Origin of the sequence: Prevotella sp. tc2-28 (assembly GCF_900107705.1) — a bacterium.
Taxonomy (GTDB): domain Bacteria; phylum Bacteroidota; class Bacteroidia; order Bacteroidales; family Bacteroidaceae; genus Prevotella.
Genome location: NZ_FNRE01000012.1, coordinates 1 through 114,183 on the forward strand (window position 1 = coordinate 1; position 114,183 = coordinate 114,183).

Consider the following 114,183-nt stretch of genomic DNA (forward strand, 5'->3'; position numbering starts at 1 on the left):
CGGTGACGTCAAAGCCGAGCCTTACTAATTGCCCGAGAGCTTTTGCCGCAGTCATCTTTTCAGGTGTTGGTAACGAATCGACATCTCTGGCTTGCTTGTGAAGATTGTCACCTATACGGTTAGGAGGACATGTGATGGGATTGGGTAATCATAATTACTCATTACTAATTACTAATTCCTAATTCGAAGATTTATCAGGTGGTTATTGCGGCGGGGTCCCACCTCTTCCCATTCCGAACAGAGAAGTTAAGCCCGCTTGCGCCGATGGTACTGCAATGCAATGCGGGAGAGTAGGAGGCCGCCACTTTTTTCTTGAAGCGCCCTGTTTCAGCCATGAGACAGGACGCTTTTGTTTGTTCTTAGATTTGGCGGTTTTTTAGATCAGGTGGATAGTTCAGGGTACTAACTTGTTTAAGACTTTCACCCTCGGCATCCGATTTTCGGTCTTGTCGGGGGCTTTTTTTGTCTTTTTTCGAAACTTAGCACAAAATACTAGCCAGAAGGGGTTTAGTTAATCGGTTTTCGTGTGTATTAAGAGTGTATGACAGATCAAAGTAAACTCGAAAAGCTGTTCCGACTGCGCTACCCACGCACACTGATAGTCGGTCATCACGACCTGAATCCACATAAGGATTGTCCGTGTATAGCGAATGTAGCTGCGGAATATCAAGACCTGCAGCCGTGATAAAAAGAACATCCCCGTCACCATTTCTAGGGTGGCGGGGATGTTTATGTTTGTGCTGTGCGGTCTTCGCGTTATCCGAACTTGATGGTGCCCTGGATGGCTTCCGACTTCGGTGCGTTGTCAGCAGGTGAAGCTGCCTGTGAATCTTCGCCAGTGGCTTGCTGGTAGATGCTGTCCAGGATCTCACGTGTACGCTTGTAGGTGGGCGTCTGTTCAACGGCAGAGATGACGTCGTCGTTGTCGAGGTCGTCCGGACGGAACAGGTATATGTGCGGACGGCGCTTGTAGCGGCGCGTGGTGCTGTCGCCGCCATAGAAGCGGTTACGACGGTCCTGACGCTGTGCCTCAGCCTCCTGTTCGGCAGCCAGTCGGGTAGCCTCTTCGATGGTGTTCTGGCGCTGGCGGTGGTTAGACATGCCGTCGACATTGTCGATGCCGAAGCCGGTAGCAAGGATGGTGACCTTCACCTTCTTGCCCAGTTCGGGGTCTGTGGCTAGTCCCCACTTGATTTCGAAGTCGTTGCCGAACTTCGCCATGAAGTCGTTGACGTCGTTCATCTCCTCCATCATCAGCGATTCCTTGCCGTCCTTTCCGCCGGAGAAAGAAATGCTGAGCAGGATTTTCTTGGAGTTGAAGACATCGTTCTCGTTGAGCAGCGGCGAGTTAAGGGCATCGTCGATAGCCTTGCGCACGCGACCTTCTCCCTCGCCATAGCCTGTCGACATGATGGCTACGCCACCATCCTTGAGCACGGTCTTCACATCGTTGAAGTCGAGGTTGATGAGTCCGTGAACGGTAATGATCTCCGCAATAGACTTGGCAGCCACGCTCAGCGTGTCGTCAGCCTTTCCGAAGGCGTCGAGCACGGTCAGCTCAGGGTATATCTCGCGCAGACGCTCGTTGTTGATGACAAGGAGAGCGTCGACGTGCTTTGACATCTCCTCCACGCCGTCGAGTGCCTGGTCAATCTTACGATCACCCTCGAAGCGGAATGGAATGGTGACAATGCCGACGGTGAGGATGCCCAGTTCTTTGGAAACACGGGCGATGACAGGAGCAGCTCCCGTTCCGGTACCACCACCCATGCCGGCGGTGATGAAGGCCATGCGTGTTCCGTCGTTCAACACCTTCTTGATATCTTCCTCGCTTTCTTCTGCAGCAGCGCGTGCCTTTGCGGGGCGGTTGCCGGCACCAAGGCCTTCCTTGCCCAGTTGCAGATGAACGGGAACAGGCGAGTCATTCAGTGCCTGTGCGTCTGTGTTGCAGAGTACGAAGGTCACGTCGTGGATACCTTCACGATACATGTGGTTAACAGCGTTACCGCCACCGCCACCAACACCAATCACCTTGATGATGCTGTTCTCTTTTTCGGGCTCACCGAAATCTAATAGTATGTTGTTGTCCATAATCGTTGTCTGATTGGTTAATGAATTATTCCTCGTCGCTGATAACCTTCTCGCCAAAGCTCTTCAAACCTTTGAACATCTTGTTCCAGATGGAGTTTTCCTTCTTGATGCGCTGACGCTCACGCTCCTCAGCTTCCGCCTTCTCACGGGCGATACGGTCTTCCTCATCCTTCTGGCGGCGAGCCTCCTCGTCGGCACGACGAATCTCGTCGACCGTGCGAACGACACCAGCTGGTGTCTCGACAGCCTGACGGGCGCGGCGCTCAGTGAAGGTCTCCGTCTGTTGCTGCTTCGGTGTGGCAAAGAGGTTGCCGTTGGGGTCGAACTCATCGCCAGCGCAGTTGATGTCACCCTTCGCCAACAGTCCGAGCACTGTGTTCAGTTTGCCGTCGTGGGCGTTGATGTCGGAGAGGGTAGAGGTGATAGTCTGTGTGACGAATTTGGCAATGCGAATCTTGTCGATGTGCGTATAGTTCTGGAAAGCCTTCTCGATGTCCTTCATGTTAGAACCACCACCCGTCAGGATGATACCTCCGAGCAACTTGTCGCAATACTCCTCTGGCACCTGGCACCATACGTTGGCGATGATTTCCTCGAGACGTCCTTCGACAATCTCAATGAACTTGCGTGCCTCAATCTGACGATCCTGGTCAATGGAGTATTTCAGGTTGTTGTCAATCTCAGCATTGTCCGTGTATGCACTAGCGTATTTCAGTTTCATCTTCTCGGCATCAGTCTCCTCCATCTGGAGAGAAGCGATGTCCTTGGTGATGTTGTTAGAACCCAAGGGAATGACTGCCAGATGGCGCAGGACATTCTTTGAGTAGACACTGACGGTGGTCGTGTCGGCACCCATGTCGACCAGTGCACATCCCGAACGGCGCTCCGTCTCCGTCAGTACGCTGTCTGCCAACGCCAGCGGTGCCAGATACATCTCTGCCACATTGATGTTAGCAGCCTCAAAGCAGCTGTTGAGGTTCTTGTAGAACGTCTTACGCTGCAGGATATTGAGGAAGTTGCCCTCAATGTGTGAACATGGAATGCCGACCGGATCCAGCTGATACTGCGAGTCCACCTTGTACTCCTGTACGGCGGCATCAAGTATCTCCTGGTCAGGGTATTTCATGTTACGGTTGGCATCCATCAGTTCAATGACCATCTCCTGTGAGATGGGTGTCTCAATGTTCATGTCCTTGGAAATCACATTGCGAATAGAGCGAATAGACTGGCCTCCTACACCAACATAGACCTGTGTGATGGTGGTCTTGAGCTGACCTTCCATCTTGTTGATAATGTTGGTGAGGCACTGGGCAGTCTTATCGATGTTATAAACCACTCCTTTGCGGATACATGATGAAGAGTCCTCCTTGATACATGCCAGCACCTGAATGCTGCCGTCAAGGTTCTTCTTGCCTGCAATACCGGTCATCTTAGATGAACCCAACTCGATAGCTACGATAAAATCCTTTGGCATCTTTATACTATGTTTTTACGATTTACATTGTTGTGAATTTGCGTTTCTTGCAGATAATCTGGTTGTCGAATTCCAGACTGATATAGGAGTATTTGTTCCAGCCAGCCTGACTCAGTCCATAGCGGTAGAACTTCTCCAGGCGGGAGAATTTCTTGTCAATGTTGACGGGTTTGCCGAGGTAGACGACATGATCGCCAACGCGTGGTATCGCTTCTACACTGCCGTCATGCAGGATGTTAAGCTGTTCTATCTGACTGCGCCACAGCGGGTGTTTGATGAGATAGTTGCCAAACTGCGTGAGGAACTTCTGGGCATACTTCTTGTTGATGGCTCCCGTGGCGACTACGAGATCATTGGCATAGCTCGTCTCAGGCATGATATTGCCAAATTCGTCGACGTAGTAGTCTTCACCATTGTCGGCCTTGATGCGGATGACAGGCAGGCGCTGTACCAGATTGATGATGACGTGTCCAGTCTGTGTCTTATAGCACTGTGCTTTGTCAACAATGGGATTTTTCAGCAGGGACTCTTCTATCTTGCGCGGGTTGATATCTTTCATCACGTCGCCCAATGGGTAAAGCCTTGCCTGTTGCAGCTGAATCTTGACATCGTTGGCATTGAGGAATCCCTTGGAACTGCTTTCCTCGATGTTGATCTTGACTTTGTCACACACATGGCTCAGTTCGTCAGGGGTATTAAATGCCGTGACGGCTAATACCAGATAGATGCCCAGCACCATGTCTGTTGTCAGGATAGCGGTTTTTTTCCAACTGAAAGCCATGTTTATTTACGATTTGACAATTTACTATTTGACAATTTACAATTTACTATTGAGGATTTGCGTCATTTGGGGAACTTGATTGTCCAAGTCGCCGGCACCCAGTACGATGAGCACATCGAAGGTGCGCTGCTTTAACAGTTCCAGGACCTCGTCCTTACGGATAATCTGTTTCTCAATGCCTGGTCGCAGGTTGTCGTAGATGAGCTGCGAGGTGACGCCAGGGATGGGTTGCTCGCGAGCCGGGTATATCTCGGTGAGGATGACCTCGTCGAGTTGACTCAGTGCGTCGGCAAAGTCCTTGTAGAAGTCACGTGTACGGGTGTAGAGGTGGGGCTGGAAGATAGCCGTGATCTTACGGTTCTTATACAGTTCCTTGATGCTCTTGGCACTCTGGTAGATTTCCTTCGGGTGGTGGGCATAGTCGGAGAGGAATACCAACTTGTCGTTCTTGATTTTGAAGTCGAAGCGACGGTCGACACCTCTGTAGGTTTGAATACCGTAGCGCAGTTCCTCGGCAGTACATCCAGCCAGCTGAGCCATAGCCATTGCGGCAATGGCATTCTCGATATTGATGGGGATGGGTTGCCCGAGACGAACGTTCTTCACCGACTCAACGGGTGAGATGAAGTCGAATGTGATCTCACCATTCTCGATGCGGATGTTGTCAGCGTGGAAGTCGCCTTCATTCAGTGCATAATCGTAGCGGCGAACACCCTCGGGCAAGTTCTCCTTCATCTCCAGTCCACGGTGAATGATGAGCGCCCCCTGCGGCTGTATGAGTTCCGTATAGTGGCGGAAACTCTCCAGATAAGCCTCTTTGGTGCCGTAGATGTCCAGATGGTCTGGATCCGTAGATGTAATGACTGTCATGAACGGAGAGAGCCAGTGAAAAGAACGGTCAAACTCGTCAGCCTCAATGACCACGAAGTCGGAGTCAGAGAGAATGTAGTTTGTACCATAGTTCTTAGAGATACCTCCCAGGAAGGCGTTACAATCCAGATGACTCTGGTGCATGATATGGGCGCACATGGTCGACGTCGTCGTCTTACCATGCGTGCCAGCCACACAAAGTCCCTTATGCTGACGTGTCAGTGTACCTAATACCTGTGCGCGTTTTTGTATCTCAAAGCCGTTCTCACGGAAGAAACAGAGCTCCTGATGTTCCTGCGGGATAGCCGGTGTGTAGATGACGAGGCATGACTGCGACTGCTTGCAAGCATGGGGAATCTGGTTGATGTCCTCTTCATAATGAATCAGCATACCCTCCTTCTCCAACTGACGGGTAAGGGTGCTAGGGGTTTTGTCGTAACCGGCTACGACAAGTCCTTTTTTCAGGAAATAGCGGGCGATGGCGCTCATGCCGATGCCGCCTGCTCCTACGAAATAGACAGCTTTGATATCTTTCAGTTCCATTGGTTTAATTGCATTAATGGGCTTTCTCAGCCAGTTTTATCACTTCTTTGGCGATAATCTCTGCCGATGCAGGCAACGCCATCTTCAGGATGTTCTCGTGGAGACTCTGCAATTTGGCGGCATCACGAACCACGTCGAGAGCCATCTGGATAAGTTGTTGGGGAGCATCAGCATCCTTCACGTAAATGGCAGCCTGTTTGTTAACCAGTGCCATGGCATTCTTGGTTTGATGGTCCTCAGCTACATTGGGCGAAGGAACGAGAATGACGGGAATGCCCAAGAGACAGAACTCGCTGATAGAGCCTGCTCCGGCACGGCTGACCACCACATCGGCAGCCTTGTAGGCCGCACCCATGTCGCTGATGAAATCAGTGACGACGAGGTTGGGTAGCTCTTGTCCCTTCATACGTTCGCTAATCTCAGCACTATAATACTTACCCGTCTGCCAGATAAACTGAACCTCACTCTGACGAATCAGGTCGAGGTGTTGTAACACGCTCTCGTTCAGTGTGCGTGCTCCTAAGCTTCCCCCCACGATGAGCACGGTCTTCTTGGTCGTGTCAAGTCCGAAAGCGGCAAGCGCCTCATCACGGGAAATGTGGGTGTCAAGTAACTGCTGGCGCACAGGATTTCCTGTGAGCATAATCTTCTCTGCAGGAAAGAAGCGTTCCATGCCTTCATAAGCCACGCAAATCTTGCTGGCTTTCTTTGCCAACAGTTTGTTGGTGACACCTGCATAGGAGTTTTGCTCCTGTAGCAGACAAGGGATGCCTTTGGCTGCAGCCATGTTCAGCGTGGGTCCGCTGGCATATCCGCCTACGCCTACAGCAACCTGTGGACGGAACTCCTTGATAATCTGTTTAGCCATGCGTTGGCTCTTCCAGATTTTGAAGAGTACCTTGAAATTCTTGAGCAGGTTTTTTCGGTCAAATCCCTGGATGGGCAGTCCTTTAATCTCATAGCCGGCAGCGGGGACCCGCTGCATCTCCATGCGTCCTAACGCACCGACGAAAAGTATTTTAGCATCAGGGCGTAAGGCTTTGATGGCGTTCGCTATTGATACGGCAGGGAAGATATGGCCTCCAGTTCCACCACCGCTGATAATGACTCTTAACTCGCTCATAATTTCTTTGATATTGTTATGCTTGCAAAAGTACAAATTAAATTTCTTTTCTTGGCATATTTTAGCCGATATTTTCTTCTTTCCTCATTTTTGCCGACCGACTGACACTCAAGATGGCTCCGATATAGGCACAATTGATGATTGTGGACGTACCTCCTTTCGAGATGAGCGGCAGTGGCTGACCTGTCACGGGAGCCAGTCCAACAGCCACCATCATGTTGAACACCGCCTGGATGACCAGTAGCAGTCCGAGCCCCATGGCCAGGAAGGCAGGGAAGTTGTTCTCACAGCGCGACGCGATGCGGGCGCAGCGGTATAGGAGGATGATGTAAAGGAATGCTACAGCGGCAGCTCCGAGGAGTCCCAGTTCCTCAATGATGATGGCATAAATGAAGTCGGAGAATGCCTGCGATAGGAAGTCGCGTTCGGTGCTCTTGCCTGGTCCTTTGCCGATGATGCCACTTGACACGATGGCGATGTTGGCATGTGCCACCTGTGCATCTTTGTCGAGGTCGTAATCTTGTGGCGAGGGCTTAGGCCTGCCGAACTTTTTGATACGGCTCTTCCAGGTGTCTGCACGGTGGAACATCTTCTCGATGGCGCTTTTCTCCTTTTTGGGCTGGTCTGTCTGTTCAACCTTTGTCAATTCATTATTCTCCTCTGCCGCATCGTGTCCTACCATCATCACCATGGACACGGCAAATACGCCTGCTAGTGCGATGATACCTATCAATTTGCCCAATTGCTTTATGGGGACAAGTCCGATGAACATCATAATGAGTACGACCATAAAAAGCAATGCAGCAGTGGAGAGGTTTTCTAATCCGATGAGGAAGCAGGCAGGGATGGTGATTCGCATAATCCACTTGAAGGCGTTGCGGTCAGCACCGCCCTCGCGCTGCATGGCAGCCAATATCTGGGCAACGATAAGCACCACCGTACCTTTGGCAATCTCAGAAGGCTGGAAAGTGAAGCCAAACAGGTTGATCCAACGGCCGGCATCACCCACCTTGGTTCCAGCCAACAGCACCCATAGCAGGGTAATGAGGGAGATGAGCATGAGGAACGGCGTCATCAGCTTGAAATAGCGACAGGGGATGTTCAGCGTCACGATGGCGACGACGACACCGACGATAATGGTGCCGGCATGGTAGACAATCGGTCCAATGTAGTTCTGGCTCTTATACGTCAGTCCGCTGGAAGCCGAGAAGACCTCCACGATACTGATCATACAGAGGAAGAAGAACACCATCCAGATGACCTTGTCGCCTTTAAAGATTCTGCCTATCTTCTTTTCCATTTACAAGTTTCTTGCTAATTCCTTAAACTGTTCACCACGATCCTCCATGTTCTTGAACAAATCGAAAGAGGCGCAGCAGGGAGAGAGGAGTACCGTCATGCCCGGCTCAGCCATCTCGTAGCAGGCCTGTACACACTCCTTCATGGAATGCGTGTCGCGTACGGGAATGCCCAATGAGTCGAAGTTATCGTGCAACTTCTGATTGTCTGCTCCCAGGTATACCAGACCGGCACACTTTTCACGGATGAGCGGCTTGATAGGGTCGTAGTCGTTACCCTTGTCCTTACCGCCAACAATGAGGATGGTCTTGGTCTTCATGGATTCCAGTGCGTACCAGCATGCATCGACGTTAGTGGCTTTCGAGTCGTTGATATACTGAACACCACGTACGGTGCAGACCTTCTCCAAGCGGTGTTCCACGCCGGGGAAGTCGCTGAGAGCCTGACGTATGACGTCTTTCTGAATGCCCGCAATATTCGTAGCGATACCTGCTGCCAGTGAGTTGTAGATGTTATGCTTACCCGTGAGACTGAGAGACTCCTGTTCCATATTGAAAGGCTCTGGCTTCTCTATCTTGTACTGTCCTTCTTCGATGTAGCCGATTGTCCCGTTCTCTTTTAGTTCGGAGAAAGGATATTGAATGGCTTTGATGTTATATTTCTCCAGCTCTTTCTTGATAATAGGATCGTCGTTCCAGTAGATGAACGCATCTTGAGGTGTCTGGTTCTGGATGATGCGCATCTTGGCATCGACATAGTTCTGCATCTTGAAATCGTAGCGATCAAGATGGTCTGGTGTGATATTTAGCAAGATAGCGATGTTGGCTCGGAAATCGTACATGTTGTCGAGCTGGAACGAGCTCAACTCGATGATGTAGTATTCATGCGGGTCCTCAGCGACCTGTAGTGCCAGCGAGTTTCCGATGTTGCCGGCTAGTCCGGCATCGTAGCCAGCTTTTTTGAAGATATGGTAGATGAGACTCGTTGTCGTCGTTTTACCATTAGACCCTGTGATACAAATCATCTTGGAATGTGTATAGCGTCCGGCAAACTCAATTTCGCTGATGATATGAATGCCACGTGCCTTGATCTTCTGAATCATGGGTGCTGTGTCAGGGATGCCCGGACTCTTGATAACCTCGTCGGCATCCAGGATTTTCTCCTCACTGTGTTGGCCTTCTTCCCAGCATATCTGGTGGTCGTCCATCAGTTTCTTATACTTGTCGTGGATCTTCGACATGTCGCTGACGAAGACCTCAAATCCTTCTTTCTTGGCAAGAACGGCAGCGCCTGCTCCGCTCTCTCCTGCTCCTAAAATGACAATCTTGCTCATCTTACTTTCAATGTTATGATGGTTAATGCTGCTAATATAATCGAAATAATCCAGAAACGGGAGGTAATCTTCGACTCGTGGAATGGGCGTTTAGGCCACCCTTTCAGGATATAAGTGCTTGTGGCATCCAACTGTGAGTCCAGACGTCGGAACGTGTCGTGGATGGGTGTGGCACGGAAGACGCGCACACGCTTGCCCTTGCGCTTCTGTATTTTGAACCACTGCGTCTGGATGATGACACTCAGACTCTCGATGAAGAAGATGCCGCACAAAGTGATGAGCATCAACTCTTTATGGATGATGATGGCACATACACCGATGATGCCGCCAATAGTCAGAGAGCCCGTGTCGCCCATGAAGACCTGTGCCGGATAAGCATTGTACCACAGGAAACCGACAACGGCACCGATGAAGGCGCTCAGGAAGACGACAAGCTCCTCAGAATGAGGGATATACATGATATCGAAATAGGCGGCGTAGACGATATGCGACGAGACGTAGGCGAAGATCATCAAAGCCACACCAATGATGGCGGAGTTGCCTGCACACATGCCGTCCATACCATCGTTGAGGTTGGCACCGTTGGAAACGGCAGTGACGACGACGATGGTCATGATGACAAACAGAATCCAGCCGGCTGCGGTCTTGTACTTCCCGCAGAACGACATGATGTTTGAGTAGTTCAAGTTGTGGTTCTTGAAGAACGGAATCGTGGTCTGCAATGATTTGACAGGCTCTGTCTTATGACTGATGACGATCTCCTGGCCCTGCTTGACCTGCGAGACGTTTTCACGAATCACAGCATCGGGACTAAGCCAAAGCGTGAGTCCTACGATAAAGCCGATACTTACCTGTCCGATAATCTTGTAAATCCCCTTCAGACCCTCTTTGTTCTTTTTGAAAATCTTGATATAGTCGTCCATGAAACCGAGGAATCCAAGCCATACCGTGGTGATAATCATCAGTATCAGGTAGATGTTACGCATACGGCCTAATAGCAAAACTGGTATTAGGATGGACACGATGATAATGATGCCACCCATGGTGGGCACGCCTTTCTTCTCAACACCAAAGGGGTCGATGCTTGGGTCACGCGCTGTCTCCGAAATATTACGACGCTTCATCCATCTGATGAAGTGTTCACCGAACCATGCTGAGATGAGCAGCGACATAATCAGTGCGAGCAGTGAACGGAATGATATATAAGACCAGATGTGTGCACCCGGAATGTTGAACTGCTCTAAGAAACGGAAGAGATAGTATAGCATATTATCAATTTACAAATTTGACGATTTACAATTTACTATTTAGACATTACCGAAAATCTCACGTACGACTTCGCGGTCGTCGAAGTGGTGCTTCACACCTTTTATCTCTTGATAGTCCTCGTGGCCTTTGCCTGCGATGAGGATAACGTCACCCTTCTCTGCCATCATACAGGCTGTACGGATGGCTTCGCGACGGTCAACAATAGAAACCACTTTCTTCATCTGCTGGGGTGAGAGACCTGCCAGCATGTCGTTGATGATGTCTTGAGGCTCCTCGTTGCGTGGATTGTCGGAGGTAATGATGACACGGTCGCTCTGTTTGACGGCTTCCTGAGCCATCAATGGACGCTTTCCCTTGTCACGGTTGCCGCCGGCACCGCAGACAGTGATGACCTTGCCCTGCTTGCCTTCCAACACTTCGTGAATGGCGTTGAGTACATTCTCTAAAGCATCAGGTGTATGTGCATAGTCGACAACAGCCGTTATACCATCCTCGGAACGGATAGGCTCCAGACGACCAGCCACACTCTTCAGGGTACTCAGTACAAGGAGGATGTCTTCGGGTTTCTTGCCTAACATGACGGCAGCCCCATAGACAGCCAATAAGTTGGAGACATTGAACTTCCCGATAAACTGCACACCCACCTCATGACCGTTGATTTCCAGATACATACCCTCGAAATGACACTCGATGATACGGGCGCGGAAGTCAGCCATCGAACGGGTCGAATAAGTCTTTATCTGCGCTTTGGTGTTCTGCACCATCACACTGCCGTTCTTGTCGTCGGCATTGGTGATGGCAAAGGCTGTTTTGGGGAGGTTGTCGAAGAATGCTTTCTTCGCATCACGGTAGTTCTCAAAGGTCTTATGATAGTCCAAGTGGTCGCGAGTAAGATTGGTAAACAGTCCGCCGGCAAACTTCAGTCCACCAATGCGCTGTTGTGCGATGGCATGGCTGGAGCATTCCATGAAAGCATATTCACAGCCGGCTTCCACCATCATGTGCAGCAGACGGTTTAGTTCGATAGGATCTGGTGTTGTATGATCAGCGGGAATGGCTTCTCCTTCGATGTAGTTGCACACGGTCGAGAGCAGTCCGCATTTATGCCCAAACTTACGGAACATATTATATAATAAGGTGGCAATGGTTGTCTTGCCGTTCGTTCCGGTAACGCCTACTAGCTTCAAGTGTTGCGAGGGCTCTCCGTAGAACACCGTAGCAACAGGGCCAACAGCTTCTTCTGTAGACGAGACCTGTACATAGGTGATGCCTGGCAGACAGTCTTCGGGAATGTCTTCGCACAGCACGGCAATAGCACCTAGTTCCAATGCCTTCGGGATGAAACGGTGACCATCTGTCTGCGTTCCTTTGATAGCCACGAAGAGGTGTCCCTCCTTTATCTTTCGTGAGTCGATGTTAACACCCGTGATTTCTGTCTCGGTGCTCCCTATGATTGTCATAGGCTTGACTAGTTTGAGCAGCTCGCTTAATTTCATATACTTATTTATATTAATAGGAAGAATTATTCTAATGTCAGTATGCACACGCTGTTTTCCGTGATGGCCTTGCCAGCTGGGTAGCTCTGCTTCTTTACCTTTCCTCTGCCGACCAGCTTGACACGTAGTCCGTGACTTTCGAGCAGATAGACAGCATCCTTGGCACCCATGCCGACAACGTTAGGAGTGATGTCCTGTTTCGTCTTTACGTCATTCGCCATGCGTTTTCTGATGCCTAACTTATTCAGTACATAGTTGGCATCTTTGCTGTTGCCATCTTTGACTTCTGGAATGAACACAGAATGCTCATCGCGCGCATCCTCGACACTCATCTTCAGGTTACGTGCCATGACACCTTCTGCGATATGGTGGAAGACGACACCGCTCATACCACCACCCGAAGCAGGCAGGCCAGACTTCTTGAGGCAGACGATGCAGGAGTAGCGTGGGTTGTCTGCAGGGAAATAACCGGCAAACGACAGCCAATATTGTACGGTACCGCTCTTGTAACCGGCCTTACCTTGTGATACCTGTGCCGTACCCGTCTTGCCAGCGACCTTGAACAGGCGGGAACCAGCCTTACGACCAAGTCCCTGACTGACGACATGCTCCAGAATGGTCTGCATGGTCTTGACAGCTTTGGGCTTGGCGATGCGCTCCTTGATGACCTCTGGCGGGAATTCCCTGATAACCTCACCGTTCTTGACGACCTTCTTGACAAAGCGCGGACGCATCATCTTGCCGTTGTTGGCAATGGCATTGTAGAAAGTGACCGTATTAATCGGGGCAATCTGCGTTTCGTAGCCAATAGACATCCAGGGCAAGGTGGTGGCATACCAGTTGTCGTCGTAGTGACCGTTCTTCTTACGCTTAGGCATACGGATGAGTGGCGGACGATAGCCAGGCAGGATGTTCTGCAACTTCAAGTCCTCTGCGATACCAATGCGGTGGAGCCCTTTGACATAACGCTCAGCCTGATCGTGGTATATTTTATCAATGACATGGCTCACGCCGATGTTGGAACTGACTTCCAGCGTGCGTGCCATATTGATGTCGCCATAGCCGCCACGACGCCAGTTGTGGTCCTTCATCTCTCGTCCGTACATGGGCATGACACCGCCACCCGTGTGAATGACGTAACTGGTGTCTATCTTATGACCTCCGATGGGTAGCTCGTCGTCAAGGGCAACGAGGAAGGACGCCACCTTGAATACGGAACCGGGTTCACAGCGGTAGCTAATGGCACTGTTGACGGTCTCTGCATAGTAAGGATTCCCCTCGCTGTCATGATAACGCTGCATGTTGACGATGGCTTTCACGTCGCCTGTGGCCACTTCCATCAAGATGGCAACACCCATCTCTCCGTTGACTAGCTTCAACTCGTCGAGCAGGGCGCGTTCTGCCAAGTCCTGCATGTTCACGTCAATGGTTGTCACGATGTCACCACCATCGATGGGTAAGGTGACGGGAATATTCATGTATTTGTTCAAGACCTTACGGCGTCCGGTGATACCTGGTGTGCCACGCAGAATAGAGTCGTAGGCAAGTTCCAGTCCGAAGTAGGCAGAGTCCTTGGCACCATACAGACCACCGATGGTGCGCTGAGCCAGTGTGGTGAACGGGCGGCGACGTGCATTGAAGACCTCTTCGTGGAAACCACTCTTGTATTTGGGCATGTTAAAGAAAGGTAGGCTCTTCACCTCGACATAGGTGTTGTAGTCGATGCGTCGAGGATAGATGGGCCAGTGGCGTGCACCGACGGTGCCATTACTGTTGACTTTTTTCTTTCCCTTTTCCAACAGTACTTTGAACTCGTGTGCGGTGTAGGGGAAAATGTGACTGAGGCCCTCGCAGACAGAGTCTACTTTTTCGTCCCAGAGAGAGTCGTCCTCAAAGGCTGCGGCTTGGAAGTCAATAAATATCTTGTATTCTGGAATACTGGTAGCCATCAGCTGACCGTCACAGCTGAGGATGTTGCCTCGGTTAGGCTTGACACTGACAGAGTCACGTTTCAGACGGTCGGCTACCTCCGTCCAGTATTGCTTTTTGGCAGTCATGGTGTAGAAGGCTTTGCCAATGATGGCAAAACCAATGAGCGTCAGGATGATGGAAACCGCCATGTAGCGCGGTATCACTTTGTCGTTGTCGAACTTGCTCATATCTCTACTCGGGTATTTCGATTATAAACGGCGGCTGGTCTGCCTGATGAAGCAGCGAGTCCTTATTTTGTTTGAGGATGTCAAGCACATGACTCTCACGGCATTTCTCTGTGAGTGTACTCGATGCGCTGAGGGCCTTGAACTTAGCGTCTTTAAGCTGTCCTTCCATGCGGTCAATAGTAATCATGTCCTGTTGACACTGGTAGCGGAAAGCCACATAGATAATGGTAAAGACCACAATCAGTACAAACAGCCAGATTTGTGAGCGCACGATTTGGGTGGTTAGCAAGTCTCCACCCAGAATGGCACGCAGATTGATTTGCTGGGAAGGATGTGGGTCCTCTTCCTTGGCTGTCTCCTTGATCTTCTGCAGTGCTTCTTTCAAGGTCTTCTCAGGAGCCTCTTCGGATGTTTCCTCTTGTCCTTTAAGGGGCTGCTCTTCCTCTATGATGTTGTCTGTTTCTGTCATATTGTTATTTGTTCTTTTCTGCTATTCTGAGTTTTGCACTCCGACTGCGTGGGTTGCGTTGTTGTTCCTCGTCGGAAGGAACGGTAACTTTGTTGACCAGACGGAAGGGACTGTTGATGTGTCCGAAGAAGTCTTGTTCTATCTTTCCCTCTGCATTGCCTGCCTTCATGACGTTCTTGACGATGCGGTCTTCTAATGAGTGGTAGGTGATAACGCTTAAGCGACCTCCCTCACGAAGCAGTGTGGTGGCGCCCCGAAGCATGTCGCGCAGGGCATCCATCTCATGGTTGACCTCAATCCGCAGTGCTTGATAGAGGCGAGCCAGGTCTTTCTTCTCGCGCTCGGAACGCATGAGCGGTTCAATGACCTCGCTGAGGTCAGCAGTTGTCAGAACGGGTTTCTGTTGACGGTGGTCCACAATGGCTTTGGCAATGCGTCTTGCATTCTTCATCTCACCGTAAAGGTAGAACACGTCAGCCAACTGCTCCTCTGTATAGTTGTTCAGCATGTCTGCAGCCGTTTGTCCGGCACGTTTGTTCATGCGCATGTCCAGTGGAGCATCGAATCGGAAGGAGAAACCGCGCGTTTCGTCATCGAAATGGTGGCTTGATACCCCTAAGTCGGCCAGCAAACCGTCGATATGCTCAACGCCATAGTATTGCATCCAGTTGGTGATATACCTGAAGTTGCTGCGCACGAAGGTGAAACGGGCATCGTCAACGATGTTCTTTTCGGCATCGGCATCCTGATCGAAGCTGTACAGATGACCGTTCTTACCTAGGCGGGAGAGTATTTCTCGGGAATGACCGCCGCCGCCAAAGGTGACATCTACGTAAATGCCGTCGGGCTGGATGTCCAGCCCGTCGACACTCTCCTGTAGGAGTACAGGAACGTGATATGTCTCAGCGGTAGTTACCATATCTTTACTCATCACTGTTTTCTTCCATGAGCATTTGTAATGCTTGTCCGAATTCTTCCGGCTTCATCTGTTGCTGCTCAACTTTCTGGTTACTCCATATCTCAATGGTGTCACCCATGCCGATAAACTTGATGTCTTGGGTGATGTCAGCCATTCGCAGATAGCGCTTGGGTATCAGGAACCTGCCGTTTCCGTCAAGTGTGACTAATTCCACTTCGCTGACAAATTGACGGAACACCTGCTGATGTTGCTTGTTCCATCGGTTTAGTCTGGAACGTAAGCTGTCCATCTGTTCGTTCCATATGCTTTCAGGATATAATACGAGGCAAGGTTGGAAGACGTCCTTTCGGAGCACTAACCGCTCGTCGCCTCCGCCTTGCAGCACTTTGCGGAAAGCTGCGGGCAGGAAAGCACGCCCTTTCGTGTCTGTCTTGGCCTCTATATTACCTAAAAAACGCATACGTACTTCTTTATTTTAATAAGTTTGGGTGCAAAGATAAACATTTTTCCCCACATTCCCCCACATTTCTCCACTTTTTTTAGTGAATATTTTTTAAAACGCTTTAAATACGTCATTTTTTTCATAAAAAGTTTAGGTATTCACAAAGATTTGACTTAACTTTGCAAACTGTTAGTATTATCTGGGAGAAATGGGACAGATTACAGAGAAGACAATAGATATTGATGGCATTCTGAAAGGAAAGATGGGCGCCAAGGCAAAATGGTTGCCCAGGCCGTTGGTGTCTTGGTTGAAACGTATTGCCCATCAGGACCAGGTAAACGCATTCCTTTGGGAATCACGTGACAAGATTGGTACAGAATGGTTGGAGGAGTGTGTCCGATACTTGCAGATGACCTTGAAGGTTGAAGGGATGGATAATCTCCCAGCAAAGGATGACGGTCGTCTGTATACCATTGTTTCCAATCATCCCCTCGGAGGTGCTGACGGCGTAGCACTAGGGGCCATCATAGGTCGCCATTTTGATTCCCGTTTCCGTTATTTGGTTAATGACTTGCTGATGAATCTGCCAGGATTGGCACCGCTATGTATACCTATCAATAAAACGGGACATCAGAGTCGGAACTTCCCAGCAATGGTGAAGGCAGGATTTGAGAGTGACAACCACATGCTGATGTACCCTGCGGGCATTTGTTCGCGTCGCCAAAAGGATGGGAAGATTCGTGATATCCCCTGGTCGAAGACGTTTATACAGAAAAGTGTAGAGTATCATCGTGACGTGGTGCCTATTCACTTTAGCGGCCAAAACTCGGACTTCTTCTATAAACTGGCTAATTTCAGCGACAGGTTCCTTCCTTTCAATCTGGCCATGCTTTTCTTGGTCGATGAAATGTACAAGAATGTCGGTAAGACTTTTGAAGTCTGCATAGGTAAACCCATTCCTTGGCAGACTTTTGACAAGAGTCGGTCGCCCCAACAATGGGCACAGTATGTGCAAGATATCGTCTATTCTCTATAATCCAATTATCATCAGCGTGAACCAATGGAACAGCCCATCATCCAACCCATTAACAAAGAATTGCTCAAAAGCGAACTGACTCCAGACAAGCAGTTGCGCATGACGAACAAGAGCCACAATGAAATCTATATTATTACGGCACATAATGCGCCTAATGTCATGCGTGAGATCGGACGCTTGCGTGAGATTGTCTTCCGCGAGGCAGGCGGTGGCACTGGTAAGGAGGTGGATATCGATGAATTCGATATCTGTGAGAATTGCTATAAGCAACTGATTGTATGGAATCCGGAAGAGCAAGAGATTATAGGTGGCTACCGTTATCTGCCAGGTACCGACTGGGAGTATGATGAGAAGGGTCAACCGATTCTGGCAACCAGTCATATGTTCCATTTTTCAGAGAAGTTCATACGGGAGTATGCCCCTCAGACCGTAGAACTGGGACGATCCTTCGTATCTTTGCCTTACCAGTCTTCACGCATGGGGGCAAAGAGTCTTTTTGCCCTTGATAACCTGTGGGATGGCTTAGGCGCTTTGACAGTAGTCCGTCCTAATGTACGCTTTTATTTCGGAAAGATGACCATGTATCCCTCATATATTCGTAAGGGACGTGACATGATTCTCTATTTCCTGAAGAAGTATTTTGATGACAAAGAGAACCTGATTATTCCGATGAAACCATTGGAATTGGAGACTAATCCCCAGGAACTCGAAACCCTTTTTAGTGGTAAGAACTTCAAGGAGGATTATCTTATCCTGAATCGTGAGATTCGCCTGTTGGGTTACAATATTCCTCCTCTGGTCAATGCCTATATGAGTCTGTCGCCAACCATGAAACTATTCGGAACAGCTATCAACTATGGTTTTGGTGATGTGGAGGAGACCGGAATCCTTATCGCTATCGATGAAATCTTTGAAAACAAAAGGAAACGCCATATTGATACATTTATTGCTGAACATCGTGACGAACTGAAAATTACCTCTGGTGCTAACAAGATTATCTATAAGGAAAAAGACTAAAAACTAAACTGTCATGCGACACTTTTTGCTGTGGTGGGCTCTTTTGCCCACAGTGGCTCTGGGGCAGAGCCTCGACTCCCTTCATGTCATGGTTGACGCGGAGGCTGTTTCTGCTATCCCTTATGTATACAGGTCCTTTCAGGAGGCTGTGGCTCATCTGAAAGAAGGTTCTCCCCAAAACCCGATGACGGTTTATATCCGTCCAGGTGTCTATTGGATTGATGATCCTGATGACCCGGAGGTGAGAGTCGGAAAGGACGGGCGTGTTCCCTTTGGCATGACGGTTCATGGTGGCTATCTGCGCCTCATCGGACTGGGGGAAAAGCCTGAGGACGTTGTGCTCGCTTCCCAGCGAGGACAGACTCAGGGCGCTGTGGGGAATTTTACCATGTTCGACTTCTGGGTGAAGAATATGTATGTGGAGAATATGACGATGGGAAACTACTGCAACGTAGATTTGGTTTATCCTCTCAATCCCCGATTAAATCGCCCTAAACGAAGTGATGCTATCACGCAGGCTCATGTTGGTTACGTGCATGGTGACAGTCTGATAGCTCATCGGGTTCGTTTTATAAGTCGTCTTAACCTTAACCCGTTGAATGGTGCCCGTTATTCTTATTATGAGGATTGCCATTTTGAGAGTACTGATGATGCCTTGAATGGTACGGCGATTTATCGTCATTGTGATTTTGACTTTTATGGTCAGAAACCTTTCTGGAGTACCTTCGGTCGTGGTGCTATGTTCATTGACTGCGATTTCTATGCAAAGAGTAATAGTCGTGAACTGTACTTCACCAAACAAGGAGGACCTGTTACCGTTATAGACTGTCGTTACCATGCCCCCTCTGATAGTGTCTATATCGGTTGGACGGCTTACCCTCAACCCTGGTTACGCTGTTATCAGCATCATTTTACGCTCAATGGGAAACCTTATGTTATAGGAAATCGTCAGCCGCAAAACACGATACAGACAAATAGGTTAGCTACTTATCCCCGTGAGGCTCCCTTCCTGGGAGTCAGTCAGCATGAGGCGACGCTAATGACAGCCCGTGATACCTTGCGGTTAACATGTCCAGAACCTGTTCGTTGGCATGTTGACAAGGGCTTTGAGTCTTATGTCGCACTCATACCTATTGATGCCTGTTCTGTTGCTGTTGTTCCTGTAAATCATACCGATGAAAACGTTGATTTCTGTATCTCAGCAACTACGGAGGATGGACGAGAGGCAGCATGTCTTGTAACGGTTAAACCATCGCAGTTGCCACCACCAAAAGTGCGTAATCCTAAACTTCGCATCACGCGCGAGGAAGCGATCTTGTCTTATACGTTGAATGCCAAAATGGAAAGCGACGACTCGCGCATCACGTGGTATCGAGACTCCATACCTGTTGCTGCCAGCCATGGCAGTCCCGCACGTAGCTATCGCCTTCAACCTGGTGATCGTGGGCATATGCTGAAAACAGTGATTTCGCCAAAGCTGAAACGAAGTGATGAGGGAGAACCGATCACCTGTCAAGTGCAAGTTAAACGTACTCCTCAACAGCATACTTTAGAGACTGACTTTAGCCATTTCTATTGCGATTGGCAGCCCGTCGTCGCAGAGGGAGTATGGACTGTAGATGGCTTTAAGCCCGCTGATACGAGCGAATATCCATGGTCTTTCAATACCAATAAGCCAATGTGGGAATATGCGAAAGGATTCAATGGCGCCGTTGGAATGGGCCTTTTGCAAGCCCAGCGAGGTGCTCGCCTACGGTACACTCCGGTTTTGCGACAATATGGCGATATGTCATTGGAATTGCTGGTTGATCCGACGAAAACGGCAGGTCAGGGCTTTGGATCTGCTACGGGACAGTATATGGATGTATGCTTGAAATTTGATACCCGTACCCTGACAGGTTATGGGCTCCGTATGATACGAACCAAGAAATACGCTAATGCTGTTGACTTTCTGTTAGTGCGCTACGATCAAGGCATTGTTACAGAGATTTCTGCCCCTGTCTCCGCTACCTGTTATCTTACAGGCTGTACTATTTCGCTCCATTTCACCGGCAATGAGCTAACCGCTCATGTCACTACTGTGACACCTCGGCCCTCTGGTTCGCAACTCCCTCATGAGGTGTCCCTTAAGGCGCAGGTACCCGCTAATTCGTTTGGGGGTGTACATATTCAGCATACTGGTTCGTGTGGTGAAAGCACGACGATGCTGCACAGGTTGACAGTCTGCTGGCATTAGATGATAGGCAAGGAGATACCGTTTATTTTCTGATAGACGTCCAATGCATAAACGTCGGTCATACCGGCAATGTAGTCAATGACCGCCATCATGCGTGTCTCCAGGTCGTCGCTGTTGATGTCATATTGTGAACTGACGCGGTCGATAAGTTGTTGCGAGTAGTAGCGGTCGGGATGCATTACGGCCTCTGTCATCTGCTCCATCAGGGTAGCCATAATTTTATAACCCGACAGTTCCACGTCAAGTACGGGTCGGCTGCGATAGATACGTTCCATCGACAGTTTGGCGCACCGTTTGTAAGCTCCTCGTTGCAACTCGTTGATATGGTCGATTAATGAGCCCTCGAAGGTTCCGTTTAGGATTTCTTCTTCGTGTTCTACGAATGTTTTGGCACATTCATTCTCCAGTTTCCCAATCACACAGGCTCGCATGTATACCACTTTCTCGTTGGTGTCTTCTAGCTGCTCTTTAGTGATACGGTTGAGGATCTTCTGCCTGTTTTCTTCATCAAAGAATCCCAATAGCAAATCCTCTGTTTCTTGATAGGACAGGATTTTCAGTTTGTGCGCGTCTTCTATGTCCATAATCTCATAGCAGATGTCGTCGGCAGCCTCCACCAAATAAACCAGTGGATGACGTGCGTAGCGCAGTGGTTCTCCTGGTTTCGACTTGCAGATTATACCCATTTCATCGGCAATCCTTTGGAAGTATTCCTGCTCGCTTTGAAAAAAGCCAAACTTCCCCTTTTTGCTGGCTGCTGATGAAGCATAGGGATATTTGACGATGCTGGCAAGCGTGGAATAGGTCATTACGAATCCGCCAACCCGTCGTCCTTTGAACTGATGCGTCAGTAGTCTGAAGGCGTTGGCATTACCTTCGAAGTGGGTGATGTCATCCCAGAACATCGATGAAACCTTTGTTTTTAACGCATTTCCGGCTCCTTCGGTAAAGAATGTTTGAATAGCTTTCTCTCCAGAATGCCCAAAAGGTGGGTTGCCCAGGTCGTGAGCCAGGCAGGCGGTGGATACAATTTGTCCTATCTGTTCAAACAGGGTTCCTTGTAGTTCCCCTCGTTTCTCCTGAATGATATGTTGTGACACGTCGTTACCCAACGACATGCCGACACTGGCAACTTCCAGTGAATGGGTCAGCCGGTTGTGTACGAAGATACTGCCTGGTAGGGGGAATACCTGTGTTTTGTTTTGCAGACGACGGAACGGTGCAGAGAAAATCAACCTGTCGTAATCACGTTTGAATTCTGTACGGTCATCATGCCGTTCTGTGTGTTGGTGCTCCTGTCCTAACCGCTTGTTTGATATCAATTGTTTCCATTCCATAACGAGCATCAAAGGTACAAATAAGTGGCAAGAAAACCAAACTTTCTTATAATTTATTAATAAAAACGTGCAAATTATAGAAAAAATGATGGTTATTTAAAAAGAAATATTTAACTTTGCACATTATTTATAATAGAATAGAAATATTTTATGGTAAAAATTCAAGTAGTCAACCGTGGACATCAACAACTTCCTGCTTATGCAACAGCCCAAAGTGCTGGTATGGACCTAAGGGCCAATCTTGCTGAGCCAATCGTATTGCATCCCTTGGAGCGGCGCCTGATTCCTACCGGTCTGCATATAGCTCTCCCCGAAGGCTATGAGGCACAGGTGCGTCCTCGTAGTGGTCTGGCTCTGAAGCATGGTCTGACAGTGCTTAACTCGCCAGGGACGATCGATGCAGATTATCGTGGTGAGATAGGTGTTGTGTTGGTTAATCTTTCACAAGACGACTTTGTGGTCAACGATGGGGAACGTATTGCCCAGCTGGTGATTGCCCGCTATGAGCAAGCTGCCTTGGTGACTGTCGAGACGCTGGACGAGACGGAGCGCGGTGAAGGAGGCTACGGACATACCGGAGTCAAATAAGTTATTGGAAATCAATGTGAGAAGTGAGCGAATCGTGATGAAATCTTTTTTGATGATAATCGGTTTATGGGTAGGGTTGACTTGTGATGCGCAGGTTAATCCGACTGGTCATACACTCACCTCACAGCGATATGATGCACTTTTTCTGGAGGCTGTCTGCCAACGGGAGAAAGGTAATAACGACAGTGCTTTCGACATCTTTCGCCGTTGTGTGGAGATTGACTCAACGCGTTCTGAAGCTTACTATTATCTGGCTCAATACTATGCGGCATTGAAGCAGAAGGACACTGCACTGGCGTATTCCAGGAAATGTGTGGAACTGGAACCTTCGAATGTCACCTATCTGGAAACGTTAGGGCGTATCTATATCAGTCAGAGACAGTATGCTGAAGGCATCGACATGATGGAGAAGCTTTATGACAAGGACCATAGCCGTGACGATATCTTGGGCATCTTGGTACAGCTCTACGAACAGCAACAGGACTATGATAACGCGATACGTACGCTGAACAGACTGGAAATTGCCGAGGGTAAGAGTGAACGCCTGTCGTTTGCCAAGAGTTCTCTCTATACACAGAAAGGTGACAAGAAGGCTGCGATTGCTGAGATGAAGAAGCTCGCAGACCAATATCCTAATGATAATAACTACCGCTGTCTGTACGGGAACACGCTTTATGTAAACGGTCAGCAAAAGAAGGCACTGGCAATCTATGAAGCCATTCTGCAGGAAGACCCGGATAACCGTAATGCTAAGATGGCGATGCTCGCACATTATAATGAGCAGCATGATACCGCAGCCGCCAACAAGTTGATAGAAAGTATCTTGTTGAGCAGGACTGCGTCAACGGAGGATCGTGTGACATTGATGCGTCAGGTCATTGGTGAGAGTGAGCAACAGGGAGGAGATTCTACCCGTGTGCTGCACTTGTTTCATCAGATGCTCGCAAAACCCCAGAGTGATGCAGACTTGGCCCTTTTCTGTGCGACCTATATGAATTTGAAGAAGATGCCTAACGACAGCATTGCCCCAGTGCTGTATCAAGCCTTGCGCATCGCTCCCGACAATGCGGCAGCCCGCTTGCAACTCGTCAGCTATGCCTGGCAGGCAGAAGATCGTGATCGTGTCATTACGCTTTGTCGGGAGGCACGTCAGTATAATCCCGATGAAATGGCTTTCTATTACTATCAGGGCATAGCCTATTATCAGGAAAACCGGTTGGATGAAGCTCTTGATGCCTTCCAGAATGGCATAGGAGTGATAACCCAACAGAGCGACCCGGCCATTGTCAGTGATTTTTATGCTGTCATGGGTGATATCATGCATCAGAAGGGAATGGACCGTGAGGCTTTCGCAGCCTATGACTCATGTCTCCAATGGAAGGAAGATAATATCGGGTGTCTGAACAACTATGCCTATTACCTGAGTGTGAAAGGGATACAGTTGGACAAGGCAGAGCAGATGTCGTACCGTACCATCAAGGCAGAACCGAAGAATGCCACTTATCTTGATACCTATGCATGGATACTCTTCATGCAGAAACGATACAGCGAAGCCCGTATCTATATTGATCAGACCCTGCAGAACGACTCCGACTCGTCTGCAGTACTTCTGGAACATGCCGGTGATATCTATTATCATGCTGGTGATGTCGAGAAAGCCGTTGCCTTCTGGGAAGGCGCGTTGGCACGTTCCGACGGTGATAAGGAAATAGTAGGAAACCATAAACAAGTACTTATAAGAAAAATTAAACTTAGAAAATATCTAAAAGAATGAGAACGTTACGTTTGTTGTCAGTGACTGCCTGTATGGCTGCACTGATGTTAGCTACCTCATGTAGCTCATCAAAGGGTTTGGGTCGCCAGCGTGGTGATCAGCAGAGTGAACAGACTGCAAACCAGTCTAAGAAAAAATCCTCTTCAGCGTCGTTTGCCGCTCAGACGTCCGACCTTACGGACTCTGTACAGCGTCAGACCTTCTTGCAGCATGTAAACGACAATGCGCAATTCGCCCGTTTTATCACTTCCAAGATTAAGTTCTCTGTTGAGGTGGGTAATCAGCAGATGACCTTGACAGGTAACCTGAAGATGAAACGTGACGACGTGATTCGTTTGCAGTTGATGGCTTTCGGTTTCGTAGAGGCAGGTCGTCTGGAGTTCACACCGGACTATGTGCTGATTATCGACCGCATCAACAAGCAGTACCTGAAAGTGCCTTATTCACAGCTTGACTTCCTGCGTAATAGCAATATCGACTTCTATGTGCTCCAGTCGCTGTTCTGGAACGAGCTTTTCCAGCCGGGCAAGACTCGTCTTCTTGACTCCCACCTGAAGAGCTTCCGCGCTGAGGCTGGTGCTGATGATGACGTCGTCATTGCCTTGGAGGATGGAAAGCTGTCCTACCGTTGGCTGGCAGACCATTCTGAGGCACAGGTGAAGATGGCTAACATCAAGTATGAAGACAAGTATCGTGGCAACTACCAGCTGAACTGGGACTACGAGGACTTCCGTAAAGAGGATGGCAGGTCTAAAGCTTTCCCCATGACGCATAAGGTTATCTTTAACACACCAAAGAAAGATATCAAGTTCGATATGGTTCTCAACTACCTGGGCAGCGAAGACAACTGGGAGACTCGTACCGAGTTGTCAGGCAAGTATCGCCAGGTGGAGATTGATGAGATCCTGCGCCGTTTCATGGCTCTTTAAACAAGGCGAATGAAGCGGTTAACTCTCATATTATTGTTGCTGTCCTTTGCAATGGCCCCCTATGCGCAACAGAGAAAAAGCGCTAGGCGGACCACTGCAAAGAAAACGGTTGTACAGTCCAAGAAAACGCGTAAGTCAGGAAAAACCTCTACTGCGAAGAAAGCGACTACAACACCTTCTGTGCAGTCTTTGCAAAGCCAGCGACAGAAAATCCAACAGAAAATTAAAGAACAGGAGCAACGCTTGCGAACAAACCAACAGGATGTGAACAAGCGCTTGCAGAACCTCATGATCATCAACACTGAGATTGAGGGAAAGCGTCGTGCTATTGACACAATTCGTCGTAACATCAGTCAGCTGGATGTGGAGATAGAACGGCTGTGCTTACAATTGGAACATTTGCAGGCAGACCTGACGGAATGCAAGAAGCAGTACGTCAAGTCCATGCGTTACCTGCACCGTAATCGTTCCACTCACAGTCAGCTGATGTTTGTCTTCAGTGCTGACAACTTGACACAGATGTTCCGTCGTATACGTTTCATGCGTGAGTATGCTGCCTATCAGCATGTTCAGGGTGATAAGGTCAAGGCCCAACAGCAGGTCGTCGACGGACAACTGCAGCAAATCAGTTATGCTAAGCGCCAGAAGTCTAATCTCTTGGCAGAAGGTGAGCGTGAGCGCAAGTCACTGGAAGGCAAGCAGGCTGAACAGCAGAATGTTGTAAAGACACTGCAAAAAGAGCAGAAGACCATTCAAGGCATCATCGCAGAACAGAAAAAGAAAGATGCTGCGCTCAACGCACAGATTGATCGCTTGATTGCTGAGGAGGTGGCTAGACAGAAGGCCCGTGCTGCAGCAGAGGCCAAGCGTCGTGCGGAGGCTGAGGCTGCTAAGAAGCGCGCTGCAGAACTGGCACGTAGGAAAGCGGAGGCCGAGAAAGCTGCGCGTGAGAACGAGCGTCGTATTGCTGAAGCCAAGGCTCGTGAGGCAGAGGCCAAGCGATTGGCATTGGCCGCCAAGAATAAAAAAGAGAAGGAGGATGCTGAGCGCAGAGCTCGTGAGGCAGAGGAAAGCCGTTTGGCTGCAGAGCGCAGGGCTGACGAGGAGGCACGTGCTCATGCCAAGGAGGTGGCTTCTGCCCGCAAAGAGGCAGAGGAGGCATTGCGTGTACCCTCAGAGGATATGCGTATTAGTGGCAGTTTCGAGAACAATCGTGGCAGACTGCCCATTCCCATCACCGGTCCTTATCGCATCGTCAGCCACTTTGGTCAGTATAATGTCGAAGGATTGAAGAATGTAACCCTTGATAACAAAGGTATTAATATTAAGGGTGAGGCAGGTTCTCAGGCTCGTAGCATCTTCGATGGCGAGGTCAGTGCTGTGTTCAGCTTTGGTGGAACGGTCGTTGTGATGGTACGCCATGGCAGTTATATCTCCGTCTACTGTAACTTGTCCAGTGTCAGTGTTCGCAGAGGACAGCGGGTAAGCACTCGCCAGATCCTGGGACGTGTTGGTCAGGACAATATCTTACAGTTCCAGTTGCGACGTGAGACGGCAAAGCTGAATCCCGAAAGTTGGTTGGGAAGATAATTTCTAATGAGTAATGAGTAATTAGTAATTATGATTACCTTTGTGGCGGAATATGCGCATCTTTAACTGTATGTGTTCTGTGCTTAAACATATCATAATTACTCATTACTCATTACTCATTACTAATTACTAATTAATTCCACATAAGTGGAAATAGCCTTCTCTATCTCTGAAATGCAAATGAACTCGTCCGCACTGTGACTCCGACTGCTTTCTCCTGGACCGAGTTTCAGTGAGAGGAAGGGCATCAGCGCTTGGTCGCTTAGGGTGGGGGAACCAAAGGGTACCATGCCCATCTTGATGCTTTTCTGTACCAACGGATTTCCTAGGGGAATGTGTGATGAGGACAGCCGGAACGAGCGAGCCTTCAATTCGCATTTCTTCATGTGTTTCTGCAAAAATGCAAAAAGGTATTCGTTCTGGTAGTACTCGTTGGTGCGCACATCAATGACAAAACGACACTCGTCGGGCACCACGTTGTGTTGTGTGCCGCTGTTGATGACTGTCACAGTCATCTTCGTAGGTCCTAATAGTGGACTCTCTTTCTTGAAACGATAGTCGCGTAGCCACACCAGGTCGTCTAAAGCTTCATAGATGGCGTTTACCCCTTCGTCGCGTGCAGCATGTCCACTCTTTCCACGAGCAATTCCGTCAATGACCATCAGCCCTTTCTCTGCAATGGCAGGGTGCATGCCTGTCGGTTCACCAACGATAGCCACGTCAATCTTGGGCAGGTGTGGCAGTGCGAGCGAGAAACCATTCTGACCGCTCACCTCCTCTTCGCATGAAGCAAGGTATACTAAGTTGTAAGGTATATTCTCGTTCCTTAAAATACGATAAACCTGTAAAAGACTGACTAAGCCCCCTCCGCAGTCGTTGGCGCCTAATCCATAGAGGCGGTCCCCCTCCACAGTGGGCGAATAGGGGTCGCGCGTCCATGTAGCCACAGGTTTCACGGTGTCGATGTGAGCGTTAAGCAACAAGGTCGGCTTATTGGGGTCAATGTTCTCCTGTATCAGGATGTTGTTTCCAATACGCTGGAAGGGGAGGCCCCATTTTCCGATGAAATCGCAAAAAACATCAGCAGCCTGTGCTTCTTCGCGGCTCACTGATGGTGTCTTGATGAGTTGCTTGAGCAGCTCAACGGCATCGTTTGTATATTGCTTCATGTCCATAACTGCTGCAAAGATACGAAATTTTTCACTTCCATTTTTCATTTTTCATTTAAATTTCTCACTTCTCATTTCTCATTTCTCATTTATTATTATTACCTTTGACTCCGTCTTCGGTACTCACGTTCGGAAAATTGCAAATTTATTTGCATTTTTGCTCACTTATTCGTACCTTTGCACCTAATTAATAAATATAAGGAGAGCTTATGCAGACAAATTGCCACATGTCAGTGCTGTTGCACGAACAAGCCAAGAAGTATGGTGACCGCGAGATGTTGATTTATCAGGATTTTGGCGGCAAGGAGTGGAAGTCGTTGTCGTGGAATCAGGTTTCTGCCACGGTGAAACAGGTGTCCAATGCCTTGTTGAACCTGGGCGTAAAAGTGCAGGAGAATATCGGTATTTTCTCCAATAACTCAGTGCAGTATATCGAATGTGACTTCGGAGCCTGGGGAATTCGTGCCGTTACGATTCCGTTCTATGCCACCTCGTCAGAGCAGCAGATCCAGTTCATGGTCAACGACGCCAAGGTGCGTTTCCTCTTTGTAGGCGAACAGGACCAGTATGACAAGGCGCGGCGGGCTTTCTCACTCTGTCCGACTTTGGAACGTATCATTGTCTACGATCCCATGGTGCATATCTCCACACATGACCCCAATGCAATCTATTTCAGCGACTTCTTGAAGCTGGGTGAGAACTTGCCTCGTCAGACGGAGGTGGAGGCTCTGCAGAAGGAAGCTTCTTATGATGATATTGCCAACATCCTCTATACCAGTGGTACGACAGGCGATTCTAAGGGTGTCATCCTGACGCACGGACAGTTCCATGCAGCCTTCGAGGCTAATGACAAGTGTGTGCCCGTAGGTGAGAAGGATCGTGTCATGAATTTCTTGCCCTACACCCATATCTTCGAACGTGGATGGGCTATCCTTGCCCTGACGGAAGGTGCTACCATGATTGTCAATACCCATCCGCAGGAGGTACAGCAGTCCATGCGTGAGACCCATCCGACCTGTATGTCCGCTGTCCCCCGTTTCTGGGAGAAGGTCTATATGGGTGTGATGGATAAGATCGAGCACTCCAGTGCCGTACAGCGTAAGCTCTTCCGCCATGCGCTCTCCGTAGGACGCAGGCATAACATCGAATACCTCAGCCTTGGCAAGAAACCGCCAGTAGCCCTTCATCTGGAATATGAGATGCTGAACCGTACTGTGTTCTCACTCGTTCGTAAGGAGTTGGGACTGGAGAATGCCCATTTCTTCCCCACCGCAGGCGCAGCCGTTTCTGCTCATGTGGAGGAATTTGTCCATTCCATCGGTATTAATATGATTGTTGGCTATGGCCTCACAGAGTCATTGGCTACAGTCAGTTGTAACCATCTGGGCAAGCCTTGGACAGTGGGTGGCGTCGGCATTCCCATCGAAGGTATCAGCATCCGCATTGGTGAGAATGATGAGGTGTTGCTCAAAGGCCCGACGATTACCACTGGCTACTATAACCGTGAGGATTTGACGAAGGCAGCCTTCACTGACGATGGCTATTTCAAGACAGGTGATGCTGGCTACCTGAAGGATGGTGAGCTGTTCTTGAAGGAGCGCATCAAGGACCTCTTCAAGACTTCCAATGGTAAGTATATCGCACCGCAGATGATAGAGTCAAAGTTACTGGTAGATAAGTTCATCGACCAGATAGCCGTTATTGCAGACCAGCGTAAGTTCGTCTCAGCACTCATCATCCCCGTTTATTCGTTATTAGAGGAGTATGCTCGTGAGCATGGTATCAGCTTTGAGAACCGCGAACAACTCTGTGCTGATCCTCGCATCATCCAGATGATGAAGGAACGCATCGATACCCTTCAGCAGCAGCTGGCTCACTACGAACAGGTCAAGCGCTTCACCCTGTTGCCTCACCACCTGTCCATGGAGAAAGGTGAACTCACCAACACACTGAAGATCCGTCGCCGCGTTTTGAACGAAAACTATAAGGAACAAATCGAAGCGATGTATCAAGAATAGTTCTATAATGAGTAATTAGTAATGAGTAATTAGTAATTATGATTTGTTTACTATGCAGGAAAGGCGTGAGAATGTTATCGTCAAGAAATCTGAAAAGTTCGCTGATAGAATAATCAAAATGTGTAAATACTTATCTAAAAAAAAGACAGGCGATAAGGATATGATCAATCAAATATATCGTAGCGGGACAAGTGTGGGTGCTAATGTCGCAGAGAGTCAATATGCCCAAAGTCGAGCTGACTTTTTGACAAAGATGACTATTGCTCTCAAGGAGGCAAATGAAACTCATTATTGGCTTGGACGTCTTAATTCGTGCGGTATTTTGACAGAGAAAGAATATGAATCTATTAATATAGATAGTGAAGAGATAATTAAATTATTAACGAGTATAACAGGAACGGTAAAAAATGGGTGAGCAAGAGTAATCATAATTACTCATTACTCATTACTAATTACTCATTAAATATGATAACATCCGACCAGTTAAAAGACGTCCTTGACCGTGCTGATGCGCTGTACAAGTATCTGAAGATAGACGAAAAGAAGATTGAATTCGAGGAGGAGGACCTTCGCACACAGGCTCCCGACTTCTGGGAAGACCAGAAGCGTGCCGAGGAGCAGATGAAGAAGGTGAAGGCCATCAAGAAATGGATTGATGGCTATCAGGCCGTACGTACTGCTGCCGATGAGCTTCAGCTGGCTTTCGACTTCTATAAGGAGGAGATGGTTACCGAGCAAGAGGTGGACCACAACTATGCCATGGCGATAGAGGCCATCGAGGCCTTGGAACTCAAGAACATGCTTCGCCAGAAGGAAGATCCCATGGATGCCGTGCTGAAGATTAATTCCGGTGCAGGTGGTACTGAGGCTCAAGACTGGGCACAGATGCTTATGCGTATGTATCAGCGTTGGGCAGAGGCGCATGGCTATAAGGTGAGCATTGCCAACTTACAGGATGGTGACGAGGCAGGCATCAAGAGTGTCACCATGCAGATAGAGGGTGGTGAGTTCGCCTATGGTTATCTGAAGTCAGAGAATGGCGTCCATCGTCTGGTACGTGTGTCGCCTTATAACGCGCAGGGTAAGCGCATGACGTCATTCGCTTCTGTCTTCGTGTCTCCCTTGGTCGACGATACCATTGAAGTGTATGTCGACCCAGCCAAACTCTCCTGGGACACCTTCCGCAGCTCCGGTGCGGGTGGTCAGAACGTCAACAAGGTGGAATCAGGTGTTCGCTTGCGCTATTGGTATACCGATCCTGATACCGGTGAGGAGGAAGAAATCCTGATTGAGAATACGGAGACGCGTGACCAGCCTAAGAACAAGGAGCGCGCAATGGCTTTGCTCCGCTCACAGCTCTACGATCGTGCCATGCAGAAGCGCCTGGAGGCACAGGCTAAGATTGAGGCTGGCAAGAAGAAGATAGAGTGGGGCAGCCAGATTCGAAGCTATGTCTTCGATGACCGTCGTGTCAAGGACCACCGTACGAATTATCAGACTTCTGATGTTGATGGTGTGATGGACGGTAAAATCGACGATTTCATCAAGGCATACCTCATGGAATTTCCTTCAGTTGATAATGAGTAATTAGCAATGAGTAATTAGTAATTATGATTTGTTTGGAGGTTGAAAATAAGGACGAATATATAGAGTTAAATAACTAAATAGTAAAACATGTAATGTGGTTGTTGGTGATAGCAGGGTAATCATAATTACTCATTACTAATTACTCATTACTAATTTTAAAACATTATGAACAAGAAAGTAAACGCGAAGAAAGAAGCTTACGCAAAGAAACAGGAAGAAAAAGGACGTAATCTGATTATGTGGATTATTGGAATACTTATTGTCCTTGGCGTGTTATATGCATTCTGGGCTAGCATCATGATGTCATAAATGGCACAGGAAATTGAACGCAAATTCCTCGTGCTTGACGACTCGTTCAAGCACGAGGCTTTTTCTAAGAGCCACATTCAGCAGGGATATATCTGCAGTGAGCGTGGCCGTACGGTACGTGTACGTATAAGAGATGAACGCGCGTACCTTACTATTAAGGGGCCCAGTCTGAATGGTGGACTCTCGCGTTACGAATTCGAACGCGAGATACCCCTCGACGATGGTCTTCAGATGATGCAACTCTGCGAGTCGGGCATTATCGACAAGACCCGTTGGCTGGTGAAAAATGGCCCTCACACCTTCGAAGTTGATGAGTTTCATGGTGAGAACGCAGGTCTTGTTGTGGCTGAAGTAGAACTCCATCATGAAGATGAACTGTTCAAAAAGCCCCATTTCATCGGGAAAGAGGTTACTGGAGACCGACGCTACTACAATAGTCAGTTGCGTGCCAACCCCTATTGTAATTGGTCTCTGTGATTTGCCTCTCACCTCTTACCTCTCACCTCTTAATTCTTACCTCTTAAACTTCTCGTACGTCTAAATTTAGTTAAAAAAACGTCATCCTTATTTGCCTTTCATGGAAAATTTCTTACCTTTGTCATAGGCTTAGTTGAATCATGATGAAGTGTAAGAAGTTTGTCTTTGGCTTATGGGCTATATGTTATAGCCAGTTGGGAGTTGCAGCAACGCAGCTTCCCGATTCACTCTTGACTTTCGAAAAGGCTTATTATTACAATATCGTTGACATGCCGAAGTCTCTCCAGATTGTGCAGACCATGCGCGAGCGGAAGATGGCGCAATCGTGGGAGTTGGATCGTGCTGAGGCCAACCTATGGAGTTTGGATCGTCAGTATAACAAGGCATTGAAACTCTACCAAAAAGTGCTTAAGAATCCTAAGGCCGTTGAGTCTTGGGAAGAAGAGCTAAGAACCCTTTTCTTTATTACTTATTGCTATGACAAGTTAAGTGATGAGCGCCATCTTTCTGAAATGGGGTTCCGCATGAAGGAATTGGCAGAAAAATACCAGGCAGCCACTTATTTGAGCATGACCGAGTTCCTTCGTGGTAAGCGCCTTTATGCGATGGGCCGCAAGGACGAGGGTTGTTCAATCTGTGAACGGGCAGTAGAGGCTATGAAACGTGTGAGCTATAGATACAAGAATCGAATGCTTTTCATTTTCAATGCCAATTTGTCCAACATGTACTTAAACGATGGCAAATACCAGGAAGCGTCGAAAACGTTGTCAAATGCCGAGGAAGTACTCCGCCAAGGGTTAAACATGAATGTCCTTGATGTAGAGCGTCGTGCTTATTCTGTCGTATATGCCACCAAGGCGCGCATTCTTGCTGCTGAAGGACAGCTGGCTCAGGCTGACTCCGTCTATGCGCTGATGCGTTCAAACCCATACCGTGACATCGGTGCTGAGGTTATTGTCTTGCCTTACCTGAAGATGCGAGAGAAGTATGCTGATATGCTAGAGTCTACCAAATACTGCCGTAAGGTTGTTGAGTCTGACAATAACCAGATTGGTATGAATATCATTTCGATTCTTAGGTTTGAAATCGAGGCATACATGGGTATGAAGGATTTTCAGAAAGCTTCAGAAGATTATTATACTTTGACAAAATTGACGGATTCGCTGCATATTGACAATATGAACTATTTCTCAAATGAGGCGCGTGCGAATCTTCGACGTGAACAGTTGGTAGCCCGTCAGAACCTCCAGCTTTCCATCGGTATATCCGCCTTGATCATTTTGTCCCTGCTGATGTTGGCAGCCTTCGTGCATCACCTGCTGGCTCGCAAAAGAACCAAAGTGATGATGGCTACCATCGAGGAGTTGATGTTCTATCGTAACCTGTTTCTCCAAAATGGCGATAAAGTTCCCGTTGAAATGGAAGGAAATGAAGCGGCATCTCATGAAGAAAAGCATCGCTTCAAGGAGATGGATAAGCGAATTATGAAGGAAAAGCTGTTCTGTTCACCTGAATTTGGTCGTGATGACCTGATGCGCCTTATGGGTGTTGATAAGAATGCCATAGCCCCCATTGTCCAGAAATACGCGCACACAAACGTTTCCGGCTATATTAAGATGAAGCGTATGGAGTATGCCGTCACCCTGTTAAAGGAGCGCCCCGAGCTCACCATTGCCGCTATTGCCGATATGAGTGGCATCAAGAGTGCCACCACTCTTGTCAACCATTTCAAGGAAACTTATGGTATTACCCCTTCCGACTATCGTGCTTCCTTAGCCAATTCTGCCCCCCCCCAATAGATAGTTAGAAGTTGTCGGAGAGCCTTTAGATTTTGTCTTTTTACCGATAAAAGGACAAATTTGTTGATGCAGCGGACATATTTGTAAGTTATTTTGTTAATTTTTGTTTTCACCTTGTATATTTTTAGTACTTTTGCAAAAATTATGTATTGAATAATAATCGACAAGATTGATTGCAAGGGTATGAAAATGAAACTAAATAGTCGCAAATCGTTATCCATACTGCTTTTGTTTGTAGCGCAGTGGGTGTCTGCTCAACAGGTAACGCTTAGCAATAATCTGCTCTATGATGCCTGGCTCACTCCCAACCTTCGGATGGGTGTCAGGCTGTCGCCACATTGGTCTGTGGGACTTACAGCAGGTTATCGTCCTTGGCCCACTGATGACCAGACATCGAAAAAATGGAAGCATTTGCTGTTGGCACCCGATGTACGTTATTGGACCGACTCTGTCAATGTGCACCATTTCTTTGGCGTTAATCTGATATACAGCCACTACAATGTTGCTGATGTTAAGTTCCCCTTTGGTCTTTGGAAGTCCGTGCGCGACGAGCGTCGTCAGGGTGATCTTGGTGCTATTGGAGCCTATTATGGCTATTCTTGGCCGTTAGGTCGCTATTGGAATTTGGAGGCACATATTGGTGCAGCCCTCGGTTATACCAAGTTCGATCGTTACGAGTGCGGCCATTGTGGTACCAAGTTAGGCACTAAGCATAAAATCTTTGTGCTGCCACAGGCTGGTGTAAGCATTGTCTTTAATATCCCGGGTCGTCCGCGTAAAGTGGAGGAGCCTGTCGTGGCTGAGCCAGCCGTGGAGAATCTGGTTCCTGTGGTACAGCAACCGTTCATCCCGGCGCTGACTCCTGTTCCCGACTTCAAGGGACGTGCCGGACAGTTGCAGCAGGACAACCCTGTGGTGCAGCATATCTCTGCCTACCGTCCTTATGACCGTACCCGCATCCTTCGCAAAGAGAAAGATGCCCTCTTTGTTCATTTCGACCAGGGCAAGTCACAGCTCAATGCCAATTATCGTGACAACCAGCGAGTGATGGATCGCATTGTCGATATCACGCGTCAGATTATGTCCGACAGTGCCAGCAGCGTCCAGAAGATACAACTTATCGGACTTGCCTCCATTGAAGGTGGTCCTGCAGTCAATGAGCGTATTGCTCAGAATCGTGCTCTGTCATTACAGAAATATATTCAACAAAATATCAGTGTCCCCGATACCCTTTTCGAGACGGTCGGTGGTGGTGAGGCTTGGTCTGAGTTCCGCGACCTGTTGAACGATATGGCCCCGGAGCATGCCCAACTCTCGAAAGCCGTTGAGATTATCGACCAGGAGACCGATGACAAGGTTCGCGAACGTCGCATCAAGCAGTTGGATAAGGGGCGCACGTGGACTTATATCAAGGAGCATGTCCTGAAAGACCTGCGCAATTCCGGTTACATCCGCATCTATTTCGACTATGTGCCCGATAGGGCAGCTGCTACCATCAACGAGGCCAGCGAACTGCTGACTACCGACTGTGGCGACTGTCACCGTGAGGCCCTCCGCCTATTGCAGACCGTCCGCAATGACGAGCGCGCTCAGAATGCTTTGGCAGTGGCCCTCTGGCTCACCGGTCAGAAAGACGAGGCCCTCTCCACTTTCCGTCGTGCCGCCGCCAATGGCAATGCCGATGCGATTAAGAATTTGAAACAGTTAACAGAAAATCAAAAATAAATCAGATAGTTATGAAGAAAATGTTTAAATTTGCCTTTCTGAGTGCGATAGCATTCGTAGGTGCAGTTTCTTTCACTGCTTGCTCGTCCAGCGACGATATGGTTGAAAGCAACAACCCGAACTATGATCCGGATACTCAAACTGTATATGCACAGTTTGTCTTCAATGTGGCAAGCGGCAGCACGGCAACCACTCGCCAGTCAGAAGCTGCCACTCAGGCATCATCCAGTTTGACTGCCGAACAATTCCGTGGTATTGACAATTCTCATGTCATGTGTTTCATCAATGGTGGCGGTGATGGTCATTACCTTACTTCTGCCGCAACAGCAACAAAGTCATTCGATATGGCACGTGTTGCTAATTCCGGAACTTTGAGCAATACCAAGTCAAGTCGCGTCCTTGAGATGTCATTGCCATTAAACACCAACACTATGGTGTTCTATGGTAAGGCTATTGACGAGACCAACAACTACAACACCTTTGGTCATCTGGATGCATTCCATGTAGAGGACGATCTGGACAGTACTTACTTCCAACTCGGCAGACGCCTGACTGCAGAAAAAAAGGCTGAGTTTCAGGAGATTCAGAAATTATTGGCAGCTTGCCTAACATGTGTTATGGGTGTGAAGAGAGGAACTGAAGCGGTTTCAGCTGATGATGCTCCAACAGGTGTCGCCAGTAAGTACGGTTTCTCCATCGAGTCTGATTACATGCCCAATATGCGATGGAAGGCTTATTATAAAGAAAAAGCCGGTGCAAGCAAAACTCCACTAACTCCAACTTCTACTGCTGAAATAGATGCTAAACCTCTTGAAATAAAGCTGTATAGGGTGTATAAGGAATTGACCACTATTCAGACAACCGAATTGCGTAATGCTTCAGGCTATGCCATAAAGGAGTGCGTCAGGAATCTCTGGTCTATCGTCAACTCCGTTCGCTGTGCATTACCTACCAACACAGAAGAGGCATTGGCTAAGTACATGGCGAACCTTATTGACCATGAATTGCGTAATTATTTCGAAGCAGAATCTGTTCCGAATGATGGTGGTTCTGTTACAGGTGTTTCAATAAAGTCATCTAAAGCTCTTATTGACGCTCTCTCAGCAGACCCCTACTGGCCAGCAGAAGCAACAAATGCATCGATTAACAAACCAGGCTCTAGTGATTTCCCAATTATTTACGATAATAACCATGTTGTAAACAGTGCTAAAATGGAACAATTCCCTGGACAATATGATTTGCCGCAGGGCTCTACACACATTCACTTCGACGCAGAAAAGTCAGTATTCACCTATGCTGATGAATTTAATACCAGCGCTGTAGGTAATACCCAGTTCACTGTTGATGACTACTACTATCCTGCAGAGCTTTGTTATTTCGGCAACAGCCCTGTACGCGTTTCTGACAAAGAGCATGTGGTAGGTGATTATCCTACAAGCGTTACCACTTGGAATACCGACGTTACAACGAGTTGGCCATCAGACTGGTCTGTTAGCCATGTCAAGTCTTCTACCCGCAGTGTGGCTATGAAAAACGATATCAACTATGGCACCTCACTGCTTAAGACGACTGTTAGCTATAACACTCTGTCATTACAGGACAACAACAAGAATATTCAGCAAAGAGACTATGGCGTAACCGAGGTTAACAAGACTATCAATGTTACAGGTGAGTCATTCAAGCTGGTGGGCATCATCGTTGGTGACCAGTGGCCTAAGGTAGGATGGGACTTCCTGCCAAAGACAACGGATCCTGGCAATACAAGTTACAGAAAGGGTTATATCTATGATAATCAGATTACTAGCAGTGGTGTCATCCCTGCATCAACAACCTCTGCTTCCGACCCCAACTACACCCTGGTGTTCGACAACTACGTCTCAGAAACCACACAGCCCAAGGTATATGTAGCTCTTGAGTTCCAGAACAATTCCGGTGTGGACTTCTTCGGTTTTGACAACATGATTCCTAATGGTGGCAACTTCTACCTGATTGGTGAGCTTGACCCGGATGGAAAAACTGGTCCTACTAAACCAGAATGGCATGCTCTGCCTCCCTATGATGTTAACGATACAACTGTTCCCCGCGTATTCATTCAGGACCACATGACAACTGCCAACTTCAAGTTTGACACATACTCTCTGCAGCATGCTTACCTGACAGTGCCTGACCTGCGCAGTAGCTCAGTGACGTTAGGTCTGTCCGTTGATCTGCAGTGGTCAACAGGTTTGACATTCGACAACATTACCATTGGAGGAGGCGAAGTTACCACCAACCCTTGAAACTAAATAGAATATTTGCCAATTGCAAAGAGACATGAAGTTGAAGGTATTCTTATGGACAGTGCTCCTGCCGTCAGTCGCATGGCTGACAGCAGGATGTTCTGCCATTGACGATGACCTGTCGGATTGCGGCGAGGAGAAAAAGGAGTTGCAGTTAGACTATCAACTCCGATTGGTGACCAATATGACGACAGAGTTGCAGACGCAGTTGACTACTGTGACTGAACTTGGCGTGGCCAGTTCCCTCGAGACCCATCTGGAGAATATCTTCAGTGACCATGCCCACGATATTGACCTTACATTCTACGATACAGAAGGTACGTTGGACAGCCTGTATCATAAACGCGACATCATAGACGCCAACCAGACGAGTTATACGCTTACCCTGCCAATGCGAAAATATATGCATCTGGCAGTGGCCAATATTGCTGAGAATACAGTGGTAAGCCTGGAGAATGTAGCGCATAGCAACACATCCAGGCTGCAACAGGTTGAAGGTACAGTGTCTGACGGTTCCCCCGTCAGAATTATAGACTCCCATACCACAGGCCTCTTTACCGCCCGTCAGCCTATGGAGGTGCTCTCAGGCGTTAGCCAGACATTCAATGTCCGTCTGTTTATGGCCAACAGTGCCGTTGCCCTTGTCCTCAATCCCAAGGGACACAATTATACCGACTTGAAGGTGTATGCCACAGGCTTTGCCAGCCAGTTCAATATTAGCGACAGTGTCTATGTGTACCCAGCAGAGAGCCCGTTGATTACTGCGGAGAAAGTAGAAACGGACAACGACCTGCTCTGTTACTGTACGGTGAATTTCCCGTCACGCGATGTTCTGACGAGAGCACCGGCTTCGTCACTCTGGCAACTGAAAGTGTACATGACCAATGCCGACGGTTCGACAACAGAAACGGTATTGGACATCCAGGAGCCCCTGAAAGCTGGAGAGCTAAAGATTATCAAGGGTGATGTGGATGACGAAGGTGCCATACGTCCCTACAACAGCACGGTAGGTGTTAGTGTGACGCTCGACTGGCAGGAGGGTGGTACCTATCATCCGAATCTATAACCTTATTGCATGAGAAAAAGTAGCTTAGTCATAGTCATTATGTTGTCAGCCTGGCTCCTCATGGCAGGATGCAATGCTGATGAAGGATTACAGCAGGAAAGTAAGCCTGTTGTAGTCGATTTGGCTTTGACGGTGTCGAACGCTACTCAGGAGACTACGCGTATGGCAGCTGCTGATGTGCAGGCAGATGGTAACAACTATCGTGGCATCTCGATGACACGCATTGTACCTTTCAACGTACACGGAAAGATAACTGTTGACGATGTGCCTACATGGTATCAGATCAGTGCCCTGCGCACAGACTATCTGAGGACTGACAAATTCTACCTCTATAGAAACTGCATGATCATGGAAGGTGCTGCCTCGTTCCTGACGTACGGACGTGCTCCGAAAGGTTCATTGACCAAGGCAGCCAACGGTTCCATCATCGAGACATTCCCTCTGGCGATGGATCCGCAGCATATCCGTTTCTCTTTGGAACCTATCTCTCAACGTGTCGTACACTCTACTGCCACATCGTTGGCTGACTATATGACCTCCATTGCTACGGCAAAAGGCAACAATATAGCTTGGAAGGACTCACCGAGTAATGTGTTGAAGACGATGTTCCTGAACTTCGTCAACCAGACAGAAGCCGTTACAGGCGGTAATGTTCTGCCAGGGTCATCAGCCAATATCAAGGCATATACGCAGCTGTTGAAAACGGTGCTGAGCGGTATGCTGAACGGTATGTCGCTCTCGGGCGATGACGCTGCCATATGTACGGCTATCATTGAAAAGATAGATACATACGATAATGCCTGGGACGGTTTCCCAGCCTCCTTAGGTTTACCTGACGGAGCTGCTGCCATCCGCTGGAACGGCACAAGTTTCACACCGCAGATATCCTATACGTCACTTGCCGACATCAACGGTATCGACCGCTTTACCTATCCTGCAGAGATATACTACTACGGCAATAGTCGCATAGTGACATCAAACATAGACGGTCGCCAACAGATATATGACGACGTGAGCAACCAGGAATGGTATCAGGTGCTGACGAGTGGATATGAATATCAAGACAATGCTGCCGTAACCCATAACACCAGATCTGTAGCTATCAAAGACCCGCTGCAGTATGGTGTGGCACGTCTGCAGGTCAAGTTAATAAAGACGGCGTCTGAATTGGAAGATGCCAAAGGTTCTCCCATCCCCGTGGGTGCCACAAGTTTTCCTTTGACAGGCATCATCGTGGGCGGACAGATGCCTGTAGGTTTCGACTTCGCACCAACCACCTCCTATCCCGTCTATTCGGAGACGGACATTGTGTATGTCTATGACAATCAGGTGAAGACCAATGGACTATCAGGCAAAGAGTATTTCTATCTGAGTTCAGCGGCAGATGCCACTCAGATGACCAACACGCTGGTGCTGCAGTCATACGACCACAAGGTAGTACCCGTCGTGCTGGAGTTTATCAACAACAGTGAGTCTGACTTCGAAGGGCTTGATGGCACTGTCCTGAAAGGAACGAAATTCTATCTTGTTGCATTGATTGACCCTGCAACAAAGTCAGGAGACCCCCTCACACAGATTCGTGACCGTGTCTTCACACAGGATTACACGACCACATTGAATATGAAAGTAACAGGCTTGTCAAAAGCCTACAACGTAGTGCCTAACCTGCTGTCGCCACGACTGGAGCTGGGCATAGAACTGGTGTCACAGTGGGCATCCACAACACCGGAGGAAATAGTTTTTTAAGTATGAAGTACATCAACAGACATAACTGCCATCGCCATGTTTGCAGTCCAGTTCTTTGGATGCTGCTACTGCTGTTGTGTCTGTCGGCATGCACCTCAGGCGATGAGGATGCCACTTCTTCGCCTGATATGACGAAGTTATATGTCTATGTCTACGCACCACAGACAGCACAGCCTACACGTGTAGCCTACGATGGCAATGTATCTGCCATAACCAATGAGGCTGCGGTATATTCCCTGCAAATATGGGTGTACGGGCATGTCAGTCATACACTTCTGGGTCATTACTCTTCGACACAGCCGTCCAGTCTCACCACGTCAAATCCATACGAGCTGATAGAGATATCTATTGATGACACCTATGCTGAGACTTCTGCGGTTAGCCGTGAGCGCGTTGATGTGTATGTCGCTGCAAATGTGAAAGATAGCAACTGCGGACAGGCTCTGGATGACCAGTCGACGCAGGAGCAGTTGGAAGCCGCTCTGATACAGAAGACAACTACCGATCCATTCGGAATGACCACTCCTGTGTCCCGTGTGCCTGAAAACGTCGGACTGCCTATGAGCGGTGTATTGCGCAACGTTCTGGTAGTAGGTGATGCACCTGTATTGCGACTGGATGACGGCAACGAAGGCATAGCTACGGTGCAGCTGATACGTACCATCTCAAAACTTCGCTTTGCCTTCTCACGCCAGACGGGCGGAGAGACCCTGCGAATCAACAGTATCAGACTGAACACTGAGATGCTGCCTATAGCAGAGTATCTCTTTATGGCTGACGGTTACGACAGCCACACCTGCCACATAAAGACAGAGAGCGGATATGACGCCACAACGCCCGACCTGCTGGGCGAAGCAATCACAGAGATTGCCGAAAGCGATAATCCTACCTATTACGCCTGGGATCAGCAACTACCTCCTCTTGACTACGAGCAAAGAATGGAGGACGGTGTGGCAGCAGGAAAACTCACCCAACGCTATTTCTACCTGCGCGAGAGCGACAAGCTGATACAGGGAGAGATTAAATACCAAGTAGGCAGCGGCGAGGAACAGACAGCAACCTTCACCATGGTTGACGTTGGTGGATTCTCGCGCAATCATGTCTGGACGGTATATGCCTACCAGGCAGAAGCAAGTCTGAAGGTGATTGTGGCTGAGGTGGCTCACTGGGTACAAAAGGAGGAGGACTATGAATTCTATAACTGGTAAGAAAGATGAAGAAAGGAATATCTCACATACTCGTCATCATGGCACTGCTATTTGCGGCAGGCTGTTCGAAGGATGCTGCGGACAATACAGAATCAGCCCAGGAGTCACAGCCTGCTTCCTTGAAGGTGGTGGGGCTTACACGCGCCACTTCAGGCAATACCGATTGGGATGATATACATATATACCTGACCAGCAGCGGCACACAAGTTGCCGAGGGAAAATTCGGATATGCAAGCGATACGAAGGAATGGAGCACTCATCTGAAACTGAAGTCTGGTGCAGGCACCTTTCGTTTGTATGGTTTCATGCCCGATGATCCTTCGCTGACTGCTTCGTTGCAAAATGTGACTCCTGTAGATGCTCAGATAAAACTTGAGAACGTGAACCCGCTCACGACTAAAGACTACTGCGTTGTAACAGGCGTACGACAGGTGGAAACAGCTTTGGACCACACATCTGCTACGCGTGGCATGTTCTCATTCGACTATGACAGCTACCGCCAGAACTATATCAATCTGTTTCTCGACCACCTCATGAGCAGACTGGTTTTCAATATGAAGATTAGCCCCACATACGATGCTGTACGCACCATCAAGGTCAAGAAGATGACGCTGAAGCTGGCAGACATCAGCAGCATGAGCGTGACCGTTACCTTTTCTGACAACCATGGCATCAGTGCCATCAGCTATATTCCGACTGGCGCTGCAGCAAACTCCTGCATCATAGAGAACGAAGAGAAGACGCTAACCACCTCGCCCGCTGCGATATGCACTGGATACATGGTGCCGGATAACGTGTTTATAAACAAACTGGAACTGGAGACGGAGTTCGAGGTGTATAATAAAAAAGGAGACAAGATAGATGAACGAACAGCAGTCAATAAGCTGACCGAACCGCTGGCAGAATTGCAGCGGGGCGAGGAGCGCACCCTATTGTTAACTATTGATCCGTCATACCTCTATGTGCTGTCGGATCCTGACTTGGACAATCCAACGATTAGGATTAATTGAAGAATTGAAGAATTGAAGGATTGAAGAGTTGAAGGATTGAAGAGTTGAAGGATTGAAGAATTGAAGAGTTGAAAAATTGAAGAATTGAAGATATGCGAAAGATAACGACCATCCTATTACTTTGTTTGTCTGCAACACTGATGCAGGCACAGATTACTATTGGTGGTAGCATCTATGGCGGCGGTAATGCTGGAGACACAGGTGGAAGTTCCAAGGTTACGGTGCATGCAGGCAATCTGCATGCTGTATTTGCCGGAGCCCGAATGGCTAACATTGGCGGTTCTTCTTTCGTGCACCTCGATGGTGAACATGCCTCTGACTATATCCTTGCCGACTATGTCTATGGCGGTAACGATATAGCAGGAACCATCGGTAGTTCACAAGATCTTCCAACAGAACTGTCGGAAGTAGGCACAGGGGAAGGCAAGAACGATATTGACAACACCTGGAATGCCTTTGTGCGCATATCTACTAAGATGAATGGTGATGCCGAGGCCGCTGATGCCCAGAAGATATATGTCGGTCAGTTGTTTGGTGGCGGTAATGGCTACTATGACTATGAAGCAAAAACCTCTGGCACTGGCACAATCGTCAAGGATAAAGTCACACATGCAGAGGTGGCTTCCAGTGATAACGAGCTGTCGTCACCGGAACTCGGTAAAGCCTATCTGGAGCTCCTTGGCGGCTCTGTCGTCTATGCCTATGGTGGCGGTAACAATGCCACCATCACTGAAAACACGGTCATCTGCGTCGATAACCCCAGCAAGGTGGTCAACAGCATCAAAGATACTCGATTGACGTCAGAGAATGAGGGCGAACTGCTGACTACAGAGCGCTTCAAACTCATGAGAATCAACACCGGTTTGTCCTATCCCAGCAGTGATGCCTTCCAGATTGGCCGATTCTTTGGTGGTAACAACATGGCAGATATGGCCATTCGTCCAGTATGGAACCTGAAAAACGGAAAGATCAGAAACCTCTATAGCGGTGGTAATCAGGGTAGAATGACGAACCCGGAGGGATTGCTGCTGGAAATCATGGCTAACAGCACCATCAAGGTGGACAATGTCTATGGCGGATGTCGTATGGCAGATGTTCGTCCAATGAGAAACGGCCTTGATGTCCTGTCTTCTGACATTCAGCTGCATGATGAAGACGGTAATCAGATTTACAAATTCCCTGCAGGCCTGTCTGCCCGTGTGCTGGTTCGTGGTGGTGACATCAACAATGTCTATGGTGGTAACGATATCACAGGTCGTGTGTATGGCGGTAATGCCGTAGGTATATATACCAGTGTTCGAGGTGATGTCTATGGTGGAGGTAACGGCTCCTATCCTTATACCGACAATGCCAAGCTGATAGGTCACGACATCTATGGCGACCTCTACTATAATCCTGGCAGCAACTCTGCGGAAGCCCTCAATGCCTTCCGTCCTAATGCAGAGCAGGTGTCTATCCGTGTGACGGGTACGGATGCGGATCATCCTACCGTCATAGGTGGCTCTGTCTATTGTGGCGGTAACAGTGCTACACTGGCGACTGTCAAGCCGAAACCGTTGGTGGAATTGAAGATTGGCTCCTACGTGATAGCTGACAATGTGTTTCTGGGTAACAATGGTGCCAACATGATCAAGTATGATGTAGGCGAGGGACTTCATGAAGGTGTGTTGCGCACCATGAAGAGAACGGACATTGCGGACGATCATTCTGTTTACAATACTATGGACCTCACCGATGTAGGAACCTTTGCCACCTATATGAACGGTGTGGCTATGGGATTGATGCCCAGCGTCACATTCGATGCCATCGCTAAAGGCGACCCTGCCGACTACGAAGACTATACTACCATGTTCGGTTCCATCTACTGCGGTGGTAATGTGGGTAGTATGACGAGCAACGGCAAGACAGCCATCGACTTCACCCAGAAGGTGATAGTCTATGACAAGGTGGTGGGTGGTTGTAACAATGCTTTCGTGACTCCTGTCACGGGCTTTAATGCCATCTATGAGGGTGGTCTGACAGGCAATCCTGATGCCAACGGCGACAAGTTGCAGCTGAACTTTGCTGGATTGAAGATACAGCCCAAGCGCTGGAATAATGATCATACGGAACTGATATGGAACACCGTCGACGCGTCAGGTACCCCCGTTGACCCCGTAACGTCAGGTGCCTCTCCTGAGAGCCCTGTTACCAGTAGTGATGCAGACTTGGACCGTCGTTTCACAGGTGGTAACATCTATGGAGGTTGCTACAACAGCGGTTTCGTCAATGGTAATGTCGTCATCAATATCAACAGCTCTATCGTTGACCGTGACAGGCTCTTTGACACGGTGGAAGAGGACGAGAGTGGTGAAGACAAACTCTACGGCAACGACCAATATCGCATCACCAAGCGCAACAGTGGTGTCATCCTTTCCGAGCAAGGCATGGATGTGCTGGGTAAGGCCCTCAACGTGTTTGGTGGCGGTAAGGGTGTGAATACTGAGATATGGGGCTCAACTACCATCAACCTCAACCGTGGCTACATGTTCCAGATATTCGGTGGCAGTGAGGAAGGCGGTATCGGTAAGGGAAACTATAATGAGTCGACAGGAAAAATAGAGTACACCTACGACGAGAAATACAGCACCTATATCAATCTGAATGGTCCTGTTCCTGGTGTATCCAAAAAGGAAAGTATGAGTGAGGATATCGCCGAGTGTGAGTTTATGTATGGTGGCGGTTTCTTAGGTGTTACAGCAGGTAACTGTATCATCAACTTAAATAACGGTCGTATCTTCGACTCTTTCGCAGGAGCTTGTAATGCCAATGTCCTCGGACATACAGAGACTTATATCGGCGTCAACGGCTTCCCATACGTTCGTGACTTCGTATATGGCGGTAACGACCTGGGAGGACAAATTCTTGGAACTGCCAATTTCGACAGCCGTCTGCGCAACGAGACCGTTCGCGGCAAGGTATATAATAACGATATGCTCAATGCTTCTGCATATATAGAATATGTACAGGGGCGCGTGGAGAAGATATTCGGTGGCGCATATGGTGTGTATGACTACAAGGACGAGCACTTCCGTGCATACTTCGATGCCGACGGTCACGCATTGACAGGCTACCACAAGCCTTTCTTGGACAATGCTTTCATCAACTTCCGTCCTAACGACACTAACAACCCGCTGAATACCGTAAAGCAGATATACGGAGCAGGACAGGGTTACCTCGGTGAAGAAGAGGAGGACTTGATGCAGAACCGCAGTTATATCTTGATTGATGTTCCACAGACCATGCAGACCTATCAGGATACCGAGATATTCGGTGCCGGAGAGAGTGGCGGTGTAGGTATGGGTGTAGCAAAAGCCACAGCAGACGCCACTGCCACAGCACACAAGGCATCTGCCATCATCGACCTGCTGAGTGGTCATTTCAAGGCTGTCTATGGTGGTAGTTATCAGGAGGGCGTGACACGACGCACTGTGGTCAACGTACCTACTGGTTCTACCTTCCGTGCGGAAGCCATCTTTGGTGGTGCCTACGGCTTGTATCAGTGGTATCCTTGCGACGTCTATGAGGCGAATGTCAACTGGAACAGTAGCGATGCCCTCGTAGGTGGCTATCGTACGGGTATCTACGGTGGTAACAATAACTGCCGCCGCACCTTCTACAGTCACGTCAACATCAATGCACCTGTCTATTTTGACAAGGCCAACGAGTACTTTGCTACTGTCTATGGTGCTGGTTACGGTAAGGACACCTGGTCACAATATACCGAGGTCAACCTGAACAACACAGCTCGCGTCTATGAGGTATATGGCGGTGGTCAGTTGGGGCGCGTGATGAACAAGAAAACGGTTGATGCATGGGCACCCGGAGCTTATACAGAAGCTCACGCAGCATGGGATGCCTTGCTTGATGATGAGAAGGCTAATACTCCGGAACCTCAGACAATTGACATCTCTATCGGAACGGGCTATACCGACACTGGACTGGACAATGACCTTGCATTAGCCAGAAACGGTAGGAAATACAATACCAACGTCATCATCAAACAAGGTGCTGATGTCTGTGGCTATATGTACAACGGTAGTCTCAGCGGTGCATACGCATATGGTGGCGGTCTGGGTGATGCCAATGTTCCCAATACCGGCGACGTTCACGGAACTACCTACATCGCCTTGCTGGGTGGTAAGGTAACAAAGGACCTCTATGCCGCAGGAACAGTAGGTTCGGTAAACAACAAATACAACATCGCAACTGACGACTTCGACGAGTCATTCATTGCTTCAACCAATGCCTATATCGAGGGTGGTACGGCACGTAACGTCTATGGCGGCGGTTGGAGAGGTAGTGTAGGCTACCACGCTGGCGCTATCAGCGCCACCCCAGCAGATGATATCCTCGGTGTGGCTAACGTCATCATCGGTAAGAAAGACGGTACCAGCTTCATCGACGGTATCCCAGCCATCGAGCGTAATGCATACGGTGGTGGTGAGGGTGGTCCTGTATTCGGAACAGCCAACATCACCCTGAACAAGGGCTTTATCGGTTATCGTCACTTCAACTCTGTACCGACAACAGAAACCGACCTCGACTATGTACAGGTAGGCTCTGACTACTATCAGGAGAAGCTGAACGACGAGACTTGGTCGGGCGACGGTACCAACCGACTCTATGACAGTGGATGCATCTTCGGTGGTGGTTATATCGACAACAGTAGTGTGGATATCACCAATGTCAAGATGTATGGTGGTGTAGTACGTAACGCCCTCTTCGGAGGCGGTGAGATTGCCGCCATCGGACGTGGTGTCATCCAGGCTACCGGACAGGACAACAGTGTCCGTACCCTGCAGGGTATCTACAAGGCTGGTAGGACAAGCGTTGATATGTTCGACGGCCAGGTACACCGCAATGTCTTTGGTGGTGGTCGAGGCTACAACAACCTGGGTGACGGTGGTACGCTCTATTCCGACGGTTACGTCTTCGGACAGACAGAGGTGCATGTACACGGAGGTATAATAGGTACAGCGAAGGAACTGGCGCGTGAGAATGGTAACGTCTTCGGTGGTGGTGATATCGGTTATGTATATAGTGCCTACGAAGACAATGAAGGCAATCTCTATGTCGGCATCAAGGATGGTGAGCGCTATAAAACTCAATGGGAGGGCTACTATTATGCTTATAAGAAAGGACATGATGCATACATCCCTGGTCCGAAGCCTGATGATGACGATTCTGGCTGGGTGAAGGATGCAGGCGAGTATGTGCTTACCGAGGACTGCAAGGTGCTGATTGAGCCTCACTGTAGGGCAAAGTCTGCTGTTTCCATCAATAATCACAACTATGCCGAAGGTGACTTTGTAACCACAGAAGACCTCCACCATCTGGGCAATAAGAGCAGCGACTCTCGCTGGAGCAGCTTGGATGATACGGGTATCACCATCTTCAACGCTGTGTTTGCTGGTGGTAACACCTCATCAGGTTCTTCTACCGTGTATGCTAACACGACCACAGTATTCGGTAATGCTACAGCATCTATCCACGACGTCTATCACCGCGACCTGATTACCTTAGGTACAGGACGTACTGGTGGTCTGTACGGTGATGGTAACCTGACCTTCGTCGACGGCTATCGCGGACTGAACATCACCAACTATGGCACAGACTACTATAACATCGCTAAAGAGATTACGTATGACGCATATAAGGACCTTCCTGCCCGTGAGCAAGATTACTATCAGCTGAAGTATAAGTGTATCAAAGCATGTACAGATAAGGATGGAACGGCCTACCATATAGCAAGCAGCGAAAGCAGCAAGGCTTCTACGCTGACCATCGACGACCTGCTGACGCTGTTTGAAGGTATTAAGGATGGTGATGTAGATATTCTTCTAACTGATCCAGAAACGGGTGAGCAATATCCGAATCCTGCTTACTGGGAGCAAAGTGGTGTCGTTCCTGTCTATGCCGGTCGTCTGATGAATACCATTCAGCGTGCAGACTTCTGCGGTGTGTTCGGTAGCCGTATGGTGATGCAGGGAGCACAGGACCGTGTGCCTGAGATTGTAGACCATACCAACTACACCATTAACCGTGTGCGTGAGGTGTCACTCAACCATAAGACATCCGTTATCGAGGACGACAAGGCTCTGAAGTCTGGCAAAACGCCAAAGGCTGACATCATGGATCAGAATCCGGATGATTTCGTAAATAAGGACAAGGCTATTCACGGCAACTACTTCGGTATCTACAGCATCGTGAACTACTTAGGTGCCCTGACCAGTGACGCATTCTTCCTGCCAGGAAAGAATATACGCTATACAGAGAATACCTCTAATCATGACTACAAGACCGCCTCAGGGGCATACAGTGGCGGCACTTCCAAACCTTATGGTGAGGCCACCTTCTACGACTGGAAGGCAGGATACGTCAATAACCGCAAGCGCAACAACGGTACCAGTCATAACAAGGTGGCACTGGCATCAGGTGTCTATCTGGAGCTGACCACAGAGCAGAGTACAGGCAACGACCTGTATGAGAAGGACTGGGGCTACATCACGGGTGTGGTAGAGCTCGATCTCATCAACGTGCAGCCAGGTATGGGTGGTGGCTTCGTCTATGCCAAGAACGTACATAAGATAGGCGAATATAGACCGAGTAAGCATGTTACTTTGACGGCTTTGAACACTGGTGCTGTCACCCGACGCGACTTCACGTTTGATGGTGCCGACGTGGAATGGGAGACGTCAGGAAACTTTATCCACAGTACGCAGACGATTATCGATGACTGTTACAACGTCAGCGGTAAATATAAAGGTAGCGATGCCGTTCCTGCACACTACTGGTTCATCAAGGGTTCGGTATATGTCTATGACCAGTATATCTCTGCTTACACCGGCGCGCCTAATGCATACAGCGAGACGGTGGACATTCCGCTGACCATCACTGCTGCTTCGCATGGTACGATGAAGCTGCTCAACGTGATGCCTAACAAGTATGCTTACTACTCTGCTCCTGGTGTGAAACTGGAGGGTGACAAGAAGATGGTCATCAACGATGTGGAGTATCATCTGAACGATCCTATCAACTACTGGGATTGGTACTTGCTGACTCCAGCTGAGAAGAATCTGTTTGTCGATGAAACCTATGTCACCATTGCAGACTGCAAGTATAGCAGCAGTGACGCAAATGTCATTCCTGCAGGTACGGTGATGCTGCCTGATGAGTACAATACATTGAAGGCTGCTCACACAGAAGTTTACCATGTTGAAAAACAGGAGAATGTTCCTTTCGACTTCGTATATCGCTCAACCAACAACATGAGCCACGATACGGGCTATATGCTGACCTACAGGGTGAATAACCCGACAGACTGGAACACTTGGTACACCAAGTTTGAGAGCGCTAATCCTATTGGAGATAAGAAACAGACAGACGATACGGGCTATGAGGATGGTCCTACCTATCGTTTCACCGGTGGTTCAGCCGGTATCCTCGGACAACGTGAGTATAAGGTAAGCAACCTTATCGCTAAAGATATTTACGATACTTACCAGACGATGGTAACGGATCATCCTGATGCTATCCCAGAAGGACAGGCAACCTTCAAACCAGCTTATATCGTAACTCAAGAATATGCAAGTGGTGACGAACACCTGCATGTTGGCACCACTGTTTCTGCTACAAAGGCAGCTACGATGACTGATGAATATGTGAAGCCCGCCTTCATCTGTACGAGCACCATCCAGCTCAGCAAGACAGAGTTCATCTATGTAGGCAACCGCATGACGGAGGCAGAGAAGGAAGCATACAAAACTGCTAATCCTTCGTTGGCTGCTGTAATCGAGGCAGATGTTGTACCTGCCTACTACTGTACCGCTGATGGCCTCTACGGGGGTAATTACTATGAGGCTGGCAAGAACTATCGTGGACTGGAAGTATGGAGCTCTATGTCGAAGGCAGACCGCGAGAAGTTTGAATTCAACTATGATGCCTTCGATGTGCTCATCGATTCTCGCTATAGTAAGAATGCTGAAGGTACCAGCATCATACATCCTGAGGGACAGAAGTATCAGTACGACTCTGCAGCAGGTACTAAGGAGGCAGCAATAGCCAATAAGGCGGGCTACTCTCTGGAACGGCCTGTTAACTACACCGCAACCTATAACGGCACAAGCACTCTCGACTATGGAAGTGGTACCGTAGCCCCAGGAGCGGAAATTTCTCGAGTAGAGTTCGAGAACATTCCTAATGAGAAACGCCACTATGTTTCTATCGACGTGAAGGAGGCAGGCAACATCTATGTTGTTAAAAACTCATTCCAGGTAGGCAACACGCCATACGCTGTGGGCTCTACCATCTCGGCAAGTACATATAACAGTTTGAGCGGCTCAGAACAGGGGAATATCACTACGCTGACATTCACCGAGGAGCAGAAGGACAAGACATTCTACTACTGCCGCGAGGAGTATGAGGTCGGTGAGCATGGTCAAGGTGAAACCGTAACAGGTATCTCCGGCATCGGTGGCGTAACTGGAACCTATAACAACGGACATACTGTTCCTGTGGGAGTCTTAATCAATGAGAGCAACTACACAAGTTTGAAGAACTACCAGACAGACTTCACCATCCACGGTATTGCTCCTACGGAGACCAGCACGCTGTATGTAAGCCGCTTCTCTGACATCTTCGACCTCTCGAAGGAGAAGATTATCACCGTCATTTACGAGTACAACTACGAGGAGAGCGATGCCTCTGGCACACATGTCACTCCTGTCAGCGAGCGCCATGTGGTGAATATCCATGTGCTGTTCAAGAGCGGTATTCCTACCGTCGAGGACATCAAGGCGCCGCAGATTGTGCTGCCAGGTACTTTCGTTGGTGTGCGTGAGCCACATGTGACACCAGGTGCCTACGAGGTAACGGGCGGTGGATGGAAGCTCTTTGAGAAAAAGGCAGAAGCAGAAAACCACACCAATGGTATCGAATATACTCCTACCGCTGACCCGCTCTACTGGTATCAGGATGGCTACTATCTGGCTTACTATGCGAAGACCTATCTCGGTGAGACATACTCTAATACTGTCCAGGTAAGTGTAGCCAACTATCATGACTTGACGAAGGTGATGGCTGATACTGAGCACCACTACTATGTAGACAACAAGAACGTAAAGCGCGACTCAAAGATATACATCACTGATGCAACCAACGGTGCTACTCAGCTCAAGCAGTTCTACGACCTCAGTAAGAGCGCGCTCGATGCACACGTCCAAGACTGCCAGAACCTTGAGTTCTTCCTGCACACCAACGTTAATCATGAAGGCGGTTGGACGCCAATCGGTGACGAAGGTCACTGCTTCGCAGGTAACTTCCACGGTGACGGTTACCACATCGACGGACTCGACCACTCACTGTTCGGTCAACTCTGTGGTAACGTATATAACCTCGGTGTGACAGGTTCATTCACCTCTGCTGGTGTTGCTGACACTGGTGGCGGCTATGTAGAGAACTGCTGGATCAACACCACAGGTACGCCTGATGGTAGCGTCAAGGCTGTCTTTGGCAACCCAACAGCAGAAGGCAAGAAGATAGTCAACTGCTACTATCCAGAGGGACTGAACTACAGTACATCGAACGACAGTCACGGCTTAGCTCGTCCTATGCCTGCCGCTGCCTTCTACAACGGTACTGTAGCTTACGACCTGAACGGCTTCTACCTATATAAGAGATATAATAACACGAAGACCGGTGCTGGTCTGCCTCATACATTCTACACTATCAATACCGACGGTACATTGTCTGATCCAACGACGAAGAACTATGTAGAGAATAACGCTACTTATTGTTCGTCGGGTATCGCAAACATATATGTTACCGACGAAGTTGACTATGGTGGTTATGTTGAGCAGCGCTATGCTGACGGTGACTTCCGCTATGCTGACGGTGTGATACCTGAGAGCGAAGACGAGCGTACATTGGTCGATGCTGATGGCAATAGTCACTTCTATCCCATCTGGCCTGACGACTACTTCTACTTCGGACAGATGCTGACCTATAACTGGAACAACCAGCGTCCACACGAGGATGTTCCTTCACACATCGTGAAGAACAGCGGTCGTCTGTCAAATACTGATGAGAGCAACCGTGTATATCGTGCCCCTGCTTACTATCAGTCAAAGGTGATGGATGTGGCTCACTTCAACCCGGCTGTGAACCTCGTAGCCTACTCGAAGCCGCAATCGTCGAACGATATAAACCTGCATCCGGCTTACCCGGATATGACGGCTATCGACTTTGCTGGTCATAACGATACCGATTGGACTATTGGTCGTGCAGGCGGTGCTCCCGCTGGAGTAGACTTGTTCTACCGTCCACTGCTCGACGAGAATGGATTGCAGAGCATCATCAACCGCGATGAGACAGACAACATGTTGGTATATGCTCCTGCAGCAGAAGGCAATGCACAGACATATGGTGTGCTGACAACCTACTTCACCGAACCATCATATAGTGACTACTACAACAACAGCGATACATATCGCCGCGTTAGTGCAGCACCCTACTGGACGGTATTCGGTCACCTGGTACAGAACGACCTCACTGCTACCAGCGACCAACTGCTGGTGGATAAGCAGGACTTCAACTGTCCTCTCAGCTACACCTTTGCTGAGGGTAAGCGTATGTGGTACCAGCGTATGCCTGATCTCTACGTGAGCCTTAACAAGGGATGGGAAGGCATCAGCCTGCCGTTCATAGCTGAACTGGTTTCTACTCAGGACAAGGGTGAAATCACCCACTTCTACAGCGGTAGCCGCACCATCGAAGGCAGCGATGCCAAGATTGGTCACGAGTACTGGCTGCGTGAATATAAAGGTGGTGCTGTGGATCCTGATGATGATAAGATTTTCAAGTCAACCTTCAACTATCCTGATGCCGCAGGCGACACCAAGATCGTTGGCAACACCTTCCTTTGGGATTATTACTATAATCTGAATGGTCGACTGGATGCCAACACGGATTCCTACCAGACTTATTATCAGACTGGTCGTAACCTTGCCAGCTATCCGTTGCTGGCAACTGCTAAACCGTATATCATCGGCTTCCCAGGCAAGACCTACTATGAGTTCGACCTCAGTGGCGAGTGGACGGCTAAGAATACTGCGGCCACCGCTCCTGCACAGCTCGCCAAGCAGGCTATCAGCTTCGTATCTAATCCGGGCATCAGGATTGACGTCAGCAATGATGAACTGAATGCTGTCACTGCAGAAACCAACTACAGCTTCATGCCTAACTATATGAGCAAGAAGGTATCTAACGCCTTCCTGATGAATGGCGAGGGCAGCAGCTTCGACAAGGTCGCAACAGGTACAACTGTACCATTCCGTCCGTACTTCGTGACAGTAGCTTCGCCATCACCTGCCCCACGTCGCGCTGCGGCAGAGACTATCGTCTTCGACCGAACCGACTCTTCATTCGCCATTGGTGACGACCCATCCGATGAGTTGGCTGGCGAGCTGACCTTCTCAACGAAGCCTCGCAAGCTGATTACGACTTCGTCGTTGCGTCAGCCTGCCGATGTCCGTATTTATAATGTTAGCGGCGTCGCCATCAGCACGTTCACCATCCAACCCGGTGAGACTATCGAGACCGACATTGCTGTCTCAGGTGTTTACATCATCCGTGCTGCCAATGGTCGCTATACGAAGAAACTGACACTGAAGTAAAAATAGAACAAGAGAGTAAAGATAAGATATGACTAATGAGATGATGGAACAGCACACGAAGCAGGGTGAGATAGTGATGTATCAGCCTGACGAGACTATCCGACTGGAAGTACGGTTGGAGAATGATACCGTGTGGCTGACGCAGGCGCAGATGGCAGAGTTGTTTCAGAAAGACCAATCGGTAATAGCCAGACACATCGCCAATGTCTTTCGTGAGGGAGAACTACAGGAAACAAGTAATATGCAGATTTTGCATAATACTCTGTCAAAGTTCAAACCCACAAAGGTATATAATCTGAATGTCATCATTTCCGTAGGCTACAGGGTGAAGAGTAAACGTGGGACCCAATTCAGAATTTGGGCTACCTCTGTTTTGAAAGAACTACTCCTCCGAGGTTATGCCATCAACCAACAATTGTCACAATTGGAACGTCGCATAGATGCTCGCTTTGATACTCAACAAAACCAAATAAAGGAAATTAAGTCTACGCTCGCTGACCATCAGCAGAAAATTGATTTCTTCGTTCGGACAAATCAGCCGCCTGTTGAGGGTGTACTGTTTGAAGGACAGATATTTGATGCTTATAAATTGGTAGAGGCTCTCGTCAAATCTGCTCAACGTGAGATCATCTTGATAGACAACTATATAGATGCAACTGTTTTTGACCTCCTTGAAAAGCGGGAACAGGGAGTTGATGCTACGATATATACTGAGCACGTTAGTCAGTCGCTCACTCATTTGCAGCAACTAAACCAACAGCAATATGGACGCAGGATAGAGGTAAAGGAGTACAATAACCGCTTCCATGACCGCTTCCTCATTCTTGATGATGCACTCTATCACTTTGGCGCATCATTCAAGGATTTAGGCAAACGCCTTTTTGCCTTTGAACAGATGGGTATAGACAAAGAAATAATATTGAACCAATTGTAAAGATACAATATATGACACACACTATGAATACGACATATAGACATACAAAGCAAGTAACAAGGATGATGGCAAGGTGTACCCAAGGTGTAGGCAAGGTGTACCCAAGGTGTACCCAAGCTCTAGGCAAGCTCATGAGTATGCTTAGAGTATGGCTAGAAGCAGCCTGGAGTATGGCTAGAGTATGGCTAGAGTATGCCTACAGCATATTTATAACGACATACTTACGTCCTTTCAGTAGCAAGCGAGCAGAGCTCGAGCGACGGCTCGTCGTATCCATGCTCCTGATGCTCACATTGGGAAGCGGCAGTGTGTGGGGACAAGTTACATACCAATACTATGCCATTCACAATAAGGACAATGGCTATTTGAAACAAGTCAATGGAGGCGTTGCTGTTGACAAGACATTCCGTTATGAGAATTCACATGACGGAAATGGCTCATCTATTTGGGTCTTATCTTCCGATGGTTATTTGCAGCAGGAAATGTATTATCTGAATGTAGCTAACGATCAGACACTTTATCTCTCTACAGAGAAAGTAACTAAGTGGACAATTGACGACACTACTGCCTCTGGAAAAAACTATCTAAAACCCAATGGGAGCAGTAAATTCCTCTGTGCCGATAGTGGTCCGCAGTTGAAGGATAGTCCATCGAAATACTTAAACGCCTGCAAGATGACCATAACCGAGAATGGCACTAAATGGGAAGGCCCCAAAGACGTTTCTTTTACGGTTCAGTCGCCACAGTTAGTGACTTATTTGCGCACCTACTATATACGCAGTATCATAGCAACTATTTCAGAGGATGATGCAGGAACTACCAATAGTAAAGTAGCAGATCAAAAAGACAGCCGTTGCTATTGTTCGTTGACATACAGTACAACCACAGATGCTAATAAGGGGACTAAATGGGATATCAATGAAAGTGGTGTCATTTATAGCAAACAGGCCAGTGGCGACTATTCTGTAGCAGCGACATATTCTGTTGCTCCCTTTGACCCCATTGCACTTTCATCGCACCCTGCTGCAGATGAGGCTGTGACTTTGAAGCTTCAGCCTTCACCTTTTGCTCCTGACGCAGGGAAGAACTATCTCCTCTTTTACACCAAGGATGCCAACTACCGTTTCCCATACGATGACGGCAGTCTTAACGAGAATGATGCTGTTAAGACCAATGCTAGTAGGTCAGTACTTACAGAACCCGCAACCAGTCCAAATAACAACATCAGTTGGAAGATTGTTAGGGATAATGAAGGATTCTATTCCTTCCGTAATGTTAACAGTGGTAGATGGCTTCGTTTTGACGGCGGTCGGTTTGTTGATGGTAGTAACTATGGCGTGATAGAAGTGGGCGTCAATGGTGATGATACTCCGACAGGAAACGAATACAAATTCCGTTTATATAAGTCGGGAACTTATAAAAACACCAATACTGCCCCTACATATTGTATTCTTCCATATAGCAAGCAATATGCCGTCTATAAGTCAGATGGCGTGGCTACTAATGCCTCAGTAGCCCTTAGTGTCTATACAACTCCAAAAGTTATCAGTTTGAATAAAGCAAACGATGACTCGAAGTACTGCATATTTGCTTATGAGGCAGAGAATCGTATCTATGATTTCACTCTTTCGGGACCTATAAGTGCATTAGCAACAGGAGACTATGTCTTTAATACAACGCAGTCTTATTTCTCAAAGAATATCAAAGGTTCACCCGCAAATACCAGAGATCTTGAGATTAGCGGGAGTTATTCTGATGTAAACTTTATTTGGCAGGTTCAAGGTCATGATGGCTATATTACAGTGCAAACGCCTACTGTGTCAAGTGGTAAAGGAACACAGGTTGTCACTGTCAATTCATTACCTTCGGGCACAAGTTATGGAAAGGTGATGGTACAAGCTAAAGGAGGTACAAAATATTCAGGATGGAAAGAGTTAGAATTCAATCTGTATGGTGAGCCTTCATATACAGATATCTCTTCTTTGTCAGAGATTACATCCTCTAATGGCTACTATCGCCTGACAGCAGATGTATCTGACGCCCCAGGCGTTACCGAATTCTCAGGCTTCCTGGATGGTAATATGCACAAGATTAGCAGTGTATCAGCACCATTATTCACCACCCTTACTGGTACGGTAAAGAACCTTGTGTTGGAGAGTGTTAGCATTAGCAGTGGCGACAGTGATGGCAATACAGGTGCTATCGCATGTAAAGCGAATGGTGATGCTCGCATTTACAATGTAGGAATACTCGGTGGTTCTGTGAGCGGAACTGAATATACTGGTGGTCTTGTAGGTTTTCTTGATGGCTCTGCCCGTGTCATCAACTGCTTTAGCTATGCTAATGTTTCCGGAGGCACTGTCGGAGGTATTGTAGGCTATAACAACGTAGCTACTACTGCCACAAACCTTAAAACCATGGTAATGAACTGCATGTTCTATGGTGAGGTCAGCGGCTCTTCAATAGCACCTATTTATAATGGCAACATCATTACGAATGTAGGCAAGAATGCAGGTGTTAGTAACTTCAACTATTTTCGTCTCGAATCCTCTTATATTCAGAATACAGACATAACCAAAGTATATAACTGCGCCCTCGGTGCAGAAACACGTTTCTTGCAGCGATTCGAGTTTTTCCGTAACACACTGAACAGTCATCGCGAACTGGCTGCTTGGTGGGCAACAGGTAGTATGGACAATAAGGATAAAATGATGAAGTGGGTACTGGAGCCGTCACAGATAGGCTCATCTACTCCTTACCCTATACTGAAAACTCCTGGCTACTACCCGTCTGTGATCAACATTGATGCTGAAAACGCTTCAACTGCCACCGAGCGCAACAAGGGCGGTAAATTAGGCACGTTGTCTGTAACGATACAATCAGGCAGTGGCGCTCAATTTAACGCTCCAACAGGTGCGTCTATCGAAACAAATCATCTCGACCTAGCCATCACAGATAAAGACTACGATCACTTCAACTTCAACTATTACAAGGTTCAATTACCTTATTATAATGATGTCGGCACAGGCAATTATACAGGCAACCGTGTGGTAACGGGATGGAAAATCGTATCTGTCACCACTGACGGAAGTGTCAGTTCCTATAACGACTTCACCACGGGCGATGATGCGCCAGCCTATAACTTTGCAGACCGTAAATGTATCGATAAGGATTTATATAGTGTAAGTGGACGTGTCTTTAACCAAGGCGCATATTGGGACGTACCAGAGGGTGTAACAGGCATTACCATTCAGCCGTATTGGGCTAAGGCTGCATATGTTGCCGATGCCTATCCCGATGTGGTATACAATGCCAATATGACTGAAGCCTACGATGTTTCTAATGTAGGCGGCGGACAAAAGTACACAAACAATACCAATTATAATATCGCTGGCGAACAACAGAGAGTCTTTACTTCAATCAGTGAAGCAGTTACCAATGCTAATGGACTTAATAAACCGACTGGCAATACGGTTCATGACTATGCTGTTGTACTTGTGGGGAATGTCCATCAATATACGGGAAATAACGTGGCCATTGGCAGTAATTATAAATATACAGTTACCACCATCGACCTTGACCACGACAATGAGCCGGACTATTCTCTCATGTTGCGTAATGATGGTCGTAACAAGCTGCATCCCGCGAAGTGGGACTTCCTGAATATCGTGGGTCTTGGTATGGCACAGAAATCTACGGGTGGTAAAGGTTCCTACAATCAAGGAATTTTCCAACCGCTGTACTGGTTCGAAACTACCAACACCTCACTCTTCCGCGTCACGCAGTTTGAGTACGACAACACCAGCCGTATCGAAGCTCCTTTGATTTTGCAAGGCGGTGTAATGGAGCAGTGGGTATGTGGACAGAGCGGTGGTGCCGCTAACAAAACCACTTATTTCCATGTAGGTGGCAACGTATGGTTCAAGGAATTCCACCGCGGCACCCACCAGGATGTGGCACTGCAGTCCAAGCACCCGCCTGTATCGGTCACTGGTGGTGATTACAATGAGTTTTACCTCACTGGTCTTTATACCGCAAATGTCACCAGTTATACAGACAATGCAGAATGCTATATCAACGGTGGCCGCTTTGGCATTGTTGCAGGCGCTGCCATGGAAGGTATCGGTAAAGCTGGTGGTGCGGACGACACAGGTAACATCACCTGGCAAGTGCAAAATGCAGACATCAAGGAATTCTACGCTGGTGGCATCAATGCAGCCAAGCCCGTCACCGGCAATCTCAGCACCACAATAACTGGTGGTAAAATCGATCTCTTCTGCGGTGGTCCGAAATTTGGCGACATGAGCACAGGCAAGACCGTAACCACCAATGCTACAAGTTGTGAATTTGGCACCTTCTTTGGTGCTGGCTATGGTGGAAACTCTTACAGTCGCCAAGCACCGAGGAACCATAACAATATGATAAACTTCCCTCATAATGATGGTCAGGCTGGCAATGATGCTTCTTGGAACGCATGGTTGGGTCGATTCTATACGCAGGACTACAGCGGTACATATGGTGGCGTTTCCACTCAGTTCAGCTACCAGTTTCTGCCGATGTCTAGTAATGCCGACAACTGTGGACGTATTTTTGTGGAATATGTAAAGTTCTCATTGGCTACCTGCCGCAATGTCACTTCAACTCTAACAGGATGCAAAATTACTGGTAATTTCTATGGAGGCGGCAGTTTGGGAAAAGTGGATGGTCCCGCGACCTCCACGCTAACCAATTGTGAGGTTCAGGGCAGTGTCTTTGGTGCAGGTTTTTCGGCATCTCTGCCTTCTGTTGAGGTGGACCAGATAGGTTTTGCAACGGAGCCATACTACTATGAGGGTCTTGGTACTTATCGTAATGGAGTTAAAGGACCAACAACGACCTATACCTGGCAGAAAAAGACTGGTGACTCATGGGTAGATAACACAAATCACATCCTCTATACTGACGAGGACCTCACATCTCTCGGTACCGTCACAGGAAACGTTACCCTTACCATCGATGGCAATACAGTAGCTGATGAGAATGGTAAGGTTATGAAGGTCGAGCACAGCGTTTATGGCGGAGGTGAGGAATCAGCTGTCAACGGCAATACTTCAGTGACAGTCACAGGTGGTACGATTGGTACTGCAAATGAGGGCGGTGCCGAGTATGGCAACGTCTTTGGCGGTGGTAAAGGTAAGGAAGATGATGTGACTGCCGGTATTGTGAAGGGCAGCACTACTGTTAGCATCAGTGGCTCGCCTGTCATTCTGCATAATGTCTATGGTGGTGGTGCCTATGGTTCGGTGGGAACGTTCTCATACGATGCTACTGGCTTCCCAACTGGTTGGACTACTACAGAAAACAAAGGTAAGTGTACTGTGTCCATTACAGGTGGTACCTTTGGCAGCACTGGTAAAGAGAATGGTATGGTGTTCGGTTCATCTCGAGGATTGGAAGGCAATCCAGAAACGAATACTAATGTCGACAAGATGGCTTGGGTGTACGATACGGATGTGACTATCGGAACCCAGAACGCAGAATCGAATGCCAATCCATGGATAAAGGGCTCTGTCTATGGTGGTGGTGAGAATGGTCATAACTTCCACGATGCCAAGGTGACTGTGTATAGCGGTACTATTGGTATAGCAGAGGGATCAGCAATTGTCGATGATGGCGGTACGCCAGATGACCCTTCCGATGATATTTCTTATGCAGGTGCTCGCTATCCTAATCGTGGTAATGTCTATGGTTCTGGTTGTGGTACGGATACCTATACAGGAACTGATAGTAAGACTTACTTCAACTTCAGCGCTGGTATCGTGCGTGGTAATACGACTGTGTTGATAAAAGGCGGTCATGTGGTACACAATGTCTATGGCGGTGGTGCTATGGGCTCGGTGGGCACATACAACACCTTTAATGACAATGGCAAACCAATCTCTTGTGCAGAGAATACAGGTACTTGTACCGTTACTGTCAGTGGCGGTCAAATTGGTGTTGCAGGAGCTAAGATGGCTGGATATGGCAAGGGTGGTCCTGATGATTTCGGTCATGTGTATGGTGCTGGTCGTGGTGAGATGCATGATCCTAACCTCTATCCTAATTTGGAGACTTGTGCATACTTTAATAAAACGGTTTTGACCATCAGTGGTAGTGCATTCCTGACTGGTTCTGCCTATGGCGGTAGTGAGAGCGGACATGTGCTGGGTGATACCGATGTCACCATCTCCGGAGGCCAGATTGGCTGTGGCAGAGAGGCTACAGCACCTTTTGATAATTCAGTATGGGCTGATGACTATGTCCCGACAGCATCAGTCAATCTTGATTGTGCCAGCTGGCCATTCAATGCTCCATATGCCTCCTATGACCCATACGCTAATGCATCGGGCGACCTGGACAAGTATCCTAATGGGACCTCAACGGAAGGTGGCAGACTGGAGGCTTCCGATGGTCATACTTATTATGGTAATGTGTTTGGTGGTGGTTCGGGTAGTGTGCCTTATTTCGATGCGACAGCTGGCATTAGTAAATATCTGAGCACGGCAGGTAGCGTAGAGGGTAAGACTAAGGTGACTATCAGTGGCGGACACATCATAACGAATGTCTATGGTGGTTGTGAGGCTACGAATGTGAAGGGCTCTGCTACCATCAAGATGACTGGTGGTACTGTGGGTGTGCCTCGAACCGTCGCACAAATTGTAGATCATCCGCTTACGGGCTATATCTTTGGTGCCGGTAAGGGTGACCAGCGCATCTTCTTTAACAAGGAGACGAATGTGGACCGTACCGAAGTCAACATCGAGGGCGGTAGAGTCTATGGTTCCATCTTTGGCGGTGGTGAGGATGGTCACGTATTCCAGAATACAACTGTGACCATCGGTAAGGATAATGATGATACCGAAGGTCCGATGATTGGCACCTGGGGTACCTCATACGTAGATGGTAACGTCTTCGGAGGTGGTCGTGGCTTCAGTGGTGAGGCGCTGACAGCAGGCAACATCGGAGGTTGTGTAGAACTGAATATCAAGAGTGGTAAGATTCTTGGTTCTGTTTATGGCGGCGGTCGTCTGGCATCGGTAGGCTATGGCTTGTACTTGACTTCAGAGGAAGGCTATGGTATCTTGCGTCCAGATGACGAATACGACGGTTCTTATCCGAACCCCAGTACGCAAGAGGCTTCTGCTTATTACAACAATGGTCGTGGATACATTACTATCAATATCAGTGGCGGTACTATTGGTAACGATGCCGAATACATATATGAACCATCTACAGAGGAGAAGGCTGCGATACCATACACCAAATTCGACTATCAGAACCATCTGCAATACACCAAGGGTGGTAATGTGTTCACGGGCGGTATGGGCCGACTCTACGCACTGGATGGCACAACGTTGCTTCCGTTATGGTCAAAGCTCGGTAAATGTAAGGGCACTACACTGAACATGACCGGTGGCACTGTGAAGAGCAGTATCTATGGCGGTGGTGAGATTGGTGCTGTGGCAGAGAATGCGACGGTGAATATCAAGGGAGGCACAGTAGGTACGAAGGTCGTTCATAAGACTAGTGCTTCCAGGTATTACTACTTCGGCAGTGTGTTCGGTGGTGGTAAGGGTAGTGTGGATAATATCACATATCCTGACGGTACAGCTGAAGCCGACAAGATTCCTATCAGTGAGGCTGGAACGACAGGAGGCAATGTGATCGTTAATCTGAACGAAACTGTTGCATCGAATGATGACGCAAAGGGTGCTATCGTCAACCAGGTGTTCGGTTGCAACGATATGAACGGTTCACCCAAGGGTACTGTCACCGTACACGTCTATGCTACACAGAATGCAGATAAAGACAAAATCAGTGCCAAATACGATAAAGGTACTGAGAAGTTTGATGTGATGGCAGTTTATGGTGGTGGCAATCTGGCAGCTTATGAGCCGACAGATTTGTCGACAGGTAAGACTAATGTCATCATCGACGGTTGCGGACTGACCAGCATACGTCAGGTGTATGGTGGCGGTAATGCAGCATCTACGCCGGCTACCGATGTCGAGATTAATGGCACCTACGAGATTCTGGAACTCTTCGGAGGCGGTAACGGTGCTGACAAACTGCCTACAGGTGCAGATAACCCTGGTGCTAACGTAGGTTATAAGGATTATCACTTGGTAGAGAATGACCCTGCTTATGCCACGAAGGAGGCCAGAACAGAAGGTGCAGCTTTTGCTCCCTATCGCTATGGCACGGGTGAAGCAACTGTCAACATCAAGGGTGGTACCATCCACCGTGTCTTCGGTGGCTCCAACACCAAGGGTAACGTTCGCAAAACGGCTCTGACCATGCTGGAAGAAGTGACAGATGCTGGAGAACCCAAGTGTGAATTCCACGTCGATGAGGCATACGGCGGTGGTAAGAGTGCCCAGATGGATGCTGAGGCTAAGTTGCTCATGGCATGTATCCCGGGTCTGAATGAGGTCTATGGTGGTGCTGAGGCTGCCGACATTCACGACGATGTGACGCTGACCATCACCAATGGTAACTTCAACCGAGTCTTTGGTGGTAACAATATCAGCGGAACCATCAGCGGTAAGATTACTGTTAATGTTGAGGAAACTGGTTGTCGTCCTGTTATCATTGGTGAGCTTTATGGCGGTGGTAACTTGGCTGCTTATTCAAAATATGGCTATAATGATGATGGTACACCGAAGGAGTCTGGCGAAAATCCATCCGACGATCCAGTAGTCAATGTCCGCTCGTTCACCAGCATTGGTGCTGTCTATGGCGGTGGCTATGGTACAGGTGCTCGGATGATAGCCGATCCGACGGTCAATATCAATGAATCAGTGGGTACTCCAGATACTTATCCCACAACAGGCGATTACGATGACAATGGTTTCAAGGGTAAAACAATTAAATTTGACGAAGGCTTGCCAACCGAGCATACTGTAACTCTTCCTGCCCATACGAAGGGCAAGATGGGCGCGATAGGTGACGTCTTTGGCGGTGGTAATGCTGCTCAGGTAATGGGTAACACAACAGTGAATATCGGTACATTGTCCGATAATACCTTTGTTTCCCTTGACGATGATCCAGCCACCACTGAGACCGATGAAAGTAAGAAACCCGTCCTCGGTGTTGACATCCGTGGTAATGTCTATGGTGGTGGCAATAATGCTGAGGTGACGGGTAATACCAATGTAAATATAGGAAAGAGAGCGGAGTAACTCCGGAACCGGCACCGGAACCGGAACCAGAACCGTAAAGGTTTACCACGCGAATAAAAATTTTAATTTTTAAATTTTGCTGCCACCCTGCCACCAAATAGCGTCAAACGCCCTGTTTAAAGGGAAAATTGGTGGGAGCAGGGTGGCAGCAAAATCTTGTTTGGCATAATCATAACCTCTTCAACCAGACGGCAAAGAAACGGTCATAGACAATATAACCCTCAGTCGTCTGGTATATCAGTTCTTTTTCCAGAAGGGTCTCGAGTGCCGTTTTGACGCTGCTGCTACTTGGTAAGTTGTGGCTCCTAATGAAATCACCGCTCTGAGGCTGCTTGACAATACCTACGACAGCTATTGCCCTCAGCAGACTGCGCTGGTTGTCGGTGAGGAAGCTGAAAACAGTCTGGTAGTGAGGTGTATTTGAACCAACATGAAATAGAATGGCATCAGCTACCTGTTGTTCGTCTTTCACTACCCTCTCCTGTTCATAGAGGCGGTTTAGAACAGCTTGAACATACCATGTGTAGCCGTCGAACGAGCGATATATCCGCTGGAATATGCCTTGGTCCAACTGTCCTCTTTTCTCTTCAAAGAAACGACGGGCATACTCGTAATAGATGTCCTCATGCAGCGGTGAGAGGGTCATCAACTGGGTACTCTGGTAGAAAGGTCTGTTAGGCGAAAGAAACATCTCCTCCATCATGTGCATTCTACTCCCAGAGAAGATGAACCTCACATTATGCATAAACTGTATATGTGAACGCAGCAACGCCTCAACCCCTTTTTCGGGATAACAAGCTATCTGCTGAAACTCATCGATGGCCAGACATACCCGTTTATCCAGTTTTTCCAAGTGGTCGAAAAGACTCTTCAACGTGATTTCCACCTGGACAGGCACCACATTAAGCGTTACTGTAGGTAAGCCTGTCATGGGGTCTGGGCTGAACGTGGGACGAAGACCTTTAAAGAAATCTATCACTTTAGAGGCAAAGGACTTTTCCCGCTGCAGTGCTTCTTCCATAATGGCCCTACCCACCGTTTCCACAAATTGTTGCAGATTTTGGGTGGCGAATATATCTACATAGATACAGATGATATCATCTTTTGCGCTATTTGTCTGGTGAAAAAGATGACGGATAAGTCCCGTTTTACCGATTTTTCGTGGAGAAATCAGAGTGATATTACGACCATTTCTTAAAGAAGAGAGTATGTATTCTGTCTCTTCTGTCCGGTCGAAGAAATATTCCGGACCTTCATATCCCTGATAAACAAAGGGATTCTCCAACTTTTTTGTTTTTTTTCTTGCCATCATTCTTTCATTTTTTCATCACGGGTTTCCCGTGACGGATTTCCCGTGACGGAATTTCTGTGATGCAAAGATACGGCAAAATAATGTAACTTCCAAATATTTGATAGAAAATAGGGTGAGTTAACGCAAAACATTAAATGAGTTAACCCAAATCATTGCCTGAGCTAACTCATTTTTTTGTAAGCATCCAACTTTACTTCTTCTGGAACTTGCGTCCGTTCAGGATGTAGATGCCCGTTGCCACGCGCTGCTTCCACGAGCCATCCTCTACTTGTTCACGCGTAGCCACCTTACGGCCCATCAGGTCGTAGATGCAACCGTCGCCCACACCCTCCATCGTACCATCAGGATTCAGCTCTTGCTGCTCCTCATCATCATCGAAGATGACAGGGACGAACTCCGGTGCCCTCTTGGTGGGGGCAGGTGAAGCTCCGCTTCCACCAGCTTTATAGTAAATCCTGTTGTGGAGCACGTAGTAGTTATTGCGCGTCCAAGAAGCCGGTGTTGTGCCAGCCTCTTTGTTGGGGTTGGCATTGAGGTGGAAGCCAACGTTGGTGTTACCCAGTGATGGCAGTACAGCATTTATGTCACCATTAGACTCATTTACATTAAACTCTCCTTCCATCTTCGGACCAAAGACATAGACACGATTAGCGTTGTTCCAGTCAGGCAACTTCTGCTCCAGGTATTTGGCAGAGAAGATGGTGGTGATTGACGTTGATGGAGCAGTGGTAGGAATCGTAGCCTTGATATACTCCGTAGCTCTCTTGGTAGAGAAGAGCACAGGCGTTCCCGCTGGTACGAAGTAGTCATTGTTTTGATAGGTTCCCGTATTATAATTACCAATAGGCTTTGGATGCAGTCCTATACGCGCTTCAGCTTCTGTTGTAGGCCATGGTGATTTTGCCGCAACACAAGTGTATGCGTTAGAAGAATGGGCTTCGTCATCATTTTTATTTGCTATCAACAAGTCGAATGGTACGCAGTATGAGCTGTAGTACCACAGGTCAGTGAGTGTTTCCTCTTCACCACCACTGTGAGTCTTAATCCACAGTCCTTTCTTATTGGCAGGTTCCATACACCATTTAGCTGCGTCGTCATCACCGATATCTGAGCCTTTTTCGAACTTTACGTCGTAGATATTCCCAGTCTGCTTATAGTGAAGATATTTCCTATCGGCAGCTGCAGCGCCATCATGAAGCAGCACCACTGCTCCGCCGATATCGATGACATAGAAATTGGAATTAGTACCAGCGGCTGATGCCATTACTGCTCCATCTGCATAAAGGCCTTGCGTCTGCATGGTATATGGTCCACTTCCTGAGATATAGAATATGCTGGCGGGGTCATATTCCGGTGCATCGATAGGTATCTGTCCCTGTGTAGCTGGTGTAGTAGTGAAGCCACTTCCCAATGCCTCAAAGGTGGTTTCCACACCCTCCTTTTCGTAGAAGTGCATCGGAATACTTGATGTTAACTCTGTCTTATGTGTATATCCGCTGAGGTATCTTGGTATCTTAATGCCCTGAGAGTTTGGCTGATTGAAGATGCGGTAGTAGCCAGGAGTGAAGTCCACGATATTGTCAGGATTGAACACTACCTCTTGTTTTGCCATCAAATTAGTGGCTTCTTCATAACGTTCTACACCAGATTTGTCCTGTCCAGGCTTTGCTTTAGTAGTCAGTCCGCCCACATTGCCAGCGCCGAGGTAGTAGGGTTCAAGCAGTGCATCACTCAATCCGAAGGTCCACTCAGTATCTGTAGATTCCTTCAGCTTCAATACGCCTGCGCTATTGTCAAGATAATATGTCGTTGCGCTTCCTGGAATTGTCAAGGTAGGCACCTTGAAGTAACCGTCTGTTTCACTTGGCCACAGCTCAAAGACAGTCTTGGTAAGGTCATCGCTATTGCTCATATTGAGGTCAACATTTACCGCAGGTGCAGCTACTGTTGTCATCACATAATCAGTCTGTCCACCATTTTTATAGACATAGCGGTTGTACATCTTGAAGCCGTAAGGATCACCGACTGGTGACCAAAGGAATTCGTTGGTGTAGTGTCCTATACGTCCTTCTTTACCTTTCATTATATTATCCTTATAGGTGAAATTTGCCAGATAAGGAGTCTCATCACTTGTTTCGAAGGTGTACCATTGTGTACCATTTGTATTGGTAACGAATCGCGTACCGTTGTTGGTAGGAAGTCCGTCATCAAACTGATACTCCACATTGATGCGCACCGTCTTGCCAAGCAACGCAGGCTCTGTGCCCATTTGCTTTATCTGAAGTCCCCTATATTGACCATCGAGAGTTGCATCCAAGTGATTTGAGCGATCACAGTCTTCATTCGTATATACACCCTCTACATAGGAGAAGTACTTACAGTTAGGTCGTTTCAGAGCATCTGGCACCTTCAATGAATCTCCTAAGGTTATATGACCCTGGTTAACGCAATAGGTTAAACCACTGATTGTTGTGCCTAATTGGTATTTCTCTCCTACGTAGTGAGTACCATCACCGTCGTTTACTGATGTCAAGTCACGCTGAGAACTACCATATATTCTTTTTGTTGTTTCGACACCACCCTTTGTCTCGCGATATGGAATATCAATATATTCACCTGCTTGTGGATGATCCACATCTGTACAAGTCTTTGCAATCAACAGATGATAGATAACTGTATGCGTAGAGAGACCAAAGATGATGAACTTTGTTGGTTCATCAGCCGTCGTAGTCTGACCATATCCGCTGAGTCTGTTTGTACCACCAGTTACCTGCAGCATGCCATATTCCCAACTGGTATCAGTTGAAGGCAGGAGCATAAAGGTCTTTGAAGGGCTGGCGTTAGCTCCTACAGTTTCCAAGGCGGTAGCCCCCACAGCATACTTTCCAGAACTCTTATGCTTAATCTTAATGGCGTATGGGTCATTGCCCTCAAACTGCCAGACGTAAGCATTTCCTCCTTGCAATTTCTGATCCGCAAGTCCGGTTATAGCACTACCATCCGCGCTTTGCATCATATTATCATTATACCAGATAATATTATATATCAGTTCACCCTTAATGTCAAGTGCTGCATCGTTAGAATCTTCGCCACGTGCCACAATGGTTTCACTCGTAGCGTTTCTGACATTAGGCACCTTATATTCGGTAGCTTTTAGGTCGTAGTCCGTGTAGCGCACATAGATAATGTCATCATACAGTCCGAAGATGTTCTTCAGTTCCTTCGCCTCGTTACCCATATCCGCTTCAGCACCATAATACTTGAACTGATCCATGTTGAGCAGCGGCGACCTGATCTCTTCAGGCAGAATGGGGACATAGTTGTTTTCCGCAATAGTGATATTATCCTGCTCAGCGCTGACAGCAAATACACCATATTTTACAGCATTGCTACCATTATTACCATTGGTATATACTTTATATGTATAGGTGTGGCTTACGTCATCGTTCAGTTCAATCTTGGCATTAGTTTCAGCATAGCTGCATGAGGTGCTCTTTACGTTTGCCTCAGAAGCTGTTGTAGCAGCAACAGAAGTACTCATGCTCGCACCATTCACGAAATCGTAATTAGATGTTCCTGTTCCATGTACAGCCAATGTATATGCATTTGGATCTATTCCATTGTTATCATACCAGTTAAGCAGGGCGAATTTGTTCTTGCTATTGACTTCAGTTGGCGTTCCAGCAGCGGTATTACGATTATACAGACTTACTGCGTATGGGTCTGGATTTGTTTGCGAATTAGCAGTGAACTTCCACTGCCACTGATTTGCTACAACAGGATCAGGTTTTGTTCCGCTATAGATACCAGCAGTCTCACTGACAGTAGTGTATTGTGCATCCAAATTGTTCACCTTCATCGTCAGCCACTTACCCTGCAGAATCTTTAAGAAGTCAGCAGTCTCGTCATAGCTATAGCGCACATAGACATTCTTGTCTGTCAGCGAGGCACCTTCCAATGATTCAGTGATTTCATTCTGACCAGTACTACCACTGATACCTGCATAATACTTATAGTCCTTTGCCAGCTGACTCTGGAACCATGCAGGTGTCTGTGGCACAAGGTCACCACCACCCTGGTAGCGCAAGGCCTCCTGGCCACTATTGTCTATGATGTGGTAATTATATACCAGCGGACGATAAAGCTTGGTATGCGTTCCTGCCTCTTCCGCATCGTCAGTATGTACTAATGCAGAGAAGTCCTTCAAACGCTTTTCCTGGTCAAAGCGAGGCATCAGCTGCATACTGCCATCCTCGTCCAGCACAGCCATAAAAGTGGCATTAGTTATCTGCAATGTGCGGTTGTCCATACCGCCTACGAGTGTGGCATTAACAGATGCCTTCCCGCCTAATGTATTAGTTGTTCCATCACCCAGTATCGAACCTTCATCAATCTCTGCCTTAGTGGCATTGGTCACGAAAAACTTTTCACCATTGGATACACTTGATATTTGGATATTGTAGGGGTCGAAACCATTGGAGAACGAGAACTCTCCGTATTTGTCTGTGAGTTTCTTCTTATTGTCAGCGGTTTCACCTTTATACTCTTCCGTTTCTTTAACGTAAACGGCGGCCTTTAATGCACTGTATTTACTGTATTCGTATGCGTTAGGCGTTTTTGAATCCCAGTTGTGCGCATATCCTCCTGGGAATTTGGTTTCATCTTGATAACCCATCTCGATATCAATGTCGGGATTGGGCTTTACGTACCACAGTTCGTTATTCTTGCTGCCATTAGTTGTCAGGTTGCTGATATTGCTGATAATATACTGTGACATACCGCCAGGAGTAGGAACATTTTCTTTTCCTACTACTGCCGCATTACTGTTGTTATATGCGAAATGGCTTCCTTGCTCAATGAGGAACGGTTGTCCTGTCTTACTGCTTGGATCGTAGGTCTGTGCATACTCATCCTTTACGATGTAGGTGACATACTGGTCCAGCAGATTACCCTTGGCGTCCTTTACATTCTCCGAGTCGTATGGTGGCAGGTCGGTGAGCGACGTGGAAGTAAAGTCTTCGCCGCCAATACGATCGCTCAGCAGGTAGTATTGGTGGAATCCTGTGCGCTTCTTTGCCGTCTTCCAGAAGGCGTACTCCTTCACCATCGGGCTGTCGTAAAGACGTATAGCATCATACTTTGCATACTTGTCCGGGTCATCAGAACTGCTTGGTAGCGGCTTACGCATCACCTCCCATCCGTGCTGGTCGAGCAGGATAAGCACGGGTTCGATAGTGGTTTTCTCGAAGTCGAAGTATCCTTCACCCATATTGACGGTCTGATACCAGTGCTCCAAGTTTTCCCAGCCCTTTTTATTCTTGTCACCTGCCTTATTGTAATCGTTCCAACGAATGGCGTATGCCCACTGCTCGTAGCTGTGCCACCCCATCACATCAGTGAGATAAGTTCTGTTATTCTTACCTTTTGCTGTTGCAACGGGCAAGGCTGGCGTAGCCGGCACCGTATTGGGGTCACTTTGTTTTGCGGTGGCATCCTTGTCGTTCAACACGATCTTTCGTATAGTGTTCCATGTCTTCCAGTACTGCTCGAAAGAGTTGACTGTGCGACGCTCATTGGTAATATCATCATTTATCGCTTCGGTAGTCACCAGTCTGAACTGTCCTGCAGAGCCCAGCACCATATACTCAGTACCTTGAACACCTGATATGCCTGGCCAGGCAAGAGTGGTTACAACATGTTTTGAACCACCGTATGTCTCTGCGTATGTTCGGAAGTAAGCATTGTAGTCATTACCACTACCTGCAGGGTAGGTTTCTTGCTGTCTGGAGAATATCTTTACGTGGTAAGGATCGTTATTGACACTCTCTACATACCACGCCCAGCGGGTACGCGTGCTGGCAGCGCCCTGCTGCTGAATATCATACTGCTCCTGGCCATAGACAAAGAAATTACAGTCACCGTTACAGTATGGATAGACTGCCTTATATCTGTAGGTATTTTGAGACATATCAGCAACTTCAGGCAGCAAGTCATCAACGCCATCCTCCTGGCGGAAGTTTTCACCCTGAACATACTTCATAAGGTACGTGGTTCTACCTTGCATATCTACTAAGTCGTTGGCTGTATAGGTTACAAAGATATCCTTGACACCATCGGCATCTGCGTCAGTAGCATTCGTTACCTGTTCCAACTCAGCCGGACTTCCGTTGAGGGTGTAAACATTATCGACAACAGTGAAGTCTTCTTTCTTATAATAGTGATACTGTTTGACCAGTGGACTCCAGTATTCGGGAATCTCAGGCTTACCCGTAGAAACCTGTCGTGCAGGCATTTGCAGCAAGTCTTTACCCGCTTTGTCTATCAAATGGTACATCAAGTTCTCTGTACCAGTCGTAGGTGTGAGTTCGAAGCGCAACGTGGCGGAATTGTAGACGTAAGACTCGTTACCATAGAGCTTTACCGTATTTTCCGATGGACAACCAATGTTAAAATAGTTACTTCGGGAATCAACGTCTTCGCCTAAGGCCGCCATTACCTCATAAATGTGGGGACGTGATGTGCCCTTGATGATGAACTTGGAAGGTGTGTCAGACCAGGTAATCTCTCCGTCGGGTTCGGGTTCTCCTGCTTGGCAGGCTGCAATAAGAGGGGCATAGTCAACCGTGACATACTTGTTGGCACCGACATTCAGGACAGTCATAGCATATGGATCGCTGCCTCCTAACCTCCACTGATAGGCAGGGTTTGTCGCACAATCATCATTAAAAGCTGATTCAGGTGTCGTCTTAATTGTACCATTATCGTAATAGATATACTGTCCGTTCAGACGCACGTTGAAAGCAGTTTCTCCTTTGATGTACGAGCCGGGAGTGTTATCCAGTGCCGTCCCCATATCGTAGCGCACCCAGAATTCCTGGCTGTCGGATGTTTCATCATCAGGAGCATAGGTGATATCGTTATCATCAGCATTTGTCTGAGCCTTTGACTCAGTATCATAGAATTTCAGGGTGACACCTGTCAGCGCAAGGAATGGGCTGCGGATAATCTCTGGGATGTGAGCAAAGTCGAGTTTCGTACTTGCATCCTGTGAAACACTTGCCTTGGCGGCTATGCTATGGTCACTACGCATGATGTGATAGACGTAGGTTTTTGTTGGCACAGGTATTACTTTCAAACGAGTGGCAGCATCCTCTGTCGTAACACCTTTCAATGGGTAGTTACTTGTACCATAGGCCCATCCTAAATAGTTCGTACTATTGTTGGTAGTGGTGAATTCACGCAGTCGGAAACAGTCAGCATGAGTACCAGTATTGTCATCATAAACAATATCCCATGCTGTGCCAGTTGCATCCTGTGTGATATTGCCAGTAACAGGGTCATTCAGCTTTAAATATCTCAATGTTCCACTATTATCATCTGCTAGCTTTCGGCTGACAATCTTCAGCTCATACGGGTCACCGACAAAGGCGAAGTGAGAGGTACGGGCATAGCGTGAACCGTCAGATCCTGTAGTATTGAAGGAAGTACTGGTGCTATTGTACCTGACAATGTACTGTTCATCTTTGTTGGTGTAAAAGTTGTACCACTTCAGATTATCATAGGTGGCACTTGTAGCAGATGTCTCAAACGGCATGTTGGTTTCATAATCAAGCCATATCACTATCTTTCCATCTACTTCCGAAATATTGGATATGGCATCCGCAAAAGTGCTAATCTCGTTGGTCAATTCTGCGTCAGCATACGCTTTATATGTGCAATATTTACGTTTGAGGGTTTCTGGAATAAGGTCTACTATCTTAGATGAAGCCTTAGCGTCACTCCATCTCATATCTTCGGGCAAAATATCTTCAGAAACGTGCGTCTTAATTTTGAAGGTATATGTTCTAATTTTATAGATATTGATAACGGGGGATTTATCTAAAGCCTTGAATGCCATTTTCGGGTTTAGATTACCATCCGTCAGGGTTGGGTAGTTACCATTCTTGTTTGGTGCCCATTCTTTGTAGGCATCATTACCTACTCCTTGGTTAAGTTTACTTGCTACAAAAACATATCCACCTCCTGGACGATTCAATATGGCGACAGAATTAAAGGTTGGTTGCTGCTTCTGCCTATAGAATCCAGGCCATTGATCAACCTGCTTCGCCCAATAATTATCGCTCTCTGGATCATGGACACCTTCAGAACCTGGCACACCTTTATAGTGTACATGGTCATCACAGTCAAACCACATTTTGTCTTCTGTACCTTTTCCATCATCCTGACTGATCATTTTAGAGAAGAGAGTGGCACCTTTATAGGGCTTTACATATGTTTTATTATTGTCACCGTCAACAGGGTCTTTTTCGTAAGTCTCATTACCAGTATATGCCGTCATTATGACAATGTTATAGGGGTCAGGGACTATTGCATCGTTGTTTTTATAGCCAGTGAGCCAGAATCCCAGGTGTACTCCCGGAGCTCCTGCCCATTGGTCATTAGACCAGTTGAAGCCAAGCTGATTTGCTCCCGTACCTGCTTGTGGTTTAACAAAATCTTGGCTGGCAAGATGTTCACCCGTTATAGCGGGAGAATTCGCGTTGCCAAGACGGTTGTTACGGCTACGGTTATAACACAGAAACCTTGTTCCTACACCAATGTTATAGTCCTGAGACCCATCAAGAACGATTCCATTTGCAGACTGATAATCGTAGGTAACGTAGATGTCGGTGTCAGCGCCTACAGCTGTTCCTTCATCTATTTTGTCAGATCCGCCGTCTTTGCTGTAGAGGTTATATTTTACTTGCAGCAGCCTATTATTATGGGTATAGTCGTATAAATATTCGTAGCTACTCGTCCAACTTCTATAGTATTGGAAGTTCGTAGCCAATGGACTCTTGTATTCTGCGGGCAGCTCAATCGTAGAAGCATTGCTTACAACCACCAACAATGCTTCTACACGGATGTCATTTTTATAATCGGTAGTATTATCGCTATTTCTAACATCAAACGGCAAAGTGAGAATATGGTATCTCACTTTGTAACCTGCCGCCCACGCCTGGTTTGCCACACCGCATAGGAGCAGCAAGGTCAGCAGGAATGTGAATACTCGGGTATGTCTGAACTTTATCTTCATAGTGTTATTATTTTCGTGTGTTATCTTTTCTCTTTATCCTTTAACCGTTAACCCTTAACCGTTACTTACCATTGCTCCGTGAAGTCCGTCAGGTTCACTACCAAGTCCTCAAGTGTGATGTTGAAGGTGTAGGTGTAACTGGTACCGGCTGCCCAAGTGATGGCAGGAATAGTGGCTGTCACGGTGTGCTCCACAGGGGTGTCGCCCCAGTCGTTCCATCCAGCGTTGACTTCTATCTTGCCGGCAAATTCCTGTGGAATCACGAGGAGACTAACATACTGGTGATTGTCGTCTGAGTAGCCTCCGATAGGTACTACGCTTGCGGGATTGCTATGGAATTTTGCTGCATCATTCACGATGATATCGCCATTGCTGTTTGTTATTTTGAATTTGCCTTTGTCATCCTTCTCCACAAGTTGCATCACGAGGTCAGAGCTGCCTGTCAGCTCGCTCCATACTGATTTGGTGTAATAATAGCTCTCAGCTATATCCGTATTGGTCAGCGTGCATGTGCCACCAGTCTTCAGACCCTTGAAGGTGATGCTGTTGATGATGATGTCAGGGTGGGAGGCAGCTAACTGGAACTTGATGCAGGCAAAGGGGTGACGGAACTTCATGGTCACACCTGATGTACCTTGGTTAGTCTTGTTCTGACCTATGGTGATGCCCCAGATGAATTCCTGCAAACTGCTGCCCTGGCCTGCGGTAGGGTCAGTTGCAGTTGCGTTGTAGATCATTGGCATATTACTACAGGTGAATGTTGCCTGTGGGGCACTTTCCACTATGCTATATGTTGGTCCTGTGATATAGCTTGGCTTCGTTGCCGGCATATAGGCAAAGAAGTCGAGGCTGCCTGTTGCTGGCCAGTAGTGCTTGCCGTCTCTCCATACCCATTTGTCATTTTCATAATTCACTTGTTCGGGATTGATGTATGAGGTCGTGGTGTTCTCTACATAGGCGGAGGCTGTGAAGCTAGCTTGCGCCTGCAAAGCTGCAGCATTATCGTAGGTGTGGGCGCGACGGGGTGCGGAAGCTTGCATGACTTGCCATACTTGGGCATTAAGGTTAATCTCGTCCTTATTGCCCTGATTAGTGCCCTGTGAGTCGTTGGGACTATCGCTCGAACAGCCTGCAAACAGCAAGGTCAGCAGGGTCAGCGTGAGGTGATTTAAATTAATTCGATTCATACAAAAGACAAAAGTACAAAATATTTGTGGAAAAACAAAAGAAACTTGTTTCTTTTTTCGTCTTTTTCCTGATTTTCTCTTGTTTTTGCCGTTTAAGCTCTTGTATTGCCATCCTGAATCTGCTCCTCGCGCGCGTAGGTTATATATATATTAATTAATAAAAAAATAAATTATTGCCCCCCTATATAGGGGGCAATGAATTTTAAAAAAGATTCAGAATATCAGTTGGCGGTCCGTAAAGGTGCCCAAAATGGTGAGTTAACTCAAATCATCGAATGAGTTAACTCAAACGATCAATCGAGTTAACTCATTTGGACTACCCTCAAAAAGGGGTGTTTTTAGCATGCTAATTTGCTAATTAAATTGTAAAGATATTTGGTTGTGTATCTATCCCCTGTGATTGAAAAAATAAAGACCTCGCCAGGATAATTCCCAGCGAGGTCTTTTGTATGCTATTGCACAAGGGATGTTCCCTGTGTTACATTCCTACATCAATAGGCTGATTACCATCTGTACTAGAATCTGAATCATACGGAGTCCAGTCGGAAACGGTTACTGTCACGAACTTGATTTCTACGTCGTCAAGGATTGGATCTAGTGCATTTCCTGTGCCAGCAGATGTGTTAGTTGGGAAATAACCACCTCCAGCGAGGTCAACAGTATATATATACTTATATCCTGAAGTCCAAGCCGTAGCAGGCAGAGGGAACAATGCTGTTACAAAGTGATCTGCGTCACCAACAACGTATGCATATGGACTTGTGCTATTTTGAATCTTCAAATCCACCTTAATATAGGAGCCTTCAAATGCAGCACCAACTTCTCCAGATGCATATGTGGTTGCATTTGTCAGCGTTTGAGGAATAAGAATCATATCATCACCTGCTTGAGTAGCAGTTGTATATTCTGTTCCTGAAAAACTTTGAGGATAAGAAGTGTTAGTTGCACCAGTAAGATCCCATCCGGTCCCCATAGTATAAGTGCCATTATTTTTTACATTACCAATTTCTACCTTGTTAGCAGTTATCTTCAGATTGGAGTTGGAATTCTTTAACTGAATAATCACCTTTGATTCAACGTGTCCAAAAGTAAGAACAACTCCAGCAGAGCTAGTTGACTTCTTCCCTGTAGTTGTGGCATAAACTAAATCAACCTGTTCTCCTGCAGTTGCAGAAGGAGTCACTACAAATGTACTCTCATCTGCTGTATGAGTGATTTGAGCATTAGAAATAGGAGCATGAGCATGGAATGTAAGTTGAGCATCATCTGATGGCCAATAGTGCTTGGTTGTTGAAGTCCATGAGCTAGTGCCGCTGTCATAAGTGTACTGCGTTTCTGAGAAATATGTTTCAGAACCCTTCACTGCTCTTACCATAAATGGTGTGGTAGTAAAACTGGTGATGTCTGCTGAACGTGTAATATTGTTATTTAACGCTCTAAAACTAATCTCATTAGGATCGTGTCTCGTTGCCACCGTCTCATCATTACTGCAGGAAGCAAGTGCGAGGCATGCTACTGCAAGGATATAAAGATTTTTCTTCATAATGTTATGTTTTTTCTTATTTTTTTCTCGTTAATATTTATTGTTTGTTACATTCCGATTTCTATCTCTACACCTTGCCATCCGTCGATATTGGGCTGGAATCCGGAGCCGTTGACAATGGGCTTGGGGATGGGCAGACCTTCGTCGATGTCGATGGTGATGCGCTCGGTCTTTTCCTCTTCTTCCTCCGCCTTGGCGTTGTGAATCTGCTCCGTGACATCTATGGTGTAATACCATTTGCTGTTATCAGCCAGCACGGCATAGATGGTGAGCATGTGCTGATTGTGGATGCCTTCTGCATGGTGGGGACAGTGTCCGAAGATGTGGAAGCGCATGCGCAGCGTAGTGTCGTCAATGCGTTGGCAAGTGAACGACTGTGTAGCACTGCCCTCCAGCAGTTCGCCCGTAGCGACCTTGACGCCTGGTGCCAGTCCCGAAAGGGCTCCGCCTATCTGGCCGGTGTATTGCAGGTTGGGCACGTTGCGGATGTCTATCTCCACCGTCTCTATTCGCGAAGAAGGAGTCACTGTCGTCGTTGACGGCTCGTCAGCAATAACCTTCACTGGCTCGCCTGCTCCTGCCCATAGTGGGTCGGGTTCCAGAATGACGGGCTCGTCCTCTGTGCCTAATGCCCTGGGCATTGCACCGCGAGAGATTATCTGGGCGCCCTCCTCGATGCTCGACAGGCGGGTGTAGGCTTCCAACGTCTGCCATGATGCCATGTTACGATAGAGAATGGTCTCTGTGTCGTAGTTGTAGGCAACGGCGCGATAGGCTCCGAACATGAGGTTCGCTGTGCCTCCCTTGGTTCCGGAGAAGTCGTAGCGCTCGGGCTCCTTGGCCTGTAACTCGTCGTAGAAGAGGACGGTCATGCCTTGCGGTTTGGCCTCTGGGGCCTCTTGCCAGTCGAAGAGCACCTGTACGGTGTTCCAACTGTTCTCATCGTAGTACAAGTCGCGCAACTTGGCCTCGCAAGAGCAGAGAACGACGACGGACATCAGCATCAGGATGTGACGATACTTCATCGCTCGCCTCCTTTCTTCTTGGGCCCGAAGAGATGCCATACAAGCGCCACCTCCAATTTAGTAGGGCCTATGTAGTGTCTTACCTTGTCGGCTTTCCACACGAAGCGCTCGAAGACGTCATTCACGACGTCATATTCCTTATATTTACCTCCGACATAGCCCAGTCCCAGGGAGAAGTCGAAGCTGATTTCCGGACTGACAGGCACCGAGTAGCCCAGTGCTACACCTGCGCCCCAGTTGGCTTTCGCCTGCTGTCCCTCGTCACCGAACAGGAAGTCGTAACGATAGACGGCTGCATAGGGTCCGATATGAAACCCGCGATGCATCAGCTGGTTGGTGTCCTTTCCGAACCAGTAGTTCACCCCTATATCACCTGTCACAACACGAATATTCTTGTGCCATGGCCATCCCTCCAGCCATCCGTAAGTGCCGCTGGCAGCTATGGTAAACTGGTTACCAACGGCAATCTCGATGCCAATATTTGGCATGAGAGCTACGTCGTAGAGAAGGTTTGATTTGGCCGATAAGCGTATGGGACTGTTGAATGTCTGGGCATTCACCATCATCGGTAGAAAAAACAGAAGTCCCACCAAGCCCCAGGTTATTAGTGTTTTATGAATAGGGGCATAATGCCTTTTTTTGTTCCTAACAATGTAGGTTTTTGTATTCATTAACATATATCGACGGCAAATATAAACATAATTCCTATGACAACCAAACTTTTTAACTAAAAAATACCATTTTTTGTCGAAAAATCTGGGAAAAGGACCATATTATCCATCTCAGTGGCGATTTCTCACCTCTCACTACTCACCTCTATTTTAAAATACTTGTCTTACCATTCTTAATGACGAGGCCCTTGGCACTGCGAGCGTCAATCTCGTGACCTTGCAGGTCGTAGTAATGATTCAGAAGAAGAATAATTCAGTTATTATAACTCATTGTAAATATTTTTTCATTAAGTAAAAGCACCGCGCTGTGAAGCGCGGTGCTTTTAAATTTGTGCTTGTGTTAGGATTATTTTGTAGTAATGACTATGACTCCTGTTTTCAGTCCGTCGCCGTTGGCTGTCAGACGGAGCGCTGAAGGCTCGCGGCTACTCTGTATCAGCACCTGTGCCAGACCATTGAAGGCAGGGATGCTGAATGCCCGGCAGTCTTTGTCTTTGGGATGATCCTCGCCCATGTACTGCGGGTCGCCGTTGCCTGCGCCAATGATGCGGCCGTTGCCTTCCAGCGTGAAATTCAGCGTGTTGCAGGCGTCGGGCACCAGTCGGCCGTTCTGGTCGTGCAGCTCAATGGTCACCACACTCACATCCCTGCCGTCGGCAGTAATCATCTGGCGGTCGGTTTTCATCACAATCTTCGCTGCAGGCTTGGTGGTCTCTATCTTCTCGGTCAGTATGCGCTTGCCGTTTTTATAGCCCACGGCTACCACCTTGCCGGGCTGATAGATGGCCTTCCACTTCAGGTGTCCGCCCAGGGGCATCGGCTGGCGACCCAGTTTTTTGCCGTTCACCGTCAGTTCCACTTCGTCGCAGTTGCTGTAGGCCCACACTTCCACTTCCTCGCCCTCATGGCCCTGCAGGTTCCAATGGGGGAAGATGTGCAGCACGGGTTCGTCGGTCCACCATGATTTCAGGTAGTAAGCCTCGTCCTTGGGGAATCCGCAATAGTCCAGAATGCCGAATTCCGAGTCGTGAGCGGGATAGCTGAGCGGGTTGGGCTCGCCCCGATAGTCGAAGCCTGTCCAGTAGAACAGTCCTGCAGCCCAGGGGCGTTCGTCGTAGAATTTCCATCCGCGCTCAATGATATTCTCATAGTTTTGTTCCATCGTGCGGTTCAGGCTTACCATCCTGCCGGGATATTTCTCGTCTTTGAAATACCAGCCTCGCGTGCCGCAGCCGGTGGTCTCTTCCGTGCCCACAATCTTCCATGTGGGATTATTCTTCTTGCGGTTGTCCACATCGTTCTGCACGATATAGTTGAATCCCACCACGTCGAGTCCCTTTATCATCTCCCCACCGCCGGCATTGGCTATGGTAGAGTGGCGCGTGGGGTCGAGCAGGCGGGTATATTCGCGCATGGCAGCAGCTATGCGGGTTCCCTGCACGGTGTTCTCCATGCCCCATTCCTCGTTACCGTCGCTCCACAGAATGACGCTCGGGTGATTGCGGTCGCGCTTGATCATTCGCTCCAGCAGCCGCAGATGCTCCTCGTTGATGCCAGTCAGTCGGTTCTCGTCAATCACGAGTATGCCCTCGCGGTCGCAGACATCCAGCAGGGCAGGTGTCATCGGGTTGTGCGAGGCACGGTAGGCGTTGCACCCTATCTTCTTCAGCTGTCTGATGCGCCACGCCTGCAGTGCATCGGGGATGGCGGCTCCCACGCCGGCATGGTCCTGATGCAGATTCACGCCCTTCAGTTTCAGCGGCTGGCCATTCAGCAGGAATCCGCGGTCGGCATCGAACTCAATGTCACGTATGCCCGTGATGGTTTCATACACGTCGGTCACGCGCCCGTCCACCTTCACCGTGGTCTCCACCTTATATAGATAGGGGTCGGCGGGGCTCCACAGGTGAGGGGCGTTTAAGTTCATAGTTGAGAGTTGAGAGTTGAGAGTTTGCTTTGCCTTCAGCGTTACCGTTGAGGGGGCCGACTTGGCCACCTCCCGTCCATCGGCATCCAGCAGCCGGTGGCTTACCTCACATTGTAGCGTGGTGAGCGAGTGGTTGTTCACCTCGGTCTCCACATGGATGACGGCCTTGTCGTAGGGCTGCTTCAGGTCGGCATACACGAATGTGCCAAAGGGCGCCACGCCTACGGCTGCCGTCTTCACCAGCCACACATCTCGATAGATGCCAGCTCCCTCATAGAACCACCCCTCTTCGAGCGTGGCGTCGGCACGCACGCATATCAGATTGTCGCCGCCATAGTTCACATACTCCGTCACGTCATACACTTGCGTGGCATAGCCGCTGGGTTCCGAGCCCATGTAAAAGCCATTGAACCACACCTGCGCATTGCGGAAAATGCCGTCGAACTGCAGGGCGATATGCTTGCCAAGGTCACTGGCAGGGATATTTATCATCTTCCGGTACCATCCCACACTTGTTTCGGGATATTTATAGCCCACGGTCTTGTAGCCATGTGAGTGGCTTGCCCCGTTGGCGTAGGGTAGGGTGGTCACCCAGTCGTGCGGTATCCTTATCTCCTGCCATGCCGAATCATCGAACTTTGCCACATACGGTCCCTCGTTGTGTATCGAGTTGGCCTTCGTCAGGTAGTTGAAATACTCCGTGCCGCAGCCGAAGTCTTTCTTCGGGTCGGCAGCGTTGCCCAGTGCAAACTTCCACCCCTCGTCGAGTCTGACAGTTTCACGCACATTCTGTGCGTTCATGCATGCAATGGCCATCCAGACCATCAAGATTGTCCATCTTCTCATTTCCGTAACATTTTATTTTATTAAACGATAGGCAATCACGTCGTGGGCCTTGACGGTCAGCTTGCGGTCCGTCTTGCTCTTCCTGTTGGTCTTGCCCTCCATCTTGTGCGTCCACAGGTTGTACACTTTATACACCACGGCATCGAAGTTGGTACTCAGCTTGCTCACCTGCGTGTCCGTCAGGTTGAAGTCCTGCCAGTTCAATTCGCAGGCAATGTCCTTTTTCGTGGGGTTGAGGATTGTGAAAGCCCAGTCGCCACCGGCCAGAGGCTTAAACCAGAACTGCAGGCCGCCGCGGTCGCAGTAGTGCAGACCCTGAATGCCCAGCGTGTCCTGGTCGATGGCTATCATTTCCTTGTTCATGATGATGTTGCGCGTGGCCTCGCTCATCGAGCGCAGGTCGTTGCCCAGTATCAGTGGACTGGCCATCATGCACCACATGGTGAAGTGGGCGCGGTCCTCGTTCTCGGTCATGCCGTTACCTACTTCCAGCATGTCGGGGTCGTTCCAGTAGCCACGGCCGGCATACTGTCGCAGCGAGTCGTTCAGCTGTATGCACTGCATCACGCCGAACTGGCTGTAGCCTGGGAAGACGCGCAGCGAGTCGAAACTGCACCAGATGTCGGGCGTCGTGCGCCACGAGTGGCCTATCTCCCTTGCCCATTTCCACGGGTGGCTGCTGCCCCATTCGCACATGCTCAGGAAGATGGGTCGTCCGGCCGAGCGCAGCGCGTCGCTGATCAGCTGGTAGGCTCCCTCGGGATTCACGTTCGTGGTGTTGCACCAGTCGTATTTCAGGTAGTCCACCCCCCATCGTGCATACTGGATGGCATCCTGATACTCGTGGCCAAGCGAGCCCGGCATGCCGGCACACGTTTCCGTTCCCGCATCGCTGTAGATGCCCAGCTTCAGCCCGCGACTGTGCACATAGTCGGCCACTGCCTTCATGCCGTTGGGAAACTTCTTCGCGTCCGCCTGTATAAAGCCGTCGGCATCGCGCTTCCCGTGCCAGCAGTCGTCGATATTAATATAAGTATAGCCCGCATCGCGCAAGCCTGTCTCCACCATCGCGTCAGCAATCCCCTTGATAATGTCCTCCGTGATGTTGCCCTGAAACTTGTTCCATGTACTCCATCCCATCTGCGGCGTGTCGGCCAGATGTTCCCATTTCTGTGCCTTTACAGGCAATGCCGTCAGGGCGAGCATGCCGCCCACGATGGCCATTCTGCTAATAAACTTTTTCATTATTCGTCTTTTGGTTACATAATTGTACATTATTTATGATTGTATATTTTGTCTCGTATTTCGGTATCGTCTGTTTTCCGTTACAAATATACACCTTTTTTTTAAATTGCCAATACTCTTATGTGTTATTTCCGTTCTTGCGTGTCATAATTTTCCAGTGCATATTCCTGAATGTTTTTTTCTGACGCCCTTATGTGTCTAATTATTCTTGATGACTTTCACATGTCCAATCAACATTAGAATAAATGAAGGCTGCCGATAGGCATACACCTGTATTTCACACCCCGCAATTTGAAGATAAAACCAGTGGCCGATGGGGGAAATAAACGAAGGGCGCAATCACTGCGCCCTTCATTCTGATCAACTATTACTAACTAACTACTAACCATGTATGATTTATAAAGCTTTTTTGTGTTAGTATTTTACGTCTTCGCGAGAGAGTACGAAGTCGCAATTGAAAGCATCTTTCCACCATGAGATGGAGGCACTGCTGTGTGACTGGTCGTTGAAGGCGGCCGAAGCGGGGTCGTTGGTGCGCCCGTAGTCGTACCACGGCATGAAGAACAGCCACTTGGCTCCTGCTTTCCACTGGCTTGAGATGGTGGCCACGTTGCCGCACTCAGTGAGCGCAGCCATCTTGTCGGGGCACTGGTCGGCAAGGAACTTATAGTCGAGGCGATAGCATTGGCCTGCATCGTTCTGATTATAGACATCCATCCCCACGATGTCGACATACTCGTCGCCGGGGTACCAGTCGAATCCCTTGCTGTAGGGCTCGTTCCAGGCTGCTGCGGGGGTGAACACCCAGATGAGGTTGTTGATGCCGGCATCGGCAAAGCGCTCGTACATGACCTGCCACAGCCGACGGCAGGCAGCAGCGTCTATGCCCCACCAGAACCAGCGGCCGCCAGCCTCGTGGAGCGGGCGCCAGATGACGGGGATGCCCTTGGCCTGCAGTGCCTTGAGACAGATGCCCACCTGGTCGATATCCTTGATCATGCGCTTGTACTCGGACGAGTTCTCGTCGGTAATCTTACGGACGTCGAATCTGGTCTTGTCGGGCTCGCTGCCATAGTAGAACGACCAGTCGCTGCCGTTGTTGGCCGGCACGTTCCAGTGCCACATGATGGATACGATGCCGCCGGCGTTGTGCCAGTCTTCGACCACCTTGATGTTGGAATAGTCAATCCAGCCGCCTGGCTGTGAGAAGGGCAGGTGGATGAGGTCGAAGCAGTTGATGGCGGGCCATTTGCCCGTATGCTTGTACACCCACTGGGCCTCGTTGGTGTTCCAGTTCACGTTGGCGCAGGCCGCCGAGAGTGTCTTGGTGCCGTAGATGCTTTTCAGGTAATCGAACAGCTTTTCGGTCTCGGGCGAACGCTTGCTGTCGGCTACAGGTGGCTCTTCTTCGGGATTTTGGGGCTCTTCGGGCGTTACAGGTGTTACGGGCCTTTCGTCGAACTCATCCTCGTTCTTCGAGCAGGACGTTCCTGCCATGACGAGGGCTATTGCTATCAGATATTTCAGTTTCATGATGTTTCTGCTTATTTTACGGTTGTTTCATCTCTCGTGAGGATGATGTTGGAATGGAGGAAATTTTTCCAGAACTCGGGTGTGTTGTTGCTGCCAAACACGAAGGGAACGGTCCAGGGGGCGGCATAAAGCCAAATGGCACCATCGGCAAGCATCCGTCCGGCATCGGGCATGCAGTCGCACTCGGCCAGCGCCAGCATTTTGTTGGGATACTTTGACTTCAGCACGTCGTACTGTTCCTTGTAGGAGTCGTGACTGGTGCCGATGCGGTATTGGTCGCGTGCCACGATATCTACATGCGCGTCGCCGGGATACCAGTCATCGTCGTCGAGTTCGGATGTCCACACATAGATAAGGTTATGCACACCATGGCTCATCAGGTAGTCCTGCATGTATAGGTAGAGCTGCCTGAAGACCTCGGCACCGTCGCTGCCCCACCAGAACCAGGCTGTTCCGCCGCGGTTGCTGTTGCCGGCTGCCTCATGGAGCGGGCGCCAGATGATGGGGATGCCCTGACGCTGATAGTGCAACAGCAGACGGGTGACGGTGCTCAGGTCGAGCAGCAGCTGTCGGTTCTCGGGGGTTCCCTGCTGCAGTGCCTTACGGGGCGAGAAGGTGGTGCCCCGCTTCTGCGGTCCGGCAGCCGACGGCAGATAGAATGAATAGCCCTGCTGGGGGCCGCAACCGGGATCGACCGGTACGCTCCAATGCCAGATGAATCCGACGATGCCACCGGCCCTGTGCCACTGCAGGGCGGTATCGGCCATGTAGTCGATGTCAGGGTGACGGAAGTGCTGGAAGTCGAAGATGTTAAGGGCTGGATATTTGCCAGCGGCATTGAATATCTCCTCGGCATCGGTGGTGTTGTAGTCCCAGCGGGCCTGGCATCCGGCGATGACCTTGCGGCCCCACGCCTTCACATTGTAAAGGAATATGTGGCTATGCATCATGGCGAGATTTATGTCGAAGACAACCATCCACAAGGAAGCGTATTTTTTGTTAATATACCGATGAAGCAATCTGCCGCTCCATCAGTATCTGAAAACGAAGCATACGAGGAAAAAGTGGCTCCGTTGTCTGTCCCTGCAAGCCAAACGGAAAAAATGACTACCATCCTCATTGTTGAAGACAACCAGGACTTCCGCATGTTCCTCGAACGCTGTCTCAACGACCAGTATCACGTGCTCACTGCCGGTAATGGCATTGAGGCGCTCAAGGTATTGGACAGCAACGATGTGAGCATTGTCATCAGTGATATTATGATGCCGGAGATGAACGGTCTGGAACTCTGTAACCGTATCAAGACCGACGTCAACTACTCCCACATCCCGGTAATCATGCTCACCGCCAAATCTACCGAAGACAATATTATCACAGGTCTGAAAGACGGTGCCGACGACTATATCACAAAACCTTTCAATCTGAACATCCTGAAGCTCCGCATACAGAAAATCCTGGAGTGGAAGGCCGACAACCACCGTAACTTTGCCAAGGGCATTGAGATAGCCCCGAGCGAGATCACCGTAAGTTCGATTGACGAGCAGCTGATAGAAAAAGCCATAAAGATTGTGGAGGAAAAAATGGGCGATACCGATTTCACCGTTGAGGAGTTTGGTGCGACTATTGGTATGACGCGAGGTCATCTTTACAAAAAGCTGATGGCCATTACGGGTAAGTCGCCAATTGAATTCATCCGGGCAATCCGCATCAAGCGCGGCCGCTCACTTTTGGAACAAGGGCGAACCAATATCTCAGAAGTTGCCTACACCGTAGGCTTCTCGCCCAAGCAGTTCAGCAAGTTCTTCCGCGAAGAGTACGGCTGTCTGCCCTCCGAGTTCATCAAGAAGTGATAATTCTCTATTGTGTCATTCTGCAGCCTGGATGTACTTTAATACATTTCCTTATCGTTTACGCGTGTTCGTAAATACCTGGCATACAATGGGGTTAAGATTTGAGGAAGAAAAGAAAAAAGAAGTGGTGTAACAGCCAACCGAGAAGGTTGCCGAGGAGAACACCGATGGTGTCTGCCCAGAAATCAAGCCATTCACCGCTCCGCGTGGTGGTGCAGTAGGCTTGTCCTAACTCTACGAGACCACCCAGGAGAATCATGCCCAAACATGCCCATAGCAGGAGCTTGGAGGCATTTAGCTTCTGGTGAGTGCGCAGGTATTCCCACCAGATGACGCTGGTGGTGCCTCCATACATGACGAAATGGGTCCACTTATCAATAAAGGCAACGTCGTCAAGAGGTGTCTCGGGAAAGAAGGGGGTGAAGGAGAGCAGTGCAATCAGTGCCAGACAGAGCAGTGATAGAGGGTATTTTCTTACGATATGAGCCATTTTTTGCATATTTACTTAAAAAACGATGCAAAAGTAAGATTTATTTTATAATTTTGCAAGCGTTAAGAAGGGTAATATGAGTGATAGAGCAAATTTTGGTTCCAAGTTAGGGGTGATTCTGGCAACGGCAGGCTCAGCTGTCGGACTAGGGAACGTGTGGCGCTTCCCCTATATGGCTGGAGAGAACGGCGGTGCCGTGTTCATCATCATTTATGTAGCTTGCGTGCTTCTGCTGGGCATCCCCTGTATGATTAGCGAATTTATCGTAGGTCGCCACGGCAGGGCTAATACGGCGCGGTCGTTCCAGACACTGGCGAATGGCAAGCCCTGGGCTTTGATAGGCTATATGGGTGTGCTGACAGGATTCCTGATAACAGGCTATTATGCAGTGGTCAGCGGATGGTGTCTGCAGTATGTGTGGGCCTCGCTGATAGGGCATCTGCAGGGTGACCCGCAGTATTTCAAGACGTACTTTATTGAGTTGTCGTCCGACCCTGTGAAACCTGTTTTCTGGACCGTTGTCATCTTGGTGATGACCTATCTGATCATTGAAAACGGTGTACGCAACGGTATTGAACGGGCATCGAAGATGATGATGCCTACCTTGTTTGTCCTGTTGCTGATCATCGTGGGCGCATCGTGTATGCTCCCCAATGCCTACAAGGGCATCGAGTTCCTGTTCAAGCCTGACTTCTCAAAGATCAATAGTGACGTTTTCCTGAGTGCACTGGGGCAGTCGTTCTATTCGATGAGTATTGCGATGGGATGCCTGTGTACCTATGCCAGCTATTTCTCGAAGGAGACCAACCTGACGAAGGCTGCCTCGCAGATAGCGATCATCGACTGTCTGGTGGCCATCCTGGCAGGTCTCATGATTTTCCCCGCAGCATTCTCCGTAGGCGTGGAACCCGACAGTGGTCCATCACTCATCTTCATCACGCTGCCTAACGTGTTCCAGCAGGCCTTCAGTGGAATGCCTGTCATGGGGTATATCATCTCGCTGCTGTTCTTCGTGTTGTTGTCATTGGCTGCCCTGACGTCGCTGATGTCGCTGCATGAGGTGTCGACGGCCTTCTTCCAGGAGGAGCTTCACACCACGCGTAAGCGGGCAGCCCTGATAGTGACGGTGTCAACAGCCATCATCGGTGCTTTCTGCTCTTTGTCGCTGGGTGCCTATGATGGGTTGACCTTCTATGGCGAGGCGCTGTTCGACTGGTTCGACTTCGTGACAGGTCAGATATTCTTACCTGTCGTAGGTTTCCTGACATGTATCTTCATCGGTTGGTTTGTGCCCCATAAGATTGTACGTGATGAGTTCAGTAACTGGGGAGAGTTGAAGGACTATGTCCGATACTTCCACCGATATCTGTTCCTTATTAAATATGTCTGTCCGTTGGCCATTCTGCTGATTTTCTTGCATCAGCTCGGGATTTTATAAATTAGTAATTAGTAATGAGTAATTAGTAATGAGTAATTATGATATGTTTAAGCACAGAGATAAAAAAGGATGTAGAGTGTCTACTACTTACTCATTAAAAATATGAAGGAGCGAGGTAATTTTGGAAGTAAGCTGGGTATTGTGCTGGCTACTGCTGGCTCAGCCGTCGGATTAGGTAATATCTGGCGTTTTCCCTATATGACAGGAGAGAACGGTGGTGCTGCCTTCATCCTGTTCTATATCGGTTGTATCTTCGTGCTGGGACTGCCTGGGATGATTAGTGAGTTTATTGTGGGACGCCATGCGCAGACCAATGCTGCTCGCGCTTACGACACCTTGTCGAACGGAAAACCGTGGAAGTTAGTCGGCTATCTGGGTATCCTCACTTCCACTATTATCCTTGGATTCTATGCCGTGGTGGCTGGCTGGTGCCTGCAATACGTGTACGCGGCAATGGCTGGAAAACTGGTGGGCGATGCAGCATTTGTGAAGACCTATTTCGTGACTTTCTCCAGTCATCCGCTGAGGCCTGTGCTATGTGGCGTCGCTTTTGTGCTGATAACCCATATCGTCATCGTGAATGGTGTGCAGAAGGGTATTGAGCGAGCCTCGAAATGGCTGATGCCCATCCTATTCGTTTTATTACTGGTGCTGGTGACAGCCTCCTGTGCGCTGCCTGGCAGCATGGAGGGCGTTCGCTTCCTATTACAGCCCGACTTCTCGAAACTGAGTAACAAGGTGATGCTTGACGCCCTGGGACAGGCGTTTTTCTCGCTGTCGCTGGGTACAGCCTGCCTGTGTACCTATGCGAGTTATTTCACGAAGGAGACCAACCTGTTGCGCTCTGCCGGTCAGATTGTGATGCTCGACACGATGATAGCCATCTTTGCGGGGCTCATGATATTCCCCGCAGCCTTCTCGGTAGGCATTAGCCCCGACAGTGGTCCTTCGCTCATCTTCATCACGCTGCCTAACGTGTTCCAGCAGGCCTTTGTCGGGATGCCGCAGGTAGGGTGGGTGATTAGTGTGATGTTCTATGCCCTGCTGGTGTTTGCTGCCCTGACTTCTACCATCTCGATGCATGAGATAGGTACAGCCTTCTTTACGGAGGAGTTCCACCTGAGAAGGCGCCATGCAGCATGGGTCATCACGATTTTGGCATCTGCACTGTGCTTGTTTTGCTCATGGTCGGTAGGTGCTTTCGACATCCAATTGCTGGGTTATTCGCTGATGGACTTCTGTGACCTGCTGACTGCCAATTTCATGCTACCGCTGGGCGGCATGCTGGCCTGCCTTTTTGTGGGATGGTATATCCCGCGCCAGTTGGTCTATGACGAATTTACCAACGGTGGACAATGTAACAAGTGGTTCTTCCTGACATTCCTCTTTGCTGTGCGCTATATCTGTCCGCTGGCGATTACGCTGGTGTTCCTGCATCAGTTGGGGTGGATATAGGGCTGATGGGGCTAATAGGTTATGAATAGGAACGATAGGAAAATTGCTCTTGCTGCGATTGGTGTGGCACTTGCGGCTTTGGGAGGCATCTGGCTAGCCGGTTCGGAGGATGAGGCCTTACCCACAACCGTTGTCGCTAGCGACACCCTGCGTACCATGACTGGGCATCACCGTCCTGTTGTCAAGGAAGGTCCACTTCCCGTCCGTCATGTCGAGACCTTTCCCTTTGATCCCAATACGGCAGACAGTTCTCAGCTTATCCGACTGGGACTGCAGTCGTGGCAAGTGCGTAACATTTACAAATACCGGGCACGAGGGGGTGTATACCGAAAGAAGGAAGATTTTGCGCGTCTTTATGGACTTACGGTCAAAGACTATCATCGACTGGAACCCTATATCCGCATCAGCAGTGACTACCAGCCGGCAGCAACGCTGGTGGGGGGTAAGGCTAATGGGGCTAATGGGGCCAATGGGACTAATGGGGTTTATCCTAGGAAGATTGACAGCACCCAACATGTCGTGCTGAATACGGCTGATACGACGACTTTACGCCAGGTGCCGGGCATCGGCATCTATTTTGCCAAAGAGATTGTACGCTACGGGCAGCGCCTTGGTGGCTATGTCAGTGTCGACCAGTTGGACGAAATAGCGGATTTTCCACAGGCGTCGAAGAAATACTTTGTTGTCCAGCAAGCCCATCCGAAAAAGTTGAATGTGAACCAGCTCACCCTTCAGCAGCTGCGTCGCCATCCTTATATCAACTATTATCAGGCCCGTGCAATCAAGGAATATTGTAGACTGCACGGTCCTCTGAAAAGCCTGGATGACCTCCGGCTGTCACGTGACTTTCCGCCAGAAGTCATTCAGCGCCTGGCTCCCTATGTCACGTTCTGACAGACGTATCTCTTCTTTCTTATTTGTTAGTCAACTGTTTGACGGGGAACGTGAAGTAAGTGTCGGGGAAAGGCTCGTCCTTCAGCGTGAAGTGCCACCACTCGGTAGGCAACGCCTTGAAACCGTGGCGGAGCATGGCCTGACGAAGGATCATACGGTTCTTGAACTGCTCAGCAGTGATGGAGCGTCCCACAGGGCTCTTATGGTTGTCGCCAGTGTACTCGCCTGTTTCAGGATTGCCGCAGAAGTCAGGATGACTCTCAGGACCAAACCAGTCGAAGGTGCCACCCATGTCAAGTTCTTTCTCTGTCTTCATGTCGAAAAGGGTGAGGTCGATGGTGGATCCACGGGTATGACCGCTCTTTTCCATGATATATTCCTGGTCGAACAATACGCTCTTGTCAAGGTCAGGATAGAAATAAGCCTTCATGCGCGTATCAGGGATATCCGCAGCCCAACGGACGAAATGGTCGACGGCCTTCTGCGGGCGATAGGCATCGTAGATCTTCAGACGGTAACCTTGTCTGATGACGTCGTCACTCACTGCGCGGAGACTGTCAGCAGCCTGCTTGGTCAACAGTGCGGTAGCTTCCAGGTATCCATCGATGCGGTCACCTACGAAATTGTAAGTACCGAAATAACGGATTTCCAAAATAGCGTCGGGCACTATGTCGGTTAGTGTTACAAACTGGCTGGTGTCGTTAGTGGGAGTGGTGATTGTGTCGCTCTTGCCTTTGTTGTTTTGGCAGGCCATGAGGACGATTCCGCAGATTAGGTAAAGTAATTTCTTCGTCATAAGTATTTTTTAAGAAAAAAAGGGGTGCTGCAAGAAGCAGTACCCCTATTGCTTTTTAAGCTTTGTACCCAGACCCGGGCTCGAACCGGGATGGGTTGCCCCACTGGTGTTTGAGACCAGCGCGTCTACCGATTCCGCCATCTGGGCTTCAAAAGCGGGTGCAAAGATACGAATAAGTGAGCAAAAAACAAAATAAAATCCTATTTTTTTATAAAATAATGTATTTTTCTTGTTTAATCGCGAGAATAGTCGTACCTTAGTAGTCGAATTTGAAGCATATTAATAAAATACTATGGAAATAAATAAAAAGAACTATTGTGTGATACTGGCTGGAGGCCGGGGCAAACGGCTGTGGCCATGTAGTCGTGACCAATATCCCAAGCAATTTATCGATTTCTTTGGAACCGGGCGTACGCAGTTGCAGACGACCTATGATCGTTTTGTTAAGCAAATGCCCCAGGAGAATATATATATATGTACGTGCAAGGAATTCCTGCCCTTGATTAAAGAACAATTACCAGACGTCGACGAGCGTAAGATATTGGTAGAACCTATCAATCGCAGTACTGCACCTAGTGTGGCATGGGCTACGATGCGTATTCTGCGTTGTGACCCGGAGGCCAATGTCATTATAACGCCTGCAGATCACCTGGTGATGAATGAACAGTCGTATGCTGACAGCCTAGCTGTAGGTATCAGTTATGTCTCAGAGAACGACGTGTTGCTGGTCATGGGTGTGAAGCCAACGCGCCCCGAGCCAGGCTATGGTTACATCCAACTGGGTGACCTGAGCTGTAAGCCTGACGTCTTCAAGGTCAAGTCGTTTACAGAGAAACCGGAGCGCGAGTTTGCCAAGATGTTCATGGAGAGTGGCGAGTTCTATTGGAACACGGGCGTGTTCATCTCCAATGCCCAGCATCTTATCAGGAGTTTTGAGGATATCTTCCCCAGTGTGCTACGTAATTTGAAGGTGGAGATTCCTAATTACACCTATGAGGAAGAACTTGCCTATGTGACGGAGCGTTACTCCATCTATCCGCATTTGTCCATAGACTATGCTATTCTAGAGCATAGTCGCAATGTCTATGTGATGAAGTGTGACTTCGGATGGGCTGATCTGGGCACATGGCATGCCATTTATGAATGTATGAGCCAGGGAGCAGGCGATAATGTGGTCGTCGACTCGAATGTCATGATAGAAGACTCGCACAACAATGTCATCAAATTGCCCAAGGGTAAACTAGGCGTTATTAACGGTCTTGATGGCTATATCGTGGCTGAGGAAGGTAACGTCTTGCTTATCTGTAAGAAAAGTGACTCGTCAGCATTGGTGCGTAAGTATGTCAACGAGGTGCAAATCAAATACGGGGATGACTTTGTGTAATTATAATCCATCATAATAATGATCATAGGACTTGATGCGAAGCGTATAGTACGCAATGGAACGGGACTGGGCAGCTATGGACGAACGTTAGTCAATGACCTTATCAGGATGGGTGACAGTCATTTGTCCTTGCGCCTTTATGCACCCGACGAGGGACGTGATGAGCTTCGCGGACAGATTATAGGAGATGGTAATGTGCAGTTCTGTTATCCCACGGGTCATCCATCATCATTGCGGAAGACATGGTGGCGTTCCCGCAGTGTTGTAGACGACCTGGTGGAAGACGGGGTAGACCTCTATCATGGATTGTCGGGTGAATTGCCTATGGGACTCCGAAAGAAGCATATCCGCAGTGTGGTGACCATTCACGACCTCATCTTCATGCGTCATCCAGAATACTATCAGTGGCTGGACACCAGAATCTATGAGTGGAAGTTCCGTCATGCCCTGCGTGAGGCAGACCGTATCATTGCAATCAGTGAGCGTACCCGGCAGGATATTATTGAACTGGGCGGAGAAGCGTATGCCGACCGTATATCACTTATTTACCAGAGCTTTGCCCCCCGATTTTCTGCGGAGGTAAAAGCGGAGCGCAAGGCGCAGGTTAAAGAACGTTACAAGTTGCCTCAGCGCTATGTACTAAATGTGGGTACCATGGAACGACGCAAGAACTTGGCTCTGGTCGCTGAAGCAGTGGAACTGCTGCCGCAGGACATCCATCTGGTGGCGGTAGGACGACAGACAGACTATGTCAAGGAACTGCCTCATGGCGACCGTATCCACCTGTTGAGCGGTGTCCCCGACAGTGATCTGGCAGCCATCTATTCAATGGCTGAGGCTTTTGCCTATCCATCGCGCTATGAGGGTTTTGGCATCCCTATTATCGAGGCAATAGCCGTTGGATTGCCTGTGGTGGCATGTACAGGTTCCTGTCTGGAAGAAGCTGGTGGTCCGCATAGCTTGTATGTGGATCCCGACAATGTCATTGAGATGGCTGAGGCGTTAAAGATGTCTCTGAGAGGTGCACGAGGGCGTGATGAGCGTATTCGTAAGAGTCGTGAGTATATCCGGCGCTTTGAGGGCAATGATGTAGCCAGGCAGGTTGCCCAGCTTTACCAATCCTTATTATAAGGCGTACCGAAGCTGTACTAACATGTCGGCCATGGAAGAACGGTCTACCTGCTGTAGTCCGCTACTGATAAAGCTACGGTCGAAGTAGTTGGTGACCATCATTTTTGCTGCTAATGTCAGTCGCTTGCCCAACTCGGCTTTCGCCATGAGTGTATAATGGATACCCTGTCCGTAATACATGGTAGAGGTATGGTCATAAAGGACTGATTTCTCAAAATAGTAGATGCGGCTATTATAATCATCGGTGTTAAACCATCCGAAGTTGGCATCGATTTGCAGTCGGCGCCCTTTCCATGCCGCCTCCTCGCAGAGCATTATCCCTTTCTGGTTTCCTTGTTCGGTCGCTTTGCTGACAGCATTCGCCTGGGTGCGTAGTGTCAGCTTGGGAGCCACTGTGTAGCTCCAGTTCAGTCGCACTTGGTGGTCGGTACGGTTGATCAACCGATCCTTGTCGGCGTTGTCTTGTTGGCGTAGATGCAGTCGGTAGCGACCTTCCAAACTCCATTTCTGTTGGCTGTATTTTGTCGTAACCATGGCATCAAAGGCATCGCTTGGCGCGCTGATACGATAGCGAGGCCAGCTGAAGTGCGCATAGTCAGCATATCCCTGGATGAGCCATGAACGAGCTGGTTGCCAGTTGATGCCCAGGTAGATACCATGTTCGTTTTGTACACTACCTCCCTCGCAGAAGCTATAGGCATGAAGGGCTGTATAGCTTTTGTCAAAATAGCGGTGGATAGCTGTCAGCTTGATTTGTTCACTGACCACGTAGCTTAGCGAATGGATGGCTGCGATGGCTCCATCGCGGTTGATAGCGGTCTCTCCGGCGAAGCTCATGCGGTAGTTGTTGTATCCATAGTCTAGACTGAAATTGGAGAGATCACTGCCTTCTATCGCATAGCGTCGGTAGAGCGTGTTCTCTTTGTCGGGTGACAGTCGACGGTCCAGATGGGTATATATGCCGTTGGCGTTGATATATAACATTCCCTTTCGCCATCCGAGGGAAAAGCCCAGGTCAGTCTCATGGGTGTTGTACTTCTTGTCCATCTCAGTGGGGGTGCGGTGATAACCATTATTCACCAGTGTGCGTGCTGTGCCGTTTTCATTCAGAGTGGCATCTACGGGGCGGTAGGAGGCGAATGCGGTCAGTTTGAATTGCTTTGACAGGCTTACGGTGGCTGCAGCGCCTTGCAGATATCCTACTACTGAGCGGGAGGTGTGAGCTGTTAGTAGCTTGCTATTACGTCCCATCGATTGTAGGGTTGCCAGTTTTCCCAGATGAAAACCGGTGTTCATGATCAGTCCCATACCCATCTGTACCCGATATAGGCCTAGGTTCAATGCCTCGAGCTTCCCGATGTTACGCAACTGGAAATAGTAACTGTAGTGGTCATATCCCATGGTATTACGATTAGCAAAGAAAGGTTCACCGGCATCCTGTGCAGCTGTTATTCCAAACTTGATGCGGTTGTTGTAATTGAACTGATAGCGCAGGTCGTGGCGCATCCGATAGCCCATGTATCCATTACGGTCGCCTCTGCGTTCGTAGAATGGTATTTTGGCCGTAGCCATGAAAGTGTGTTTTCCGTATTTCGCCACATCGCTTAGTTTAGGCCATACCCTGGCAGGACGCTCTTTTCCAATCATCACGTAGTGGGTGAGCTGCTGACAGGTTTGGTAGTCCAGCTCGGGAATCATTTTCAGTTCATTGAGTGAGCGTATGGGACCATAGCGGTCAAGATATTCCATGATGCCTTCCACCTGCTGTGCTGATAGGAACGGGAGCTGTTCCAGCTGTTCACGGGTAATCTGGTTCAGATTAATCTTATTAATGGACAAGTCTTCCAACAGTTCCATATTGGTGTTGTCCCCCATATCTTCCGGTGTGGTCCATTCCTGCATGTCCTCTTGCCAATCGGGCTCCTGGGCAAATGACGAGAGGGCATAAAGAGCCAAAAGAAGCATCAAAATACGTTTCATAGTACAAAGGTATAAAAAATAATCTTAATAGTCGGCAATTTACTCTCAACTTTTTCGTACTTTTGCAGCGTGAAAAGATTCATATGCTTGGCTTTTGGCTTCTGGCTTCTGTCCCTGAGCATGATGGCACAGGACAAGAAACGACAAGAGGTGGACATGGACAGTCCCACCTTTGTGCCTACTGTGAAGGTTGGTAAAGTGCTGGAAGGAGGAGACAGCATCCAGTATATGGAGATGAACAACGTCTATGTCTTTCCACCTGTCACATTCAGCAGTAAGCGTCAGCAAAATGCCTATATGCGACTTGTTAAGAACGTGAAGACCGTGTTGCCCATAGCCAAGGAGGCGCGTCTGATAATGATGGAGACAGCAGAATACTTGGAGACACTACCTAGCAAGGAGGCACGTGAAGAACATATGAAACGTGTGGAGAAGAGTATCATGAAAGAGTACAAGCCACGTATGAAGAAGCTGACCTACTCGCAGGGAAAACTGCTTATCAAGCTTATCTACCGTGAGAGTAACTCGTCAGGATACGAGCTTATCCAGGCCTTCCTCGGACCCATGCGTGCTGGCTTCTATCAAGCTTTTGCCTGGGCTTTTGGCGCTTCGTTGAAGAAACAATATGATCCCGAGGGCATTGACCGGCTTACGGAACGTGTCGTGCTGATGGTGGAGGCAGGGCAGTTATAAGTGAAAAGTGATAAGTGAAGGATTAGTTTTCACTAAAAATAAGTTGTACTAATGTTTGACCAACGGCTTGCAGCGTATTCTTGTCGATATGCTGCATGTCGTCATTGACCGTATGCCATGTAGGACCGAAGCTGCTTTGCCGGCAGTCTGGGTAGTAGTTGATGATGTCAATACAGGGGATGCCAGCTTTCTCGTTGACGGGGATATGGTCGTCAGTAACACCGCCTCCCGAATCGTTGACGAACAGGCTTCCGTAGCCTGCGGCACCAGCAGCCTGCCATACCTTCTCAACGACACTACGGGCATACTGCATGGAGAACGCCTCGCGGTAGAACTTGGCACCCTGTCCGCCAACCATGTCCAAAAGGATACCATATTGATAACTTTTGGCAGTTGCTTTCTGGCAGTTGGCTGACCAGTATTGTGCTCCTAAAGCCCATGAGTCGCCATCCACCTCGTTACTCCACTGTGGTATGCCCCAGTCTTCAGCATCGAAGCAGATGAAGTCGACTGCCACACGGGCGGAGTCGTTTTGTTGTAAAAGACGGGCAAGTTCCAACATGACCGCTACTCCTGACGCACCGTCATTGGCTGCCATGACTGGTTTGCGCCAGTTGGCTGAGTCAGGGTCATTGTCAGCCCAAGGACGACTGTCCCAATGGGCACAGATGAGGATACGTGGCGACTGTACCTTGGTCGACTTTGCGATGATGTTGGTACTTTTGAGAATGGTGCCATCGTAACCTCTCAAGTCTGCTTTTTGCAGTTCTATCTGATAACCGTACTGTTGGAACTGTTGGGTTATCCACTGTCCACACAGCTCATGAGCCTCGCTGTTCATCGTGCGAGGACCGAAGTTACACTGGGCCGCACAGAAAGCATAGGCAGAATCGGCATTAAACTGGATAGAGACCGTCGTTGGGTTGCTTGTCTGCTTCTTGGTCGTGCTGCATGCTAGTGTGCAGAGTGCGCAGATGGTATAAAATAGGAGTTGTTTCATCATTGTTTGGCTTCTTGTACTTGTTGCATGACACGCAGGAAGTTTCCGCCCCATATTTTCTGGATGTCCTGTTCACTGTATTGACGGGCAAGTAGCTGACGGGTAAAGAGTATCAGTTCCGAGGAGTTGGCCAATCCAAGGATACCACCGTCACCATCGAAATCAGTACCCAGTCCTACGTGGTCGATACCCATCACCTCAATGGCGTGTTCCAGATGGTGCATGGCATCTTCGATAGTGGCAATGCCATCTTTTACCAGGAAACCGTTATACAGCGTTACTTGCATGACACCACCTTTAGCGGCCAGGGCTTTCATTTGGTCGTCGGTCAGGTTGCGGGGGTGATCACATAATGCGCGACAACTGCTGTGACTGCATACGATGGGCAGTTTGCTTAGTTCCAAGGCATCATAGAAACTCTTCTCTGCTGCGTGGCTGAGGTCTACCATGATGCCCAACCGATTCATCTCGCTGATGACCTGTCGGCCAAAGTCACTCACACCATTGTGTGTATGACTGCCACGTGCGGAGTCGCAGATATCGTTGTCGCCATTGTGGCAAAGTGTCATATAGACGATGCCGCGCTGGGCAAAATGGCGGAGGTTCTCGATCTTGCCGTCCAGAGCATGGCCGTTCTCAATGCCCAACATGATGCTCTTCTTGCCCAGGTGCTTGTTCATCCACAAATCATTGGGGGTACGTGCCAGTCCAACGTACTGACTGCCTTCCTTGACGATATCTTCTATCTTGTCGAAAATATTGTCGGCATACGCTGTAGGATGATCAGTGGGCTGGGGCAGGTATGCCACCATAATGGTGGCGTCCTGATGGCCTTCTGTCATCTTATGGAGGTCAACGAGAATCTTGGGGTCACGGTGCATGAAGTTAACCTGCTGTGGAAAGAACATCGGTGTGTCGCAGTGCGTATCGAGTGTTAGGATGCGACCATGCACGTCGCACGTCTTTCGGTATTGGTCAGCCTCTTGAATGAGCCACTGGAAGATAGGCAAGCCATCCTCTAAGCATTCTGGATGCCACTGAACACCTAGGACGCTCTTATACTCGGTACTCTCAATTGCCTCAATGATACCGTCAGTCGATTTGGCAATAACACGGAAGCGGTTGCCTGTCTCGCCAACAGCCTGGTGATGGAATGAGTTGACGAACAATCTTAGTGGTGAGCAGTCTGATGGGTAGATATGGGCAAGGATAGAGTCCGCTTCTACCAAGACGCTATGTGTCGGTTCAGAACGGTCGGCATCCTGTGAATGCTTGACTACTGCCGTTTTGGTGATGTCTTGTGTTACTTTGCCGCCTAGTGCCATTGCTAGCGTCTGGATGCCGCGACAAATGCCCAAGATGGGGATCTGACGATTATAGGCCAGCTGGGTAATGAGCAGTTCTGGCAGGTCGCGTTCTTGACAGACGCCTCCTAAGGATGTTACAGGTTCTTCTCCGGCATACAGAGGGTTATAGTCGGCACCACCGCTAAGCAGTAGTCCGTCAATATGCTCCAAGGTATTGATGATACTGTCCGTATCAGCCAAAGGGGGGATGATGACGGGAACTCCACCAGCCCTGCATACTGACTTATAATAGGTCTCTGCCAATTTACAGGTCATCTCACCATAGTTGCCTGTGATGCCGATGACGGGTTTATGCGTTGCCTCAGGAAAAGAGGTATAGGGCTTCGCTAGTTGCGACTTCCAGTCAAAACATTTGCTCATGAACTTATTCGTCGAAGGTTACGGGAATCTCACGCTTGATACTTTGCTCTAGTGAGATGAGTGTCTCGGTGGCCACTACTCCGGGAATGTCCTGAAGACGCCCGTTCAGTAGGTGCATCAATTGCTCGTTGTCACGTGCATACAGCTTGACCAACATGGTATAGGGACCCGTTGTGAAGTGGCATTCTACGACCTCGGGGATATGATGTAGACATTCTACCACGTCTTTGTACATAGAACCACGCTCCAAGGTGATGCCCACGTAGGTGCAGGTGCTGTAGCCTAAGCTCTTGGGATTCACATCGAATCCGCTGCCCATGATGACACCACCTTCAATGAGGTGCTGTACACGCTGGTGAATGGCTGCTCGTGAAACATTGCATTCTGCAGCAACATCCTTGAATGGGATGCGGGCATTCTTTGATAGAATGTTTAGGATTTTTTTGTCGAGGTTGTCAATTTTCTCCATACCTTTTGTGATTGTTTTTGGTTTGTTACTTTACAATTTGTAAGCAAAAGTACGTAATCTTATTGAAATGTGCAATTTTTTAGGAGAAAAATGTCTAAAAAAAGTGTTTTTCGCGTGTTTTTCTGTCTGTTTCTTATGTTTTTTTCTGAATAAGTGTCAAACCATCGCGCAAAGGTACGATGACTTGTTCGACGCGTGTGTCGTGTAGGACATAGTCGTTGAATGTCTCGATACCTCTTGTCTGTGGATCGCGGTCGTATTGATGGTCTATGACATGGCCATCCCATAGCGTGTTGTCGGCCAGGATGAAGCCGCCTTTGCGAACGACGGAGAGCGCCATCTCGTATGTCTCCTTATAGGTGCGCTTGTCACCATCGATAAAGGCCATGTCGAAGGTGATGCCCAGTTTAGGAGCTTCCGTCACTGCATCGCCAATGATAAAACGTATCTTGTCAGCAACGGGCGACTGTTCTATCCACGGACGGGTAAAATCCTCCTGCTCGTCATTGATCTCAAAGGTGTAGACCATTCCTCCGTCTTCCAAACCTTCAGCCATACAGATAGCAGAGTAGCCACTGAATGTGCCCACCTCTAGGATGTTTTTCGGACGTATCATCTGCACCAACATCTTCAGCAGACGTCCTTGGAGATGACCGGAAGCCATGCGTCCGTGGAGCATGTGGATGTTGGTGGCTCGCCATAGCTGGTATAGATAGTCAGGCTCCGGTGACGAGTGTTGCTCTATGTACTCTTCTACAGACACTAGGCTATTAATGCTTCAATGGCCAGGCGATAGGAGTCCAGTCCGAAACCGCAGATGACACCTTTGCAGGCTGATGAGATGAAGGAGTGATGGCGGAATTCCTCCCGCTGATGAACGTTGGAGATGTGTACTTCAATGACGGGTGTCTTCAACGAACGGATACAGTCGTGCAGGGCAACGGACGTGTGGGTATAGGCTCCTGCGTTTAGAACAATACCGTCATAGCTGAACCCCACCTGTTGCATCTTGTTGATGAGTTCGCCTTCCACGTTACTCTGGTAATACTCCATATCCACCTGGGGGTATCTTGCCTGTAGCTGAGGCAGGTACTGGTCAAAGGATGATGAACCATAGATACCTGGCTCGCGTGTGCCCAACAGGTTTAAATTAGGACCATTGACAATCAGAATTTTCATAATTCAAATTAATTTTGTAACTTTGCCGCAAAGATACAAAATTTGATGGAAACTGGCAAGAATTCGCAGACAAATATCGTAAGAGCCTACCAACGATATCTGAAACTTCAGCGTGGCTATTCAGCAAACACACTTGATGCCTATCAACGTGACTTGGAAAAATTGCTTACCTATTTGGATGTCGAGGGTAAGCATGTGTTGGATGTCAAGTTGGAGGATTTGCAACATTTTGCCTCGGGACTTCATGATATTGGCATTCATGCCCGTTCGCAGTGCCGCATCCTGAGTGGGGTGCGCTCTTTCTACCGTTTCCTGCAGTTGGACGGATACCGTGATGACGACCCGACGGAGTTGTTGGAGTCGCCAGTCTTGGGCGAACATCTGCCTGAGGTCCTGACCGCTGCAGAAGTCGATGCGTTGGAAGACTCCATCGACGTGTCTAAGTGGGAGGGCCATCGCAATCGTGCGATTGTTGAGGTGCTGTTCTCCTGTGGGTTGCGTGTCTCGGAACTGGTATCCCTCAGACTCACTAACCTCTATATAGAAGAAAGGTATGTGCGCGTGATGGGTAAAGGTTCGAAAGAACGACTGGTTCCCATCTCGTCGAAGGCTCTTAAAGAACTGGACCTGTGGTTCGTGGATCGCAAACAAATGAAAATCAAGCCTGGTGAGGAAGACTATGTATTCTTGAACCGTCGCGGTGCCCACCTAACACGTACCATGATACTCATCATGATCAAGCAACAGGCCTTGGAGGCTGGTATCCAGAAAACGATCTCGCCTCACACGCTGCGCCACTCTTTCGCTACTGCCTTGTTGGAGGGTGGGGCAGATCTCCGTGCCATTCAGGTCATGCTGGGCCACGAGAGTATCGGTACCACCGAAATCTATACCCATATCGACATGTCAACGCTGCGGCAGGAGATTCTGAACCATCACCCACGTAACAAGAAGTCTATTTCTTCGTTGCCCTGATAAAGTATGCTATCAGCAGGATGTAAGCACCGAGTGACAATAGCTCTGAGAGCGGGTTGGCCCACCATTGCGCATAGTCAAACTGAATACCACCAAAGCGGAGTAGTGCGCTGACAACACCCATCAGTGCTCCACCGGCAATGAATCCAGAGGCGATGAGATTGCCTTTCTCCCCACGAGTCTTGTTTTCCTCGGCATCTTTCGAACGCGTAGTAACGTACCAGTTGACGGCACCGCCAATCAGCAAGGGAACGTTCAGTTCCATGGGAATGAACATACCAAGTGCGAAAGCCAGGGCGGGGACCTTGCAGAAAGTCAGGATGACAGCTATCAAGGCTCCGAGAGCATATAGAGGCCATGGCGCACCGACACCATTCATCAGGGGGTCGATGACGGCAGCCATCGCATTGGCCTGCGGAGCAGCCAAAGCACCTGATGCGAAGCCGTAGGTCTCATTAAGCAACATCATGACACCGCCAACAGTTGCAGCACTGACAAGTGTACCAAGGAATTTCCATGTTTGTTGTTTCTTAGGCTGTGTACCGCACCAAAAACCAATTTTAAGGTCGGTGATGAAGGAACCGGCCATGGAGAGTGCAGTGCAGACGACACCTCCCATGATGAGGGCTGCCACCATGCCCCCCGTACCTTTCAGTCCAACAGCCACCATGACAACAGAGGCAAGGATAAGTGTCATCAGCGTCATGCCGCTCACGGGATTGGAACCGACAATGGCGATGGCATTGGCTGCTACTGTGGTAAAGAGGAATGCTATCACGGCAGTGAGGATAATGGCTACAAGGGCGAAGAGCAGGTTGCCATCCATGACACCCAGCCAGAAGAACAGGAAGGTGATAACTAAGGTCAGTATCGAAGCGATGGCGATGAAACGAAAGGGGAGGTCAGCATTTGTCCCTTGCTCATTTCCTCCAGTGCCTGCCTTAGAAGCCAGTCCGACAGCACTCTTAATGACGCCCCATGACTTGATGATGCCGATGATGCCAGCCATGGCAATGGCTCCAATGCCGATGCTCTTGCCGTAAGAGGTGAAGATGAGCTCCGGTGACATGTCGCCTACAGCGGTCTCGATGGCGGGGTTCCATTGGTTTAGGATGGTATCAGGAAACAATAGGGCCATGCCTGGTACTATCAACCACCATACGAACAATGAGCCAAGGGTGATGATGAGGGCATAGCGGAATCCGATGATATAACCTAAGCCAAGGACGGCAGCACCGGTGTTATTCTTAAATACCAACTTCGTTTTCTCTGCCAAATCATCACCAAAAGGTATCATTCGGCTTGTTACATTCTCGTTCCACCAACCGAAGGTGGCCACGATAAAGTCATAGAGTCCACCCACCAGACCGGCAATCAGTAATGGCTTGGCTTGTGAGCTGCCTTTGTCGCCACTCTTGAGCACTTGTGTGGTTGCGGTAGCCTCTGGGAAGGGGAACTGCTCCTGAGGTGCTTCCACAAAATACTTGCGGAAAGGAATGAGAAACAGGATACCCAAGACGCCGCCCAGGAGAGAGGCAATGAAGATTTTCAGAAAGTCGGCAGACATCTCTGGATACTTGGCTTGTAGGATATAAATGGCAGGGAGTGTGAAGATAGCTCCAGCCACCACGGCACCTGAACAGGCTCCGATACTCTGAATGATGACATTCTCACGCAGCGCATTGGAACGCTTGGCTGCAGTGGAAACACCTACGGCGATGATGGCAATAGGTATGGCAGCTTCAAATACCTGACCTACTTTCAGTCCAAGGTAGGCAGCAGCTGCAGAGAACAGGATGGCCATCACGATACCCCACGTTACTGACCAAATGTTTACTTCGTTTTTCATATTGTTGTTAATCTTTTTAATGCTTCTTGAAGAGTTGATTTCGGACAGGCCAGGTTGATGCGGAGATAGCCCTCGCCTGATGTGGAACCATACATGGAACCGGGATTCAGCCATACTTTACACTTCTGCATAATCTTGTCACAGTACGCTTCGACATTGTCACAACAAGAGGAAACGTCTATCCATACAAGGTAGGTGCCTTCAAGAGGCATCACTTTCCACTGAGGTAGGTTTTTCCCGATGAAATCGCATAATATGGTGTAGTTGTCCCACAAGTACTTGTTCAGTTCGTCTATCCAGTTCTCACTCTCGTTATAGGCGGCAATGAGTGCAACAGGTCCAAATGGATTCAGGTCGCAAACCTCATTGATATTGATGACACGGTCCAGACGACGACGCGTGGTAGCATCGGTACAAATGATATTGGCCGTCTGCAGACCTGCAATATTAAATGACTTGGATGGGGAGTTCAGGATGATAGTCGTCTCGTCGATGAGGCCCATCGGACAAAAATGATGACCAGGCATGACAAGCTCGCAATGAATCTCATCGCTGACGATGCGCACCTGATGGCGACGACAAATGTCTGACATCTGCCGTAGCTCCTCTCGCGTCCACACACGACCGGTAGGATTGTGAGGATTGCATAACAGGAATACAGTGCATTTCTCGTCTGCACACTTGGCTTCGAAGTCTTCCCAGTCAACTTCAAAACGCCTAGTGTCGTCGTGGAATCGTAACACGCTCTCTACCACCTCGCAGCCATTGTTCTTCACACTGCTGAAGAAGCAGTTGTAGTCGGGCGACAGGAAGAGAACCTTTTCACCTGGTAGTGTTAATGCCTTGATGGCTACCGACATAGCGGGTACTACCCCTATAGTATATAATATATGTTCGCGCGCGATAGTCCAATGATGACGGCGTTTAAACCATGAGATGACAGCTTCGTAGTAGTCTTCTTGAATAAAGGTGTATCCGAAGACAGGATGCTCTGCACGTTTGCGGATGGCCTCCTGTATGGCTGGCGCTACAGCAAAGTCCATGTCGGCAACCCATAGTGGGATGACACCCTCGCTGGCCTCGTCCCATTTGACGCAACCTGTCCCGCGTCGTTCTATGATATTGTCAAAACTATACGTATTCATCGCGTTTGTCTCTCATTTCTCACCTCAATGACACAGTTGTTCGGTTGACGAACATGCTCGTCAATGGTGACACTGCCTATGCTGTCTGCGATAATGCATCCAGAGGTTGGATTCTTGATGTGCTCAATATGTCCGGAGATATCGGCGTGTACGGTAGAGTACTCAAAGACACGGTCGCAGGCAGCATCAAATGTACAGTTCTCTAGCACCAGATCCTGAGCATAGCACAACAACTGCTCACCAGCCAGATGGCAATTGACGAGTCGTACATTCTTAGAATGCCATGCCAGGTATTCTCCGTCTAATATGGAGTCATAGATGGTGATGTTCTCGCACTCCCAAAAAGAATCCTTGGTAATGATCTTGGCATGATGTATCTCGACATTCTTGCAATACTGGAAAACATATTTGGCATCACTCTCTAGCCCGTCCACATAAATGTTTTGTGAGAACATGAAAGGATATGTGCCCTCATGAAGTATAACGTTATGGAGTTTGAGCCCGTCAATTTTCCAAAATGTCTCATCGGCATCATTGATGGTTACGTTCTCCAGCTCCACATTCCTCATCTCGCGGAAGAACTTGGGACCGTCAATAACGCAATCTTTCATCGTTAAATCGTTGGTATACCAAATGGCAGAACGAGAGCCGGCAGCAAAGTAGCAGTTGGTAATTAGTGCGCCATCAACGTGCCACCAAGGATATTTTCCGTAAAACTGGCAGTTGTCGGCTTCTATGTGTTGACATTGTTTGATGCCGCTCTCCCCGTCGACTATCGTGATATTCTCCAGTCGGAGGTCGTGGGTGGCGAATAAGGGACGCTCACCTCCAAACTCCTTCTCTTTAATCAGTTCCATGTGATTTTTGTTTTGTGGCTGCAAAGATACAAAAAAAAATGAAAAAGTATCAGTAATTCCCTAAAAAGTCGTATCTTTGCACATACATTATAATTAATTAAAATAAACGACAATGAACGAGAACGACAACAATCAGCAAGGACAGATGCAGATAGAACTCCCTCAGGATGTAGCACAGGGAGAATACGCTAATTTTGCGATTATTACCCATTCCAGCAGTGACTTTGTCATTGACTTTGCACGGGTATTGCCTGGTGTTCCCAAGGCACAGGTTAAAAGCCGTGTCATTCTTGCTCCAGAACATGCTAAACGACTGCTTGGAGCCTTGCAAGAAAACATAATGCGCTATGAGCGGGAATTTGGCCCAATTCGTATTCCAAATCAAGAACCACGTACCATTTCGCCCTTTCCAACGGGAAAAGGAGAGGCGTGAATTAGTTAATAATTATTAAAACGCTTATTTTGTGTTAAAAATCACAAAGTGGGCGTTTTTTTATTCTCTATATATTAGGTGGTTTAGAAAAAAGTGTGTACCTTTGCACCCCAAAAGCGCCAAAGAAGGCGTATTGTGTGATTTTGAAAATAAATACATCAATAAATATAATTAATTAAAAAACAAACAATTATGCCTACAATTTCACAATTGGTAAGAAAAGGCAGAAAGGTGCTCGTTGACAAGAGCAAGTCTCCCGCGCTGGACTCATGTCCTCAGCGTCGTGGTGTATGTGTTCGTGTCTACACAACGACTCCTAAGAAGCCTAATTCGGCTATGCGTAAGGTAGCCCGTGTTCGTCTGACTAATCAGAAGGAAGTTAACTCGTACATTCCCGGAGAGGGACACAACTTGCAGGAGCACTCAATCGTGCTTGTTCGCGGTGGTCGTGTAAAGGACCTTCCCGGTGTACGTTATCACATCGTTCGTGGTACACTTGATACCGCAGGTGTTGCCAGTCGCACACAGCGCCGTTCTAAGTATGGTGCTAAGCGTCCTAAGGCTAAGAAATAATAATCGGAGAAGATTATAAGCCTTTAAGGATTAGAAAAAGTTAAACCGTTTTGCTGGAGAATTGTTAAAGACAGGTTGAGTAAATGCTCGTGTGAGAGCGTTGAAGAACAAATGAAACAGCCCCAAGCAGACATTAATTCAAAAACAAAAAAATGAGAAAAGCAAAACCAAAGAAGAGAGTGATCCTTCCCGATCCAGTCTTCAACGACAAGAAAGTGTCGAAGTTTGTGAACCATCTGATGTATGATGGTAAGAAGTCCATCTCTTATGAGATTTTCTACAATGCTCTTGAGACCGTTAAGGCAAAGATGCAGAATGAAGAGAAGTCAGCTCTGGATATCTGGAAGCAGGCTCTCGATAACATCACTCCTCAGGTAGAGGTAAAGAGCCGCCGTATTGGTGGTGCTACTTTCCAGGTCCCTACAGAAATCCGTCCTGACCGTAAGGAGAGCATCTCTATGAAGAATATGATTGCGTTTGCTCGCAAGCGTAGCGGTAAGTCAATGGCTGATAAGCTGGCCTCTGAGATTATGGACGCCTTCAACAACCAGGGTGGTGCTTACAAGCGTAAGGAAGATATGCATCGTATGGCTGAGGCTAACCGTGCATTTGCTCACTTCAGATTCTAATAGATATTAATAAGGTAAAAAGGAAAAGAAATGGCAAACCGCGATTTACATTTGACCCGCAATATCGGTATTATGGCTCACATCGATGCCGGTAAGACTACCACTTCTGAGCGTATCCTGTTCTATACAGGTAAGACGCATAAGATTGGTGAGGTACACGATGGTGCAGCTACCATGGACTGGATGGCTCAGGAGCAGGAGCGTGGTATTACTATCACCTCTGCTGCAACAACCTGTAACTGGAAGTGGAATGGCAAGGATTTCAAGATCAACTTGATTGATACTCCGGGACACGTGGACTTCACCGCTGAGGTAGAACGTTCACTGCGTGTATTGGACGGAGCTGTCGCTACCTATTCTGCTGCTGATGGTGTACAGCCTCAGTCTGAAACGGTATGGCGCCAGGCTGACAAGTATAACGTTCCCCGTATCGGCTATGTGAACAAGATGGACCGTTCTGGTGCAGACTTCTTTGAGACTGTTCAGCAGATGAAGGACATCCTGGGAGCCAACCCCGTAGTTATCCAGGTGCCCATCGGTGCTGAGGAGAACTTCAAGGGTGTTGTTGACCTGATTAAGATGAAGGCTATCCTGTGGCACGATGAGACCATGGGTGCTGAATATGATGTAGAAGAAATCCCCGCTGACCTGCAGGACGAGTGCGACGAGTGGCGTAACAAGCTGCTTGAGGCTGCTGCTGAGTATGACGAGGCCTTGATGGAGAAGTACTTCGACGATCCTAACTCAATCACTGAGGACGAGATTATCGCAGCTATCCGCAAGGGTACTATCTCTATGGCTTGCACCCCGATGATTTGTGGTTCTTCTTATAAGAACAAGGGTGTTCAGCCGTTGCTCGACTATGTTTGTGCTTTCCTGCCTGCTCCTGTTGACGTTGAGGTGGTTACTGGTACTAACCCCAACACTGACGAGGAAGAGGGTCGTAAGCCCAGCGAGGACGAGCCCACAGCAGCCTTGGCATTTAAGATTGCTACAGACCCCTACATGGGCCGTTTGGTATTCTTCCGCGTTTACTCTGGTAGCGTAAAGGCTGGTTCTTACGTTTACAACCCCCGTTCGGGCAAGAAGGAACGTATCAGCCGTCTGTTCCAGATGAACTCCAACAAGGAGATTCCTATGGATTCTATCGATGCTGGTGATATTGGCGCAGGTGTAGGTTTCAAGGATATCCGTACTGGTGATACCCTCTGTGACGAGGAGAAGCCTATCGTACTGGAGTCTATGACCTTCCCTGACACTGTGATCTCTATCGCTGTTGAGCCTAAGTCACAGGCAGATGTTGCCAAGCTTGACAATGGTTTGGCTAAGTTGGCCGAGGAAGACCCGACATTCACCGTTCGTACCGACGAGCAGAGTGGTCAGACCATCATCTCAGGTATGGGTGAGCTTCACCTCGATATTATTATCGACCGTCTGAAGCGTGAGTTCAAGGTAGAGTGTAACCAGGGTAAGCCTCAGGTTAACTATAAGGAGGCCATCACCAAGACTGTTATGGGCTACCGTGAGGTTTACAAGAAGCAGTCGGGTGGTCGCGGTAAGTTCGCTGACATCATCGTAAACGTTGGTCCTGTTGATGACGATTGGAACATCAAGGAGAACGGTGGCTTGCAGTTCGTTAACGAGGTGAAGGGTGGTAACATTCCTAAGGAGTTCATCCCCTCTATCCAGAAAGGTTTCGAGGCAGCTATGAAAAATGGTATCCTCGGTGGCTATCCCGTTGATTCCTTGAAGGTTGTCGTTGTTGATGGTTCATTCCACCCCGTTGACTCTGACCAGCTCTCATTCGAGATTGCTGCCCAGATGGCTTACAAGTCAGTTTGCGCTCAGGCTAAGCCTGTACTGATGGAGCCCATCATGAAGCTCGAGGTTGTTACTCCCGAGGAGAACATGGGTGACGTTATTGGTGACTTGAACAAGCGTCGTGGTCAGGTAGAAGGTATGGAAGAGGCTCGCAGCGGTGCTCGTGTCGTAAAGGCTCAGGTTCCTCTGTCAGAGATGTTCGGTTATGTAACCGCTCTGCGTACCATCACTTCTGGTCGTGCAACCAGTTCTATGGAGTACGATCACCACGCTCCTCTGTCTTCAGCTTTGGCTAAGGCTGTACTGGAAGAGGTGAAAGGTCGTGCAGACCTCGTATAAGACAGGTTCTTACTATTCTATAGGATTCCCGGAAACTGCTGTTGTTTCCGGGAATTTTTCTTTTTCTGGTATATTTCTTTGATATTTGAATAGAATGCGTTATCTTTGCAGGCAATAGATGTGGCTTATGAGCAAGAAAGGAAAGATGACTATAGGTAGACTGCTGGCTTGCATCATGCGCTATGTGAGGCCCTATCGCTGGTTGGTCTTTGTAACACTTGTGCTTACATTGGTAAACTCATTGTTGGCACAGGTGAATGCTATAGTGCTTGACCGTTCGGTAGATGCCATCAATGTCCTAGATCAACAGCCAACCTTGTCATGGGGAAGTGCGATGAGTCTGCTACTTACTATCAGTAGCGTGCTCTTGGGAAAGGAAGTACTTGCCACTATCGTTAACTTCTTTCGCCGCTACTATGGTGAGCGTATGCGTATTTTGGTTAGCCGCGACCTGTCAGTAGGTGCCGTTGAGCATGTGTTGACGTTTCGTATGGCTTTCTTCACGACGGGCGGCAACGAGCCAGGCAGACTGCAGGCACGTATTGACAAGGGTGTGTTGAGCCTCAGCAGGTCGGTCAACATCTTCTTTATAGACATCTTGCCATTATTCACCAGTGCAATTATTGCCCTCGTCTTGATGTTCTTGGCGAATGTCTATGTGGGTTTTGTGGCTTTGTGTATTGTTCCCATATATTTCTATGTTACCTATATCCAAGCAGAGCGGATGAGAGCTGGCCGACGGGGAATATACGAAGGACAGCAGACTGTCAGTCAAAACATTCTGAACACGATAGAGAACATTACCGTTATCAAGTCGTTCAATCGTGAACAGATAGAGGGAGAGAGACAGGCGCATGTGCAAGATGTGGTAACGGACTTGCAGTTGAGCACGCGCAAACAGAGCTATTTCTTTACAGGACTGAAGGGATTCTTGGAGCAGATAGGTACTGTGTTGGTCATTATTCTAACGGCATATCTTGTGCTCGTCGACTATCCGGGAATGACCATTGGTAAGATTATGTATCATGTGATGCTTTTTTCGAATGTCAGTGCACCAATCCGTCAGTTGCACCGAATCTATGACGATTTGAACGACGCCCTTGTCTACTCAGAGGGAGTTCTGGATCTTTTGGAGAAGGAAGATGATGTAGAAACAAGTGGTGAATATCACCCAGCACAGGTAAAGGGGCACTTCGAATTGCAGCACGTCAGCTTCAGTTATCCTAATGGTGTGAAAGCCCTTCATGACGTCTCTATGTGTATTGAACCAGGTAAGATTACTGCTTTGGTGGGCGTGAGTGGTGCGGGAAAGAGTACTGTTGTGAATCTACTCGATAAGTTTTATCAGGGTGACACTGGTACGATTAGACTTGACGGGAAACCTCTTGAACAGTGGAATACACAATGGTTACGTGATCATATAGGACTAGTTATGCAGCGGAATCATATCTTTGATGGCTCCATCGAAGAAAATATCAAATACGGAAATCCAGAGGCAACACATGAGGATGTGGTAGTAGCAGCTCGCCAGGCATTCCTTTACGACCAGATTATGTCATTGCCCAAGGGCTTCGAAACGAATGCACTCCGTTTGAGTGGTGGCCAGCAGCAGCGTGTTGCTATTGCTCGTATGTTTATTAAGAACCCCTCAATCATCATTCTTGACGAACCAACGGCAAGTCTTGATGCGATTGCGGCAGAACAGATTAAATCGAGTCTTGATGCTATCAAACAAGGTCGAACGGTCATCATCATCTCCCATAATATCGGACAGATTGTGGATGCAGACTATCTCTATCTGCTGGAGCAGGGAAGGGTGATAGAGAGCGGAACCCCGACAGAGGTTTATCGACAAGGTGGGCGCTACAAGGACCTCTTTGATGCCAGTGCGCGTAGTATGAATGCGAATAGAATAGCTGATGTAATGGAGGAATGAAGAAGATGAAATATTATAGTTTGATAGTTTGGCTGCTGGCACTGGTGATGATGGTGTCATGCGAGGATGCCTCTGTTCCCGTTCAGGCTACTGCTTTCATTGACCAATATTTTCCTGAATCATCTGTTGTTCTTGTGGAAATAGAAAATGATGAAGGGACGAGAGAGTACAGTGTATGGCTTAATGACGGAACGAAGATAGAGTTTGACATGCAAGGTAATTGGAAGCGTGTCGGTCGTAAAAAGACAGGGGTTCCTTCAATACTGATACCTGACACGATCATGCAGTACGTTAAGACGCACTATCCAAATAACGTGGTGACCAAGTTCAGTAAAAAGGAATATGGCTATAAACTAGAACTGTCAGATGATATGGACCTTCGCTTTAATAAACAATTCCAGTTTATAGGGGAAATAGACTGATTACCGAAAAAAATGAGGAAAAGTTTGGTGGAATCGGAAAAAGTGCGTACCTTTGCAACCCAAAAGTTGAACTGCCGTTGAGCAAATGACTCTTTAGCGGTAGTCCTCACTTTATTTAAACATCAAACAATTAATTCAAAATTTATGAGTCAAAAAATTCGTATTAAGCTGAAGAGCTACGATCATACTCTCGTAGACAAGTCAGCAGAGAAAATTGTGAAGGCTGTAAAGGCCACAGGTGCAATCATCAGCGGTCCTATCCCCCTTCCTACTCACAAGCGTATCTTCACTGTAAACCGCTCAACCTTCGTTAACAAGAAGTCTCGTGAGCAGTTCCAACTTTCAGACTATAAGCGTCTGATTGACATTTACAGCTCAACGGCTAAGACTGTTGATGCCCTGATGAAACTTGAACTCCCCAGTGGTGTTGAGGTAGAAATCAAGGTATAGTTTTGTCTTTTGTCTAAAGGAAGTGAATAAAGTGGAGCAACCTCAATGGTTGCCCCACTTTCTCTTTGTGTCACCACCGTGCGCCTAAAGCAGCGCCAGTGGACCGTGTCCTAAACACGATGTCGTGCCAAATGCCGTCAGTGCAGCCGTCAGAATACTGACAATAAACTGCAAAATCGTCTTCCAAGTCTCTTTCTTCATAGATTAAATATTAATTCTTCAATTCTTCACTTACCCTTCGTCCACGCCGTCTACGATGCTACCGCTGTCACCACCACCCTGGTTCTCACCACCACCAGTGTTATCGTTAGGGTTAGGGTTAAGGTTAGGGTTATCGTTAGAATCATCCTCCACGTCGCCGCTGTCGTCGGAGGTCACGCGCTTCAGCACGTTGCCATCCTCGTCGAGGCAGGTGATTTGGATGGAGGTGTTCTTCAGCTCGTCCTTCAGGTCGACGTTGGGCGTGAAGATGATGCGGCGCACGCTGATGAGGCTGGTCTTCACGTCCTCGAGGTCGGCAACGGCCTTGGAGCGGACGCCGAAGCGCATGGTGCCGAGTCCGGGCAGAGGGATGGAGTGACCTTCGGTCGCCCACGTACGGATTACTTCACCTGCAGCATCCCAAGCCGCCTTGATCACACCTGCAGAGATTCCCGAGTGGGTAGCAGCCTCCGCGAACACCTTCTTCTCCTGGATGGGGATGTAGAGGTCGGGACGCATCACGAACTTCTTGCCAGGATTCTTACCGAGCTTTACTTCACGTCGCTGTGCAATTACTTTAATAGCCATAATTTTTAATAATAAGTTAGTTAGATATTTGTAAATAATTTTGTTAATACTCTCGTTGTCGCCTCGTTTCGCTTTCTGTAGGTACTGTTAAGGAAAAC

At 48.4% G+C, this 114,183-nt stretch carries 75 protein-coding genes, 1 tRNA gene, 1 rRNA gene and 1 pseudogene; 39 read left to right on the forward strand and 39 right to left on the reverse strand.

Annotation, left to right across the window (positions count from 1 at the left end):
* The first annotated feature begins 194 nt into the window (after window positions 1-194).
* Both rrf and BLU47_RS10845 read left to right on the forward strand, forming a co-directional pair.
* Window positions 195-307 (forward strand): 5S ribosomal RNA (gene rrf / locus BLU47_RS10840).
* A gap of 267 nt (window positions 308-574) precedes the next feature.
* Window positions 575-685, forward strand: a pseudogene (locus BLU47_RS10845) (N-acetylmuramoyl-L-alanine amidase); the annotation flags it as partial.
* 71 nt (window positions 686-756) lie between these two features.
* On the opposite strand, the gene ftsZ reads toward BLU47_RS10845, so the two are convergent.
* Genes ftsZ through mraZ form a run of 13 tightly spaced genes read right to left on the reverse strand, consistent with a single transcriptional unit; the run spans window position 757 to window position 16,286 of the window.
* The gene (gene ftsZ / locus BLU47_RS10850) at window positions 757-2,091 is read right to left on the reverse strand and encodes a cell division protein FtsZ (protein WP_091962425.1); all 1,335 of its coding nucleotides are present in this window, start codon (window positions 2,089-2,091) and stop codon (window positions 757-759) included.
* Window positions 2,092-2,116: 25 nt separating this feature from the next.
* Entirely contained in the window at window positions 2,117-3,565 is a 1,449-nt protein-coding gene (gene ftsA / locus BLU47_RS10855) for a cell division protein FtsA (protein WP_091962427.1), read from the reverse strand.
* Window positions 3,566-3,587: 22 nt separating this feature from the next.
* Window positions 3,588-4,346 carry a cell division protein FtsQ gene (locus tag BLU47_RS10860; protein ID WP_091962430.1) on the reverse strand — a complete coding sequence of 253 codons (759 nt, stop codon included), beginning with the start codon at window positions 4,344-4,346 and terminating at the stop codon, window positions 3,588-3,590.
* Between the two features lie 36 nt (window positions 4,347-4,382).
* Window positions 4,383-5,759, reverse strand: a complete 1,377-nt coding sequence (murC, locus tag BLU47_RS10865; protein WP_091962432.1) for a UDP-N-acetylmuramate--L-alanine ligase — start codon at window positions 5,757-5,759, stop codon at window positions 4,383-4,385.
* A 13-nt stretch (window positions 5,760-5,772) separates the two neighbouring features.
* Entirely contained in the window at window positions 5,773-6,885 is a 1,113-nt protein-coding gene (gene murG / locus BLU47_RS10870; RefSeq protein ID WP_091962594.1) for an undecaprenyldiphospho-muramoylpentapeptide beta-N-acetylglucosaminyltransferase, read from the reverse strand.
* Window positions 6,886-6,943: 58 nt separating this feature from the next.
* The gene (locus tag BLU47_RS10875; protein WP_091962435.1) at window positions 6,944-8,182 is read right to left on the reverse strand and encodes an FtsW/RodA/SpoVE family cell cycle protein; all 1,239 of its coding nucleotides are present in this window, start codon (window positions 8,180-8,182) and stop codon (window positions 6,944-6,946) included.
* On the reverse strand, window positions 8,183-9,514 hold the full coding sequence (gene murD, locus BLU47_RS10880) for a UDP-N-acetylmuramoyl-L-alanine--D-glutamate ligase (protein WP_091962436.1): 1,332 nt from the start codon (window positions 9,512-9,514) through the stop codon (window positions 8,183-8,185). It abuts the gene before it with no gap.
* Window positions 9,511-10,782 carry a phospho-N-acetylmuramoyl-pentapeptide-transferase gene (locus BLU47_RS10885; protein ID WP_091962439.1) on the reverse strand — a complete coding sequence of 424 codons (1,272 nt, stop codon included), beginning with the start codon at window positions 10,780-10,782 and terminating at the stop codon, window positions 9,511-9,513. The genes murD and BLU47_RS10885 overlap by 4 nt, the downstream gene beginning before the upstream one ends.
* A 39-nt stretch (window positions 10,783-10,821) precedes the next feature.
* A complete protein-coding gene (locus BLU47_RS10890) occupies window positions 10,822-12,279 on the reverse strand; it encodes a UDP-N-acetylmuramoyl-L-alanyl-D-glutamate--2,6-diaminopimelate ligase (RefSeq protein WP_091962441.1) in 1,458 nt (485 codons plus the stop codon).
* Window positions 12,280-12,305: 26 nt separating this feature from the next.
* A complete protein-coding gene (locus tag BLU47_RS10895; RefSeq protein WP_091962446.1) occupies window positions 12,306-14,438 on the reverse strand; it encodes a penicillin-binding protein in 2,133 nt (710 codons plus the stop codon).
* Window positions 14,439-14,442: 4 nt separating this feature from the next.
* Window positions 14,443-14,907 (reverse strand): FtsL-like putative cell division protein, encoded by a 465-nt coding sequence (locus BLU47_RS10900; RefSeq protein WP_176780553.1) that lies wholly within the window; start codon window positions 14,905-14,907, stop codon window positions 14,443-14,445.
* Window positions 14,908-14,911: 4 nt separating this feature from the next.
* Entirely contained in the window at window positions 14,912-15,826 is a 915-nt protein-coding gene (rsmH, locus tag BLU47_RS10905; protein ID WP_091962599.1) for a 16S rRNA (cytosine(1402)-N(4))-methyltransferase RsmH, read from the reverse strand.
* A 4-nt stretch (window positions 15,827-15,830) separates the two neighbouring features.
* Entirely contained in the window at window positions 15,831-16,286 is a 456-nt protein-coding gene (gene mraZ, locus BLU47_RS10910; protein WP_091962448.1) for a division/cell wall cluster transcriptional repressor MraZ, read from the reverse strand.
* A 190-nt stretch (window positions 16,287-16,476) separates the two neighbouring features.
* Between mraZ and BLU47_RS10915 the strand changes: the two genes are divergently transcribed.
* From BLU47_RS10915 to BLU47_RS10925, 3 genes are read left to right on the forward strand one after another with little or no spacing between them, the layout of a single operon-like run.
* Complete coding sequence (locus tag BLU47_RS10915) at window positions 16,477-17,304, forward strand: glycerol acyltransferase (RefSeq protein ID WP_091962451.1); 828 nt, start codon at window positions 16,477-16,479, stop codon at window positions 17,302-17,304.
* Window positions 17,305-17,328: 24 nt separating this feature from the next.
* Window positions 17,329-18,321 (forward strand): GNAT family N-acetyltransferase, encoded by a 993-nt coding sequence (locus BLU47_RS10920; protein ID WP_091962453.1) that lies wholly within the window; start codon window positions 17,329-17,331, stop codon window positions 18,319-18,321.
* Window positions 18,322-18,334: 13 nt separating this feature from the next.
* Window positions 18,335-20,557, forward strand: coding sequence for a hypothetical protein (locus tag BLU47_RS10925; protein WP_143025547.1), 2,223 nt, complete (start codon window positions 18,335-18,337; stop codon window positions 20,555-20,557).
* Here the strand turns inward: BLU47_RS10925 and BLU47_RS10930 are convergent.
* On the reverse strand, window positions 20,554-21,894 hold the full coding sequence (locus BLU47_RS10930; protein WP_091962602.1) for a deoxyguanosinetriphosphate triphosphohydrolase: 1,341 nt from the start codon (window positions 21,892-21,894) through the stop codon (window positions 20,554-20,556). The genes BLU47_RS10925 and BLU47_RS10930 overlap by 4 nt on opposite strands.
* A 150-nt stretch (window positions 21,895-22,044) precedes the next feature.
* On the opposite strand from BLU47_RS10930, the gene dut reads away from it, so the two are divergent.
* The 4 genes from dut to BLU47_RS10950 are packed head-to-tail and all read left to right on the forward strand — an operon-like array spanning window position 22,045 to window position 26,775.
* A complete protein-coding gene (dut, locus tag BLU47_RS10935) occupies window positions 22,045-22,482 on the forward strand; it encodes a dUTP diphosphatase (protein WP_091962460.1) in 438 nt (145 codons plus the stop codon).
* A gap of 52 nt (window positions 22,483-22,534) precedes the next feature.
* A complete protein-coding gene (locus tag BLU47_RS10940) occupies window positions 22,535-24,256 on the forward strand; it encodes a tetratricopeptide repeat protein (RefSeq protein WP_091962605.1) in 1,722 nt (573 codons plus the stop codon).
* On the forward strand, window positions 24,253-25,185 hold the full coding sequence (locus tag BLU47_RS10945) for a lipoprotein insertase outer membrane protein LolB1 (RefSeq protein WP_091962464.1): 933 nt from the start codon (window positions 24,253-24,255) through the stop codon (window positions 25,183-25,185). Before BLU47_RS10940 ends, BLU47_RS10945 begins: the two co-directional genes overlap by 4 nt.
* 9 nt (window positions 25,186-25,194) lie before the next feature.
* Window positions 25,195-26,775, forward strand: a complete 1,581-nt coding sequence (locus BLU47_RS10950; RefSeq protein ID WP_091962467.1) for a murein hydrolase activator EnvC family protein — start codon at window positions 25,195-25,197, stop codon at window positions 26,773-26,775.
* Between the two features lie 122 nt (window positions 26,776-26,897).
* Here BLU47_RS10950 and BLU47_RS10955 read toward each other — a convergent pair whose 3' ends face one another.
* A complete protein-coding gene (locus tag BLU47_RS10955) occupies window positions 26,898-27,950 on the reverse strand; it encodes a M20 family metallo-hydrolase (RefSeq protein WP_091962470.1) in 1,053 nt (350 codons plus the stop codon).
* 203 nt (window positions 27,951-28,153) lie between these two features.
* Here BLU47_RS10955 and BLU47_RS10960 point away from each other — a divergent pair, with 203 nt between their 5' ends.
* From BLU47_RS10960 to BLU47_RS11025, 15 genes are all read left to right on the forward strand, one after another.
* On the forward strand, window positions 28,154-29,962 hold the full coding sequence (locus BLU47_RS10960; protein ID WP_091962472.1) for an AMP-dependent synthetase/ligase: 1,809 nt from the start codon (window positions 28,154-28,156) through the stop codon (window positions 29,960-29,962).
* A gap of 52 nt (window positions 29,963-30,014) precedes the next feature.
* On the forward strand, window positions 30,015-30,377 hold the full coding sequence (locus BLU47_RS10965; protein WP_091962475.1) for a four helix bundle protein: 363 nt from the start codon (window positions 30,015-30,017) through the stop codon (window positions 30,375-30,377).
* A 50-nt stretch (window positions 30,378-30,427) separates the two neighbouring features.
* The gene (gene prfB / locus BLU47_RS10970; protein WP_091962478.1) at window positions 30,428-31,549 is read left to right on the forward strand and encodes a peptide chain release factor 2; all 1,122 of its coding nucleotides are present in this window, start codon (window positions 30,428-30,430) and stop codon (window positions 31,547-31,549) included.
* Between the two features lie 165 nt (window positions 31,550-31,714).
* Window positions 31,715-31,858, forward strand: coding sequence for a hypothetical protein (locus BLU47_RS14825; protein WP_176780554.1), 144 nt, complete (start codon window positions 31,715-31,717; stop codon window positions 31,856-31,858).
* Window positions 31,859-32,335, forward strand: coding sequence for a CYTH domain-containing protein (locus tag BLU47_RS10975; protein ID WP_091962482.1), 477 nt, complete (start codon window positions 31,859-31,861; stop codon window positions 32,333-32,335). It begins immediately after the preceding gene.
* Between the two features lie 140 nt (window positions 32,336-32,475).
* Window positions 32,476-34,134: an AraC family transcriptional regulator gene (locus BLU47_RS10980; RefSeq protein ID WP_091962485.1), complete on the forward strand. Its 1,659-nt coding sequence runs from the start codon at window positions 32,476-32,478 to the stop codon at window positions 34,132-34,134.
* A 183-nt stretch (window positions 34,135-34,317) separates the two neighbouring features.
* Window positions 34,318-35,859 carry a DUF3575 domain-containing protein gene (locus BLU47_RS10985; protein ID WP_091962488.1) on the forward strand — a complete coding sequence of 514 codons (1,542 nt, stop codon included), beginning with the start codon at window positions 34,318-34,320 and terminating at the stop codon, window positions 35,857-35,859.
* An 11-nt stretch (window positions 35,860-35,870) separates the two neighbouring features.
* Entirely contained in the window at window positions 35,871-38,138 is a 2,268-nt protein-coding gene (locus BLU47_RS10990) for a hypothetical protein (protein WP_143025548.1), read from the forward strand.
* 34 nt (window positions 38,139-38,172) lie between these two features.
* Entirely contained in the window at window positions 38,173-39,204 is a 1,032-nt protein-coding gene (locus tag BLU47_RS10995) for a FimB/Mfa2 family fimbrial subunit (RefSeq protein WP_091962493.1), read from the forward strand.
* Between the two features lie 9 nt (window positions 39,205-39,213).
* Entirely contained in the window at window positions 39,214-40,950 is a 1,737-nt protein-coding gene (locus tag BLU47_RS11000) for a hypothetical protein (protein WP_143025549.1), read from the forward strand.
* A gap of 2 nt (window positions 40,951-40,952) precedes the next feature.
* Complete coding sequence (locus BLU47_RS11005) at window positions 40,953-42,158, forward strand: DUF4906 domain-containing protein (protein WP_091962497.1); 1,206 nt, start codon at window positions 40,953-40,955, stop codon at window positions 42,156-42,158.
* 5 nt (window positions 42,159-42,163) lie between these two features.
* Complete coding sequence (locus BLU47_RS11010) at window positions 42,164-43,168, forward strand: fimbrillin family protein (RefSeq protein WP_091962500.1); 1,005 nt, start codon at window positions 42,164-42,166, stop codon at window positions 43,166-43,168.
* A 92-nt stretch (window positions 43,169-43,260) separates the two neighbouring features.
* The gene (locus tag BLU47_RS11015; protein WP_143025550.1) at window positions 43,261-54,882 is read left to right on the forward strand and encodes a T9SS type A sorting domain-containing protein; all 11,622 of its coding nucleotides are present in this window, start codon (window positions 43,261-43,263) and stop codon (window positions 54,880-54,882) included.
* A 28-nt stretch (window positions 54,883-54,910) separates the two neighbouring features.
* Window positions 54,911-55,816: a virulence RhuM family protein gene (locus tag BLU47_RS11020; protein WP_369796981.1), complete on the forward strand. Its 906-nt coding sequence runs from the start codon at window positions 54,911-54,913 to the stop codon at window positions 55,814-55,816.
* A 170-nt stretch (window positions 55,817-55,986) separates the two neighbouring features.
* Window positions 55,987-65,016, forward strand: a complete 9,030-nt coding sequence (locus tag BLU47_RS11025; protein WP_176780557.1) for a ZmpA/ZmpB/ZmpC family metallo-endopeptidase-related protein — start codon at window positions 55,987-55,989, stop codon at window positions 65,014-65,016.
* 169 nt (window positions 65,017-65,185) lie between these two features.
* Here BLU47_RS11025 and BLU47_RS11030 read toward each other — a convergent pair whose 3' ends face one another.
* From BLU47_RS11030 to BLU47_RS11075, 10 genes are all read right to left on the reverse strand, one after another.
* Window positions 65,186-66,325 carry an AAA family ATPase gene (locus BLU47_RS11030; RefSeq protein WP_176780558.1) on the reverse strand — a complete coding sequence of 380 codons (1,140 nt, stop codon included), beginning with the start codon at window positions 66,323-66,325 and terminating at the stop codon, window positions 65,186-65,188.
* Window positions 66,326-66,518: 193 nt separating this feature from the next.
* On the reverse strand, window positions 66,519-75,404 hold the full coding sequence (locus BLU47_RS11035) for a hypothetical protein (RefSeq protein ID WP_091962512.1): 8,886 nt from the start codon (window positions 75,402-75,404) through the stop codon (window positions 66,519-66,521).
* Window positions 75,405-75,469: 65 nt separating this feature from the next.
* Window positions 75,470-76,591: a fimbrillin family protein gene (locus BLU47_RS11040; protein WP_091962516.1), complete on the reverse strand. Its 1,122-nt coding sequence runs from the start codon at window positions 76,589-76,591 to the stop codon at window positions 75,470-75,472.
* 478 nt (window positions 76,592-77,069) lie between these two features.
* Window positions 77,070-78,134, reverse strand: coding sequence for a fimbrillin family protein (locus tag BLU47_RS11045; protein WP_091962519.1), 1,065 nt, complete (start codon window positions 78,132-78,134; stop codon window positions 77,070-77,072).
* 47 nt (window positions 78,135-78,181) lie between these two features.
* Window positions 78,182-79,159 (reverse strand): DUF5119 domain-containing protein, encoded by a 978-nt coding sequence (locus BLU47_RS11050; RefSeq protein WP_176780559.1) that lies wholly within the window; start codon window positions 79,157-79,159, stop codon window positions 78,182-78,184.
* Window positions 79,156-79,749: a DUF3575 domain-containing protein gene (locus tag BLU47_RS11055; protein WP_176780560.1), complete on the reverse strand. Its 594-nt coding sequence runs from the start codon at window positions 79,747-79,749 to the stop codon at window positions 79,156-79,158. The genes BLU47_RS11050 and BLU47_RS11055 overlap by 4 nt, the downstream gene beginning before the upstream one ends.
* Before the next feature lie 427 nt (window positions 79,750-80,176).
* Window positions 80,177-82,603 (reverse strand): beta-galactosidase GalA, encoded by a 2,427-nt coding sequence (gene galA / locus BLU47_RS11060; protein ID WP_091962526.1) that lies wholly within the window; start codon window positions 82,601-82,603, stop codon window positions 80,177-80,179.
* Between the two features lie 12 nt (window positions 82,604-82,615).
* On the reverse strand, window positions 82,616-83,827 hold the full coding sequence (locus BLU47_RS11065; protein ID WP_091962529.1) for a glycoside hydrolase family 27 protein: 1,212 nt from the start codon (window positions 83,825-83,827) through the stop codon (window positions 82,616-82,618).
* Window positions 83,828-84,262: 435 nt separating this feature from the next.
* Window positions 84,263-85,381 (reverse strand): glycosyl hydrolase, encoded by a 1,119-nt coding sequence (locus BLU47_RS11070; RefSeq protein ID WP_091962530.1) that lies wholly within the window; start codon window positions 85,379-85,381, stop codon window positions 84,263-84,265.
* An 11-nt stretch (window positions 85,382-85,392) separates the two neighbouring features.
* The gene (locus BLU47_RS11075; RefSeq protein WP_091962533.1) at window positions 85,393-86,358 is read right to left on the reverse strand and encodes a glycosyl hydrolase; all 966 of its coding nucleotides are present in this window, start codon (window positions 86,356-86,358) and stop codon (window positions 85,393-85,395) included.
* A 33-nt stretch (window positions 86,359-86,391) separates the two neighbouring features.
* Between BLU47_RS11075 and BLU47_RS11080 the strand changes: the two genes are divergently transcribed.
* Window positions 86,392-87,231 (forward strand): response regulator, encoded by an 840-nt coding sequence (locus tag BLU47_RS11080; RefSeq protein WP_176780561.1) that lies wholly within the window; start codon window positions 86,392-86,394, stop codon window positions 87,229-87,231.
* Between the two features lie 94 nt (window positions 87,232-87,325).
* On the opposite strand, the gene BLU47_RS11085 is transcribed toward BLU47_RS11080, so the two are convergent.
* The gene (locus tag BLU47_RS11085; protein ID WP_255402168.1) at window positions 87,326-87,721 is read right to left on the reverse strand and encodes a VanZ family protein; all 396 of its coding nucleotides are present in this window, start codon (window positions 87,719-87,721) and stop codon (window positions 87,326-87,328) included.
* 76 nt (window positions 87,722-87,797) lie between these two features.
* On the opposite strand from BLU47_RS11085, the gene BLU47_RS11090 reads away from it, so the two are divergent.
* The 3 genes from BLU47_RS11090 (at window position 87,798) to BLU47_RS11100 (ending at window position 91,508) form a co-directional block, all read left to right on the forward strand.
* On the forward strand, window positions 87,798-89,159 hold the full coding sequence (locus BLU47_RS11090) for a sodium-dependent transporter (RefSeq protein WP_091962541.1): 1,362 nt from the start codon (window positions 87,798-87,800) through the stop codon (window positions 89,157-89,159).
* A 102-nt stretch (window positions 89,160-89,261) separates the two neighbouring features.
* Entirely contained in the window at window positions 89,262-90,614 is a 1,353-nt protein-coding gene (locus BLU47_RS11095) for a sodium-dependent transporter (RefSeq protein WP_091962543.1), read from the forward strand.
* A 21-nt stretch (window positions 90,615-90,635) separates the two neighbouring features.
* Complete coding sequence (locus BLU47_RS11100; RefSeq protein WP_091962546.1) at window positions 90,636-91,508, forward strand: ComEA family DNA-binding protein; 873 nt, start codon at window positions 90,636-90,638, stop codon at window positions 91,506-91,508.
* A 19-nt stretch (window positions 91,509-91,527) separates the two neighbouring features.
* On the opposite strand, the gene BLU47_RS11105 is transcribed toward BLU47_RS11100, so the two are convergent.
* Window positions 91,528-92,304: a M15 family metallopeptidase gene (locus BLU47_RS11105; RefSeq protein ID WP_091962548.1), complete on the reverse strand. Its 777-nt coding sequence runs from the start codon at window positions 92,302-92,304 to the stop codon at window positions 91,528-91,530.
* Between the two features lie 65 nt (window positions 92,305-92,369).
* A tRNA-Leu gene (locus BLU47_RS11110) sits at window positions 92,370-92,451 on the reverse strand.
* Between the two features lie 145 nt (window positions 92,452-92,596).
* Here BLU47_RS11110 and BLU47_RS11115 point away from each other — a divergent pair.
* Both BLU47_RS11115 and BLU47_RS11120 read left to right on the forward strand, forming a co-directional pair.
* Window positions 92,597-93,688: a mannose-1-phosphate guanylyltransferase gene (locus BLU47_RS11115; RefSeq protein WP_091962551.1), complete on the forward strand. Its 1,092-nt coding sequence runs from the start codon at window positions 92,597-92,599 to the stop codon at window positions 93,686-93,688.
* Window positions 93,689-93,706: 18 nt separating this feature from the next.
* Entirely contained in the window at window positions 93,707-94,819 is a 1,113-nt protein-coding gene (locus BLU47_RS11120; protein ID WP_091962553.1) for a glycosyltransferase family 4 protein, read from the forward strand.
* Here BLU47_RS11120 and BLU47_RS11125 read toward each other — a convergent pair.
* Window positions 94,814-96,799, reverse strand: coding sequence for a helix-hairpin-helix domain-containing protein (locus BLU47_RS11125; protein ID WP_091962555.1), 1,986 nt, complete (start codon window positions 96,797-96,799; stop codon window positions 94,814-94,816). The genes BLU47_RS11120 and BLU47_RS11125 overlap by 6 nt on opposite strands.
* A gap of 120 nt (window positions 96,800-96,919) precedes the next feature.
* On the opposite strand from BLU47_RS11125, the gene BLU47_RS11130 reads away from it, so the two are divergent.
* Entirely contained in the window at window positions 96,920-97,492 is a 573-nt protein-coding gene (locus BLU47_RS11130) for a DUF4294 domain-containing protein (RefSeq protein ID WP_255402171.1), read from the forward strand.
* A 22-nt stretch (window positions 97,493-97,514) separates the two neighbouring features.
* Here BLU47_RS11130 and BLU47_RS11135 read toward each other — a convergent pair whose 3' ends face one another.
* The 5 genes from BLU47_RS11135 to aroQ form a co-directional block, all read right to left on the reverse strand.
* Complete coding sequence (locus BLU47_RS11135) at window positions 97,515-98,495, reverse strand: M28 family peptidase (RefSeq protein WP_369796982.1); 981 nt, start codon at window positions 98,493-98,495, stop codon at window positions 97,515-97,517.
* Window positions 98,492-100,219, reverse strand: a complete 1,728-nt coding sequence (locus tag BLU47_RS11140) for a membrane dipeptidase (protein ID WP_091962557.1) — start codon at window positions 100,217-100,219, stop codon at window positions 98,492-98,494. The genes BLU47_RS11135 and BLU47_RS11140 overlap by 4 nt, the downstream gene beginning before the upstream one ends.
* Window positions 100,220-100,223: 4 nt before the next feature.
* A complete protein-coding gene (locus BLU47_RS11145) occupies window positions 100,224-100,688 on the reverse strand; it encodes an Lrp/AsnC family transcriptional regulator (protein ID WP_091962560.1) in 465 nt (154 codons plus the stop codon).
* 133 nt (window positions 100,689-100,821) lie between these two features.
* Window positions 100,822-101,451: an O-methyltransferase gene (locus tag BLU47_RS11150; protein ID WP_091962562.1), complete on the reverse strand. Its 630-nt coding sequence runs from the start codon at window positions 101,449-101,451 to the stop codon at window positions 100,822-100,824.
* Window positions 101,451-101,867, reverse strand: coding sequence for a type II 3-dehydroquinate dehydratase (aroQ, locus tag BLU47_RS11155; protein WP_091962565.1), 417 nt, complete (start codon window positions 101,865-101,867; stop codon window positions 101,451-101,453). The genes BLU47_RS11150 and aroQ overlap by 1 nt, the downstream gene beginning before the upstream one ends.
* Window positions 101,868-101,912: 45 nt before the next feature.
* Here aroQ and BLU47_RS11160 point away from each other — a divergent pair, with 45 nt between their 5' ends.
* Window positions 101,913-102,842, forward strand: a complete 930-nt coding sequence (locus BLU47_RS11160) for a site-specific tyrosine recombinase (RefSeq protein ID WP_091962568.1) — start codon at window positions 101,913-101,915, stop codon at window positions 102,840-102,842.
* Here the strand turns inward: BLU47_RS11160 and BLU47_RS11165 are convergent.
* Genes BLU47_RS11165 through BLU47_RS11175 form a run of 3 tightly spaced genes read right to left on the reverse strand, consistent with a single transcriptional unit; the run spans window position 102,823 to window position 106,693 of the window.
* On the reverse strand, window positions 102,823-104,691 hold the full coding sequence (locus BLU47_RS11165; RefSeq protein ID WP_255402169.1) for an OPT family oligopeptide transporter: 1,869 nt from the start codon (window positions 104,689-104,691) through the stop codon (window positions 102,823-102,825). The genes BLU47_RS11160 and BLU47_RS11165 overlap by 20 nt on opposite strands.
* Window positions 104,688-105,836, reverse strand: a complete 1,149-nt coding sequence (locus tag BLU47_RS11170; protein WP_143025552.1) for a MalY/PatB family protein — start codon at window positions 105,834-105,836, stop codon at window positions 104,688-104,690. The genes BLU47_RS11165 and BLU47_RS11170 overlap by 4 nt, the downstream gene beginning before the upstream one ends.
* Window positions 105,833-106,693 carry a DUF3737 family protein gene (locus tag BLU47_RS11175; RefSeq protein ID WP_091962573.1) on the reverse strand — a complete coding sequence of 287 codons (861 nt, stop codon included), beginning with the start codon at window positions 106,691-106,693 and terminating at the stop codon, window positions 105,833-105,835. Before BLU47_RS11175 ends, BLU47_RS11170 begins: the two co-directional genes overlap by 4 nt.
* A 112-nt stretch (window positions 106,694-106,805) precedes the next feature.
* On the opposite strand from BLU47_RS11175, the gene BLU47_RS11180 reads away from it, so the two are divergent.
* The 7 genes from BLU47_RS11180 (at window position 106,806) to rpsJ (ending at window position 113,296) form a co-directional block, all read left to right on the forward strand.
* Window positions 106,806-107,126: a DUF3467 domain-containing protein gene (locus BLU47_RS11180; protein ID WP_091962576.1), complete on the forward strand. Its 321-nt coding sequence runs from the start codon at window positions 106,806-106,808 to the stop codon at window positions 107,124-107,126.
* A gap of 192 nt (window positions 107,127-107,318) precedes the next feature.
* A complete protein-coding gene (gene rpsL, locus BLU47_RS11185) occupies window positions 107,319-107,699 on the forward strand; it encodes a 30S ribosomal protein S12 (RefSeq protein ID WP_072290382.1) in 381 nt (126 codons plus the stop codon).
* Between the two features lie 152 nt (window positions 107,700-107,851).
* Window positions 107,852-108,328: a 30S ribosomal protein S7 gene (gene rpsG / locus BLU47_RS11190; protein WP_091962578.1), complete on the forward strand. Its 477-nt coding sequence runs from the start codon at window positions 107,852-107,854 to the stop codon at window positions 108,326-108,328.
* A 30-nt stretch (window positions 108,329-108,358) separates the two neighbouring features.
* A complete protein-coding gene (fusA, locus tag BLU47_RS11195) occupies window positions 108,359-110,488 on the forward strand; it encodes an elongation factor G (protein WP_091962581.1) in 2,130 nt (709 codons plus the stop codon).
* 127 nt (window positions 110,489-110,615) lie between these two features.
* Window positions 110,616-112,424, forward strand: coding sequence for an ABC transporter ATP-binding protein (locus BLU47_RS11200; protein ID WP_255402170.1), 1,809 nt, complete (start codon window positions 110,616-110,618; stop codon window positions 112,422-112,424).
* 20 nt (window positions 112,425-112,444) lie between these two features.
* On the forward strand, window positions 112,445-112,846 hold the full coding sequence (locus tag BLU47_RS11205; RefSeq protein ID WP_176780562.1) for a PepSY-like domain-containing protein: 402 nt from the start codon (window positions 112,445-112,447) through the stop codon (window positions 112,844-112,846).
* Window positions 112,847-112,990: 144 nt separating this feature from the next.
* Window positions 112,991-113,296 (forward strand): 30S ribosomal protein S10, encoded by a 306-nt coding sequence (gene rpsJ, locus BLU47_RS11210; protein ID WP_091962586.1) that lies wholly within the window; start codon window positions 112,991-112,993, stop codon window positions 113,294-113,296.
* Window positions 113,297-113,380: 84 nt separating this feature from the next.
* On the opposite strand, the gene BLU47_RS14830 is transcribed toward rpsJ, so the two are convergent.
* Together BLU47_RS14830 and BLU47_RS11215 are read right to left on the reverse strand one after the other, a co-directional pair.
* Window positions 113,381-113,497: a smalltalk protein gene (locus BLU47_RS14830; protein ID WP_176780563.1), complete on the reverse strand. Its 117-nt coding sequence runs from the start codon at window positions 113,495-113,497 to the stop codon at window positions 113,381-113,383.
* Window positions 113,498-113,527: 30 nt separating this feature from the next.
* Window positions 113,528-114,085, reverse strand: a complete 558-nt coding sequence (locus BLU47_RS11215) for an HU family DNA-binding protein (protein ID WP_091962590.1) — start codon at window positions 114,083-114,085, stop codon at window positions 113,528-113,530.
* Between the last annotated feature and the right edge of the window lie 98 nt (window positions 114,086-114,183).

What these genes read in the sequence shown, in the direction of transcription:
- BLU47_RS10950 (WP_091962467.1), top strand. Translation starts at nt 25,195, where the DNA reads ATGAAGCGGTTAACTCTCATATTATTGTTGCTGTCCTTTGCAATGGCC.
- BLU47_RS11215 (WP_091962590.1), bottom strand. Translation starts at nt 114,085, where the DNA reads ATGGCTATTAAAGTAATTGCACAGCGACGTGAAGTAAAGCTCGGTAAG.
- BLU47_RS10965 (WP_091962475.1), top strand. Translation starts at nt 30,015, where the DNA reads ATGCAGGAAAGGCGTGAGAATGTTATCGTCAAGAAATCTGAAAAGTTC.
- BLU47_RS10955 (WP_091962470.1), bottom strand. Translation starts at nt 27,950, where the DNA reads ATGGACATGAAGCAATATACAAACGATGCCGTTGAGCTGCTCAAGCAA.
- rpsJ (WP_091962586.1), top strand. Translation starts at nt 112,991, where the DNA reads ATGAGTCAAAAAATTCGTATTAAGCTGAAGAGCTACGATCATACTCTC.
- BLU47_RS11040 (WP_091962516.1), bottom strand. Translation starts at nt 76,591, where the DNA reads ATGAATCGAATTAATTTAAATCACCTCACGCTGACCCTGCTGACCTTG.
- BLU47_RS11165 (WP_255402169.1), bottom strand. Translation starts at nt 104,691, where the DNA reads ATGAAAAACGAAGTAAACATTTGGTCAGTAACGTGGGGTATCGTGATG.
- BLU47_RS11035 (WP_091962512.1), bottom strand. Translation starts at nt 75,404, where the DNA reads ATGAAGATAAAGTTCAGACATACCCGAGTATTCACATTCCTGCTGACC.
- BLU47_RS11200 (WP_255402170.1), top strand. Translation starts at nt 110,616, where the DNA reads ATGAGCAAGAAAGGAAAGATGACTATAGGTAGACTGCTGGCTTGCATC.
- BLU47_RS10920 (WP_091962453.1), top strand. Translation starts at nt 17,329, where the DNA reads ATGGAACAGCCCATCATCCAACCCATTAACAAAGAATTGCTCAAAAGC.
- BLU47_RS10895 (WP_091962446.1), bottom strand. Translation starts at nt 14,438, where the DNA reads ATGAGCAAGTTCGACAACGACAAAGTGATACCGCGCTACATGGCGGTT.
- BLU47_RS10940 (WP_091962605.1), top strand. Translation starts at nt 22,535, where the DNA reads ATGATAATCGGTTTATGGGTAGGGTTGACTTGTGATGCGCAGGTTAAT.
- BLU47_RS10945 (WP_091962464.1), top strand. Translation starts at nt 24,253, where the DNA reads ATGAGAACGTTACGTTTGTTGTCAGTGACTGCCTGTATGGCTGCACTG.
- dut (WP_091962460.1), top strand. Translation starts at nt 22,045, where the DNA reads ATGGTAAAAATTCAAGTAGTCAACCGTGGACATCAACAACTTCCTGCT.
- BLU47_RS11180 (WP_091962576.1), top strand. Translation starts at nt 106,806, where the DNA reads ATGAACGAGAACGACAACAATCAGCAAGGACAGATGCAGATAGAACTC.
- ftsZ (WP_091962425.1), bottom strand. Translation starts at nt 2,091, where the DNA reads ATGGACAACAACATACTATTAGATTTCGGTGAGCCCGAAAAAGAGAAC.
- BLU47_RS11020 (WP_369796981.1), top strand. Translation starts at nt 54,911, where the DNA reads ATGACTAATGAGATGATGGAACAGCACACGAAGCAGGGTGAGATAGTG.
- BLU47_RS10975 (WP_091962482.1), top strand. Translation starts at nt 31,859, where the DNA reads ATGGCACAGGAAATTGAACGCAAATTCCTCGTGCTTGACGACTCGTTC.
- BLU47_RS10925 (WP_143025547.1), top strand. Translation starts at nt 18,335, where the DNA reads ATGCGACACTTTTTGCTGTGGTGGGCTCTTTTGCCCACAGTGGCTCTG.
- BLU47_RS11015 (WP_143025550.1), top strand. Translation starts at nt 43,261, where the DNA reads ATGCGAAAGATAACGACCATCCTATTACTTTGTTTGTCTGCAACACTG.
- BLU47_RS10915 (WP_091962451.1), top strand. Translation starts at nt 16,477, where the DNA reads ATGGGACAGATTACAGAGAAGACAATAGATATTGATGGCATTCTGAAA.
- BLU47_RS11175 (WP_091962573.1), bottom strand. Translation starts at nt 106,693, where the DNA reads ATGGAACTGATTAAAGAGAAGGAGTTTGGAGGTGAGCGTCCCTTATTC.
- ftsA (WP_091962427.1), bottom strand. Translation starts at nt 3,565, where the DNA reads ATGCCAAAGGATTTTATCGTAGCTATCGAGTTGGGTTCATCTAAGATG.
- BLU47_RS11100 (WP_091962546.1), top strand. Translation starts at nt 90,636, where the DNA reads ATGAATAGGAACGATAGGAAAATTGCTCTTGCTGCGATTGGTGTGGCA.
- BLU47_RS14825 (WP_176780554.1), top strand. Translation starts at nt 31,715, where the DNA reads ATGAACAAGAAAGTAAACGCGAAGAAAGAAGCTTACGCAAAGAAACAG.
- BLU47_RS11010 (WP_091962500.1), top strand. Translation starts at nt 42,164, where the DNA reads ATGAAGAAAGGAATATCTCACATACTCGTCATCATGGCACTGCTATTT.
- BLU47_RS11125 (WP_091962555.1), bottom strand. Translation starts at nt 96,799, where the DNA reads ATGAAACGTATTTTGATGCTTCTTTTGGCTCTTTATGCCCTCTCGTCA.
- BLU47_RS14830 (WP_176780563.1), bottom strand. Translation starts at nt 113,497, where the DNA reads ATGAAGAAAGAGACTTGGAAGACGATTTTGCAGTTTATTGTCAGTATT.
- BLU47_RS10885 (WP_091962439.1), bottom strand. Translation starts at nt 10,782, where the DNA reads ATGCTATACTATCTCTTCCGTTTCTTAGAGCAGTTCAACATTCCGGGT.
- BLU47_RS11085 (WP_255402168.1), bottom strand. Translation starts at nt 87,721, where the DNA reads ATGGCTCATATCGTAAGAAAATACCCTCTATCACTGCTCTGTCTGGCA.
- BLU47_RS10930 (WP_091962602.1), bottom strand. Translation starts at nt 21,894, where the DNA reads ATGGAATGGAAACAATTGATATCAAACAAGCGGTTAGGACAGGAGCAC.
- BLU47_RS10960 (WP_091962472.1), top strand. Translation starts at nt 28,154, where the DNA reads ATGCAGACAAATTGCCACATGTCAGTGCTGTTGCACGAACAAGCCAAG.
- BLU47_RS10990 (WP_143025548.1), top strand. Translation starts at nt 35,871, where the DNA reads ATGAAGAAAATGTTTAAATTTGCCTTTCTGAGTGCGATAGCATTCGTA.
- BLU47_RS11170 (WP_143025552.1), bottom strand. Translation starts at nt 105,836, where the DNA reads ATGAATACGTATAGTTTTGACAATATCATAGAACGACGCGGGACAGGT.
- fusA (WP_091962581.1), top strand. Translation starts at nt 108,359, where the DNA reads ATGGCAAACCGCGATTTACATTTGACCCGCAATATCGGTATTATGGCT.
- galA (WP_091962526.1), bottom strand. Translation starts at nt 82,603, where the DNA reads ATGAGAAGATGGACAATCTTGATGGTCTGGATGGCCATTGCATGCATG.
- BLU47_RS11050 (WP_176780559.1), bottom strand. Translation starts at nt 79,159, where the DNA reads ATGAAGTATCGTCACATCCTGATGCTGATGTCCGTCGTCGTTCTCTGC.
- aroQ (WP_091962565.1), bottom strand. Translation starts at nt 101,867, where the DNA reads ATGAAAATTCTGATTGTCAATGGTCCTAATTTAAACCTGTTGGGCACA.
- BLU47_RS11090 (WP_091962541.1), top strand. Translation starts at nt 87,798, where the DNA reads ATGAGTGATAGAGCAAATTTTGGTTCCAAGTTAGGGGTGATTCTGGCA.
- rsmH (WP_091962599.1), bottom strand. Translation starts at nt 15,826, where the DNA reads ATGGTAACTACCGCTGAGACATATCACGTTCCTGTACTCCTACAGGAG.
- BLU47_RS11025 (WP_176780557.1), top strand. Translation starts at nt 55,987, where the DNA reads ATGGCTAGAGTATGGCTAGAGTATGCCTACAGCATATTTATAACGACA.
- BLU47_RS11030 (WP_176780558.1), bottom strand. Translation starts at nt 66,325, where the DNA reads ATGGCAAGAAAAAAAACAAAAAAGTTGGAGAATCCCTTTGTTTATCAG.
- BLU47_RS11065 (WP_091962529.1), bottom strand. Translation starts at nt 83,827, where the DNA reads ATGGCCATCGTGGGCGGCATGCTCGCCCTGACGGCATTGCCTGTAAAG.
- murD (WP_091962436.1), bottom strand. Translation starts at nt 9,514, where the DNA reads ATGAGCAAGATTGTCATTTTAGGAGCAGGAGAGAGCGGAGCAGGCGCT.
- BLU47_RS10995 (WP_091962493.1), top strand. Translation starts at nt 38,173, where the DNA reads ATGAAGTTGAAGGTATTCTTATGGACAGTGCTCCTGCCGTCAGTCGCA.
- rpsL (WP_072290382.1), top strand. Translation starts at nt 107,319, where the DNA reads ATGCCTACAATTTCACAATTGGTAAGAAAAGGCAGAAAGGTGCTCGTT.
- BLU47_RS11145 (WP_091962560.1), bottom strand. Translation starts at nt 100,688, where the DNA reads ATGGAGAAAATTGACAACCTCGACAAAAAAATCCTAAACATTCTATCA.
- BLU47_RS11075 (WP_091962533.1), bottom strand. Translation starts at nt 86,358, where the DNA reads ATGGTTGTCTTCGACATAAATCTCGCCATGATGCATAGCCACATATTC.
- BLU47_RS11000 (WP_143025549.1), top strand. Translation starts at nt 39,214, where the DNA reads ATGAGAAAAAGTAGCTTAGTCATAGTCATTATGTTGTCAGCCTGGCTC.
- BLU47_RS11070 (WP_091962530.1), bottom strand. Translation starts at nt 85,381, where the DNA reads ATGAAACTGAAATATCTGATAGCAATAGCCCTCGTCATGGCAGGAACG.
- BLU47_RS11105 (WP_091962548.1), bottom strand. Translation starts at nt 92,304, where the DNA reads ATGACGAAGAAATTACTTTACCTAATCTGCGGAATCGTCCTCATGGCC.
- BLU47_RS11045 (WP_091962519.1), bottom strand. Translation starts at nt 78,134, where the DNA reads ATGAAGAAAAATCTTTATATCCTTGCAGTAGCATGCCTCGCACTTGCT.
- BLU47_RS11095 (WP_091962543.1), top strand. Translation starts at nt 89,262, where the DNA reads ATGAAGGAGCGAGGTAATTTTGGAAGTAAGCTGGGTATTGTGCTGGCT.
- BLU47_RS10860 (WP_091962430.1), bottom strand. Translation starts at nt 4,346, where the DNA reads ATGGCTTTCAGTTGGAAAAAAACCGCTATCCTGACAACAGACATGGTG.
- BLU47_RS10890 (WP_091962441.1), bottom strand. Translation starts at nt 12,279, where the DNA reads ATGAAATTAAGCGAGCTGCTCAAACTAGTCAAGCCTATGACAATCATA.
- BLU47_RS11005 (WP_091962497.1), top strand. Translation starts at nt 40,953, where the DNA reads ATGAAGTACATCAACAGACATAACTGCCATCGCCATGTTTGCAGTCCA.
- BLU47_RS11135 (WP_369796982.1), bottom strand. Translation starts at nt 98,495, where the DNA reads ATGATGAAACAACTCCTATTTTATACCATCTGCGCACTCTGCACACTA.
- prfB (WP_091962478.1), top strand. Translation starts at nt 30,428, where the DNA reads ATGATAACATCCGACCAGTTAAAAGACGTCCTTGACCGTGCTGATGCG.
- BLU47_RS11140 (WP_091962557.1), bottom strand. Translation starts at nt 100,219, where the DNA reads ATGAGCAAATGTTTTGACTGGAAGTCGCAACTAGCGAAGCCCTATACC.
- mraZ (WP_091962448.1), bottom strand. Translation starts at nt 16,286, where the DNA reads ATGCGTTTTTTAGGTAATATAGAGGCCAAGACAGACACGAAAGGGCGT.
- BLU47_RS10980 (WP_091962485.1), top strand. Translation starts at nt 32,476, where the DNA reads ATGATGAAGTGTAAGAAGTTTGTCTTTGGCTTATGGGCTATATGTTAT.
- BLU47_RS10900 (WP_176780553.1), bottom strand. Translation starts at nt 14,907, where the DNA reads ATGACAGAAACAGACAACATCATAGAGGAAGAGCAGCCCCTTAAAGGA.
- BLU47_RS11160 (WP_091962568.1), top strand. Translation starts at nt 101,913, where the DNA reads ATGGAAACTGGCAAGAATTCGCAGACAAATATCGTAAGAGCCTACCAA.
- BLU47_RS11115 (WP_091962551.1), top strand. Translation starts at nt 92,597, where the DNA reads ATGGAAATAAATAAAAAGAACTATTGTGTGATACTGGCTGGAGGCCGG.
- murC (WP_091962432.1), bottom strand. Translation starts at nt 5,759, where the DNA reads ATGGAACTGAAAGATATCAAAGCTGTCTATTTCGTAGGAGCAGGCGGC.
- BLU47_RS11120 (WP_091962553.1), top strand. Translation starts at nt 93,707, where the DNA reads ATGATCATAGGACTTGATGCGAAGCGTATAGTACGCAATGGAACGGGA.
- BLU47_RS11130 (WP_255402171.1), top strand. Translation starts at nt 96,920, where the DNA reads ATGATGGCACAGGACAAGAAACGACAAGAGGTGGACATGGACAGTCCC.
- BLU47_RS10985 (WP_091962488.1), top strand. Translation starts at nt 34,318, where the DNA reads ATGAAAATGAAACTAAATAGTCGCAAATCGTTATCCATACTGCTTTTG.
- BLU47_RS10875 (WP_091962435.1), bottom strand. Translation starts at nt 8,182, where the DNA reads ATGGAAAAGAAGATAGGCAGAATCTTTAAAGGCGACAAGGTCATCTGG.
- rpsG (WP_091962578.1), top strand. Translation starts at nt 107,852, where the DNA reads ATGAGAAAAGCAAAACCAAAGAAGAGAGTGATCCTTCCCGATCCAGTC.
- BLU47_RS11080 (WP_176780561.1), top strand. Translation starts at nt 86,392, where the DNA reads ATGAAGCAATCTGCCGCTCCATCAGTATCTGAAAACGAAGCATACGAG.